Source organism: Streptomyces lavendulae subsp. lavendulae, from assembly GCF_002803845.1.
GTDB lineage: Bacteria > Actinomycetota > Actinomycetes > Streptomycetales > Streptomycetaceae > Streptomyces > Streptomyces lavendulae.
Map to the genome: position 1 here is coordinate 1,034,121 of NZ_CP024985.1, position 112,892 is coordinate 1,147,012.

The 112,892-nt window shown below is 74.4% G+C and carries 103 protein-coding genes, 1 tRNA gene and 2 pseudogenes (2 of these 106 cut by a window edge); 38 read left to right on the forward strand and 68 right to left on the reverse strand.

The features are described from left to right. From SLAV_RS04625 to SLAV_RS04675, 11 genes are all read right to left on the reverse strand, one after another. A protein-coding gene (locus SLAV_RS04625; protein ID WP_100661246.1) for a sensor histidine kinase crosses the window boundary here: on the reverse strand, positions 1-437 show its start. The gene continues 796 nt to the left of window position 1, outside the view; only the first 437 of its 1,233 coding nucleotides appear in the window; the start codon lies at positions 435-437; its stop codon lies off the left edge, out of view. A 21-nt stretch (positions 438-458) separates the two neighbouring features. Beyond that, positions 459-1,178, reverse strand: coding sequence for an ABC transporter permease (locus SLAV_RS04630; protein ID WP_030229738.1), 720 nt, complete (start codon positions 1,176-1,178; stop codon positions 459-461). Next, positions 1,175-2,170: an ABC transporter ATP-binding protein gene (locus SLAV_RS04635; protein WP_100660780.1), complete on the reverse strand. Its 996-nt coding sequence runs from the start codon at positions 2,168-2,170 to the stop codon at positions 1,175-1,177. Before SLAV_RS04635 ends, SLAV_RS04630 begins: the two co-directional genes overlap by 4 nt. 86 nt (positions 2,171-2,256) lie before the next feature. Further along, a complete protein-coding gene (locus SLAV_RS04640) occupies positions 2,257-3,156 on the reverse strand; it encodes a squalene/phytoene synthase family protein (protein WP_030229736.1) in 900 nt (299 codons plus the stop codon). 74 nt (positions 3,157-3,230) lie between these two features. After that, on the reverse strand, positions 3,231-4,928 hold the full coding sequence (locus SLAV_RS04645) for a serine/threonine-protein kinase (protein WP_030229735.1): 1,698 nt from the start codon (positions 4,926-4,928) through the stop codon (positions 3,231-3,233). Between the two features lie 27 nt (positions 4,929-4,955). After that, positions 4,956-6,575, reverse strand: coding sequence for a peptide-N4-asparagine amidase (locus SLAV_RS04650; RefSeq protein WP_234333567.1), 1,620 nt, complete (start codon positions 6,573-6,575; stop codon positions 4,956-4,958). Positions 6,576-6,696: 121 nt separating this feature from the next. Continuing rightward, the gene (gene rraA, locus SLAV_RS04655; RefSeq protein WP_030229733.1) at positions 6,697-7,191 is read right to left on the reverse strand and encodes a ribonuclease E activity regulator RraA; all 495 of its coding nucleotides are present in this window, start codon (positions 7,189-7,191) and stop codon (positions 6,697-6,699) included. Between the two features lie 71 nt (positions 7,192-7,262). Then, positions 7,263-7,529, reverse strand: coding sequence for a GlsB/YeaQ/YmgE family stress response membrane protein (locus SLAV_RS04660; protein ID WP_030229732.1), 267 nt, complete (start codon positions 7,527-7,529; stop codon positions 7,263-7,265). A gap of 67 nt (positions 7,530-7,596) precedes the next feature. After that, positions 7,597-7,893 carry a hypothetical protein gene (locus tag SLAV_RS04665; RefSeq protein WP_037687210.1) on the reverse strand — a complete coding sequence of 99 codons (297 nt, stop codon included), beginning with the start codon at positions 7,891-7,893 and terminating at the stop codon, positions 7,597-7,599. A gap of 13 nt (positions 7,894-7,906) precedes the next feature. Continuing rightward, positions 7,907-8,779: a hypothetical protein gene (locus tag SLAV_RS04670; RefSeq protein ID WP_051840829.1), complete on the reverse strand. Its 873-nt coding sequence runs from the start codon at positions 8,777-8,779 to the stop codon at positions 7,907-7,909. Continuing rightward, a complete protein-coding gene (locus SLAV_RS04675; protein ID WP_051840827.1) occupies positions 8,776-9,699 on the reverse strand; it encodes a phosphatase PAP2 family protein in 924 nt (307 codons plus the stop codon). Before SLAV_RS04675 ends, SLAV_RS04670 begins: the two co-directional genes overlap by 4 nt. Before the next feature lie 197 nt (positions 9,700-9,896). Between SLAV_RS04675 and SLAV_RS04680 the strand changes: the two genes are divergently transcribed. Further along, complete coding sequence (locus SLAV_RS04680; RefSeq protein ID WP_030229728.1) at positions 9,897-10,508, forward strand: TetR/AcrR family transcriptional regulator; 612 nt, start codon at positions 9,897-9,899, stop codon at positions 10,506-10,508. A gap of 173 nt (positions 10,509-10,681) precedes the next feature. On the opposite strand, the gene SLAV_RS04685 is transcribed toward SLAV_RS04680, so the two are convergent. The 7 genes from SLAV_RS04685 to SLAV_RS04710 all read right to left on the reverse strand — a co-directional run bounded on the left by SLAV_RS04685 (position 10,682) and on the right by SLAV_RS04710 (position 18,221). Beyond that, positions 10,682-11,227, reverse strand: coding sequence for a TerD family protein (locus SLAV_RS04685; protein WP_030229727.1), 546 nt, complete (start codon positions 11,225-11,227; stop codon positions 10,682-10,684). Between the two features lie 107 nt (positions 11,228-11,334). Beyond that, positions 11,335-12,531 carry a vWA domain-containing protein gene (locus SLAV_RS04690; RefSeq protein WP_030229726.1) on the reverse strand — a complete coding sequence of 399 codons (1,197 nt, stop codon included), beginning with the start codon at positions 12,529-12,531 and terminating at the stop codon, positions 11,335-11,337. A gap of 113 nt (positions 12,532-12,644) precedes the next feature. After that, complete coding sequence (locus SLAV_RS04695; protein WP_030229725.1) at positions 12,645-13,850, reverse strand: AAA family ATPase; 1,206 nt, start codon at positions 13,848-13,850, stop codon at positions 12,645-12,647. Then, complete coding sequence (locus tag SLAV_RS04700; RefSeq protein WP_063760292.1) at positions 13,847-15,721, reverse strand: ankyrin repeat domain-containing protein; 1,875 nt, start codon at positions 15,719-15,721, stop codon at positions 13,847-13,849. Before SLAV_RS04700 ends, SLAV_RS04695 begins: the two co-directional genes overlap by 4 nt. Then, positions 15,718-16,869: a leucine-rich repeat domain-containing protein gene (locus SLAV_RS04705; RefSeq protein ID WP_030229723.1), complete on the reverse strand. Its 1,152-nt coding sequence runs from the start codon at positions 16,867-16,869 to the stop codon at positions 15,718-15,720. The genes SLAV_RS04700 and SLAV_RS04705 overlap by 4 nt, the downstream gene beginning before the upstream one ends. Positions 16,870-16,981: 112 nt before the next feature. Further along, positions 16,982-17,054: transfer RNA gene (locus SLAV_RS40880), tRNA-Arg, on the reverse strand. 108 nt (positions 17,055-17,162) lie between these two features. Continuing rightward, complete coding sequence (locus SLAV_RS04710; RefSeq protein WP_030229722.1) at positions 17,163-18,221, reverse strand: hypothetical protein; 1,059 nt, start codon at positions 18,219-18,221, stop codon at positions 17,163-17,165. Positions 18,222-18,440: 219 nt separating this feature from the next. Here SLAV_RS04710 and SLAV_RS04715 point away from each other — a divergent pair, with 219 nt between their 5' ends. Then, positions 18,441-19,253, forward strand: coding sequence for a glutamate ABC transporter substrate-binding protein (locus tag SLAV_RS04715; protein WP_030229721.1), 813 nt, complete (start codon positions 18,441-18,443; stop codon positions 19,251-19,253). 53 nt (positions 19,254-19,306) lie between these two features. Here SLAV_RS04715 and SLAV_RS04720 read toward each other — a convergent pair whose 3' ends face one another. Beyond that, complete coding sequence (locus tag SLAV_RS04720; RefSeq protein ID WP_234333566.1) at positions 19,307-19,813, reverse strand: MarR family winged helix-turn-helix transcriptional regulator; 507 nt, start codon at positions 19,811-19,813, stop codon at positions 19,307-19,309. 48 nt (positions 19,814-19,861) lie between these two features. Between SLAV_RS04720 and SLAV_RS04725 the strand changes: the two genes are divergently transcribed. Further along, on the forward strand, positions 19,862-20,296 hold the full coding sequence (locus SLAV_RS04725) for a MarR family winged helix-turn-helix transcriptional regulator (protein WP_030229719.1): 435 nt from the start codon (positions 19,862-19,864) through the stop codon (positions 20,294-20,296). A gap of 3 nt (positions 20,297-20,299) precedes the next feature. On the opposite strand, the gene SLAV_RS04730 is transcribed toward SLAV_RS04725, so the two are convergent. After that, the gene (locus tag SLAV_RS04730; RefSeq protein WP_030229718.1) at positions 20,300-20,866 is read right to left on the reverse strand and encodes a DJ-1/PfpI family protein; all 567 of its coding nucleotides are present in this window, start codon (positions 20,864-20,866) and stop codon (positions 20,300-20,302) included. 217 nt (positions 20,867-21,083) lie between these two features. Between SLAV_RS04730 and SLAV_RS04735 the strand changes: the two genes are divergently transcribed. Then, a complete protein-coding gene (locus tag SLAV_RS04735) occupies positions 21,084-21,905 on the forward strand; it encodes an endonuclease I family protein (RefSeq protein WP_030229717.1) in 822 nt (273 codons plus the stop codon). A 63-nt stretch (positions 21,906-21,968) separates the two neighbouring features. Here SLAV_RS04735 and SLAV_RS04740 read toward each other — a convergent pair whose 3' ends face one another. The 6 genes from SLAV_RS04740 to SLAV_RS04765 form a co-directional block, all read right to left on the reverse strand. Then, positions 21,969-22,850 (reverse strand): geranyl diphosphate 2-C-methyltransferase, encoded by an 882-nt coding sequence (locus SLAV_RS04740; RefSeq protein ID WP_037687180.1) that lies wholly within the window; start codon positions 22,848-22,850, stop codon positions 21,969-21,971. 15 nt (positions 22,851-22,865) lie between these two features. After that, positions 22,866-24,176, reverse strand: a complete 1,311-nt coding sequence (locus SLAV_RS04745; RefSeq protein ID WP_078950304.1) for a family 2 encapsulin nanocompartment cargo protein terpene cyclase — start codon at positions 24,174-24,176, stop codon at positions 22,866-22,868. Positions 24,177-24,365: 189 nt separating this feature from the next. Beyond that, positions 24,366-25,778, reverse strand: a complete 1,413-nt coding sequence (locus tag SLAV_RS04750) for a family 2B encapsulin nanocompartment shell protein (protein ID WP_030229714.1) — start codon at positions 25,776-25,778, stop codon at positions 24,366-24,368. A 512-nt stretch (positions 25,779-26,290) separates the two neighbouring features. Next, positions 26,291-27,928: a beta-N-acetylhexosaminidase gene (locus SLAV_RS04755; RefSeq protein ID WP_030229713.1), complete on the reverse strand. Its 1,638-nt coding sequence runs from the start codon at positions 27,926-27,928 to the stop codon at positions 26,291-26,293. 83 nt (positions 27,929-28,011) lie between these two features. Continuing rightward, entirely contained in the window at positions 28,012-28,449 is a 438-nt protein-coding gene (locus SLAV_RS04760; RefSeq protein WP_030229712.1) for a GlcG/HbpS family heme-binding protein, read from the reverse strand. A 23-nt stretch (positions 28,450-28,472) separates the two neighbouring features. Beyond that, positions 28,473-29,699, reverse strand: a complete 1,227-nt coding sequence (locus SLAV_RS04765) for an MFS transporter (RefSeq protein ID WP_030229711.1) — start codon at positions 29,697-29,699, stop codon at positions 28,473-28,475. Between the two features lie 217 nt (positions 29,700-29,916). Between SLAV_RS04765 and SLAV_RS04770 the strand changes: the two genes are divergently transcribed. Further along, positions 29,917-30,381, forward strand: coding sequence for a MarR family winged helix-turn-helix transcriptional regulator (locus SLAV_RS04770; protein WP_030229710.1), 465 nt, complete (start codon positions 29,917-29,919; stop codon positions 30,379-30,381). A gap of 84 nt (positions 30,382-30,465) precedes the next feature. After that, on the forward strand, positions 30,466-30,921 hold the full coding sequence (locus SLAV_RS04775) for a hypothetical protein (protein WP_234333565.1): 456 nt from the start codon (positions 30,466-30,468) through the stop codon (positions 30,919-30,921). On the opposite strand, the gene SLAV_RS04780 is transcribed toward SLAV_RS04775, so the two are convergent. The 5 genes from SLAV_RS04780 to pdxR form a co-directional block, all read right to left on the reverse strand. Further along, positions 30,918-31,478, reverse strand: coding sequence for a hypothetical protein (locus tag SLAV_RS04780; protein ID WP_051840825.1), 561 nt, complete (start codon positions 31,476-31,478; stop codon positions 30,918-30,920). The two genes, SLAV_RS04775 and SLAV_RS04780, sit on opposite strands and share 4 nt — an antisense overlap. Continuing rightward, the gene (locus SLAV_RS04785) at positions 31,475-32,167 is read right to left on the reverse strand and encodes an RNA polymerase sigma factor (protein ID WP_051840823.1); all 693 of its coding nucleotides are present in this window, start codon (positions 32,165-32,167) and stop codon (positions 31,475-31,477) included. Before SLAV_RS04785 ends, SLAV_RS04780 begins: the two co-directional genes overlap by 4 nt. Positions 32,168-32,175: 8 nt before the next feature. Beyond that, entirely contained in the window at positions 32,176-32,658 is a 483-nt protein-coding gene (locus SLAV_RS04790; protein ID WP_051840821.1) for an LAETG motif-containing sortase-dependent surface protein, read from the reverse strand. Positions 32,659-32,780: 122 nt separating this feature from the next. Further along, positions 32,781-33,710 carry a nitroreductase/quinone reductase family protein gene (locus SLAV_RS04795; RefSeq protein WP_030229705.1) on the reverse strand — a complete coding sequence of 310 codons (930 nt, stop codon included), beginning with the start codon at positions 33,708-33,710 and terminating at the stop codon, positions 32,781-32,783. 316 nt (positions 33,711-34,026) lie between these two features. Beyond that, positions 34,027-35,514 carry a MocR-like pyridoxine biosynthesis transcription factor PdxR gene (gene pdxR, locus SLAV_RS04800; protein ID WP_030229704.1) on the reverse strand — a complete coding sequence of 496 codons (1,488 nt, stop codon included), beginning with the start codon at positions 35,512-35,514 and terminating at the stop codon, positions 34,027-34,029. Positions 35,515-35,543: 29 nt separating this feature from the next. On the opposite strand from pdxR, the gene SLAV_RS04805 reads away from it, so the two are divergent. Continuing rightward, positions 35,544-36,509, forward strand: coding sequence for a DMT family transporter (locus SLAV_RS04805; protein ID WP_051840819.1), 966 nt, complete (start codon positions 35,544-35,546; stop codon positions 36,507-36,509). Between the two features lie 101 nt (positions 36,510-36,610). Here the strand turns inward: SLAV_RS04805 and SLAV_RS04810 are convergent, their stop codons facing one another. The 3 genes from SLAV_RS04810 to SLAV_RS04820 form a co-directional block, all read right to left on the reverse strand. Continuing rightward, complete coding sequence (locus SLAV_RS04810) at positions 36,611-37,243, reverse strand: class I SAM-dependent methyltransferase (RefSeq protein WP_030229702.1); 633 nt, start codon at positions 37,241-37,243, stop codon at positions 36,611-36,613. A gap of 82 nt (positions 37,244-37,325) precedes the next feature. Further along, a complete protein-coding gene (locus SLAV_RS04815) occupies positions 37,326-37,700 on the reverse strand; it encodes a YbjQ family protein (RefSeq protein ID WP_030229701.1) in 375 nt (124 codons plus the stop codon). A 114-nt stretch (positions 37,701-37,814) separates the two neighbouring features. Further along, positions 37,815-38,135 carry a hypothetical protein gene (locus tag SLAV_RS04820; RefSeq protein WP_030229700.1) on the reverse strand — a complete coding sequence of 107 codons (321 nt, stop codon included), beginning with the start codon at positions 38,133-38,135 and terminating at the stop codon, positions 37,815-37,817. A gap of 410 nt (positions 38,136-38,545) precedes the next feature. Between SLAV_RS04820 and SLAV_RS04825 the strand changes: the two genes are divergently transcribed. From SLAV_RS04825 to SLAV_RS04850, 5 genes are all read left to right on the forward strand, one after another. Then, a complete protein-coding gene (locus SLAV_RS04825) occupies positions 38,546-38,896 on the forward strand; it encodes a hypothetical protein (RefSeq protein WP_158740637.1) in 351 nt (116 codons plus the stop codon). Further along, on the forward strand, positions 38,889-39,830 hold the full coding sequence (locus SLAV_RS04830) for a DUF2637 domain-containing protein (RefSeq protein WP_030229698.1): 942 nt from the start codon (positions 38,889-38,891) through the stop codon (positions 39,828-39,830). Before SLAV_RS04825 ends, SLAV_RS04830 begins: the two co-directional genes overlap by 8 nt. A gap of 244 nt (positions 39,831-40,074) precedes the next feature. After that, complete coding sequence (locus tag SLAV_RS04835) at positions 40,075-40,335, forward strand: hypothetical protein (protein WP_030229697.1); 261 nt, start codon at positions 40,075-40,077, stop codon at positions 40,333-40,335. 679 nt (positions 40,336-41,014) lie between these two features. After that, positions 41,015-41,962 carry a helix-turn-helix domain-containing protein gene (locus tag SLAV_RS04845; protein WP_100660783.1) on the forward strand — a complete coding sequence of 316 codons (948 nt, stop codon included), beginning with the start codon at positions 41,015-41,017 and terminating at the stop codon, positions 41,960-41,962. 95 nt (positions 41,963-42,057) lie between these two features. Next, positions 42,058-42,600, forward strand: a complete 543-nt coding sequence (locus tag SLAV_RS04850) for a hypothetical protein (protein ID WP_030229694.1) — start codon at positions 42,058-42,060, stop codon at positions 42,598-42,600. A 9-nt stretch (positions 42,601-42,609) separates the two neighbouring features. Here the strand turns inward: SLAV_RS04850 and SLAV_RS04855 are convergent, their stop codons facing one another. From SLAV_RS04855 to SLAV_RS04885, 7 genes are all read right to left on the reverse strand, one after another. After that, positions 42,610-42,960 carry an NYN domain-containing protein gene (locus tag SLAV_RS04855; protein WP_388097324.1) on the reverse strand — a complete coding sequence of 117 codons (351 nt, stop codon included), beginning with the start codon at positions 42,958-42,960 and terminating at the stop codon, positions 42,610-42,612. A gap of 5 nt (positions 42,961-42,965) precedes the next feature. Next, entirely contained in the window at positions 42,966-43,901 is a 936-nt protein-coding gene (locus SLAV_RS04860) for a phosphatase domain-containing protein (protein WP_234333564.1), read from the reverse strand. Between the two features lie 3 nt (positions 43,902-43,904). After that, the gene (locus SLAV_RS04865; protein ID WP_030229690.1) at positions 43,905-45,113 is read right to left on the reverse strand and encodes an RNA ligase; all 1,209 of its coding nucleotides are present in this window, start codon (positions 45,111-45,113) and stop codon (positions 43,905-43,907) included. A gap of 72 nt (positions 45,114-45,185) precedes the next feature. After that, positions 45,186-45,863, reverse strand: a complete 678-nt coding sequence (locus tag SLAV_RS04870; RefSeq protein ID WP_030229689.1) for a Rossmann-fold NAD(P)-binding domain-containing protein — start codon at positions 45,861-45,863, stop codon at positions 45,186-45,188. A 19-nt stretch (positions 45,864-45,882) separates the two neighbouring features. Then, entirely contained in the window at positions 45,883-46,317 is a 435-nt protein-coding gene (locus SLAV_RS04875) for a VOC family protein (RefSeq protein ID WP_030229688.1), read from the reverse strand. Then, positions 46,296-47,279, reverse strand: a complete 984-nt coding sequence (locus tag SLAV_RS04880; RefSeq protein WP_051840814.1) for a tellurite resistance/C4-dicarboxylate transporter family protein — start codon at positions 47,277-47,279, stop codon at positions 46,296-46,298. Before SLAV_RS04880 ends, SLAV_RS04875 begins: the two co-directional genes overlap by 22 nt. Positions 47,280-47,285: 6 nt before the next feature. Continuing rightward, the gene (locus tag SLAV_RS04885; RefSeq protein ID WP_030229686.1) at positions 47,286-47,912 is read right to left on the reverse strand and encodes an alpha-ketoglutarate-dependent dioxygenase AlkB; all 627 of its coding nucleotides are present in this window, start codon (positions 47,910-47,912) and stop codon (positions 47,286-47,288) included. A gap of 101 nt (positions 47,913-48,013) precedes the next feature. Here SLAV_RS04885 and SLAV_RS04890 point away from each other — a divergent pair, with 101 nt between their 5' ends. Together SLAV_RS04890 and SLAV_RS04895 are read left to right on the forward strand one after the other, a co-directional pair. Further along, the gene (locus SLAV_RS04890) at positions 48,014-49,717 is read left to right on the forward strand and encodes an AMP-binding protein (protein WP_167456784.1); all 1,704 of its coding nucleotides are present in this window, start codon (positions 48,014-48,016) and stop codon (positions 49,715-49,717) included. Between the two features lie 173 nt (positions 49,718-49,890). Then, a complete protein-coding gene (locus tag SLAV_RS04895) occupies positions 49,891-50,613 on the forward strand; it encodes a scabin-related ADP-ribosyltransferase (RefSeq protein WP_030241250.1) in 723 nt (240 codons plus the stop codon). A 27-nt stretch (positions 50,614-50,640) separates the two neighbouring features. On the opposite strand, the gene SLAV_RS04900 is transcribed toward SLAV_RS04895, so the two are convergent. The 5 genes from SLAV_RS04900 to SLAV_RS04920 form a co-directional block, all read right to left on the reverse strand. Then, positions 50,641-51,615: an NAD(P)-dependent alcohol dehydrogenase gene (locus SLAV_RS04900; protein WP_030241252.1), complete on the reverse strand. Its 975-nt coding sequence runs from the start codon at positions 51,613-51,615 to the stop codon at positions 50,641-50,643. After that, positions 51,612-51,857, reverse strand: coding sequence for a helix-turn-helix transcriptional regulator (locus SLAV_RS04905; RefSeq protein ID WP_030241259.1), 246 nt, complete (start codon positions 51,855-51,857; stop codon positions 51,612-51,614). The genes SLAV_RS04900 and SLAV_RS04905 overlap by 4 nt, the downstream gene beginning before the upstream one ends. After that, on the reverse strand, positions 51,851-52,279 hold the full coding sequence (locus SLAV_RS04910) for a hypothetical protein (protein WP_030241262.1): 429 nt from the start codon (positions 52,277-52,279) through the stop codon (positions 51,851-51,853). The genes SLAV_RS04905 and SLAV_RS04910 overlap by 7 nt, the downstream gene beginning before the upstream one ends. An 82-nt stretch (positions 52,280-52,361) precedes the next feature. After that, positions 52,362-54,461 carry a SpoIIE family protein phosphatase gene (locus SLAV_RS04915; RefSeq protein ID WP_234333955.1) on the reverse strand — a complete coding sequence of 700 codons (2,100 nt, stop codon included), beginning with the start codon at positions 54,459-54,461 and terminating at the stop codon, positions 52,362-52,364. 218 nt (positions 54,462-54,679) lie between these two features. Next, positions 54,680-55,315 carry a hypothetical protein gene (locus SLAV_RS04920; protein ID WP_030241267.1) on the reverse strand — a complete coding sequence of 212 codons (636 nt, stop codon included), beginning with the start codon at positions 55,313-55,315 and terminating at the stop codon, positions 54,680-54,682. A gap of 133 nt (positions 55,316-55,448) precedes the next feature. On the opposite strand from SLAV_RS04920, the gene SLAV_RS04930 reads away from it, so the two are divergent. The 4 genes from SLAV_RS04930 (at position 55,449) to SLAV_RS04945 (ending at position 60,550) form a co-directional block, all read left to right on the forward strand. Continuing rightward, entirely contained in the window at positions 55,449-56,126 is a 678-nt protein-coding gene (locus SLAV_RS04930; RefSeq protein WP_030241269.1) for a response regulator transcription factor, read from the forward strand. Positions 56,127-56,208: 82 nt separating this feature from the next. Next, positions 56,209-57,612, forward strand: coding sequence for a sensor histidine kinase (locus SLAV_RS04935; protein ID WP_051841525.1), 1,404 nt, complete (start codon positions 56,209-56,211; stop codon positions 57,610-57,612). Between the two features lie 106 nt (positions 57,613-57,718). After that, positions 57,719-58,237, forward strand: coding sequence for a universal stress protein (locus SLAV_RS04940; protein ID WP_037689191.1), 519 nt, complete (start codon positions 57,719-57,721; stop codon positions 58,235-58,237). Positions 58,238-58,666: 429 nt separating this feature from the next. Beyond that, a complete protein-coding gene (locus tag SLAV_RS04945; RefSeq protein ID WP_063760391.1) occupies positions 58,667-60,550 on the forward strand; it encodes an ATP-binding cassette domain-containing protein in 1,884 nt (627 codons plus the stop codon). Positions 60,551-60,635: 85 nt separating this feature from the next. Here the strand turns inward: SLAV_RS04945 and SLAV_RS04950 are convergent, their stop codons facing one another. After that, entirely contained in the window at positions 60,636-61,172 is a 537-nt protein-coding gene (locus tag SLAV_RS04950; RefSeq protein WP_030241280.1) for a DoxX family protein, read from the reverse strand. A 210-nt stretch (positions 61,173-61,382) separates the two neighbouring features. Here SLAV_RS04950 and SLAV_RS04955 point away from each other — a divergent pair, with 210 nt between their 5' ends. The 3 genes from SLAV_RS04955 (at position 61,383) to SLAV_RS04970 (ending at position 65,014) form a co-directional block, all read left to right on the forward strand. Further along, positions 61,383-61,763, forward strand: coding sequence for a hypothetical protein (locus tag SLAV_RS04955; RefSeq protein WP_030241282.1), 381 nt, complete (start codon positions 61,383-61,385; stop codon positions 61,761-61,763). A gap of 840 nt (positions 61,764-62,603) precedes the next feature. Next, the gene (locus SLAV_RS04965) at positions 62,604-63,710 is read left to right on the forward strand and encodes a PLP-dependent cysteine synthase family protein (protein ID WP_030241287.1); all 1,107 of its coding nucleotides are present in this window, start codon (positions 62,604-62,606) and stop codon (positions 63,708-63,710) included. Next, positions 63,707-65,014 carry an MFS transporter gene (locus SLAV_RS04970; protein ID WP_030241289.1) on the forward strand — a complete coding sequence of 436 codons (1,308 nt, stop codon included), beginning with the start codon at positions 63,707-63,709 and terminating at the stop codon, positions 65,012-65,014. The genes SLAV_RS04965 and SLAV_RS04970 overlap by 4 nt, the downstream gene beginning before the upstream one ends. Positions 65,015-65,074: 60 nt before the next feature. On the opposite strand, the gene SLAV_RS04975 is transcribed toward SLAV_RS04970, so the two are convergent. The 6 genes from SLAV_RS04975 to SLAV_RS05000 all read right to left on the reverse strand — a co-directional run bounded on the left by SLAV_RS04975 (position 65,075) and on the right by SLAV_RS05000 (position 71,085). Beyond that, a complete protein-coding gene (locus SLAV_RS04975) occupies positions 65,075-66,067 on the reverse strand; it encodes an alpha/beta hydrolase (protein ID WP_030241291.1) in 993 nt (330 codons plus the stop codon). Next, positions 66,067-67,077: an LGFP repeat-containing protein gene (locus SLAV_RS04980; RefSeq protein ID WP_244225233.1), complete on the reverse strand. Its 1,011-nt coding sequence runs from the start codon at positions 67,075-67,077 to the stop codon at positions 66,067-66,069. The genes SLAV_RS04975 and SLAV_RS04980 overlap by 1 nt, the downstream gene beginning before the upstream one ends. A 13-nt stretch (positions 67,078-67,090) precedes the next feature. Beyond that, positions 67,091-68,089 carry an LGFP repeat-containing protein gene (locus tag SLAV_RS04985; RefSeq protein ID WP_425276235.1) on the reverse strand — a complete coding sequence of 333 codons (999 nt, stop codon included), beginning with the start codon at positions 68,087-68,089 and terminating at the stop codon, positions 67,091-67,093. A gap of 78 nt (positions 68,090-68,167) precedes the next feature. Then, positions 68,168-68,641, reverse strand: coding sequence for an RICIN domain-containing protein (locus SLAV_RS04990; protein WP_051841522.1), 474 nt, complete (start codon positions 68,639-68,641; stop codon positions 68,168-68,170). A gap of 202 nt (positions 68,642-68,843) precedes the next feature. Next, complete coding sequence (locus tag SLAV_RS04995; protein WP_030241299.1) at positions 68,844-70,325, reverse strand: serine/threonine-protein kinase; 1,482 nt, start codon at positions 70,323-70,325, stop codon at positions 68,844-68,846. After that, positions 70,294-71,085, reverse strand: a complete 792-nt coding sequence (locus SLAV_RS05000; RefSeq protein WP_030241302.1) for a hypothetical protein — start codon at positions 71,083-71,085, stop codon at positions 70,294-70,296. Before SLAV_RS05000 ends, SLAV_RS04995 begins: the two co-directional genes overlap by 32 nt. A 635-nt stretch (positions 71,086-71,720) precedes the next feature. Between SLAV_RS05000 and SLAV_RS05005 the strand changes: the two genes are divergently transcribed. The 3 genes from SLAV_RS05005 to SLAV_RS05015 all read left to right on the forward strand — a co-directional run bounded on the left by SLAV_RS05005 (position 71,721) and on the right by SLAV_RS05015 (position 75,767). Next, positions 71,721-73,148, forward strand: coding sequence for a hypothetical protein (locus SLAV_RS05005; protein ID WP_030241304.1), 1,428 nt, complete (start codon positions 71,721-71,723; stop codon positions 73,146-73,148). 136 nt (positions 73,149-73,284) lie between these two features. After that, on the forward strand, positions 73,285-74,538 hold the full coding sequence (locus SLAV_RS05010) for an AAA family ATPase (RefSeq protein ID WP_030241307.1): 1,254 nt from the start codon (positions 73,285-73,287) through the stop codon (positions 74,536-74,538). Continuing rightward, positions 74,535-75,767 (forward strand): vWA domain-containing protein, encoded by a 1,233-nt coding sequence (locus SLAV_RS05015; protein ID WP_030241309.1) that lies wholly within the window; start codon positions 74,535-74,537, stop codon positions 75,765-75,767. The genes SLAV_RS05010 and SLAV_RS05015 overlap by 4 nt, the downstream gene beginning before the upstream one ends. Positions 75,768-75,809: 42 nt before the next feature. Here the strand turns inward: SLAV_RS05015 and SLAV_RS05020 are convergent, their stop codons facing one another. Next, on the reverse strand, positions 75,810-76,226 hold the full coding sequence (locus SLAV_RS05020) for a Fur family transcriptional regulator (RefSeq protein ID WP_030241311.1): 417 nt from the start codon (positions 76,224-76,226) through the stop codon (positions 75,810-75,812). 379 nt (positions 76,227-76,605) lie between these two features. Between SLAV_RS05020 and katG the strand changes: the two genes are divergently transcribed. Then, entirely contained in the window at positions 76,606-78,837 is a 2,232-nt protein-coding gene (gene katG, locus SLAV_RS05025) for a catalase/peroxidase HPI (protein WP_030241313.1), read from the forward strand. Between the two features lie 56 nt (positions 78,838-78,893). Here katG and SLAV_RS05030 read toward each other — a convergent pair whose 3' ends face one another. Further along, positions 78,894-79,427, reverse strand: coding sequence for a DM13 domain-containing protein (locus SLAV_RS05030; RefSeq protein ID WP_051841523.1), 534 nt, complete (start codon positions 79,425-79,427; stop codon positions 78,894-78,896). 168 nt (positions 79,428-79,595) lie between these two features. Further along, positions 79,596-79,961 (reverse strand): gamma-glutamylcyclotransferase family protein, encoded by a 366-nt coding sequence (locus SLAV_RS05035; RefSeq protein WP_030241317.1) that lies wholly within the window; start codon positions 79,959-79,961, stop codon positions 79,596-79,598. Positions 79,962-80,158: 197 nt separating this feature from the next. On the opposite strand from SLAV_RS05035, the gene SLAV_RS05040 reads away from it, so the two are divergent. From SLAV_RS05040 to SLAV_RS05050, 3 genes are all read left to right on the forward strand, one after another. Then, complete coding sequence (locus SLAV_RS05040) at positions 80,159-80,596, forward strand: DUF7144 family membrane protein (RefSeq protein ID WP_030241320.1); 438 nt, start codon at positions 80,159-80,161, stop codon at positions 80,594-80,596. Between the two features lie 314 nt (positions 80,597-80,910). Further along, complete coding sequence (locus tag SLAV_RS05045; RefSeq protein ID WP_051841524.1) at positions 80,911-82,845, forward strand: bifunctional metallophosphatase/5'-nucleotidase; 1,935 nt, start codon at positions 80,911-80,913, stop codon at positions 82,843-82,845. A gap of 227 nt (positions 82,846-83,072) precedes the next feature. Continuing rightward, complete coding sequence (locus tag SLAV_RS05050; RefSeq protein ID WP_234333957.1) at positions 83,073-83,897, forward strand: AfsR/SARP family transcriptional regulator; 825 nt, start codon at positions 83,073-83,075, stop codon at positions 83,895-83,897. A gap of 23 nt (positions 83,898-83,920) precedes the next feature. Here SLAV_RS05050 and SLAV_RS05055 read toward each other — a convergent pair whose 3' ends face one another. The 3 genes from SLAV_RS05055 to SLAV_RS05065 are packed head-to-tail and all read right to left on the reverse strand — an operon-like array spanning position 83,921 to position 92,189. Beyond that, complete coding sequence (locus tag SLAV_RS05055; RefSeq protein WP_030241327.1) at positions 83,921-86,752, reverse strand: ATP-binding protein; 2,832 nt, start codon at positions 86,750-86,752, stop codon at positions 83,921-83,923. Between the two features lie 5 nt (positions 86,753-86,757). Then, on the reverse strand, positions 86,758-89,268 hold the full coding sequence (locus SLAV_RS05060; RefSeq protein WP_030241329.1) for an AAA family ATPase: 2,511 nt from the start codon (positions 89,266-89,268) through the stop codon (positions 86,758-86,760). Positions 89,269-89,276: 8 nt separating this feature from the next. Beyond that, the gene (locus SLAV_RS05065) at positions 89,277-92,189 is read right to left on the reverse strand and encodes an AAA family ATPase (protein WP_100660786.1); all 2,913 of its coding nucleotides are present in this window, start codon (positions 92,187-92,189) and stop codon (positions 89,277-89,279) included. A 304-nt stretch (positions 92,190-92,493) separates the two neighbouring features. Between SLAV_RS05065 and SLAV_RS05070 the strand changes: the two genes are divergently transcribed. Next, the gene (locus SLAV_RS05070) at positions 92,494-95,946 is read left to right on the forward strand and encodes an ATP-binding protein (protein WP_234333958.1); all 3,453 of its coding nucleotides are present in this window, start codon (positions 92,494-92,496) and stop codon (positions 95,944-95,946) included. Here the strand turns inward: SLAV_RS05070 and SLAV_RS05075 are convergent. The 3 genes and pseudogenes from SLAV_RS05075 to SLAV_RS42205 all read right to left on the reverse strand — a co-directional run. Beyond that, complete coding sequence (locus tag SLAV_RS05075) at positions 95,903-96,139, reverse strand: hypothetical protein (RefSeq protein WP_030241336.1); 237 nt, start codon at positions 96,137-96,139, stop codon at positions 95,903-95,905. The genes SLAV_RS05070 and SLAV_RS05075 overlap by 44 nt on opposite strands. Before the next feature lie 115 nt (positions 96,140-96,254). Further along, entirely contained in the window at positions 96,255-96,914 is a 660-nt protein-coding gene (locus tag SLAV_RS42200; RefSeq protein WP_234333960.1) for an RICIN domain-containing protein, read from the reverse strand. Next, a pseudogene (locus SLAV_RS42205) lies at positions 96,891-97,460 on the reverse strand (beta-galactosidase); the annotation flags it as partial. The pseudogene SLAV_RS42205 and the gene SLAV_RS42200, both read right to left, overlap by 24 nt. A gap of 224 nt (positions 97,461-97,684) precedes the next feature. Between SLAV_RS42205 and SLAV_RS05085 the strand changes: the two are divergent. From SLAV_RS05085 to SLAV_RS05095, 3 genes are all read left to right on the forward strand, one after another. Continuing rightward, positions 97,685-98,683: a LacI family DNA-binding transcriptional regulator gene (locus tag SLAV_RS05085; protein ID WP_100660787.1), complete on the forward strand. Its 999-nt coding sequence runs from the start codon at positions 97,685-97,687 to the stop codon at positions 98,681-98,683. Between the two features lie 46 nt (positions 98,684-98,729). Next, complete coding sequence (locus SLAV_RS05090) at positions 98,730-99,524, forward strand: DeoR/GlpR family DNA-binding transcription regulator (protein ID WP_030241344.1); 795 nt, start codon at positions 98,730-98,732, stop codon at positions 99,522-99,524. 106 nt (positions 99,525-99,630) lie between these two features. Next, positions 99,631-100,725 (forward strand): carboxylate-amine ligase, encoded by a 1,095-nt coding sequence (locus SLAV_RS05095; RefSeq protein ID WP_030241346.1) that lies wholly within the window; start codon positions 99,631-99,633, stop codon positions 100,723-100,725. A 30-nt stretch (positions 100,726-100,755) separates the two neighbouring features. Here the strand turns inward: SLAV_RS05095 and SLAV_RS05100 are convergent, their stop codons facing one another. Further along, a complete protein-coding gene (locus tag SLAV_RS05100) occupies positions 100,756-101,031 on the reverse strand; it encodes an isoamylase early set domain-containing protein (RefSeq protein ID WP_030241349.1) in 276 nt (91 codons plus the stop codon). 244 nt (positions 101,032-101,275) lie between these two features. On the opposite strand from SLAV_RS05100, the gene SLAV_RS05105 reads away from it, so the two are divergent. Next, positions 101,276-101,581, forward strand: coding sequence for an SHOCT domain-containing protein (locus tag SLAV_RS05105; RefSeq protein WP_100660788.1), 306 nt, complete (start codon positions 101,276-101,278; stop codon positions 101,579-101,581). Positions 101,582-101,686: 105 nt separating this feature from the next. Here SLAV_RS05105 and SLAV_RS05110 read toward each other — a convergent pair whose 3' ends face one another. The 4 genes from SLAV_RS05110 to SLAV_RS05125 form a co-directional block, all read right to left on the reverse strand. Continuing rightward, a complete protein-coding gene (locus SLAV_RS05110) occupies positions 101,687-102,142 on the reverse strand; it encodes a DUF6325 family protein (protein ID WP_199922260.1) in 456 nt (151 codons plus the stop codon). Positions 102,143-102,275: 133 nt separating this feature from the next. After that, the gene (locus SLAV_RS05115) at positions 102,276-103,010 is read right to left on the reverse strand and encodes a GAP family protein (RefSeq protein WP_030242031.1); all 735 of its coding nucleotides are present in this window, start codon (positions 103,008-103,010) and stop codon (positions 102,276-102,278) included. A gap of 18 nt (positions 103,011-103,028) precedes the next feature. Next, positions 103,029-103,448, reverse strand: coding sequence for an SHOCT domain-containing protein (locus SLAV_RS05120; protein WP_030242029.1), 420 nt, complete (start codon positions 103,446-103,448; stop codon positions 103,029-103,031). Between the two features lie 41 nt (positions 103,449-103,489). Next, entirely contained in the window at positions 103,490-104,323 is an 834-nt protein-coding gene (locus SLAV_RS05125; protein WP_030242028.1) for a class II glutamine amidotransferase, read from the reverse strand. A gap of 274 nt (positions 104,324-104,597) precedes the next feature. Here SLAV_RS05125 and SLAV_RS05130 point away from each other — a divergent pair, with 274 nt between their 5' ends. The 5 genes and pseudogenes from SLAV_RS05130 to xdhC form a co-directional block, all read left to right on the forward strand. After that, positions 104,598-104,936, forward strand: coding sequence for a carboxymuconolactone decarboxylase family protein (locus SLAV_RS05130; RefSeq protein ID WP_030242026.1), 339 nt, complete (start codon positions 104,598-104,600; stop codon positions 104,934-104,936). Positions 104,937-104,996: 60 nt separating this feature from the next. Beyond that, a complete protein-coding gene (locus SLAV_RS05135; protein ID WP_030242025.1) occupies positions 104,997-106,427 on the forward strand; it encodes a DUF2252 domain-containing protein in 1,431 nt (476 codons plus the stop codon). Positions 106,428-106,898: 471 nt separating this feature from the next. Continuing rightward, the gene (locus SLAV_RS05140) at positions 106,899-108,377 is read left to right on the forward strand and encodes a xanthine dehydrogenase small subunit (protein ID WP_030242023.1); all 1,479 of its coding nucleotides are present in this window, start codon (positions 106,899-106,901) and stop codon (positions 108,375-108,377) included. Further along, positions 108,374-110,773 carry a xanthine dehydrogenase molybdopterin binding subunit gene (xdhB, locus tag SLAV_RS05145; protein ID WP_030242022.1) on the forward strand — a complete coding sequence of 800 codons (2,400 nt, stop codon included), beginning with the start codon at positions 108,374-108,376 and terminating at the stop codon, positions 110,771-110,773. Before SLAV_RS05140 ends, xdhB begins: the two co-directional genes overlap by 4 nt. A gap of 1 nt (position 110,774) precedes the next feature. Then, positions 110,775-111,575 (forward strand): annotated as a pseudogene (gene xdhC / locus SLAV_RS05150) (xanthine dehydrogenase accessory protein XdhC); the annotation flags it as partial. Positions 111,576-111,926: 351 nt separating this feature from the next. Here xdhC and SLAV_RS05155 read toward each other — a convergent pair. Then, positions 111,927-112,892 carry the 3' end of an APC family permease gene (locus SLAV_RS05155; RefSeq protein ID WP_100660789.1) on the reverse strand. It continues 972 nt past the right edge of the window, so only the last 966 of its 1,938 coding nucleotides appear in the window; the start codon falls outside the window, past its right edge; the stop codon is at positions 111,927-111,929.

Genomic DNA, 112,892 nt, shown 5'->3' on the forward strand with positions numbered 1-112,892 from the left:
CGGCCCCGGACGACCGCGCCGGTGGCGAGGCCCAGCAGCGGGAAGAACAGCAGCCAGTTGCCGCCGTAGGCCAGCGCGAGGGCGCAGGTGACCGCCCCCAGCGCGACCAGGCACCAGCGGGTGGCGGGCGCCTCGCGGGCCTCCTTGTGGAAGGCCCGGAACACCAGGGTGACGTAGAGGGAGTTGAAGGCCAGCAGGCCCACGACGCCGACCCAGGGGTTGGGGGTCTTGCCCTGGACGATGTTGGAGAGCGCCCCCATGCCGAGCAGCAGCCAGGGCAGCAGGGTGAGCGCGTTGGGCGGGCCCGCCACCGGGTCGGGCCCGCCGCCGGGTGCGCAGCCGCGGGCCCGGCGGGCCCGCTGCGCCGCCCGCCGCGCGATCCGGCGCACCTGCCAGTCGGGCTCCCGCTCCCGTCCGGTCCCCTGCCCGCTCCGCATGTCCGTTCCCCGCTCCATCGATCACACCGTCCTCGCGGACCGACGGTACGAGAGCACCGCGTACGAGGCGAACAGCAGGGCCCACACCCCGACCACCGCGGCGGCGGCCGCGCCCGGAGCGGCGCCGGCGGCGAGGGACTGGCCGAGTTCCGCGAAGCGGCGGGTGGGGGTCAGCCCGGAGAGGGAGCGCAGCCAGCCCGGGAACGCCTCGACCGGGAACCAGAGGCCGCCGAGGATCGAGAGCGCCAGGCTCCAGCCGACGTTGACCATGCCGGTGCTCTGGGCGGTGAGCCGGTAGCCGTTGCCGATCCCGAGCAGGGTGAAGGGCAGCGCGCCGAGCCACAGGACGAGGGCGACGGCGGCCCACTGCCAGGCGTCCATCCGGACCCCGTTGACGCACGCGCCCGCGGCGAGCACCGCGGCGATGGCGGGCAGGACGATCACCGAGCCGGTCAGCGCCCGGCCGGTCACCACCTGGCGCGGGGTCATCGGGGTGACGCGCAGCTGCCGCAGCCAGCCGCTTCCCTTGTCCTCGGCGACCCCGGTCCCGGTGGACAGGGCCGCGCCGAGGGCCCCGTAGGCGGCCATGGCCACCATCGAGGCGGTCCGCCACTCGGGGTCGACGCCGCCGAGGTTGGTGAAGAGGAGGTACATCAGGACCGGCATTCCTATGCCGAAGACGACGAAGGAGACGTCGCGCAGGGTGCGCCGCACTTCGAGGCGGACGTAGGCGGTGATCATCGGGCGTTCTCCCCTGGAGCGGAGGCGGAAGGGGTGGGGGCGGTGGCGCCGGTGAGGGCGAGGAAGACATCGTCGAGCGAGGGCGGGGTGACCTCGATGCCCCGGACCGCGCCGAGGGCGGCGAGCGCGGTCACGGTGGCGTCCGGGTCCCGCGTACGGAGCCGGGCGCGGTCGCCGCGCACCTCGACGGCGTCCACCCCGGGCAGGGCGGCGAGGCCGCCCGACGGGCGGCCCGCCAGGTCGACGCAGACCATCGAACCCCGGGCGGCGGTGCGGCGCAGCTGCTCCCCGGTGCCGTCGGCGACGGTCCGGCCCCGGTCGAGGACCAGGATCCGGTCGGCGTGGGCGTCGGCCTCCTCCAGGTAGTGGGTGGAGAACAGGACGGTGTTGCCGCGCCGGGCGTAGGCGCGCATGGAGCGCCAGAAGGCGCGCCGGGATTCCACGTCGAGGGCGGCGGTCGGCTCGTCGAGCACGATCAGCTCCGGGTTCCCGGCGAGGGCGACGGCGAAGCGGACGCGCTGGGCCTGGCCCCCCGAGAGCCGGTCCACGCGGCGCCCGGCGAGGTCGGTCAGGCCGGCGAGGTCGAGCGCCTCGGCGACGGGCAGGGGCGCCGGGTAGGTGCGGGCGGCGAAGGCGACGAGTTCCCGTACGGTGATGCGCGCGACGGGGCGCCCCTCCTGGAGCATCGCGCCCACCCGCCCGGCCCGCACCGCCTCGGCCGGGGTCCGGCCGAAGAGCCGGACGCTGCCCGCGTCGGGCTCGTCGAGGCCGAGGAGCAGGGCGATGGTGGTGGACTTGCCGGCGCCGTTGCGGCCGAGGAGGGCCACGGTCTCGCCGCGCCGCACGTCCAGGTCGAGCCCGGCGACGGCGCGGACGGCGCCGAAGGACTTGGCGGCGTGCCGGAACCGGATCGCGGGCGCGTCCCCGTCGGGGTCCGGGAGCTGCCGGGGTGCGGTGCGGGCGGGGTGCGCCGCGCTCGGGGGCTTCGTCATGTCCCCCACGCTACGAACGGCGCCCCCGGCCCGGCAGATGCGCGCGTACGGATCCGGGCGGTACGAATGTCACGGGTCCGCCGGGGTCACCGGCCGGCGCGAGCCCGCAGGAGGGTGCGCAGCGGGGCGACGAGGCCGTATCCGGTGTCGCGGCGCAGGATGGCGGTGCCCACCCTTTCCACCGCGGTCAGTTGATGGTCCATCAGCTCCGTCATGGCGGCGATCACCGGGCGCAGCCCCGGTTCGGCGAGGTCCAGGATGCCGTCGGTGGCGGCCAGGGCGCTGCGGGCCCGGCGGGCCTCGGCGTCGAGGAGGGCGCGTACCGCCGGGGTCTCGCGGGCCTGCTCCAGGTCGGCGCGGGTCACGCCGTGCTCGTCGAGGCGGGCGCGCGGGATGCAGAGGCGGCCTTCGGCCAGGTCTCCCGACAGGTCGGCGAGGAAGTCGACGCGCTGGGCGGCATCGACGAACCGCCGCCAGCCGGCGGCCTGTTCGGGGTCGGGGCCGCCCTCGTACTGGAGGCCGGTGAAGACGAGGACCCCGGGCCAGGCGTAGGCGTCGAGGTAGGCCTGGAAGTCCTCCTCGGCGGCGAATCCGTCGAAGGCCGCCTCGGCGGTGGCCGCTCCGTCGAGGAAGCGGGTCACCCAGGACCCCGGCAGGCCCCGGGTGCGCACGGCGTGGGCGTAGGCGCGCAGCAGGGGGTCGGGGCTGTCGCCGGAGGCGAGGGCCGCCTCGACCCGTCCGGCCAACGCGGTGGTGGCGGCAGCCCGTTCGGCCGGGGTGCCGGTCTCGGCCACGTCGTCGACCCGGTTCATGAAGGCCAGTCCGGCGGTGAGCCAGGGGACCAGGGGCGGGGCGGCGAGCAGCCGCAGGGTGGCGTAGGGTGCCGGTTCCCGGCGCAGGACCCGGCGGGCGGCGTGCGTGTAGTCGTCCCGCAGGCGGGGGGTGGTGATCCCCGCCCGGGTGAGGGTGGTGCGCCAGCTGGGCATGGTGGCCGTGCTCCTCGCAGCGGTGCGGTGGTGTCGGACGGGTCGGACCCGTACGCGCGTACGGGTCCACGGTGTCAGAACTTGACGACCTTCTTGACCTGGCCGTCGGTTCCGGCGAGTACGTAGCCGCCGCGGCCGTACTCGTCGCTGAGGTAAGTCCGCATGCAGGGGACCTGGTCCATCATCCAGGGGTCGACGATGACGTACCGGGACGACGGCTTCTGGAGGCCGATTTCGCGCGTGGAGGTCTCCAGGAGGGCGGGCAGCGCGTCCCAGCCGACGGCGGCCATGTCGATCAGGGGGTCGCCGTCCTTGACGGTGCCGGCGGGGCCGGTGTGCCGGACGGACCCGCCGCGGTACTCCCAGTAGTCGAGGGTCTCGGCGCCGGCGGCGGTGGGGACCGAGGCGATGACGTACTCGTCGTAGACGGTCATCTTGGCGAAGGTGGTCGTGCCGGTCTGCTGCTTCAGCGCGGCCAGGGCGGTGCGGATGCGGTCCGGGGTGAGCAGGGTGCCCTTGGGGGCGGTGGCGGCCTGGCTCGCCGGGGCGCTCGTGCGAGGGCCCAGCGGAGGGGCGGCGGGCCCTGATCCGGAGGGGGTGGAGCCCGCCGGACCGGCGGTCGCCGGGAGGCTCGCGCCGCCGCCGGGCTTGGCACCCGCGCCGGTGCCGGTGTCCCCGTCGGGGAGCCACTGCACCGCGCCGTAGATCCCGGCGGCCAGGACGGCCGCCAGCAGGACGGCGGGAAGGGCGCGGGGGCGGCGGCGGCCGTCCTCGCGCGCCACGGGGACGGTGGAGGCGGGTGCCGGGCCCGGGGCGTGGGGCGCGTAGGGCGCGTAGGCCCCGGGCGGGACGGCCGGGGTCGCGGGGGCGGGCGGCCCGTAGGGGTGGGGCGCGGCCGGGTGGGAGCCCGGGGTCCCCGCCGCGAGAGCGGTGCTCGCGTCCCTGAGCAGTGCTTCCAGCGCCGCCCCGTCGGGCCGCGCCGCCGGGTCCCGGACGAGGAGGCGCTGCAGTACGGGGCCCAGCGGGCCGGAGCGCACCGGCGCCGGGATCGGGTCCTCCAGTACGGCGACCACGGTGGCCAGGCTGGTGGACCGGCGCAGCGGATGCGTCCCCTCGGCGGCCACGTAGAGCAGCATCCCGAGCGACCAGAGGTCGGAGGCGGCCAGCCCCTCCTCGCCGCGTGCCCGCTCGGGCGCGATGTACTCGGGCGAGCCGATCAGCACCCCGGTGGAGGTGAGCGCGGTCGCGCCGTGCAGGGCGGCGATGCCGAAGTCGGTCAGCACCGCGCCGCCGTCGGGCCGCAGCAGGACGTTGGCTGGCTTCACGTCCCGGTGCAGGACGCCCTCGGCGTGCGCGGCCCGCAGCGCGGAGAGCACGTCGAGACCGAGCCGCAGCACCTCCCCGAGCGGCATCGGTCCGGCGGCCAGCCGGTCGTACAGTGAGCCGCCCTTGACGAGCTCCATCACGATCCACGGGTGGTCCTCCATCCCGGCCTCGGGCTCCACGATGTGGTGGATCGTCACCACGTTCGGGTGCGCGAGGCGGGCGAGCGCGCGGGCTTCGCGGACGGCCCGCTCGCGGAGCTGGACGGCGAGGCCGGGCTGGGCGGCGGCGGTGGCCGGGTCCGGCGGGCGCACCTCCTTGAGGGCGACCTCGCGGTGCAGGGCGATGTCGCGGGCGCGCCACACCGTCCCCATGCCTCCGGCCCCCAGGGGGCCGATCAGTTCGAAGCGGCGGTCGACCAGCCGTCTGCCGGCCTCACTCGTGTCCATGGGGCGTCATCGTAGGCGCCGCCGGTGTCAGCAGCGGCGGCGGTCCACCGTCACGGCGCCCTGCGCGGTGCCCACCGTACGGTCGTAACAGCCGTCCCCCGCGGTGGCTCCGTACAGCCGGTAGCGGGCGGTGGTGGTGCCGACGGCGTGCCGCTGCTCGCGCGGGACGTTCGCGGTGTACGAGGCGTCGCCGGTGTACCGGTCGTCGAGCCGGGTGCGGTCGATCTCGCGGCCGCCGCGCAGGGTGACCGTGTCGGCCCGGTCGCCGAGGGACAGCACGGTGCGCAGCCGGTCCGCGGCGCCGAGGGTGGTCTCGCCGTCCATGGTGTAGGCGCGCTGCGTGCGGGTGGTGGTGGCGCCCCGGGTGACGCTCTCCTCGTCGCTCCAGGAGGCGGTGAGGGCGTCACGGTCCTCCCCCTCGGTCCAGCGGTGGGCGGAGGTGGCGCGGACGGCCCGGGTGACGGTGGTGGTGACCCGGCCGTGGGAGGTGTCGAGGTGCCCGGTGACGATGAGGCGGTGCCCGCCCTCGGTGTCCAGACGGTGTTCGGCGCCGGGGGCGGGGGCGGGGGTCCAGTGCGTGCCGCCCTCCGGGGCACCCTCCTCGTGCCGGGTCAGGGCTCCGGTGACGACCGGGCGGCCGTGGTCCTGCCACAGGAGCAGGTTGGCGGGGGTGCTCCAGCCGCTCTGGCCGGCCGGCACCCCGGCGACGGAGACCTCGATCCGGTGCGGGCGGCCGTCGTTGAGGAGGGCGGCGTAGGGGGTGAGGTCGTAGCGCAGGGGCTGGACGTCGAAGGCGCGGGGGCCGGGGGTGACGTACCAGAGGAAGGGGTTGGACCAGCCGCCGGTCCAGACGGTCGGGAAGGGGGCGGCGAGGCCCGCGAGCTGTCCGTCGACGGAGATCCGGACCTCGCGGTAGGGCCCGTCGGCGGCCTTGCAGGAGTAGGGGGCGGCATCGGGGACGGTCAGGTACCAGTACTCCTCGCAGCCGCCTCCGGAGCCGGTGGCGTAGACCTCGGCGAGGAGCCGCTCGGTGTTGCGCGGGGTGGTGACGGCGGGCGTGGTGAGCGGGAGGACCAGGTCGGGGGCGTCGGCGGGCGGGGTGCGGCCCTCGGCGGCATAGAAGGTCAGGGTGACTTTGACGTCGATGACCCCCGTGTAGGTGTCGTCGACCACGTTGCCGATCAGCATCTCGACGGGCTGGGGGCGGCCGAGGGTGTCCCGGTACGCGCTGACGTCCTTCTCCACGGACCACTCGATGCCGTCGGGCGACGGCTCGGGGGTGGAGGTGCGCAGGATCTCCACGCCGCCGAGGGTGAGGTTGCCCAGGCGGTCGTACTGACGCCCCTTGACCTTGCCGTCGAGGCGCAGCACGACCTGGGCCCAGTCGGAGCGGCCGCAGGCGGCGGGTGGGGTGTAGTTCCCCCGGTAGGGGGTGAAGTCCCGGAATTGTGCTTCGGCGAGGGTCACCTCGCAGGAGCGGGTCGGGGGCCGTTCCACTGGCGGGGCGGCGGTGAGCGGGTCGTGCCAGTCGGTGCCGAACTCGGCGGGCGGGGTGGTGCCCGCCGCCGCGGCCGGTCCGGCCAGGACCCCGGCGGCGAGGGTGAGCGCGCCGAGCAGGCCCATGATCCTGATCCTGTGTCGTCTCATGGGCCCGCAGTGAAACCGGTCGCGGCCCTCCGCCGCCAGGTCCCGGGGGGCCCTGGTGGCGCAAAACGTACGGCGCCGGCGCCCGTCGTGCGGCGCCCGCGCCTCGGTGCGGCGGCCCGCTTCAGTGCCCGGCGGGCAGGACGACGATGCCGTCGTCGTCGACGTGGACCGTGTCCCCGGCCCGGAAGGTGACGCCGCCGATGGTGACCGGTTCGTCGACGGTGCCCGCACCGGTCTTGCCGCTCTTGCGGGGGCAGGTGCCCAGTGCCTGCACGCCCAGGTCGAGCTCGCCGAGGGCGACGCTGTCGCGGACGGCACCGTTGACGATCAGTCCGGCCCACCCGGATGCCGCCGCCGCCCCCGCGAGGAGGTCGCCGACCAGGGCGGTGCGCAGCGAGCCGCCGCCGTCCACGACGAGGACGGCGCCCTCACCGGGGGTGTGGACCAGTTGGCGCAGCAGGGCGTTGTCCTCGTGGCAGCGCAGGGTGCGCACGGGCCCGGCGAACAGCCGGCGGCCGCCGATCCGGCGGAAGGGGGTGGCACAGATGCCGAGGTCCTCGCCGTACTCGTCGTAGAGGTCGGCGGTGGGGACGGGGGTGACCGGGTGGGGGCTCATGGTGCGGGGCTCCTCGCAGCTGTCGTACGTCGCGCCGTGCGGGCCCAGCGTAGGCAATGCGGTGTGCGGCCTCAGTCGCGGGAGTTGCCGAAGAGGATGCGGTAGCCGATGAGCAGCACGAGGGAGCCGGCGATGGCGGAGCCCCAGGTGGCGAGGTCGAAGAACTGGTTCTGGATCGGGTGGTCCAGGAACTTCGCGGAGAGCCAGCCGCCGATGAAGGCGCCGACGACGCCGATGAGGGTGGTGCCGATGAGGCCGCCGGGGTCGCGGCCGGGCAGCAGGACCTTGGCGATGCCTCCGGCCAGCAGGCCGAGGATGATCCAGCCGATGATGCCCATGGTCGTTCACTCCGCTCGTTGGTGTGCGTCTCTCCTGGGGGAGACGCCACCGGGGGCGGAACGGTTCTCAGGCCCGGCGGGCGCGCAGCAGCGCGGTGGCCAGGGCCGCGGTCGTCACGGCGCCGACGACCGCGATGCCGCCGCGGGAGCGGTAGCCGAACAGGGAGAGGCTGGAGCGGGCGGAGAAGGCGGAGCCCACGCTCAGCCAGGAGGCCGCCGAGCACAGCGAGAGCGTGGACCCGAAGGAGCCGACGGACAGCGCGCTGCCGACGGAGCCGATGGAGAGCACGGAGCCCACCGAGCCGATGGAGAGGACGGAGTTCCTGGACCACAGGGAGAGGTACGACCGGTCAGCGTCAGCCATGCGGATCATGCTGTCACATGACCGGCCGGAGCGGCCTGCTTTCGGCGGGGCGGGGCGGGGCCGGGACGCCGGGCGGGGTGCGGGTGAGCAGCAGGACCCCGCGCGTGGCGGCGAGGGCTCCGGCGACGGCGAGCAGGATCCCGAGGGCACCGCCCTGGATGCGTTCGCCGAGCAGGATCATCCCGATGGCGGCGGCGGACAGCGGATTGGCCAGGTTGACCACGGCGAGGGGGGCTCCGAGGCCGCCCCGGTAGGCGCGCTGCGAGAGCAGCATCCCGCCGACGGCGAACACCACCACGAGCAGGCCGACCGTGACCACCCGGCCGCTGAGCAGGGCGCCGCCCCGGCCGCCCGCCACGGCGACGGTCTGGGTCAGGGCGGAGGCGGCCGCGGAGGCCAGTCCGGAGGCGGTGGCGTGGCGCAGGCCCGACCGGGGGTCCTTGCGGGCGGTGAGCAGGACGATCACGGCGGCGGTGGCGCCGGAGACGCCGAGGGCCTCGGCGAGGGTGAGGGTGTCGTCGGGCGCCGGGCCGGAGGCGGGGAGCAGCAGCAGACCGAGCCCGACGACGGTCGCCAGGGTGCCCCGCCATTCGGTGGCGGCGACCCGCCGTCCGGCGCCGCGCGCGCCCAGCGGTACGGCGGCCACCAGGGTGAGCGCGCCGAGCGGCTGGACCAGGGTGAGGGGGCCGTAGCGCAGGGCGGCGGCGTGCAGCAGCGCTGCCGCGGCGTTCAGCCCCGCCGACCACCACCAGGCGCCGTTGCCGAGCAGCGCGGCGGCGGTACGGGCGACGGCACGGCGGGCGAGCCGCTCCTGGGCGACGGCGGCGGCCGCGTAGGTCACGGCGGAGGCGAGGCAGAACGCCACGGCGAGGGCGGTGGCGTTCACTGCCCACCCCCGACGGACACGACGGCGGCGGGCACGGACACCGGCAGGCCGGCCCCGGACGGCACGGCGGGGGCCGGGGCCGGGGCAGGGACCGGGGCAGGGACCGGGGCAGGGACCGGGGCAGGGGTCGGGGCCGAGGCAGGGACCGGGGCAGGGACCGGGACTTCGGTGTGGGTTTTCGCGCCGGCCCGTGCGGGGGTCGGGCGGGGGATCAGCAGGAGGGTCGCGCCGAGGAGGGCGGCTGCGACCATCGCGTCGAGCCAGTAGTGGTTGGCCGTGCCGACCACCACGAGCAGGGTGACCAGCGGGTGCAGCAGCCACAGCGCGCGCCACCGCGACCGGGTCGCCGCGATCATGCCGATGGCCAGCATCAGCGCCCACCCGAAGTGCAGCGAGGGCATCGCGGCGAACTGGTTGGCCACGGTGTCGGCGGCCGCCTCGGCGCGGTAGACGGTGGGCCCGTAGACCTGCCCGGTGTCCACCAGGTGCGCGGCCCCGAGCATCCGCGGGGGCGCGAGCGGGAACGACAGGTGCAGGGCGAGCGCGGCACCGGTGAGGACGGCGAGCACCCGGCGGGTCCACAGGTAGTGCCGGGGGCGGCGCAGGTACAGCCAGACCAGGAACAGCGCGGTCGCCGGGAAGTGCACGGCGGCGTAGTAGGTGTTGGCGGTGTGCACGAGGGCGTCCGAGTGCATCAGCAGTCGCTGGACGACGCCCTCGCCGGGCAGGTGCAGGGCGCGCTCGGCGTCCCACACGCGGTCCGCGTTGCGCAGGGCCTCGTCGGTGCGGCCCGTCGAGAGCATCCGGCCCGCCTTGTAGACGGCGAACAGGCTCGCGACGAGCAGCAGCTCGCGTATGAGCCGTCGGCGCGCGTCCCGCTTCCCGGCGGCCGGCCGGGCGGGCGTGGTGTGGGAGGTCATCCCCCGGTCTCACTTCTTTCGGGTGTGGCCACGGGTCCCCGGCGGTCTCCCGTCGGGTCCGGACCCGCTTCCTATCGACACGCCAGTGTATCGATACATTCGCGTATCGATACGCGGGTGTACCGATACGCCTCCGTAGCCGTACACTCGGACACACCGGAACCGGCCGCCCAGGAGATCGCGAGGAGAGCGCACCCATGACGTCGACGCCGCAGGTCACCGCGCGCCGCTCCAAGATCACCCCGGAGCGCGAGCAGGAGTTCTACGACGCCGTCCTGGAGCAGCTGCGGGAGCACGGGTACGAGGCCCTGACCATGGAGGGCATCGCGGCCCGCGCCTGCTGCGGCAAGTCCACGCTCTACCGGCAGTGGAAGACCAAGCCCCGGCTGGTCGCCGCCGCTCTGCGGGCGAGCCGTGCGAGCCGCGGGGACCGGACGCTGGCGAGCGTCGACACCGGCACCCTGGCGGGCGACCTGCGCGAGGCCGCCCTGATCGCCGCCTGCACCTCGGGCCGCGACACCCGCCTCACCCAGGCGCTCGGGCACGCGGTGCTCAGCGACGAGGAGCTCCAGGGCGCGCTGCGCGAGGCCCTGGTCGAACCGGAGCTGACTGCTTTCGACGCGATCGTGGCGCGGGCGGTGGCGCGGGGCGAGATCGCCCCGGACCATCCGGCCGTGGAGTTCCTGCCGGCGCAGCTGATGGGCGTGCTGCGGATCCGGCCGGTGCTGGAGGGGCGTTACGCGGACGCCGACTACCTGGTCAGGTTCGTCGACGCGGCCCTGCTGCCGTCGCTCGGCATCTCCCCCTGACCCCCATACCGGTGGGCCGCCGTCCACGATGACCGGACGGCGACCTGCTCGCGCTGCCTCGTGGGGACGGCGGCAGCGCGCCACCCGGACGGGGCGGCGGTCACTCCCGAGCAGAGTGGCCGCCGCCCCGTCCGAGAGGCTGCCGGAACCTTCCGTGCGCGGGACGCGCGGGATCAGCCCCGCGCGGCGCCCATGACCCGGGCGAACTCCTCCGGGTCCGCGTCGAACCCCCGCGGACGCGCGTCCAGCGCCCAGCCGCCCGCGCCGTCCCGGACGAACTCCGCGACGGTGGCCGCCGTGGCGTGCTCCACCTCGGCGAAGTCGCCGGTCGCGAGGTCGGTGTAACCCTCGCGTATCCGCAGCCCCTTGCCGGCCACCCCGCCGAAGGTCCTGCGGACGGGCTCCGCGCCGGGACCGGCGTCCTGGATCACCACGCCGACCACCACCCGGCCCAGCTCCGGCGCCAGCCGGTCCAGTTCGAGGGTCATCACCTCGTCGAAGCCGAAGCCCTGCCCGGTACGGCTGTCCCGGGTCAGGGTGATGGTGCCGTCGGGGGCGCGGCTGCCGAAGTGCACGAGGTAGACCGGCTCCCCGTACGGGTCGGAGGCCGCGTACACCGCCGCGACGATGTCCAGGTCGTTGGCGGGGGTACCGGCCGGGCTGGGATCCCAGCGCAGCGCTATCTCCACCTTGGCCAGACTCTTGCGTACCGCACTCATCGAACTCCCCCTCCGCCCGGCCGCTTTGGCCCGTGCCGCCCTGCCATGCTGTCACGCGCAGGTGATCACGGGGCGAAGCACCGTATGTTCCCGGCCAGTCCGGACGGTCACCGGGTGAGGTCGACGCGTACGGTCTCCACCCAGTGCGGCGGCTGCGGGGCGTCCGCCCCGATCAGCGCGGCGATCAGCCGGCAGGACTGCGGCTCCTGCGGCCACGAGGTGTACCCGTCGGTCAGGACGACCACGACGTTCGGCCGGTCGGGCAGGGACAGCGCGGCCCTGATGCCCACCCGCATGTCGGTGCCGCCACCGCCCGCCAGTTCCACCTGGCCGCCGCGGGTCACCCGGGCCACGGTGTGCACGTCGGCGTCGCAGGCCAGGACGGCGACCCGGTTGCCCCCGACCCCCACTTCCCGGAGCACGCCGGTGACCTCGCCCAGCGCCGCCGCGAGCTCCTCCTCGCCCATCGACCCGGAGGTGTCGATGACGATCGCGACCCTCGGCAGCGGGCGGCGCAGGCTCGGGAGCACGACCCGGCCGCCGAGTGCGGGCGTGCGGCGCGAGGGGCGCCGGTAGGTGTAGTCGACGGCGCCGCCCGCCCAGGCCGCGGCCTCCCGCACCGCCCCGGACAGGGCGCGGCGCCAGTCCACGGTGGGCTCCAGCACCTCGCGGGCCCAGCGGTCCCAGCCGGCGGGAAGGGTGCCTCGGGTGCGCTGGTGGGCCCGCATGGCCTGCGCGGTGGCGCGGCGCAGGGCCTCCGCCTCCGCCGGGCCGATCCCGCTGGGGGTCCGCCCCTCTCCCCCGCCCGGCCCGGCCTCCCACGGCCGCGCGATCCCGTGTGCCCCGGAGCCGCAGTCCACGCCGTGCGGCGGGGTCGCGGGAACCCCCGGCAGGTACTCCTCGAACAGCCCGCCCTTGGAGAGGCCGAAGAGGCGGGGTTCCATCCGCCCGGCGGGCAGGGCCAGTCCGTCGGCGAGGAGGTCGTCGTTGATCTCGCAGTCCTGGGCGATGTTGATCCGGACCGGATCGCGCTGGTCGGCCGGCGGGAGCCGGTCGGCGCGGCCGTGGTGGTCGCGCAGCAGGTGGGCCACCTCGTGGATCCACACGCCCGCCAGCTCCGGTACGGGGGTCCGCTCGACGAACGCGGGCGAGACGTAGCAGCGCCAGTGCCGGTCGACGCCCATCGTGGCCACCCCGGACGGGCCCGGGGAGGGAACGACGGTGAGGGCGTAGAGGGCGGAGGCGAGGTAGGGGCGGGCCTCGGCGGCGGCGTACCGGGCGGCGAGCAGCTTCGCCCGGTCCAGGACCGGGCCCGGGGACGGATCCGGGTCCGGATCCGGGTCCGGGTACGGATCCGGGTCCGGGGACCGCTCCGGGTCCGGGTACGGCGGTTCCTCCTGCACGGCGCGGCGCCCCGTCAGCGGGCGCCGGGCAGGGAGCCGGCGAGCTGGAGCAGCTCCACGAAGGCGTCGATCCCGGCCGGTACGGGCCAGGCCGGCTCCCGCATCGCGGCCAGGTCGGCGGCGGCCCGCGCGGCCACGTCGGGCACCCCGGCGTCGACGGCCTTGGCGAGCACCACCCAGCCGGCCTCCCAGCGGGCGCGCGTCGGGTCGCTCTGCACGGCGGCCACCACGGCGATGAGGAAGGCCAGCTGGCGGTCGCCGCGCTCGGGGAGCGCGAAGGCCTCCGGGTGCGCGAGGACCCGCTCCGGGTCGGGCAGGTCGAGGTGCTCCAGGTAGGAGAGCAGTTCCAGGCCCGCCCCGTCGCCGACCGCCCCGGTGAGCACGGCGGACAGCGCCTCGCCGCTCGCCCCGGCCGCGTACCCGGTGGCCAGGAGGCGCAGCGCCATCTCCCAGGTGCGGGGGGAGGGCCAGGCCCGGCCGCGGCCCTCGGCGTCGTCCGGCAGGTGGTGGACGAGGCCCGGCCGGGCGGTCAGGAAGCCGGAGACCACGCCCCGGGCCCGGGCGGCGGCACCCGCCGCCCGCGCGGGGTCCACGGTGGGGATGGGCGCCTCGGGCCAGGTTCCGGCCATGCCGCGGGCCACCGTGCGCGGGTCGTGCGTCCAGTCGAGGTGGACGAACCGGTTGGCGAGCGGCGGGCTCAGGTGCCAGCCGTCCGCCGCGCTGGACGGCGGGTTGGCCGCCGCGACGATCCGTACGGCTTCGGGCAGCACCAGGCTGCCGACGCGGCGTTCGAGGACGACCCTCAGCAGGGCGGCCTGGACCGCGGGCGGGGCGGAGGACAACTCGTCGAAGAACAGCAGTCCGTGTCCGGTGCGGGCCAGGCGCACCGCCCAGTCCGGCGGGGCCATCGGGACGCCGGTGGTGGCGGGGTCGTCGCCGACGATCGGCAGCCCGGCGAAGTCGGAGGGCTCGTGGACGCTGGCGATGACCGTCTCCAGCCCGACCCCGAGGGTGGCGGCCAGCCGCTCCATGCCGGCGGACTTGCCGATGCCGGGCTCGCCCCACAGCAGGACGGGCTGGTTGGCCGTCACGGCCAGGGCCAGGGCTTCGAGCTGGGGAAGGACGGCGGGCTCGGTACGGGTGGCGCCGAGCCGGGCGTTGAGGGCGTCGGCGGCGGCCAGCGGGCCGGCCGGGTGGTGCTGTGCCTGCGCGGTGCTCACCGGTCCCCGGCCCCTTCCCGTTCTCCGTCGCTTCCTTCGGACTCTTCGTCGCCGTCGAGGGGGTCCCCCTCGTAGGCGTCCTGCCGCTCCTCGCCGGCCTCCTCCTCGTCCCGCCACTCCATGTACTCGTCGAAGTAGTCGGCTCCGATGTCCGGGTACCGCTCGTCCACCAGCTCCCGCACGAAGGTCAGGTCCGTGCGCCGGAAGCGGCGCACCAGCTGGCTCAGGGACATCTCGGCCTCGTCGGTCACGTCGAGGCGTGCCCCGGCGTCGATCAGCGCCCGGACGAGGCCGGCGGTGCCGCCGTCCCGGACGGCGGCCAGCAGCGCGGTACGGCCGGCGACGTCCTCGGTCTCCAGACCGAGTCCGGCCGCCAGCAGCCGGGGCAGGAGTTCCTCGTGCTCCAGCTGGGGCAGCAGGTGCAGCAGGGTGCGGCCCTTGCCGTCCCGGACGTGGGGGTCGACACCCGCGTCGAGGAGGTGGAGCACGCCGGGGGCGTCCCCGTGTTCGGCGCGCAGGAAGAGGTCCCGGCGCTCGGCCCGCAGGGCGCGCGGGAGCCTCCCCTGACCCGAGGTCCACGCCTCGCGGACGGCGAAGCAGCCGGAAACGGTCCCGCCGAAGGCCCGCAGGGCGCTCTCGCGCTGCTGCTCCTGGGCGGTGTGCGGCACGTCGAGTACGCCGCCCCGCGAGCGGACCTCGTGCCAGACGCCGGTGCACCGCACCCGCACGGGCTGCGGCGCGGCGGGGCCGGGCGGCCCCTGGGCCGGACCCGAGCCGGGGAAGAGGGCGGCGGTGACCAGGGGGTGCAGCGCGCTCGGGGCGATCCGGCCGGTCCGCAGCAGCTGGAGGTCGGGCAGCGGGTGCCAGGCGTACTCGGGCAGCCGGGGCACCCCGCGCAGCTGGTCCGGCTCGGCGAGGCGCACGCGCAACGGCAGGGCGGGGTCCGGGCCCTGGCCCGCCGGGGTGCCGGGGAGCTCCAGGATGACGCGGCAACGCCAGTCGGGAACGTACCGGAAACGCTTCCCGGCGCCGGCCGCCGCCAGCAGCCGGACCTCGGACAGCAGCCGCGCCGGGTCCGTGCCGGAGGCCGCCAGTGCCGCGAGGGCCCGTTCGGGCGAGTTGACCGACCGCTCCGGCACTTCGAGGTCCAGCGCCGTACCGGACGCCGCGAAGGCTTCGATGAAGTCACCGCGGGCCGCCAGGACCGCGGCCCATTCGACGCGGCCCGCCGCGTCGGCGGGTCCCGGGTCGGCGGTGGGCAGTTCGCCGTCGCCGAGCGGGGTGCCGTCGGGGCGGAAGAAGGGGAGCCTGTCGGCCGGGCCGTAGCGGGAGCGGAGTTCGGCCGTGCGCCGTACGTCCCAGAAGTGGCGGGCGGCCGTCCAGTCCTCGGTGGTCCAGTCGATGCGGCTGCCGACCGTGTGGTCCGGGGACAGCGGCGCGCACTGCAGCCGCAGCCGCTGCGGGCCGTCGACCATCCCGAAGGTGGTGACGTGCAGCACGGGCACCCCGCGTCCCCGGCGGGGCCCGCCGTCCGGGGCGTAGGAGGCCAGCAGGACCCGGCGGCTCGGAGCGAGCGTGGTGCGCCCGCCGTGGACCCGGGGGAGGTGCCATCGCAGCAGGTCGGGGGCGAAGTGGCGCAGGTCCTCGGTGACCGCGTCGGCCACGGCGGCGCCGTGGCGGGAGCCGAGGGCCGCCGGGTCGAAGCCGATCTCGACGGACGCGGCGGCGCAGGCGGCCCGCCAGTCCCCCGCCAGGCGGTGCCGGGTGGCCCGCTCGATCATCCAGGCGGGTACGGCGTAGCGGCGGACCCGCAGCCAGGAGCCCGCCGCCTCGGGCGAAAGGGCCCCGGGCGCGCGGAGGTCGGGGCTCATCGGTACACGCTGCCGATGGCGCGGAGGTCCGGGTGGGCCGCGCGGGCGGGGCGCAGCCGTTCGGTGAAGGAACGCTTGACGCGGCGGGGCAGGCCGGGGCCCAGTCCGACGTGCTCCAGCGGGCTGTCGTCGGGCAGCGCGGCGAGGAGGTGCTTGGCCCCGCGGCCGGTGAGGCCGGTGTGGCGCAGTTCCAGGCGGCGCAGCGGGCTGCCGGGGAGGGCGGCGGCCAGGGCGTACGCGCCTTCGTCCCCGGGGTCGTTGCCGGTCGAGCCGAGGCTGCGCTCGGACATGGTGCGGCCGAGGTCGAGCGACTCGATGCCGCCCAGCGCGTCGGCGAGGGCGCGCGCTCCGGCGGCGCCGATGCCGTTGCCGCCGAGACCGAGGCGCACCGGGCGGGCGGGGCCGGCGTCCGCCGCGGCGGCGGCCAGGACGGCGGCGCCCTCGTCCCCGAGGTGGTTGGCGGGCACGTACAGCTCGCGCACCCCGGCGTCGCGGATGAGGGCGGCGAGCAGCGGGGCGTCGGCGGCGGTGAGGCCGTTGCCGCCGAGGAAGATCCGCTCCAGCGGCGCCCCCCGGGTGAGCAGCGCGTCGAGGAGCAGCCGTACGCCGTCGGCGCCGATGCCGGTGTTGACCAGGTCGAGGGTGCGCAGCGTGGTGTTGCGGCGCAGCAGGGCGGCGAGGGTGCGGGCGCCGTCGGCGTGGAGGGGGTTGCGCTTGAGCCAGAGCGCGCGGACGGTGGTGTCCTCGGCGAGGGCTCCGGCGAGGGCGAGCGCTCCGTCCGGGCCGATCCGGTTGCAGCCGAGGTAGAGGGTGTGCACCCCGTGTCCGGTGCCCGCGCGGGTGAGGGTTTCGGCCAGGGCGGCGGCGCCGGTGTCGGTGAGGGCGTTGGTGCCGAGCAGCAGGTGCGCGGCGTGCGGGGAGGCGATGGCGGCGGGCAGCAGCCGGGCCGCTCCGGCGGGGCCGAGGCCCTGCTTGCAGAGGTCCAGGCGGCCGTCGGCGCGCAGGGTGCCGAGCGGGAAGGTCTCGTCGGCCCCGACGGGCCGGACGTCCGCGAGGCGGGCGAGCAGCGGGTCCAGGGCCGTCGGATCCGCGAGGGGCATGTCGGGGTGCTCGATCGCGGGGCACCGTACGGGCGTCGGCTGTGTCATCACCACTCCACCGGTTTCCTCGCCGGCGCCCGGCGACCCACCACTTCGTTGACTGCGTGTACGACGCCGCGCCGGCACGCGGACGCGGCGGTACGGCGGTCGGAAGGAGACGCAAGACCGGTCGGATTCGAACCGACGTCCTCCAGCTCGATGCTTGGGCGCGACGACCTCTGCGCTACGGCCTTGCTGCGGTGATCATACCGACACGACGGCCGAAAATCGATCACCAGTTTGAAAGATCCCGGCAGGCCGGGGCGGTGACCGGTCCACCCGCCCCGGCGGCCGTCCCCCGGCTACCAGTCCCCGTCCTGCACCGGCTCGCCGGGCCGCGGCGCGTTGCCGAGGGGGGTCACCTGGCCGGGGACCGGGGGGACCCACGGGGCGTGGTCGTCGCCGAGCCATTCGCCGACCGGTTTGACGGCGCCCAGCGGTCCGGCGGCCGGGAGGTCGGTGCCGGTCTCGTCGTAGTAGTCGTACCAGGGCAGGCCGGCCCGGGTGTAGGCGGCCCGGTCCACAGGCGACGGGGGTGCGTCCTCGCCGGTGATGCGGCGCCACTCGGGCGGGGGCACCAGGTGGACGAAGACCCGCGCGGCCGGCCGGTCGGACCAGTCGGCGGGCCGGCGGTCGTCGCGGTAGACCTCCTGACGCATCGTCCCGCCGACGCCGAGCCCCATCGCCGGGGCCGACGCCCGGGGGACGGAGGCGGGGGCGGCCGCCATCGGCGCCGGCGCAGGGGCGCCGTAGCCGAAGCCGGCGGGCGCGGAGCCGGGGGCGGACGGGCGGGCCCGCAGGGCGCGCTCCCGTTCGGCCTCGCGCCACTTCGCCAGCTCCCGGGGGTTCAGCGCGAACGCCTGGAGCTGCACCCCGCCGATGGTCTCCTCGCCGGTGACCTGCCCCTCGACCGTGGCGCCGAGGCCGAGCGGCACGGCCACGAACTGCCGCACCGTCCCGTCGCCCGAGTTGATCCCGTCGAGCCAGGGCTGGCGCGGCAGCACCACGTAGTTCTGGGGCCTCCGCGAGAGCCGCCCCGTCCAGCGCTCGCCGGAGACGGCGCACACCTTGCCGACGCCGACCTGCAGGGCGGCGGGCTCCCGCGAGCCGCCGAAGCCGAGCCACATCGCCTCGCGCAGGTACACCGGCAGCATCACGCCGCCCTTGGCCCGCCACTGCGGCGGGACGGTGTCCGGGTAGTCCTCGACACGCCGCAGCGGGAACTCCCCCAGGCCGGGCGGGAGGGCGTGCGTCCCCGACTCCGGGAGGCGCAATGTCCGGATGAACCGGATACGTGCTCCGTCGCCCAACAGGAGCGTGTTCCCCTCGACCCTTGCCCCGCCCGTCACTTCGTCCGCCACACGCCCGGCCCCCCTATCTCCTGTGACGACCCGGGACCGGCGAAGATCCTCCGGCCGGACCGGATCGTTATCCTCAAGTTTTACTCAGATCTAGTGACGCTGTGCCCGTCACCTTCCTAGCTTCCTCATACACGTGCCATGACGCCCCCGCGGTTGCGCGTGCCCCCCGTTCCCGCGATTCCCCCCCGTGGGACCGCGTTCCCGAGGAAAGAGTTCAGCATGAAGGTTCCCAAGGCCGGTGCGGTCGCCGCTGTGATCGCCCTAGCCGCCACCGCCTCCGGCTGTGGTGGTGACGCCCCGAAGGAGCCCCTCTCCATCGGGATCAAGTTCGACCAGCCGGGCATCGGCATGCGCGAGGCCGACGGCACCTTCACCGGTTTCGACGTCGACGTGGCCACGTACATCGCGAAGGAGCTGGGCTACAAGCCGAACGAGATCGAGTTCAAGCAGGTGTACAGCTCCGACCGTGAGCTGCTGCTCCAGTACAACGAGGTCAAGTTCGTCGCGGCGAGCTATTCGATCAACGCCAAGCGGCAGGAGAAGGTCGACTTCGCCGGGCCGTACTTCGTCGCGCACCAGGACCTGCTGGTCCGCGCCGACGACGGCTCGATCACCAAGGGCGAGGACCTCAACACCAAGAAGCTGTGCTCGGTGACGGGATCGACCTCCGCCGAGAACGTCAAGAACAACCTCGCGCCCAAGGCCAGCGTGCTGGAGCTCGGCGGCTACTCGGAGTGCCTCGTCGCGCTCCAGGACGGCCTCGTCGACGCGATGACCACGGACAACTCCATCCTCGCCGGGTACTCGGCCAGGAAGGGCAACGAGGGCAAGTTCAAGCTGGTGGGCCTGCGGCTGAGCAACGAGAACTACGGCATCGGCGTCAAGAAGGGCGACAACGACCTCCAGCGCAAGATCAACACGGCGCTCACCAAGATGGTCTCGGACGGCTCCTGGGAAGCGGCCGTGAAGAAGAACTTCGGGCCGGCGAACTACAAGTACGAGCCGGCACCCCAGGTCACGACGGGCAGCTGACTCCCCTCGCCGCGACGGAGGGGCCGCGCGGGCCCCTCCGGGGACGGCGGGGCTCAGCGGTCGCGGCCCAGCTCCCGGAAGCCCTCCGTGAAGCGCGCGAACAGCCGGGCGAACTCGGCGCGCTCCCCGTCCGACCAGTCCGCCGTCACCCGCTCCACCACCGCCCGCCGCAGCGCGTGCGCCTCGTCGAGCGCCACGCGCCCGGCGGGCGTGACGGCCAGGGGCGCGCGCCGTCCGTCCGTCCGGTCGGCGCCCCGCCGCACCCAGCCCGCCGCCACCGCCGCCGTCACCAGACGGCTGGCCCGGGGCTGGTCGACGCGCAGGGCGTCCGCCACGCCCCGTACGCCCACCGGCTCCCCCGCCTCCTCGGCCGCCTCCACCACGTCCAGGACGTCGAACGCCGGACCGCCGCCCTGGTCCGCACCGGCTCCGGCGAGGCGGGCGAGGGTGCGCCGGGTGACGCTGCGCCGCATCGAGACCATGGCCCGCTCGATCCGCGCCACGTCGGTGCGCGCGCCCGCGTCGGCCTTCCCCATGCCCGCCTCCAGATGGATACTCATCGACAACCACTTGTCACTTTTCATATTTCATGGGGGAGGCGGACGGTCATGACCACCCCGTCGCGGCTCAAGCCGATCGGTTACTACCTCAAGCACCTCGACGCCCTGATCGACCGGGAGTTCGACCTGGTCCTCGCGGCGCAGGACCTCACCCGGCGCCACTGGCAGGTCCTGCACGCCCTCACCACCGACGGCCCGCGGGACCCCGCCGGCCTCGCGGAGCGGCTGCTCCCGTTCTGGGACCGGGACGCGATCACCCTCGACGAGGTCACCTCCGCCCTGGCCGCCCGCGGCTGGATCGCCCTCGACCCGGACTCCGGGACGTACGCGCTCACCGCCGCGGGAGACCGGGGCCACGCGGACGCCGAACGGCTCGTCATGGCGGCCCGGGGCCGCGTGGCCGCCGGGGTCACCGACGAGGAGTACCTCGCCACCGTCGGCGTCCTCGCCCGGATGTGCGCCAACCTCGAAGGGACCGGCTGACGGTTACGCCAGCGGCGCCTTGGCCCGCAGCACCGTGAGGAACTCCCGCATCCACGCCGAGTGGTCGGGCCACGCGCGGGCGGAGACCAGGGTGCCGTCGACCACGGCCTCGGAGTCCTCGAAACCGGCCCCCGCCGCCCTCATGTCCGGCTCCAGCGCCGGGTAGGCGGTGACCCGGCGGCCGTCCAGGGCCCCGCTCGCGGCGGTGATCAGCGGTCCGTGGCAGATCTGCGCGATCGGCTTGTCGGCCCCTGCGAAGGCGGCCAGGATCCGCCGCACGTCGGGGTCGTTGCGCAGGTACTCCGGCGCGCGCCCGCCGGGGACGACCACGGCGGCGTACTGCTCGGGAACTACGTCCGCGAAGGCGATGTCGGCCGGCCAGGTGTAGCCGGGCTTCTCCGTGTAGGTGTCGAAGCCCTCCTCGAAGTCGTGCACGACGAAGCGCAGCTTCTTGACCGAGGGGGCCGCGATGTGCACCTCGTACCCCTCCTCGCGCAGGCGCTGGTAGGGGTAGAGGACCTCCAGCGACTCCGCCGCGTCGCCGGTCACGATGAGGATCTTCGCTGCCATGGGCTGCTCCCGGTAGGACTGTTCACGGTCACCTCGGCCCTGCCGAGGCCACCGCTACCGTGCCCGAGCCGGCCGGACGGCAAACCCCAAGGTCCGCGCCCCCGACACATGGCCTTTACCTGTTGGGCACATGACAATGTGACTCTCGCTCTGCCACCTGACACCCCGCCAACTGCCATGGTGGGGACGGTGCGTGTGGAGAGGTGTCCCCCACGTCATGAGAATCTCCCGTACCACCCCCTGGGCGGCCGCCGCGGCGGCCGCCGCGCTGTTGCTCGTACCGGCCACCGCCACGGCGGGCCAGCGGACGGCGGCACCCCACGCCGCGGCCGCCCCGGCCGGCTCGGTCGGCTCGGTCGACGCGTACTACGCCGCGGCCGAGGGCAAGACCGGCGCCGCGCTGAAGACGGCCCTGCACAACATCATCAAGAACCAGTCCAAGGTCACGTACGACGGCGTGTGGAACGCGCTGAAGGTGACCGACCAGGACCCGGCGAACCCCAACAACGTCATCCTCGTCTACTCCGGCCGCTCCCAGTCCAAGTCGAGCAACGGCGGCGGGGTCAACGACTGGAACCGCGAGCACGTCTGGGCCAAGAGCCACGGCGACTTCGGCACCGCCACCGGCCCGGGTACCGACCTGCACCACCTGCGCCCCGAAGACGTCACCGTCAACAGCACGCGCGGCAACAAGGACTTCGACATGGGCGGCAGCCCGGTGGCGGAGGCCCCGGGCAGCTACACCGACGCCGACTCCTTCGAGCCCCGGGACGCGGTCAAGGGCGACGTCGCGCGGATGCTGCTGTACATGGCGGTGCGCTACGACGGCGGTGACGGTTTCGCCGACCTGGAGGTCAACGACAAGGTCGACAACGGCAGCGCACCGGCGATAGGCCGGATCAGCGTGCTGAAGCAGTGGAACCAGCAGGACCCGCCGGACGCCTTCGAGCAGCGCCGCAACCAGGTCATCTACGACACCTACCAGCACAACCGCAACCCGTTCATCGACCACCCGGAGTGGGTCAACTCCATCTGGTAGCCGACCCTCCCCGACCCTCCCCGACCTGTCCGGGCCCGACGGATCACGGGCCCGGACCGGGCGTCAGACGCGGTCGGCGGCGATCAGCACGTACTGGAACGACCCGTCCTCGTAGGACTTGATGAAGGCCTCCTCGATACCCGTCACCAGGGAGGACGTGGCCCGCAGCCGCCAGTAGGGCAGCGTGTCCGGGGTGAGGTCGATGACGGTCTGCGGGACCAGACGGTTGTCGGCCATGGCGCGCAGGTACTCGCGCCGCGAGTGGATGTTGCACTCGAAGTGGGCGTTGATCTGCGAGACCCACTTCGACGGCTGGCCGTACTTCGGGTTCCAGCAGCCGGTGATGGTCACGTAGCGGCCGCCGACCTTGAGGATGCGGGAGTGCTCGGCCATCAGGTCGTGCAGGTCGACGTACATGCTGGACTCGTTGTTCCAGGAGGCGGACACTGAGCCGCTCTCCAGGGGCGTGTCGAGCATGTTGCAGACGCGGGCGCGGACGTGGTCCGCGATGCCCAGCTCACGCGCGCGCTGGTTGGCGAAGTCGGCCTGCTTGGCCGACAGGGTGACGCCCTCCACCTTGCACCCGAAGCGCTGGTGGGCCATCACCATCGAGCCGCCACGGCCGCAGCCGGCGTCGACCAGCGTGTCGTCGCGCCCGATGGCGCCCAGGCCGTCGAGCAGTACGTCGGTCTGGGCCGACTCCAGCCGGTGCAGCTCGGCGACCAGCTTCTTCTCGTACGTGCTGTCGGCGGGGTCCCCGAGGGCCTCCGTGGCGACGGGGCCGACGCCGTAGTGGTGGTGGTAGAGACCGTCGACATCGCCGAGGCGCAGGTTCACGGGCCGGGCCTCTTCGTTCCAGTACCGGGCGATGTCGCCCTGGTAGGGCGTCGCCGGGGCCGGGATGAATGCTGAGGCGCCAAGGGTGGGAGTGATCTCAGTGGTCACGGATGGGTCCATTCCTTACCAGAAGTCGGGCAGGCTGTAGCGGTAGGTGTTGGTCATGTGCCAGTAGTGGTTGCCGTCGACCCAGACGGCCACGCCCCGCAGGAAGCGGAGCATGCGCGGGTCGGGCCAGGAGGCGGCCAACGCGGCGGCCTCGGCCTCGAACGCGTGCATGAGCTCGTTGTGGACCTCGACCGCCTTGAGGTAGCCCTCCTTGTCGGAGAGACCTTCCTGCTCGGCGATCACCACCGGCAGGTTCAGGTGTTTGCCGGGGCTCTTGAGCTCCTTGGTGTACGAGTAGAGGTCGTTCGAGATCGTGGTGGCGTTGCCGGCGAGCGCGATGACCCGCTGCAGGGCGGGCAGGGCGTGCAGGTCCGGCGGCAGCTCGTAGCCGCCGACGGTGTCGGTGATGGTGGGGCAGGGGCGGAAGTTGTTGAACTGCCGCATCGACAGGTACTCCCACACCTCGGGCGTGTAGTCCGTCTGCGCCCAGGCCGCCTCCGCGAGGTACCCCATGTGCAGCCGGGCCATGTCGTGGCGGAACCGGTCGGCCTGGGAGGGGGTGGCGGCCTCGGAGAAGTACGCCATGGCCGAGCGGTAGGAACGGCGGGCGGCGTCCGAGAGCAGGGACTCGGCCCACAGCGGCTGGTACTCCGCCGTCGTGTGGAGCGGGTCCAGGGCGGTGTGGGCCAGCAGAAGCCTTCCTCCAAGGCCGACCGGCGAGCCTCCGTGGTCCTCGCAGTAGACGTCGTCGACGACGTTCTCGGCGACCATCAGCCGGGTGGCGATCATCAGGTGGTCGACGGTCGGGGCGTCCGGGTGGCAGGCGACCATGTAGCGGCCCACGGAGAAGCCGTCGAACTGGTCCTCCCACTCCGGGGGGTAGGCCTCGACCTCGTCCACCGCCCACCGCTTGATCCGTCGGCTGACCTCCGCCACACGGACGGGGTCGGGCTCCGGCACGGGGTGGTGGTAGAGACCGGGGATCGGCCGGCCCTCCGCCGCAGCGGCCTCCGTCCCCGGCCGCGCGGACGGGACGGCTGCCGCCGCCGGGTCCGCCGCGGCGGACGGGACGGGCGGCCCTTCGCGCCGGGCCGGGTGCAGCACTGCCGTGCCCATGCCGCTCGGGCCGCGGACGATCCGGTCGAGGGCGGGGTTGGGTCCCGGGACCGTGGCGGCCCCGGCCCCGGCCGGTGCGGCCGCGGCCGGCTCCGGTACGGAGGTCCGGGCGCCGGGTCCGAAGGGCAGCGACGGTCCGGTCGGCAGGGGCGGCCGGAGAGCGGTGCCGGGAAGGGCCGACCGCAGGGGGGACGTCCCGGAGTCGGGCATCCATGGCTCCTAAGTGAGATGGGTGGGCTGTTCCGTATCTCGGGCAGGCGGCACCGCTCGGCACACCGCCGTGCGGGACGGACGGACCGGACGGGCCCTGAGGAGCGCGCACGCCGGACACCCCCGCGGGGGTGTCCGGCGGATCAGGGCCGGCCGGCCCGGTCCCGGCCCTGACCGCCGGGACACTCCCTAGTCGCGGCTCCGCGCGATCTGCACGTTCTCCAGCACGCCGAGCGCGTCGGGAACGAGGATGGCGGCGGAGTAGTACGTGGTCACCAGGTAGGAGATGATGGCCTGCTCGTCGATCCCCATGAACCGCACCGACAGGCCCGGTTCGTACTCCTCCGGCAGCCCGGTCTGGCGCAGACCGACGACGCCCTGGTTGTCCTCGCCGGTGCGCATGGCGAGGATCGAGCTGGTGTTGTCCTTGCTGATCGGGATCTTGTTGCACGGCAGGATCGGGACACCGCGCCAGGCCGGTACCTGCTGACCGCCGAGGTCGACGTGGTCCGGGTAGAGCCCGCGGGCGTTGAGTTCGCGCCCGATGGCCGCGATGGTCCGCGGGTGTGCGAAGAACAGCTTGGTGCCGCGCCGGCGGCAGAGCAGTTCATCGAGGTCGTCCGGGGTGGGCGGGCCGGAGTGGGTCTGGATCCGCTGCTTGAAGGAGGCGTTGTGCAGCAGACCGAATTCCCGGTTGTTGATCAGCTCGTGCTCCTGGCGCTCGCGCAGCGCCTCGATGGTGAGCCTGAGCTGTTCCTCGGTCTGGTTGTGCGGGCCGTTGTAGAGGTCGACCACGCGGGTGTGGACCCGCAGGACCGTCTGCGCGATGGAGAGTTCGTACTCGCGCGGGTTGAGCTCGTAGTCGACGAAGGTGCCGGGCAGCTCGGGCTCGCCGGTGTGGCCGGCGGACATGGCGATCTCGGCCTCGCCGTGCTTGTTCTGCCGCTGCCTCGGCAGGCTGCTGAACTGCTGTACGTGCGCCTGGAGTTGCGGCGCGTTGGACAGGACGGAGGCGAAGTCGGCACGGGAAAGGCTGAGCAGGGTGCCCGCGGTCTCGGCGGTGGCGCTGTAGTCCCACTCGGCGTCGGCGTCCAGCAGGGCGTTCTCGCCGAACCGGTCGCCGTCGGCGAGGACGGCGACGGCGACCTCGTCGCCGTACTTGCCGACCGAGGTCTGGGCGATCCGGCCGTGGGCGATCAGGTGGATCCGGTCGGCCGGGGTGCCGCGCTGGACGAGGACCTCACCGGGTCCGAAGTCGCGCTGGACGCAGCGGGCGGCGAGCGCGCCGAGCACCTCGACGTCGTCGAAGCCCCGCAGCAGCGCGAGTTCGCCGAGTTCCCGCGGGATCACGCGGACGGTGGCGCCGTCCTGCACGAACTCGATGCGCCCGTCACCCACGGTGTAGCTGAGGCGGCGGTTCACCCGGTAGGTGCCGCCCTTGGTTTCGACCCAGGGGAGCGTCCGCAGCAGCCAGCGGGAGGTGATCTCCTGCATCTGCGGGGCGGACTTGGTGGTGGTGGCAAGGTTGCGGGCGGCCGCCGTACCCAGGCTGGACTGCCGGGGCGGAGCGGACTGCGGCTCCGTGCTGGCGTCAACGGTCATCGGGCGAGCTCTCCTTCGCGGGGGCGGTGACCGTCGTCGCACACGGACGGGGTGGTCAACCGGTGAAAAGAGGAAGAAAGAGGAACAGGAGCAAGGGGGACGGACATCCGGGGAGTCCGCCCGAATCCGTTGGAACAGTAACGGCGGCGGAACCGGTGATCGTCATGAGGCCGAGGGCATTACCTCGATCCGGCGATCTCCGTCTCAGGTGCGTTTGCCCTGACGGCCGACCACATTCAAGCCCGGTCGAACATGGGTCCGATACGCCGCAGCGGGCCGCTCCCGCACCCCTCTCCCCCCCACGCGTCACAGAGGTTTACGGGCGTCCCATCGCCACCACCTCCGGCCCCGCAGGCCCGCACGCTGCCACGACGCGATCCCCCGGTGTCACCCGGACCGGGACCGGACACCGGCGCGGGGCCGTTCCCGCCCTCCCGCGCTCCGGGAACGACCGTCGCCCCGGCGTGCGCTTGCGTGTGGATCCGGACAACTCCCCCGCCGATCAGCGGCCTTCACCCCCCGACGCGGTCGGCGAGGGCCCTGAAGTCGGCCCAGGGTGCCTGCGGCGGGCGGGCGTCCCAGAGCTTCTGGGACAGGGCCGCCAGCGGGAGCCGGATGCCCGCGGCCACCTGGTCCTGGGTCTGCGCACCGGCCAGGTCGGCCCAGACGGCGAGCCGCCCGCCGAGGATCTGCGCGTCGTAGCGGGCCGGGACGGCGGTGGTGCCGCGCAGCACCCGCGGGGTCCACTCCTCGTAGATCCGCCGGCCGGTGGGGTACGTGAACTGGTTGGGCTGGCCCAGCACGTAGTACAGGTACTCGTCGTTGAGGTTGACGACCTTGCGGCCCGCGCTCAGGTACTCCAGCGGGGGCCGGGCGCCGATCTCCTTGCCGGTCCAGTACTCGACCTGGAGGTCCGGGGCCGCGGTGGCGACGCCGCCCCGGAAGAACCCGTCGTTCCAGGCCTTGAGGGTCTTGCCCGACGGGCGGACCACGGCGGCCCGGTCGTTGAGCCAGCCCGTCGCCAGGTCCTGGACCCGCGCGGTGGGTCCGTAGCGGGCGCGGGCGGCGGCCGCGAGCTTCGGGAAGGAGGCCTGCGGGTCGCGGACGACCAGGGCCTGGTACTCGTCGGCGCCCAGGTGCCAGGCACCGGCGGGGAACAACGGCAGGTACTCGCGCAGCAGTTCGTCCACGAGGCGGGCGGAGGCGGGGTTGGCTATGTCCACCGCGCCCTTGACGGCCCGGCCGTTCACGTCGTGCAGCTGGAGTTCGGGGTGGGCGCGCAGCACCGCGCCGAGGTGGCCGGGTGAGTCGATCTCGGGGACGACCGCGATGTGCAGGCGTGCGGCGAGGGCGTTGATCCCGCGTACGTCGGCCTTGGTGAGGTGCGGGGTGGAAACGATCTCCGGGTGGGTGTCGGACTGGATCCGGAAGGCCTGGTCGTCGGAGAAGTGCAGGCCCAGCTGGTTGAGTTTGAGGTCGGCCATCTCGCGCAGCCGGTTCTCTATCCAGGCGGGGGTGAAGTTCTTGCGCGCGATGTCGAGGTTGAGGCCGCGCTGGGGTTTGGCGGGGGCGTCCTCGACCGTGCCCTCCGGGGCCGAGCCGGCTCCGCGTATCTCCTGTTTGAGGGTGCGGGTCCCGTAGAAGACGCCCGCCTCGTCGGGGGCGGTGATCCGCACCCGGCCGCCCTGGACGGTGAGGGCGTACGACTCGGGCGGGCCGGAGCCCTTGGGGGCGAGGGCGAGCTGGACGTCGCCGGGCCCCGGCTCGGCCGACTCCGCGTAGCCGAGTTTCAGCTCGCCGGCGAGCAGTTTCGCCTCGTCGGACAGGGCCGCGCGGTCCGCGGGGGCCACGACGACCCGCGCCGCCGGGGCGGGCTTCCAGCCGGGGCCCCGGGCGGCATGGTGTTCGCGGACGGCCGGGACGGTGCGCGGGGCGGTGGAGAGCGGGTACGCGGACGGCGGGGGCGAGGGGGGTTCGGCGGCGCTCGACGCCGGGGAGGGCGCGGATCCGGTGGTGCCGGAGCTCCGGGGGCCGGACCCGGACGGCTCGGCTCCGGCGGAGCACGCGGGCACGGCGAGGGCGACCAGCACGGCGGCCGTCGCCGTGGTCAGGGCCCGGCCCCGCCGGAGCCGCCTCGTGCGCTGGCCCATGTCACACCCGTCCTGCCGCCGTGTCCCCCGTACCAACCTGGCACGGGGGACACGGGGGCGCGACCCGGGGGCCGGGCCGGGGCTCAGCCCAGGGCGTCGAGGGCCTCCGCGGCGAAGCCGTGGTCCTGCTCGGGGGCCCCGCCGCCGACGCCGATGGCCCCGACGAGGCGGCCGTCGCGGTGGACGGGCAGTCCGCCGGCGATGAAGAGCAGCGGCCGGTCGAGGGCGGTGGGCAGGGTGTGGAAGGGGCCGCCGGGCAGGACCGCGTCGACGAGGTCGGCGGTGGGGGCGTTCAGCTGGAGGGCGGTGAACGCCTTGCGGGTGCTGGTCTCGCCGGAGATCAGGACGGCCCGGTCGTCGCGGCGGAAGGCCAGCGGGTGGCCGCCCGCGTCCAGGACGGTGACGCTGACCGTGACCCCGGCGGCCTCGGCGGCGGCCGTGGCCGTGGCGACGAGCAGTTCGGCGTCCAGGGTGGTCAGCGGGGCGACGGCGGTACGGGGGGCGGTGGCGGTGCGGGACATGGCGGTGCTCCTCGGGTGGGGGATCAGTGGTGGGCGGGGACGGGTGTGGCGGGCGCGGCGGCGGCCACGGTCCGCCCCGCGTTCGCGCCCGTGCTCGCGCCTCGTGCCGTACGGCGCTCCAGCGCTCCGGAGACGAGGGCGAGCAGGAGGGCGGAGGCGGCGAGGGCCGCGCCGACCCAGTTCGGGGCTGTCCAGCCGAGGCCGGCGGCGATCACGAGGCCGCCGAGCCAGGCGGCGAGGGCGTTGCCGAGGTTGAAGGCTCCGATGTTGACGGCGGAGGCCAGGGTGGGGGCCCCGGCGGCCTGGTCGAGGACCCGCTTCTGCAGCGGGGGCACGGTGGCGAAGCCGAGGGCGCCGATGAGGAAGAGGGTGACGGCGGCGCCGCCCCTGGTGTGGGCGGTGAGGGTGAACAGGGCCAGTACGACGGCCAGGGCGCCCAGGGACGTGTACAGCATCGGCATCAGGGCCCGGTCGGCGAACCGGCCGCCGACCAGGTTCCCCGCGACCATGCCCAGGCCGAGGAGGACGAGCAGCCAGGTGACGGAGGTGTCGGCGAAACCGGCGATGTTGGTCATCATCGGGGTGATGTAGGTGATGGCGGCGAACACCCCGCCGAAGCCGAGGACGGTCATGCCCATCGCGAGCAGCACCTGGACGTTGCGGAAGGCGGCCAGCTCATGGCGGATCCGGACCCCTTCGGGGCGGGGGAGGTCGGGAATCAGCCGGGCGATGCCGAGCAGGCCGATCACGCCGAGCGCGGCGACGATCAGGAAGGTGACGCGCCAGCCGAGGGTCTGCCCGACGAGGGTCCCGAGCGGGACTCCGACGACGTTGGCCACGGTCAGGCCGGTGAACATCATCGCGATCGCGCCGGCCTTCTTGTCCGGGGCGACGAGTCCGGCGGCGACGACCGCGCCGATGCCGAAGAAGGCGCCGTGGGCGAGGGAGGCGACCACGCGTCCGGCGAGCATGACGCCGAAGGCGGGGGCGAGCGCGGAGAGCACGTTGCCCGCGACGAAGAGGCCCATGAGCAGCATCAGCATGCGCTTGCGGGGTACGCGGGTACCGAGGACGGTCATCAGCGGGGCACCGAGGACGACGCCGAGGGCGTAGCCGGTGACCAGGAAGCCGGCGGTCGGGATGGAGACGCCGTAGCCGGCGGCGACCTCGGGGAGCAGGCCCATGATCACGAACTCGGTGGTGCCGATCCCGAAGGCCCCGATGGCGAGGGCGAGGAGCGCGAGAGGCATGAGGAGGTGCCCTTCAGGGGTGGGGGTGCGAGGGGGCGGACGGGCCGCATGATGTTGCGTTCGCCGTTTGCCTTCGTCCACATTAATTGCAGACGCGGGATATTTGCAAGCGCGGGCTATTGCGGGGGTGGCCTATCCTGGCGGTATGCGGAACAGCGCCGACGGCAGCACCGCGCGGCGCGAGCGCACCATCGACGGGACATCGACGGAGGAGCCCATGACGGCCACGGACAGCGCACTCACGGGCCTCGCCCAGGGCTGGTGCGCCCTCTCCCTCCTGCACGGCCGGATCGAGGCGCACATCGAGCGGGCGCTCCAGACGGGGCACGGACTGAGCGTGCGCGAGTACTCGCTGCTGGACGTGCTCAGCCGGCAGCACAGCGGCCCGGGGGGCCACCTGCGGATGCACCAGGTCGCGGAGTCGGTGGTGCTCAGCCAGAGCGCGACCACCCGGCTGGTCAGCAGGCTGGAGGACCGAGGACTGCTGAACCGCTACATCTGCGACACCGACCGCCGCGGCATCTACACCGACGTGAGCGAGGCGGGCCTGGCCCTCCTGGCCGAGGCCCGCCCCACGAACGACACGGCCCTGCGCGAGGCCCTCGACGAGGCCGCACTCAGGCCGGAACTCGCCCCCCTGGTGGCGGCGGTCGAGAACACCCGGAGCCAGGCCGTCCCGTAGCCCTTCACCCGACGGTTTCCGTGCGGCGAACCGGCTGCTGGACATCTGGACCACATGAGGGGGGTCGCGTTGGAGCGGCGGAAGGTGATCGCGGCAGGGGTCGGGGCCGGACTGGCCGTGCTGCCCGTCGGCTGGGTCCTGCGCCGGGCGGCGGGCGGGACCGAGGAGGACTGGCGCACCGACGCCGCGCCGCTGGAGCAGGCGTTCCCGCTGCTGGGTCCGCTCACCGACGCCCGGTGGGTGAGCAGCCGGGACGACGACCGGAGCCTGCCGTCGCCGGAGCTGGCGATCTCGGGCTTCGCCCGGCTGGCACCGGGGAGGCTCTCCGGGCTGACGGCGGCCCACGCCTTCGTCCCCGGGGAGCCCGTCGACGACTTCTCCTCGTGGTTCGAGAAGCCGCTCAGGGGCGCGGGGCCGAAGGATCCCCAGTGGGTCCGCTCGCCCGAATTGGACCGCGCCGACGGCGGCCGCTCCACCCGCCTGTGGTTCGACCGCCGCAGCGACACCGTCCGCTTCCGGGCGCTCAACCCGTACGGCTAGTTGCCGGCCGCGCTCGGGTAGGACGTAGGGGCGCCCGCCGGGTGGGGTGGCGACGGTGTGGCGGCGCCCGCGCCGGAGCCCGCGCCCGTGCTCGGCTGTCCGCCCGCGGGCGCGGTCGGCGGGGGCGTGCGGGGTGCCCGCGAGAGGGTCGCGCCGGACGGGGGTCCGGAGGTCGGCGTCCGGGACGGCGCGGGCGACGGCGGCGGCGACACGGAGGCCGAGGGGGGCGCGCTCGGCCGCGGGGAGCCCGAGGGCGCCGGCGAGCTGAACTCGGGCGGCGAGGCGGGCGGCACCGGCCGGGGCCGGACCGGGTCGGGCCCCAGGACCAGGAACCCGGCGAGGGCCGCCGCGGCCAGGCCGGACAGGCCCGCGAGGGTCCACGCGGAGCGCCGCACCCAGGGGGTGCGCAGGGACAGCCGGCGCAGGTGCGGTCCCGGCGGGTCGGCGGGGCGCAGCGTGACGACCGTGACCTCCTGGGCCCGGGCCGTCAGGGCCTCGCGCAGCAGCCGCTCCACGGGGCGTTCGCCCTCTGGCGTGGTGCCCGTGACGCGAGTCATACCCGTCCCTCCAGAATCCGTTCGAGTGCGTCCAGCGCGCGGCTCGCGTTGGACTTCACCGCGCCGCGGCTGATGCCGAGGGTCTCGGCGATCTCCGCCTCGCTGAGGTCGGCCCAGTAGCGGAGCACCAGGACCTGGCGGCGGCGCGGGGTCAGCCCGCGCAACGCGGCCAGCACCTCGCGGTGGGCCTCCCCCAGGACGACGGAGGCCTCGGCGGAGGGTACGTCGGCGGTCACCGGCGGGATCCAGGCCCTGGCGGTGCGGCGGCGGCGCAGCACCGAGCGCGAGGTGTTCACGACGGCGGTGCGCAGGTATCCCAGGGCGTTGTCCACCTCCGTGATCTCCTCACCGTAGCGGCGGTACAGGGCGGTGAAGGCGTCCTGCACGACGTCCTCGGCGGTGCCCAGGTCGTCGACGAGGAGCACCGCCAGGCGGACCATGGCGAGCCGGTGCGCGTGGTAGAGCTCGGAGACGTTCGGCGGGCGCGGGGGCGCGTCCCCGGTGGCGTCCGGGCCGAGGGGGTGGGCGTGGCCGTAGGTGTACGCGTACCGGGACGCGTTCGGGCGGGCGTCGGGCCCGGCCGCCGGCGGCGCGGACCGCTCGCGGCGTGAGAGCCACCACCACAAGCCCCGCCACGCCCGGGCGAACCCGGGCGTGAGGGGGCTGATGGATGGTGCGAGGTCGAGCACGGGTGTCCTCAGCTGCTGGTGCGCCGCCGCACGGTGTACAGGGCTCCGGCCCCGACGGCGACGAGCCCGGCGGCTCCGGCGGCCAGTGCGACGGTGGTCCCGGAGGAGCCAGTATGCGCGAGCTCGGATCCACCGGGTGCGGCGGAGGGCTCGGCGGAGCCCGAGCCCTCGCCCGCGGGCGACGACGGCACGGGGGTCGGCTTCGCGCCGGCCGGGTGGCTCGGGGAGACACTGGGCTGACCGCTGCCGGGCTGGCTCGGGACGGCGGACGGCTGACCGCTCGCGGGCCGGCTCGGAACGGCGGTCGGCTTGCCGCCCGGCGTGCTCGGGACGGGGCTCGGCGCCGCGCTCGTGGTGACGCTGGGTGCCGCCGCGCCGGAAGAGGCCCCCTCCGAGGCGAAGGCCGGGCCGCCGAGGGCGACGACCGCCCCGGCGGCCGCGACGACGGCGGCCCGGCGGGCGGACAGGGGAACGCGCTTCAGGTTCTTCACTCTGGTTCTCCACGGTCGGGTCGAGGGCTCGGATCTTCGCCCTTCACCCCTCCACGACGTGCGAGTCCCCGATCGGTTGCCGCCGTTCCCGAAAAACTTTTCCCCGCTGCCGCGCACCCCGCTCAGCCCCGGCCCGCGGGGGGTCCCGCGGGGCCGGCGGGCGGCCACGGAACCTCTTCCAGCAGCGGCAGCAGCGTCCGCTCCTCGTGGTCGAGGTGGGCCGTCAGCTCCTCGGTCATCCGCCGGAGCCCGGCCCGCAGCCGTTCCGGCTCGGCGATCGCCACCCGGCCCAGCAGGTCCACCAGTTCGCTCTGGATCCGCGCCACCGTGCGGTGTTCCTCCCGCAGCCGCTCGAAGGTGTCCGCCAGGTGGGGGTGGTGGGCGGCGATCCCGGGGAAGAGGTGCGCGTCCTCGCTGGTGTGGTGGAACTCCAGGCTCTGGCAGAAGGCCAGACAGCGCTGGCGGATCTGGAGTCCGAGCCCGGGAGCGGGCGGCTCGCCGGGCCCGGTGTGCGCGGCGCGGGCCGCGAGGTGGGCTTCGGTCTCGGCGCTGACGTGGCGCAACTGGGCCCGCAGCCAGGTGTGCACCTCCAGGAGTTTCCCGGCGAGGGTGCGGACCTCGCCGGGTGACCGCCACCCGTCGGGTTCGGCCGGTCCGAGGACGACGACGGGCAGGGTGCGGGCGGTGCGGGCCTGGTGGTCCCCGTAGCCCGGCTCGGCCTTCACCACGTGGGCGAAGAGGGCCTCGCGCCGGGCCCCTTCGGCGGGTACGGCGAGCGCCTCGAAGGTGTCGGCGCCGAGTTCCACGCGCACCTGGGGGTGGGCGAGCAGGTTGTGGTACCAGTCCGGGTGGTGCGGGGAGCCGAGGTCGGAGGCGATGACGATCAGCGCCCCCTCGTGTCGGACGTAGCCGAGCGGCGTCGTGTGCGGGGTGCCCGAGCGGGCGCCGGTGGTGGTCAGCAGGAGCAGGTCGGCGCCTTCGAAGGGGCCGCCCACGCGGCCGTCGTGGGCGCGGAACTCGTCGATGACGGACTGGTTGAAGGATGTGGGCACGGTGGTGTCTTCCGGGTGCGTGGGGTGGGGCACACCGCGCCGTCCGGCCTCCGACGCGCCTTCGGGGCGCGGGAGTTGCCGGTTCGGGGGGTGCGGAGGAGGGCGTACGGACGTCCGTACGTGCGGTGGTGCGGCGGAGCTGACGGGGGAGCCGGAACGCGGCTGCCGCTCTACGTCAACTGCGGGGCGCGGAGTGTGCACTCATGGCGGGTCCCGGTGGTGAAGGGTGTTCCGCCCGACCGCCGGCCGGCCCACTGCTCTTTGGCCGGCGTCACGCGACACCGTTGCTCATTACACGCACCGGGTGCGGACGGTGTCAACCCCGTGGATCCCGGCGGCCGGTGCCGGTCAGTCCGTGCAGGGCCCGGCCCAGCAGGGCCACGCCCTCCTCGATCTCGCCCGCCGGACCGGCGGCGTAGCCCAGGACCAGGCCGGGCGGGCCCGGGCGCTGCCGGTGCCAGGACAGCGGGTGGGCCTTGACGCCGAGGGTGAGGGCGGCCGAGGCCAGGACGGAGTCGTCGAAGGACGCGCCGTCGAAGGTGACCATCAGGTGCAGTCCGGCGGCCGCCCCGTGGACGCGGGCGCCGGGCAGCAGGCGGGCGACGGCGCGCAGCATCGCGTCCCGGCGGCCGCGGTGACGGCGGCGCAGGTGGCGCAGGTGGCGTTCGAGTTCGCCGGAGTCCATCAGGCGGGCGAGGACGAGCTGGGCGAGGACGGGGTTGCCGAGGTCGGCGTGGCGTTTGGCGTCGACGACCTCCTCCCGCAGGCGCGGCGGGACGAGCAGCCAGCCCAGCCGCAGGGCGGGGGCGAGCAGTTTGGACACGCTTCCGGCGTAGCAGACGGCCTCGGGCAGCAGGGCCCGCAGGGCGGGTACGGGGGCGCGGTCGTAGCGGTGTTCGGCGTCGTAGTCGTCCTCGATGACCAGTCCCCCGTCGGCGGCCCAGTCGAGCAGCTCGCGGCGGCGCTCGCCGTCGAGGACGACGCCGGTCGGGAACTGGTGCGCCGGGGTCAGCAGCACGGCCCGCGCCCCGGCGGCCCGCAGCGCGGACACGTCCAGCCCGCCCCCGTCCACGGGTACGCCTACGGTGTCCAGCCCGGCGAACTCCAGCTGCCGGCGCGCTCCGAGCGAGCCGGGGTCCTCCACCGCGACCCGGCGCACGCCGTGTGCGGGCAGCACCTGTGCGAGCAGCCAGAGGGCCTGTGCGACCCCGGCGACCACGACGACCTCGGCGGGGTCCGCGCGGATCCCCCGGTTGCGGGCCAGCCAGCCTGCGACCGCCGCGCGCAGGGCGGGCGCGCCCTGGGGGTCGCCGTAGCCGAAGTCGGCGGGGGTGAGGCCGGCGAGGACCCGGCGCTCGGCCTGGAGCCAGGCGGTGCGCGGGAAGGAGGCGAGGTCGGGCACGCCGGGCGAGAGGTCGATCCGGCAGGGCACGGCGCGCAGCGCGTCCACGAGCCCGCCGCGGGATGCGGCGGCCGGGGGCGCGGCGGGCGGGGCGGCAGCCTCGGGGGGCGGGGCGGCGACGACCACGGTGCCGCCGCGGCCGCGGCCGGCCACCTGGCCGGTCTCGGCGAGGCGCTGGTAGGCCTCGGTCACCAGGCCCCGGGAGACGCGGAGTTCGGCGGCGAGGACCCGGCCGGCGGGCAGCCGGCTGCCGACGGGCAGGGTGCCGTCCGCGATGGCGGCGCGCAGCCGGTCGGCGAGCCAGGCGGTGCGGCCGCCGGGCGGGGCCTGTCCGATGTCGAGCTGGAGGAAGTCGGAGCCGCTTTTGGACCCCTGATCGGAGCCTTCTTTGGACCTGCTCACCGGACCATTGTGCCCTCAGGCTGGAGGGCATGAGCACCTCCGCGACCTCCACCGCACCGTCCGTGGCACCGATGCCCTCCGTCTCGCCGCGCGACCTGGCCCCCGGCGTCATCGGGATGGCCCTGGTCGGCAGCAGCGTCACCGTCTCCCGGTCCCTGGTCGGGGCCCCGCTGTTCGCCTCGCAGGCGGTCCGTTACGCGGCCGCCGCGCTGATCCTGATCGCCCTCGCGCGGGTCGCGGGGGTGCCGTTGCTGCGGCCCCGGGGGCGGGAGTGGCTTTGGCTGGCCGGGATCGCGGGGACGGGGCTCGTGCTGTTCAACGTGGCCGTCGTTCGGGGTGTCGCGCACGCCGAGCCCGCCGTGATCGCGGTCGCCGTGGCGTCGGTACCGATCCTGCTCGGGCTCGTCGGCCCGTTGCTGGAGGGAGGCCGGCCCAGCCGCCGGGTGCTGCTGGCGGCGCCGGTCGTGGTGGCGGGCGCGGTGCTGGTCGAGGGGACCGGGCGCACCGACGCCGCCGGGGTGGGATGGGCCGCGCTGGCGCTGGCCTGCGAGGCGGGCTTCACGCTGCTGGCGGTGCCGGTGCTGGGGCGTCACGGCGCGTGGGGGGTGTCCGTGCACGCGGTGTGGCTGGGGGCGGTGATGCTGGCGGGACTCGCGGTGTTCACGCAGCGGCCCGTCTCCGGGACCGCGTCCGGGCTGGCGTCCGGTCCGGCGGCGTTCGTGGCCGGGCTGGGTTCGCTCACGGCCGGGCAGTGGGCGGCGGTCGGGTACCTGGCGGTGCTGGTGACCGCGGTGGCCTTCCTGCTCTGGTACCGGACGGTGGCGGCCGTGGGCTCCGGCCGGGCCGGACTGCTGACGGGGGTCGCCCCGCTCGCGGCGGCGGGCGCGGGGATGCTCGGCGGCGGCTCGGCACCGGGCCCGGCGGTGTGGCTGGGCCTGGCGGTGGTGATCGCCGGGCTGGCCCTCGGGCTGCGCGGCGGGGACGCCCGCGCCTGACCCGCGCCTGACCGCGCCTGATCCGCATCTGATCCGCCGCCCGTCCCGCGCGGGCCCGACGGGAGGGCCCGCGCCCCCGGACGGGCCCGCCGGGCGGTCGCTCAGGCGGGCCTGCGGGCGTAGCAGAAGAGGTGTTCCTCGGGGCCCGCGAGGGGATCGGCGGGCCGGAAGGACGCGGTGTGGTGGCGCAGCACCTCCAGGCCCGCACCGGCGAGCCGCTCCAGGTGCTGTGGCGTGGAGAGGCTGCTGACGGTGACCCGGTGGCCCATCCACTCGATGTCGAGGCCGCGGATGTCGCCTGGCACCGTGGCCATCACGAAGTAGCCGCCGGGGGCGACCCAGGACGCCATCCGCTCCAGGGCCGCGGCGACCTCGGGCTGGTCCATGACCAGCAGCGGGAAGAAGGAGCACACGGCGTCGTACCCGTGCGGGCCGGGCGGGACGTACGTGCGCACGTCGGCCTGCTCGAAACGGGCTCCGGGGACCCGGCCGCGGGCCGCCTCCACCATGGCCGCCGAGACGTCGATCCCGGTGACCTCGCAGCCGGCCCGCACGAGCCGGTCGGCGGTGGGCCGGCCGGTGCCGCTGCCCACGTCCAGCACCCGCGCCCCGCGGGGCAGACGGGCCGCGAGCCAGTCGAGGGCCTCGATCTGTCCGGGCACCTCACCGAAAAGCTCCTCGTAGCGCTCCCCCAGCGCGTCGAACACCTCTGCCGCTGACTCGCGTCGGTCCATGACCCCTCCTCGTCCGCTCCCCGGCCCGGGGTGCCACCGTACCCAGGGGGCGCGGTGGCCGGCGGCCGGTTCGGCGAGCGGATCAGGCCGAGGCCGGCACCAGGACCACGGCCGTGCCGTAGGCGCACACCTCGGTCCCGACGTCGGCGGCGTCCGTCACGTCGAAGCGCATCATCAACACCGCGTTCGCACCGCGCGCCTTGGCCTGCTCGATGAGCCGTTCCATGGCCTGGTTGCGGGTCTGCACGAGGGTCTTGGTGAGGCCCTTGAGCTCACCGCCGATCATGGACTTCAGGCCCGCGCCGATCTGGCTGCCCAGGTGCCGCGAGCGGACGGTCAGCCCGAACACCTCACCGATGACCTGCTCGACCCGGTAGCCGGGAACGTCGTTGGTGGTCACGACCAGTACACCGGTCTGCTGGGCGCCGGGCCCGCCGCCGTAGTCTTCGATACCCATGCGCCCCACTCTGGCCCCGCCCCCGGCCACCCGCATCCGCGGCGCGCCGCGCGGGGCCGGGTCACGCGGTGCGCGCCGTCGGCGTGTTCGCCGCGGCCCGCGCCGTCGGCCGGATCACAGCGAGCCGGCGATGTCCCGCTCCTGCGGCTGCTGCGGAACCGAAGGGGGGCCGCACGAGACGCCCCTCGGCCCCGTGCCGTCGCAGGATCCCCGGCAGATCCCGTGTTCCGTCGCCGGTACGACGTCCATCAGGCTGCCGTGCCGGGGGTGCATCTCGTCCACGTGCCGGGACAGGACGTCCTTGAAACATTGCGCGCGCCGCAGCTCTCGGCTGTCCATGTAGTGCATACGGCCCACTCCTGACGAAGTCCAGGCGGTGATGGCCGTACCCAGCGCAGCGCAGATCAGCCCGATCCACAGGAGGGCGTCTGTCACAGCTGTTCCTTTCCATGACGGAGATGGGGGTGCCCGCCACCGGTGGCTCCCGGTGACACGACGACATAACGCAGCGGCATATGACGAGTTGCGCCCTGTCAGCCGATTGCAGTCATGCGCGCACGGGCCGCGCGGCTCGCCGCGCGGGTTCCGTGCGCGTGGGGGCGCGCAGGGGAAAGCGAGCGCCGCGGCAGCTGCCGAGTGCGCGTCCTCGACCCGCCCGGCGGCAGGCGCACCGACGGCGGGCCGCGCGTCCCCGGCCGCGCCCGGCCGTGCGGCCCCGTCTGCCGCCGACCGGAAGAACCGCAGCTCGCACGGGGTATGGACGTCCGGCCCGACGCGCTCCGCGCATGTGTAGAACCGATAAAAGACAGCGGTCAATCCCGGCCCGCCCCGCCACCCTCACCTACTTGGAGCACATCCTCCCCGGCGCCCGGAGCGTTGGGTGGACTATGACAAAAGCAAACCACTCGGCAATTTTTCCGCGGGTGCCGGAAGGCGATGGACACGGCGTCCACGCCGACGGCACGAGGGTGGGGAAATGGACCTACACCGCGGTCTCGGCGGGCTGGGCGTTCCACGAGAGCGCGACGTTGCACCACGAGGATCAGGAAGTCGGCCTCCACTACACGTCCGCGATCTTCGAGGACTTCCTGGATGCCATGAGGACGATCGAGAACGACTTCACCCGACGGTTCCAAGAGGCGGCAGTGGTCGAGCCGTCCGCCTGCGAGCGCTCCGGGCGGAACTCCCTTGTATGAGTACGGCCATCACGACGGCAGCGGTTACCACGGCCTGCCGGAAGTCCCCCTGTTCCGCCCCGGGCCGGACACGGAACAGCAGGCGGCCCTCAGGCAGCCGCTCAACGGGCTGGACGAGGTGAACTACACGTGGGATCCGGCGGAGGAGCTGGCCTACCTCCTCCAGGAAGCCAGGGGAACGAGGCCTGCGGAGCCGCTCGGCCCGATCGGGCCCGACGAAGCCGGTGACACGGTCGCCGCCGCCGGCCTCGCCACCGGACTGACCCAGGCCGTCTACGGCGGGCCGCGCCCCGAGACCCCGCACCACGGGCAGACCCCGCACCACGGGCACCGCCGGGTCGCGACGAAGGCACCGAGGACGCCGAGGACGCCGATACTGACCCTGTTCCGGACAGGCAGCCTGTTCTCCGCCCTGCTGGTCGCGGTCATCGCCGCCGTGGTGAGCGTCTTCAGCGGTCTGGCCATCTCGGACGCCCTGCGTCAGACCGCCGGACCGCGCACCGCCCACGACATCGTCATCTGGTGGCCCCTGCTGATCTGCGGACCCTGGATGGTCGCCTCGCTGTCCATCCTCCGGGCCGCCCTACACCAGCGCCGTGCCATCCACTCCTGGTCCATCGTCCTCTTGTTCTCCACGCTCGCCACCCTCCTGTGCGTGGCCCAGGCACCCCGGACGTTCGCGGCCCAGGCGGCGGCCACCCTTCCCCCCATCGCGGCACTGGCCTGCTTCCAGCAGCTCGTCCGCCAGATCACCCTCACCCGGCCGCCCCGCCACCCCGCCGCGCGTCACCGGCAGCGCACCCGGGCGACCGCCCCGCTGCGGCCCCCGGCCACGCCGAGCGGCCCGGGCGCTCCGCTTCCCGACTACCCGGTGGCGGACCACAAGGCCGGCGGCCGTTCCGCCCCCGGCTACCGGTTCCGCTACGAATCGTGAGGCAGTCCGCGGCGAGGCCCGCCCGAGCGCGGCGCCGCTAAGGCGCGGCGCACGGCGGCCGGGCGTCGCCAGCGTCTCGGCCATCGGTCCTTCCCCGGATCCCCACGATCATGATCACTGCCATCTCAGCAACGAAGACCTCGTCCGATAGGTCACGGGCTGCGCACGGGCTCAGTCCAACGGGTCTGCCGCGCGCGGTGGCCGCGACCCCGTTCGCCCCCGTCCATCGAGAAAGGACAGCATCGTGATCCACGATCTCACCCGCGCCGAGCGACTCCGCTACCAGCGGAAGCAGGATGCCGCGTACGAGGCAGGTGAGGCGGCCGTCAGCAACCTCAAGGCCGCACTGGCACTCGCCGGCCTGGTCCTTCCCTCGCTCAGCAACGACGGACCGGTGGGCTGCCGCGGCCTCGTCCGGCTCGGGGGGTGCAGCACGGAGCTGGCCAACCGGCTCGCCGAGGTCATCGCGGCCGGGGCCCGTGCCCTGCGGGACCAGCAGGGGTGAACCCCGGCTGATCCCCGTACGTCCGGTCGGCCTCCCGAGCCACGCCGTGCCCGCGGAGGCACGCCGCCGCTTCATCGACACAAGTGACAGACTCGCGGAGGTTCTCGCATGAACGCGTGGCACCCCTTTTCCCACATCCCGTGGGTATCCCGGAGGAGGCTCGACCCCTACCGGTTCCCGGGCATGCGGGGGTTGCCGGACTCGGGGCAATCCCATGCCCCTGACCCGTTACCCGGCTCCGGGCGCCCTGCGGGCGGCCCGGGTCCCGAGGAGCGGCGGCGCCGCGAACTGTACGCCTGCCTGAACGAGGCGGGCATCCGGCCGCGCGCCGCCGACCTCCGTGCCATCGAAGTGCTCTCCTCGGTCGACGACGTCACCCACGCGGCCATCCGCCGGTGGATCTCTTCCAGCACCTCCTGACATCCCGCCGCGGCACGTGCCCCGCAGCACGGCTGCGGGGCGGACGCCACGGCGACACCGTGTTCGCGCCACCCCCCGCCACCCCCCGCCACCGCATTACCGGAAAAGACGGACGCGCACCTCCCCCTGTAGTCCGAACAGGTGGTGTCGCCGTGCGGATGCGCTCTACGCCTGGCCGGTTATGCAGAATTCGTTTGCCGATTATCGGCCGTGGGGCGACGGGGCCCGCGTGAGGTCCTTGAGCTGGAGGTGCCCGCCGGTGACGGCGAACGGAAGTCCCACGGTCAGAAGGCGCCGCCTCGGCGCCGAACTGCGCCAGCTCCGCCGGGCGGCAGGAATGACGTCCGTGCAGGTGGCGAAACACCTGCTCGTGTCCCAGCCCAAGATCAGTCTCATCGAGACCGGCCGCCGCCCCATCAATCCCCGTGATGTGCGCGATCTGTGCCGGCTCTACGGAGTCACCGACGTAGGGGTCGTCGACTCGCTGATGCGCATGGCGCGGGAATCGGCCCGGCAGGGCTGGTGGGTCGCCTGCGGGGACGTCCCCTACGGCGTGTACATCGGGCTGGAGACGGAGGCCACCGCCATCCACTCCTACGAGCCGCTGGTGGTCCCCGGGCTGCTCCAGACCCGCGCCTACGCGGCCGCGATCATCGCGGCGACGGTCCCCTGCCCCCCGACCGATCAGGCCGCGGTCCGTCTGGACGTGCGGCTGCGGCGCCAGCACCGCGCCCATCACCCCGCCCGGCCGCTGCGGTTATGGACGGTCCTGGACGAATCCGTGCTGCACCGCACCATCGGCAACCGCGAGGTCATGCGCGAACAGCTGGAGCACCTCAACGCCCTCGGCGCACAGCCGCACATCACCGTGCAGGTCCTCCCGCACGGCGCGGGAGCCCACCCGGGCCTCACGGGACAGTTCTCCACCCTCACGTTCCCCGGCACCGACGCGGGGGTCGTCTATCTGGAGCGCTTCACCGGCGACCTCTACGTGGAGAAACACTCCGACCAGCGCATGTACCACATCATGTACGACCATCTCCAGGCACAGGCGCTCAGCCCTTCCGAGACACGGCACTTCATCAACGACGTGATCAAGATGTACGGCGACGCACCGGACACCGGGGAACACCGTGAGCAGGCCGCGGATCACGCCGAAAATTGGGCGAATCGGGCTATCGGGCGGTGCGTCGCGGAAGCCTCGTGACGCACCGCCTTCATAGTCGTCCCTGGCAGCCGCCAGGTTGCCGCCCCGGCCGCGCCGCGCGGGCCGGGCGGAAGTCTTCGTAGAGGAGTCGGCTCATGCTGAAGCCCACCAGGATCGTCCTCGCCCTCTCCGCCGGAAGCCTGGTGCTCGGCCTTGCGGGTGCGGGTGCGGCCGTCGCGGACCAGGGTCCGATGGACGACGGTCCGGCGCGCGTGCAGCCGGCCGACGACGAGCCCCAGTACGACCAGCCCGGCGTCTACCCCAAGCCCAGGCACGCCCTGGGCAAGGTCGTCTCGCGCGGACCGCTCAAGGTCCGCAGCCACCCGAGCACGCACGCGAAGGTCGTCGGCAAGGTCCACCCGCACGAGAAGCTCGCCATCGAGTGCAAGAAGCGCGGCGAGCGGGTCGACGGCAACAACATCTGGTACCTGCTGGACCAGCGCAAGGACGGCAAGGAGCCCCTGGACGGCTCCGGCCGTCCCGCGGACGGCATGGAGGACGGCACCGAGGACGGCATGGACGAGGGCGCCGAGGGCAGCGACGGCATGCAGCTGCGCAAGGACCGCGTGGAGTACAAGGAGGCCTGGGTCTCGGCCCGTTACGTCAAGGACATCACCCCCGTGAAGTGGTGCCGCTGACCTTCCCGGTCACTCCGCAGGGCGTACGGTACGGGGCCCCGCGCACTCGGCGCCGTACGCCCGCACCCGTTCCCGCAGTCCCCGGTCCGCCGTGACCACCAGGCAGGGCCGCCCGGCGGCGGCCGCGACCAGCTCCACGATCCGGTCGTCGCCGCTCCCGGGCGCCGCCTCGACCCGTACTCCGGGTACGGACGCGACGCCGCGGGCGGCCCCCTCGACCACGAGGACGATCTCCTCGCCCGCCCCGCGCAGCGCGAGCCGGTCGCGGAGCCGCTCCGCGGCCCCGCGCCGGTCCCGCCACCAGCCGTCGGGCACGGACCCCACGACGTTGGCGGCGTCCACGATCAGCAGGGGCTCCACGACGCTCAGAAGTCCCCGTAGTTGACCTGCCAGGTGGGCAGACCCATCCGGCGCCAGACCGCGACCACCCGGTCGCGATCGTCGAGGGAGACGCGGACGGCGTAGCGGTGGCGCACGTGCGCGTCGAAGAGTTCGGCCTTCACCACGTCGTCGCGGCGCTGGTCCCCGGAGGCGCGCATCCACAGCTCGTCGTAGGGCACCTCGTGCCGGGCCAGCCACTCCTGCGTCTGCGCGCGGTGGTCCTCGCTGCGCCCGGAGAGCAGGACGACGGTGTCGTTCCCGGCCCGCTTGAAGGCGTCCAGCGCGTACCGCACCGGCTCGTTGAGCAGGTCGAGGCCGCAGCGCGTGAAGTCGTAGACGTGGCGGTCGCCGGTCAGCGCGAGCGTTCCGTCGATGTCGCACATCACGGCGGCGGGCAGCGCCGGGTCGGCCACGTACGGTGCGACCGGCGGCTGGTCGTTGAGCCACTCGGCGGTGAGCCGCCAGCCGCCCTTGCGGGAGCGCTGGTGCTTGTCCGCGAGGATGCGGATGATCTCCTCGCCGACCTGCCGCTCCCGGGCGGCGTCCCTGGCCACGCACTCCTCGACGGACACGTCGGTGAAGTCGTGCACGACGAAGGTGGCGCGCCCCGCGACCGCGGCCTTGAGGCGCTTGGGGATGTGGGGCGTCAGGTGCGTGTTGTCGACGACCACGTCGAACCCGTCCTCGACGGCCGCGATCACCGCGGCGTCCTGGACGGCCAGGACGGTCTGCTCGTGCTTGTACGAGCGGCCGCGCTCGGGGTCGGGGAGGTCGAGCATGGCGCGCAGGTCGTCGAGGTTGACGCGGCGCATGCGCCCGCCTGACTCCGCCTGGAGGGCGCGCGCGGCGGTCGTCTTGCCCGAGGCCGGCAATCCCGTCATGACGTGGACCACGGGGGTTGCGGGCTGTTCTTCGGACACCGGTCAGTTCTCCTCGTCGGTGGTGTAGGGGTCGGAGGTCTCGGGCCGGACGGCCCGCCAGGAGACGAGTTCCGTGCTGCGGCCGTCGAGCCTCAGGAAGAGGGCGGGGCGCACCGAGGGGTCGGGGACCTCCCGTACGGCGCGGGCGAAGGCGCCGCGGTCGCCGGCCAGGTGGGCCAGGGCGGCGAAGGCCGCGTCGATCTCCCGCTCGCGGCGGGCCGCCTCCTCGTCCAGGCGCTCGATCACGGAGCGCACCCATGCGTCGAACTCGTCGGGGACCTGCTGCAGGAGCTCGTCGAGCGGCTTTCCGCCGTATTCCTCGATGTCCGCGACGGTGCAGTTCAGGCCCTGGGCGAGCTGCTTGGCGGGCAGGCCGGCGAAGCGCTGGACGCCGTGGCTGCGCCAGATGTCCCGCTCGGTGACGCGGGTGAGCAGCCGGTGGAGGCGTACGTACTCGCCGAGCTTGGCCTTGGCGCGGACGCCGGAGGCGAAGCGCAGGACGAAGCCCTCGGCGTCGGTCCCGGTCGCCGGGTCTCCGCCGGGGAGGGTGTTGGACTCGGCGAGCGCGAGGAGTTCGGCGAGCGGCATGGCGGGCCAGACGGTGACGACCGAGCCGATGCCCTGCCAGTGCGCGGCCGCCTCGGCGAGCGGCACCTCGGTGCCGTCCGGGCCGAAGGCCGCGAGGAGGACGAGGTCCCGCCGGTCGCCGTAGTCGACGACGATGCGGTTCTGCGGGTAGAGGATCTCGGCGAGGTAGGTCACGCCGGGCACGAGGGCCGTGGTGTCCCGGGTGTCGAGGCGGCGCTGTCCCCAGGTGGCCTGGGCGCTGATGAAGGAGCCCTTGGAGGCGACCCGCCAGTGGTCCGCGTAGTGGAAGACCACGGCGAGGCTGCCGTCGACCTTGTCGTACACCTCGAACGGCTCGTCGGGCAGGGCGGGCGCGTAGGGCCGGCCCTGCTCGTGCTCGCCGACGTTGAAGAACTTCGGCAGGGGCAGGGCGACGACGGCCCCGGTGGCGTCGTCGGCGACGAGGCCGCGGCAGCGCGTGGTGACCGTGTTCCATATCTGCTCGTACTGCGCGGTGCGCGTGTACGTGTAGATGGACAGCGGCAGTTCGGGGTGCGGCTTGCGGGTCACGTGCCCGGCGTCGATGGCCGCCGCCAGTTCCTGGGCGGGCAGCAGGTCGTGCAGAGTCAGGCGGTCCTGGCTCATGGGGTTCCTCCCGGTTCGAGATGGTCCATTCTCACGTGCGGGAGGGGTGGGCCGGTAATCAATTATGACTGGTCACGACGGTTGCGAGCCCAGGTGGTTGATGTCCCGGGGGCGCAGGATCCGGCCGGTGGGCGCGGTCGCGGGGGTGGCTGCGGCGATCATGGCGCGGCCGATGGCCTCGGTGGTGGTCACCTTGTCCGGCGCGAACCGGCGCAGGAGCGGGAACAGCGGTGCGGTGAGCACGTACGCCAGGCGGTAGAGCGGGGTCTTGGAGGGCATGCCGCTGACGGGCTGGACCAGGCCGGGGCGGAACATGTAGGCGTGGAAGGGCAGGGCGAGCAGGTCGTTCTCGGTCCTGCCCTTCACCCGGGCCCACATGGAGCGGCCGCGCTCGGTGCTGTCCGTGCCCTCGCCGGAGACGTAGACGAAGGTGAGACGGGGGTTGGCGGCGGCGAGGGGGCGGGCCACGGCGAGGGTGAGGTCGTAGGTGATGCGGCGGTAGGCCTCCTCCTTCATGCCGACGGAGGAGACGCCCAGGCAGAAGAAGCAGGCGTCGTACCCGGGCAGCTCGGCGGCGAGGCCGGAGAGGTCGGAGGGGTCGGGTACGACGTGTTCGCGGAGTTTGGGGTGGCTGACCCCGAGCGGGGTGCGGCCGATCGCGAGGACGCGGGTGACGGAGTCGTCGCGCAGGCACTCGCGCAGAACTCCGCGTCCGATCATTCCGGTTGCGCCGAGGAGGATGACGTTCACGGGCGCAGCCTACGTCCCGCTAGTGCGAGACGCAGAGTTCGTTGCCCTCCGGGTCGGTGAGGGTGGTCCAGGCGAAGGGGCCCTGGCGGCCCTCGTGGAGGCGGGTGGCGCCCTTGGACAGGAGGCGCTCGACCAGGGCCTCGGGGTCGTCCTCGCCGGTGCGGACGTCGAGGTGGACGCGGTTCTTGACGGTCTTGGGCTCCAGTACGAACTGGAAGAGCATCCGGGGGGCGCGGTCGAGCCCCTCGGGGTGGCGGATCGCGGCGCCGGCCTTCCAGACGAGCGTGCCGCGGTGGGTGGTGGTGTCCTCTTCCGTGGCGTGGCCGGCTTCGATCATGCCTCGGATGAACTTCTCGTCACTCGGCTCCACTTCCCAGCCGAGGGCCTCGGCCCACCAGTCGGCGAGCGCGTGCGGCGTGGTGGAGTCGATGGTCACCTGGAACGTGTAGGCCATGCCCGGACCCTACTGAGCGTCCCGGGGCGGCGCCAGCTCGGTTGCGCCGCCCAGGCCACGAAGGTGAGCAGCCAGGCCGCCACCGAGATCCAGAGCAGTACCCCGCCGAGGGGGTGCAGCCAGGGCACGCCGGTGGGTGCGGCGGCGTAGAGGCAGGTGGTGGCCGTCATGCCGAGCGGGAAGACGGTGGACCAGCGGCGGATGTCGTAGTGCGTTCGGGGGCTGCGGACCTCGGCGGCGAGCAGCACCGCGTACCAGCCGAGGGAGACCGCCAGGGACACGAGGGTGGCGGTGCGCAGCGCGGTGTGCGCGGCACCGGTCCACAGGGGGGCGGCGGTGAGTTTGGCGCCGGCCAGGGCGGTGATGGACAGCGCGCCGCCCGCCACCCAGTGGTCTCCGGCCCCGCCGAAGACCTCCCGGAGGTCGAAGTGGCGCAGGGCGACGAGGTACAGCAGGGCGCCGAGGCAGAAGCAGGCCAGGGCGGCCCGGTCCAGCCAGTCGAGGCGGTACGCGGCGGCGAGGGTGGCCGCCAGGACGGCGAGTCCCTGGGTGGCGACGCAGACGAGGAAGGCGGCGCCGGGCATGCGGTGGTGCCAGTGGCGCATGACGGCGCACAGGAGGCCGGGCCAGATCAGGGCGGCGAGCACGAGCAGGCCGGTGGCCAGGCCCTGGAGTCCGAGCTGGGAGAGGCGGGTGCCGAGCACGGTCGTGGCGGCGACGGCGGTGAGGGCGGCCGGGGTGTCGGCCTCGGCCCGGAAGCGGCCGCGGTCGGCGGCGAGCCGGATGGCGAAGTCGGCGGCGAGCAGGAGCCACAGCACGCAGGCGATGGCCAGTGCGGCCAGCGAGGCTCCGGTGCGGCCGGTCAGCTGGAGGCCGACGGAGAGGATGCCGGCGGCCATGACCGCGCCGCCGGCGGCGGGCGGGAGTCCCGCCCACCAGCTGCACACCTCCCGGCCGGCCATCGCCGCTCACATCACGCCGCGGGTGCGGAACTGGATGCTGATCCGGGGGCCGACGGCCCGGACGGATTTGGGGACGGCGTGCTCCATGGTGCGCTGGCAGGAGCCGCCCATCACGACGAGGTCGCCGTGGCCGAGGGGCAGCCGCAGCAGGGTGGGGCCGCCGTCACGGGGGCGCAGGACCAGGTCGCGGGGGTCTCCGACGGAGAGGATCGCGACCATGGTGTCCTCGGTGGCGGAGCGGCCGGTGCGGTCGCCGTGCCAGGCGACGCTGTCGCGGCCGTCGCGGTAGAGGCAGAGTCCGGCGGTGACGAAGGGTTCGCCGAGTTCGGCCGCGTAGTGGCGGCCGAGGGCCTCGCGGGCCTCGGTGAGCACGGGGTGCGGGAGGGGTTCGCCGGCCCCGTAGGAGGCCAGCAGCCGGGGCACCTCCACCTGGCGGTCGTACATCTGCCGGCGCTCGGCGCGCCAGGGCACGTCGGCGGCGAGCCGTTCGAAGAGGGCGTCGGCGCCCGCGAGCCAGCCGGGGAGCCGGTCGACCCAGGCTCCGGCGCCCAGCACGGTCCGCCGCACCGGCGAGAGCGGTCCGAGCCGGATCTCGTCGGTCTGGTCGAACAGGGAGCCCTGGAGTGCGTGCATGGTTCCAGCCTACCCCCGCACCCGAACACCTGCTCGATTACACGTCCGCCCCACGGCACACCCCCCGCACCCCTGGTGCCGCGGCCCGCCGGGAGGGGATCATGGGCGGCGCGCGTTGGCCGTCATCGCCGCAGCGAGTGCTGGAGGTACGTGTGTCCGTAGCGTCGAGTCGTGCGTCCGGGAGTACCGGGGTCCCGCTGCTCCACGAGACGATCGGGGACAACCTCGACCGGGCCGTGCGCCGCTTCCCCGGCCGGGACGCCCTGGTGGACGTGGCCGCCGGGCGCCGGTGGACGTACGCGGAGCTGGCCGCCGAGGTGGACGCCCTGGCCCTCGGGCTGCTGGACCTCGGGATCGCCAAGGGCGACCGGGTCGGCATCTGGGCGCCCAACCGCGCCGAGTGGACGCTGGTGCAGTACGCGACCGCGAAGATCGGGGCGATCCTGGTCACCGTCAACCCGGCGTACCGCTCCCACGAGCTGGAGTACGTGCTCGGCCAGTCCGGCATCCGGCTGCTGGTCGCGGCGGAGCGGTTCAAGACCTCCGACTACGCGGCGATGATCGAGGAGGTCCGTCCGCGCTGCCCGGGGCTGGAGTTCACCGTCCTGTTCGACGGGCCCGGCTGGGAGGCGCTGCTGGAGCGCGGGCGCGCGGCCGATCCGGCCGCACTGGCGCGGGCGGGAGCGGCGCTGGCCCCGGAGGACCCGATCAACATCCAGTACACCTCGGGCACCACGGGCTTCCCCAAGGGAGCCACCCTCTCGCACCACAACATCCTCAACAACGGCTTCTTCGTGGGCGAGCTGTGCGGGTACGACGAGCGGGACCGGGTGTGCATCCCGGTGCCCTTCTACCACTGCTTCGGGATGGTGATGGGCAACCTGGCCTGCACCAGCCACGGGGCGGCGATGGTGATCCCCGCGCCCGCCTTCGACCCGGCGGCGACGCTGGCGGCGGTGGAGGCGGAGGCCTGCACCTCTCTGTACGGGGTCCCCACCATGTTCATCGCCGAGCTGGCCGTCCCCGGGTTCGACGGGTACGACCTGTCGAGCCTGCGCACCGGGATCATGGCGGGGTCGCCCTGTCCGGTGGAGGTCATGAACGAGATCATCGAGCGGATGGGGATGACCGGGGTCTCCATCTGTTACGGCATGACGGAGACCTCTCCCGTGTCCACGCAGACCCGGGCGGACGACTCGGTCGAGCGCCGGGTCTCCACCGTGGGCCGGGTCGGCCCGCACCTGGAGGTCAAGGTGGTCGATCCGCGCTCGGGCCGGACCGTCCCGCGCGGCACCCCGGGAGAACTGTGCACCCGCGGCTACTCGGTGATGCTCGGCTACTGGGGCGAGCCGGAGAAGACCGCCGAGGCCGTCGACCCGGAGGGCTGGATGCACACCGGCGACCTGGCGGTCATGGACGACGACGGCTACCTGAGCATCACCGGCCGGATCAAGGACATGGTGATCCGGGGCGGTGAGAACCTCTACCCGCGCGAGATCGAGGAGTTCCTCCACGCCCACCCCGACGTCCTGGACGTCCAGGTCATCGGGGTACCCGACCCGAAGTACGGGGAGGAGCTGATGGCGTGGGTGCGGATGCGCGAGGGGGCCGAGCCGCTGACCGCGCAGACCGTGCGCGCGTACTGCGCCGGGCGGCTCGCCCACTTCAAGATCCCCCGCTACGTCCACGTCGTGGAGGAGTTCCCGATGACCGTCACCGGGAAGATCCGCAAGGTCGAGATGCGCGCGACGGCGGTGCGCCTGCTGGAGGCGGAGGCGGAGGCCGCGGCGACCGGCGGCGGCTGACCCCGCTCCGGCGGCGGGGCGGGGGCGGCGCGGGGCGGGGCGGGGCGGCGGATCCTTTCCCCAGTACGACTGATCCGCCCATGTGGGTGGACCCGCCGCACCACCCCCGGCCGGATCCCGCACCCGCGCCTATAAAGGGGCCCGTCACACTGATCGACTGATGGGTCCTCACCATGCTGCAGGCCGCTCTGCGGGTGCTCGCCGCCGTCTCCCTCGCCTCCCTCGGCTCCGCCGCCGCCGTCTCCCCCGCCACGGCCGCCGTCTCCCCCGCCACCGCGGCGGCCGTCTACGACGACCCGCTCACCACGCCCTGCGGACCGACGGTCGAGTACCGGGCCGCGGACTGGTGGCGTACGACGACCGACTACTCGCTGGCCCGCCCCGTCGCCGAGGCCGCGGCGGCCGAGCGGTGGCAGTGGCGCACGGACGTCAACGTCCTGTGGCGCGGCGACACCCGGGAGACCGTGGACGAGATCTTCCGGACCGGCTTCACGCCCCGGGGCCGGCAGGTGACCCCCCTCGCCGAGTACATCGTCAAGGGCGGCGGCCAGAACAGCGCGCACCTCAGCACCAGTTGTGAGAAGTGGGTGGCCCAGAAGTTCGCCACGTACGGCAGCGAGAAGACCGGGTGGGTCTACGAGATCTACGCGCCCGGCGGCATCGACGTGAACGCCACCGCCCGCATGAACAACTACAACTCGCCCTACCTCTGGAACAAGGAGGTCGACTTCCCCGGCGGGGTCAAGGGCCGCTACATCAAGGGGGCCTGCAAGTTCCGGCTGACCTACACGGACCCGCAGACCAAGGTCAGCACCTTCGAGGAGCTCGGCTGCAAGAACAACGCCGGCTTCGCGCCCTACGCGACGGACGCCGCCGCGCTCGCAGCGGCCCGCTGAGGCCGGTGCGCCGGTCGGCCGGTCCGCTCAGATCCGGATGACCAGCTTGCCGCGCACGGCGCCGGAGCGCAGGTGGCGGATCGCCTCGGGGACCTCGTCCAGGGCGTAGGAGCGGTCCACGGCGGGGGTCACGGCGCCGGAGTCGATCAGCTCGGCCAGGGTGACGAGGTCGGCGGCGCGGGGCGTGGCGGCCAGTCCGCACAGGCGGTGGCGGACGAACGGGGACAGCAGCTGGGCGCGCAGCTGCCGGCCGGTGCCGCCGGTCCAGCGCCCCTCGCCCTCGCCTCCGACGATCACGAGGGTGCCGCGCGGGGTGAGGGCCCGGCGCAGCCGGCCGATGGGCCGGTTGCCGCCGGTGTCCACGATGAGGTCGTGGCGGCGGCTGCCGTCGACGGGGTCCTCGCGGGTGTGGTCCAGGACCTCGTCGGCGCCGAGGAAGCGGACCAGGTCGGCCTTGGCGGGGCGGCACGTCCCGGTGACACGGCCCGCGCCGAGGGCCTTGGCCAGCTGGACGGCGTACGATCCGACGCCGCCCGCCGCCCCGAGGACGAGCACGCTCTGGCCGGGCGCCAGCCGGCCGCGGTCGCGCAGGGCCTGCAGCGCGGTGCAGGCGGAGACGGGCACGGCCGCGGCCTGTTCGGCGGTGAGCCGGGCCGGGCGCGGTGCCAGCCGGTCGGCGCGGGCACGGGCGTACTCGGCGAAGGCGCCGGTGCAGGTCCCGTAGACCTCGTCGCCCGGGCGCAGGGCGCTCACGCCGGGTCCCACCGCCGTCACCCGGCCCGCGGCGTCCTGACCGGGGGTCCGGGCCTTGGGGGCCCGCAGGCCGAACCCGAGGGCGCGCAACAGGTGGGGGCGGCCGGTCAAGAGGTGCCAGACACCTTGGTCGACCCCCGCGGCGTGGACCTTCAGGAGGACCTCGCCGGGGCCGGGGACGGGGCGTTCGCTCTCTTCGACGCGCAGGACCTCGGGCGGTCCGTAGACGTCCTGGACGACTGCTCTCACGGGGTGTCTCCCTCGGGCACGGGTGCGGTGGCGGAGTACTGGAAGACCTGGTCGAGCGGGACGCCGAAGACCGCGGCGATCTGGAAGGCCATCTCCAGGGTGGGCGAGTAGCGGCCCTGCTCGATGGCGATCACGGTCTGGCGGCTGACGCCGACGTGGCGGGCGAGTTCGGCCTGGGTCATCTCGCCGTGGGCGAAGCGCTGCGCCCGGATGGTGTTGGTGACCCGGGTCGGCCTCACCACGGGTGGAAGCCGAGGCGGTAGGAGACGAGCTTGACGGTGGAGCTGAGGAGGGAGGAGAGGACGAAGGCCAGGTAGACGGCGTTGGCGATCCAGAAGGGCGCCGCGTCGGCCATGGCCAGGCAGAGGGCGCTCACGGCGCCGATCACCACGAAGGACTGTCCGACGTACTCGCCGAAGCGGTGGATCTCCCGGTCGCGCTGGTCCTTGGCTGCGCCCTCCTCGCCGGAGGCGGCGGCGACGGCGATGTTGGCGGCGATCGTGACGACGATCGCGAGCCCGACCGACCACAGCAGGGCGGCGGCGTAGGGGGCCCGTTCCAGCGGGAGGCCCTCGGGTCCGGACAGTACGGAGCACAGGTACGCGGCGTAGGACACCACCGCGACCACCAGCATGATCCACGAACGTTTCTCTTCGACAGCCATTCCGGCCCCCGCTTTCCATGTCAAGAAAACCAGACATGGGCAGTGTCAAGGATGCCGGACATCGTGTCAAGATTTCTTGACTTCAGCTGTTCGGGGGCGGGGTGACACCGTGGATCCGGGCGAGGACGAGGACCGTGTCGTCCGTCGGCGCGGCGGGCAGCATGGCGGTCAGGATGCGGTCCGCCATCTCCTCCAACGAGCCCTCCGCACGGCCCAGTTCGGCGCGCAGCGCGGCCAGTCCGGTATCGATGTCCCGGCCGCGCGCCTCGATCAGGCCGTCGGTGTACAGGGCGAGGACGGCGCCGTCGGGGAGGTGGGTCCGCATCGTCCGGAAGGGAACGCCGCCGACCCCGAGCGGAACGCCCATGGCATCGGCGAGGGTGTCCACGGTCCCGTCCGGGTGGCGCACCAGGAGCGGCGGGTGCCCGGCTGCGGAGATCCGGGCGTCGCCGGTGTGGGGGTCGTAGGCCACGTAGAGGCAGGTGGCCAGCTCGATGCCGGACTCCCGTGCGCAGAGGTCGAGTTCGGTGAGCAGGTCGTGCGGCTCCGGGCCGTGCCGGGCCAGCGCCTCGGCGGTGATGCGCAGCCGTCCCATCGACGCCGCCGCCGGTACGCCGTGCCCCATGACGTCGCCGACGACGAGGGCGACCCGGTCTCCGGGAAGGCCGATCACGTCGTACCAGTCGCCGCCGACCTCGGTGACGCGGCTGCCGGGGAGGTAACGGTGGGCGACGGTGAGGTGGGGTCCGGGCTGCAGGGCGTCGGGCAGCAGGGCCCGCTGCAGGGTCAGGGCGATGTCCTGGACCTGGCTGTAGAGGCGCGCGTTGTCCAGGCAGAGGGCGGCGCGGGAGGCCAGTTCGCCGGCCAGGCTGAGGTCCTGCTCGGTGAAGGCGGGGCGGTCGGCGGACCGGCCGAACATGGCGATGCCCTGGACGGTGCCGCGGGCGACGAGCGGGGCGATCAGGATGCTCACCAGGCCGCTGTCCAGGATCACCCGGGCGCGCTCGGCGTGCGCGATGGTGCGGGTGGTGAAGTCCTCGTCCACCGGGACGCAGATCGGGCGGCCCGTGGCGAACATCCGGTGGATGCTGGAGCCGGGCGGGTACTTCACGCGTTCGAGGCCTTCAAGCTGTTCGACGGCGGGCCGGGACAGGGTCGCCCGCGCGGCGATCCGGCGGGTGAAGAGGGGCAGCCGCGGGTCGAAGGCCTCGGTGGGGTCCATCCACTCGACCAGTTCGACGACCGAGCCGTCGCAGAACTCCGGAACGGCGACGTCGACCAGCTCCCGGGCGGTGGTGTCCACGTCGAGGGTGGTGCCGATGCGGGCGGCCGCCCGGTCGAGCAGGTCGAGGCGCCGGCGGGCGGCCGTCGCCTCCAGGAGCGCCCGTTCCCGGTCGGTGACGTCCACGACCAGTCCGCCCACCCCGGAACGGGTGCCGACGGCGCGGCTGAGCGGGAAGAGGCTGAACGAACGCACCTGGTCGCGGTCTGGGTGGCCCGGGGTGCGCAGTCCCACCAGGGTGTCGACCAGCGGGGTGCCACCGTCGGCGACGGCGCGCAGCATGCGCGCGAACTCGCCGCCGTCGGAGGTGATCATGATCTCGGTGGCGGCGCGGCCCAGGTGGTCCGGGGCGGGGATGCCGTCCATGTCGGCCAGTGCCTGGTTGACGTGGACGTAGCGCAGGTCCTCGTCGAGCATGACCAGGCCGATGGGGCAGGTCTCGAAGAGGGCGTCGAGGAAGGCGAGGTTCGCCTTGACGCGGTCGAGCTCGTCGCTCCGGCTGACCAGGCCCATGACGACGGAGCCGCCGGCGGTTCCGGTCACCGGGAAGACGCGGAACCCGCAGTCGAAGACGCTGCCGTCCCGGTGCAGGACCGGCAGCCGCACGCGCCAGTACCCGAGGGCGCGGCCGCGCTCGGCGAGGCGTGCGGCCGGGCCGGGGCCGGAGCGGGGGTCGTCGCCGTCGGATCCGGCGGGGGGGAAGAGGAGGGCGGCGGGACGGGTGAGGATCTCGGCGGCCGCGTGGCCGAAGAGGCCCTGGGCGCCGGGGCCCCAGTAGCAGACCCGGCCCTCGCCGTCCATGCCGAAGACGGCCACGGCCACGTGCTCCAGCAGCGACCCCGGTTCGGACAGGATCGGGCCGTGTGCCCGTGCCTCCCCCGGCTGATCCGACGGCAGCACCGGCGGCCTCCTCTGCCGTCCGCCCCGCACCGGGACGGAGAACGTCCCCTTCATTCTGCGCGCAGCACGCGGGACGGGCAGGACGGGAAGCCCACCGCCGCCCGTGGCGGGCCCGGCGTACGGGGCGCGCACCGCGGACGGCGGGCGGGGAGCGTGCCTACCGGTCCTGGTGGCCCGGTGTGCGGGGGGCGCCCCGCGACGGCGGGCCGGGAGCCGGCTTACTGGGCTTGGCGGCCGTTCAGGGTGACGTTCCCGCTGACGGTGCCGTCGGAGCCCGAGACGGTCACCGCGTGCCGGACGCCGTCCGGGCCGAGGACCACCGCCAGCCAGGCGCTGCCGCCGCCCTCCTGGGCGACCGGGCGCAGGCTCTCGACCTTGCCGCCGCTGACCGCTCCCGCCGCCTTCTCCGCGGCCTGGCCGATCGGCAGGGAGGGCAGCGGTGCGGGGGCGGTCTTCTGACTGCCCTTCCGGGTGCCCTTCGGGGCGCCTGCGAGGGCGTCGGCGCCGTCGCGGATCTCCGGAGCGCCCTGCCGGTGGGCCATCCGCTCCCCCTTGCCCTCGTGGGCGTGCCCGGGGCCGCCCTCGCGGCCGTGCCCGTGCCCGCCTTCGTGGCCTCCCTCGGCCCACTCGAAGCGGGGGCCCTTGCCCACCCGCTCGTGGTGGTGCCCGGCCACGGCGACCGCCGCCGCCCCGCCGCCGACGATCACCGCGGCGGCCACGCCCGCGGCCGCCCAGCGCCCGCCCCTGCCCCGGGGGAGCACCCGGGCCAGGCGCTTGCGCCCGCCGGACCCGGCCTCGGGGGCGGACTGCCCGGACTGCTCCGACGGTTCCGACGGCGGGTAGAACTCAGACATACCGGCACTCCTCATGCACCCGGGCACCGCACCCGGCTCGGCCCCGAGCATGCCGAGCCCTTGCTGAAGCTCACCTGAAGCCACCTGAAGACCTCTTCAGCGACGCGGCCGGGGCGCCTGAGACCCTGTTCCCATGCGCGTACTGGTGGTGGAGGACGAACGACGGCTGGCCCTGGCCCTGCAGCGCGGGCTCCAGTCGGAGGGGTTCTCGGTGGACGTGGCCCACGACGGGCTGCAGGGGCTGTGGATGGCCTCCGAGCACGAGTACGACCTCATCGTCCTCGACATCATGCTCCCCGGCCTCAACGGCTACCGGGTCTGCGCGCGGTTGCGCGCGGCGGGCCACGAGGCCGGGATCCTGATGCTCACGGCGAAGGACGGCGAGTACGACGAGGCCGAGGCGCTGGACACCGGCGCCGACGACTTCCTGTCCAAGCCCTTCTCCTACCTCGTCCTCGTCGCCCGGCTCCGCGCCCTGGGCCGGCGTACGGGCCGCCGCGGCCCGCGGACCATGACCTTCGGCGACCTCACGCTCGACCCCGCACGGCACCTCTGCTCCCGGGGCGGCACGGAGATACGGCTGACCGCCCGGGAGTTCGCGGTCCTGGAGTACCTGGCCCGCAGGCCCGGCGAGGTGGTGCCCAAGCGGGAGATCCTGGAGCAGGTCTGGGACAGCGCCTTCGACGGCGATCCGAACGTGGTCGAGGTCCACGTGAGCGCGGTGCGGCGGAAGATCGACGCGCCCTTCGGCCGCACCGCCCTGGAGACCGTGCGCGGCGCGGGCTACCGACTGGCGGCCGACGGTGGCTGACGCCCTGGCCTCGGCCCTGCGCGGGCTGCGCGGCTCCGTGGCGCGGCTGCCGCGGTGGATCCCGTTGCGGCGCCTGGGGCGGCTGCGGCCCACCACCGTACGCGCCCGGGCCACCGCGGGCGCGGTCGTGGTGGTGGCGGTGGCCCTGGCCGTGGCCTCCTTCGCGCTGCTCGGGCTGCTGAGGGCCGACCTGCTGCGCAACGCCGAGCGGGACGCCGCCCAGCAGGCGCAGACCGTCGCCGGGCTCGCGGCGGCCGGGGACCTCGACCGGATGCGGCCGGCCGGGCTCGGGGCGGACTTCGTCCAGGTGGTGAACGCCCGCGGCCGGGTGTTGCGGTCCACCCCGAACCTGGCCGGGCTCCCCGCGCTCGCCCCCGTCACACCGCTGCGGCCGGGCACGTCCTTCCACACCTGGCGGGTGCGCCCGCTCGGCGGCGAGCACCGCCAGCGGGTGGTCCAGGTGACCACGCAGACGCCCCAGGGGCTGGTCGCCGTGTTCGTGGGGACCTCCCTGCGCGACGTGGACGCCGCCGACGACACGACCACCGCCGCCCTCGTGGTGGGCGGGCCGCTGTTGCTGGCCACCGTGGGGTTCGTGACCTGGCGGGTCACCGGACGCGCCCTGCGGCCCGTCGAGGCGATCCGGGCGGAGGTCGCCGAGATCGGCGACCGCGACCTGCACCGGCGGGTGCCGGTCCCGCCGACCCGCGACGAGGTGGCCCGGCTGGCCGAGACGATGAACCTCACCCTCGACCGGCTGGAGTCCTCCGGCATCCGCCAGCGGCGCTTCATCGCGGACGCCTCGCACGAGCTGCGGAGCCCGATCACGGTGCTGCGCACCCAGCTGGAGGTGGCCCTGGCCGTCCGGGACCAGGAACTGTGGCCGGAGCTGATCGGCGGGGCGCTGGAGGACGTCGAGCGGCTCCAGCAGCTGGCCTCGGACCTCCTGCTGCTGGCCCGGATCGACGCCGCCCAGCCGGTGCCCGCGGAGCGGCTCGACCTCGGCGGGGTGGTGCGCGACGCGGTCGAGGCGCGCCTCGGCGACCGGGTCCCCGTCCGCGTCTCGCTGGCGGCGGACGTGGTGGTGGAGGGCAGCGGGCTGTGGCTGGCCCGGGTGGTCACCAACCTCCTCGACAACGCGCAGCGGTTCGCCGCCGGGCGGGTCGACCTCACGTTGCGCACGGTCGGCGGCCCCCGGGCCCGCACCGCCGTCCTGGAGGTGGCCGACGACGGGCCCGGCATCGCGCCGGAGGACCGGGAGCGGATCTTCGAACGCTTCACCCGGCTCGACGACGCCCGCAGCCGCGACCACGGGGGCGCCGGCCTCGGCCTGGCCATCGCCCGCGACCTGACCTCGCACCACGGCGGCACCCTGACGGCCGCCGACTCCCCCGGCGGGGCCCGCCTGGTCGTCCGCCTGCCCGTGGCTCCGCCCGCCCCTGACACGGCTTTGACGCCCGCTCCGCGGGTTCATACGGATCGCTGACGGACGGGCCGCCCCGGCCGCCGTTGAATGGAGACGGGCTCCGGCGCGGCGCAGTGCCGCGCAGCGGGAGCGCGGACGGACGAGGGCGACAGGGGAGGAACCTGCGGTGCGGCGACGCGTGGTGGCGGGTGTGAGCGGGAGTACCGGAAGCCTGACGGCCCTGCACCGGGCCGCCGCCGAGGCGCGGTGGCGCGGGGCGGAGCTGTGGGTGGTGCTGGCCTGGCAGGCGCCGGGCGGGGGGCCGGGGTCCCGTACGTCCTGCGGTGGCTCCCTCGTGTACGCCGAGTGCCGGGCGGCGGCGGTGAGGCGGCTGCGGGAGGTCCTCGACGGGGCCTTCGGCGCGGCGGGCCCGGGTGTCGCCCTGGCCGCCCAGGCGGTACGGGGTACTCCCGGGGCCGCCCTGGTCGACGCCGCCCGGGACGGGGACGACCTGCTCGTGGTGGGGGCCGGTGCGCGGGGGCGGCTGCTCGGCGCGCTGCGGCCCTCGGTGGCCCGCTACTGCCTGGCCCACGCCCCCTGCCCGGTCCTGGCCGTACCGCCGAACCCGCTCCAGGCCCAACTGGACGCGCTGCACCGGCGCAACACCCTGCACGCCCCGCTCGACCCCCGGGAACTCATGCCCTGACCGACCCGCCCGGCACGGGGCCGACCCCGAACGGCGCCCACGCCGGGTCCACATCCGCTCCGGGCCGCGTCAACCCCGGGCCGGGGTCCGCCCCCGGCTCGTGTGTGCCCCGGGGCGCGGCAACCCGGCGGCCCGCAAGCGGTTTCCGGGTGGTGGGGCGGGCACCGGCCGGTTCCGGCCGTTCTGCACGTGTCGGGAGGCCGGGGGCGGGGCCGGGTCCCGGCCGGGGGCGTTCGCGGGCCGGGGTCGCCGCCGCCGACAGGTCGGCCAGATCGCGTTGCTCCGTCCCCGGGGCTGCTGTGTACTCACTCCTCCAGCTCCCCCGGACCCCGCGCCGGCCCTCCCCCACGACCTGGGGAGGGCAGCTTCGCCGTGCCGGAATCCGGACCGAACTGGCCCTGCCCGTAGGCGAGTCGAAGGAGAACCGGCATGTCCGAGAAGCAGCACCGGCCCGGGAAGCAGGCCGTCCCGCCCGCCCCGCCGGAGTTCACGTTCAAGTGGGGCCGGCACAGCAAGGCCATGGAGCGGCTCTCGCTCGCGCAGATGGCCCGGCGCGTCCCGGCCTCCCTCACCCACACCGCCCGGCTCGCGTGGGCGGTGAACCGGACGGCCTTCGTATGGCTGGTCTGCGCCCAGCTCCTCGGCGGGCTCTGCACGGCCGCCGCCCTGGCCGCCGTCTCGAAGGCCATGGGCCCCCTGCTGACCGGCGGCACCGTGGAGCAGCGCGTCTCGGCGGCGGCCTGGCCACTGGCGGCCGCCGCCGCGATGACCGCGCTCGGGGCCCTCTCCTCCATCGCGGCCGGAAGCGCGGCCCGCCGCCTGACCCCCGGCATGTCCACGATCGCCGACCTCGCCATGGTCGACGCCCACATGGACGTGGACCTCGACTGCTACGACGCCCCGGACTTCTCCGAGCGTTCCGAGGCCGCCGAGACCGGGTCGGCCCGCTCCTCGATGCTGCTCCAGGACGCCCTCGGGTTCACCAGCGGTCTGATCGACCTGCTCGCCGTGGCCTCCGTGCTGTCCGTGGTCCACCCGGTGCTGCTGCCGCTCCTGCTGCTGTCGGTGGTCCCGCGCGGGCTGGGCTCCGTACACGCGGCCCGGCTCGACCACGCCCTGCACAACGAGACGATCGCCTCCCGCAACATCCGCCACATGATGCGCTGGCACCTCACCACGCCCAAACTCGCGGACGAGCTGCGCGGCAACAGCATGCGGGCGTACGCCCACCACTGGTACGCGGCGGTCTGCGAGCGCATCGACTCCCGGATGACCGGCTCGGCCCCCCGCTACCTCGCGGTCCACCTCGTCGCCGCCTGCGCCTCCGGGCTGTTCACCGCCCTGACGTGGCTGTCGCTGGGCGGGCTCGTGGTCGGCGGGTACATGGCGCCGGGCGCCGCCGGGACGGCCATCGTCGCGATGCGGACCTCCACGGCCGCGCTGTCCTCGCTGGTCGTGTACGGGGCGGCGATGTTCCAGCACGCCCTCTACCTCGGGGACTACACCGCCTTCATCGCGCAGGCGGCCGAACGTTCGGGGCCGCGCGGCCCCCAGGCCATGGAGGCTCCCGAGAAGATCCGGCTGGAGGAGGCCGGGTACACCTACCCGGGCAAGGACGCCCCCGCGCTCGGCCCGGTGTCGCTGACCCTGAACCGGGGCGAGGTGGTCGCCGTCGTCGGGGAGAACGGGGCCGGGAAGTCCACGCTGGTCCGGCTGCTGACGGCGCTGACGGCCCCGACGGCGGGAACCGTGTCCTGGGACGGGGTGCCGACCTCCGACGCGGACCAGCGCTCGGCCTGGAGCCACGTCGGGCTCGTCACCCAGTCCTACGGGTACTGGCCGTTCTCCGCCCGCGAGAACATCACCCTCGGCCAGCCGGGTCCGCGCGGCGAGGAGGCGGTCTGGGAGGCGCTGGGGGCCGTCGGCATGAAGGAGGTCGTGGCCGGCTTCCCGCAGGGCCTCGACACCCTGCTGGCCCGTTCGCTGTGGGGCGGTCACGAACCGTCCGGCGGCCAGTGGCAGCGCCTGGCCTGCGGGCGGGCCTTCCACCGGCGCCCGGCGCTGCTGGTCATGGACGAGCCGACCTCCGCGATGGATCCGCGCGGCGAGCACCGGGTGTTCTCGGGCCTGCGTGAGACCAAGGACGAGCGGATCACGGTGATCGTCACGCACCGCATGGAGAACTGCCGCCTGGCGGACCGGATCATCGTCCTCGACGGCGGCCGGATCAAGGAACAGGGCAGTTTCGAGCAGCTGCTGGCCGTCGAGGGCGGCACGTTCCGGGAGCTCTACGAGCTGTCACAGGACCGGTAGCGGAAGCCGGCCCGCCGGGCCCCGGGCGGGTGGGGGCCGGGGCAGACGGGGCCGGGGCGGGCGGGGGCCGGGGCGGGCGGGCCGTTCATTCCCGCCCGGCGGCCTCCGCCTCCGCCTCCGCCCGCACCCGGGCCCGGCCGGTCACCACCACGGCGGCGGCGAGGGCGCTGGCCCCGAAGGCCAGCGCCACCGTCCACGGCCGGTCGAAGTGGTGGCCGGTGGCGTGGTCGACGGAGTAGCGGCCCGGTCCGGCGAGGCCGACGGCCGCCGCCGTGAACCCGAGGAAGGCCGGGTACTCGAATCCGCCGCTCTGGTTGAAGAACCCGGCCGGGGCGTGCACGGCCACCGCCCCCGCCATGGCCCCGGCCGCCGCGGCCCCCGCGGCCGGGGTGGCCAGCCCCAGCACCAGCAGCGCCCCGCCGCCCGCCTCCCCCAGACCGGCGGCGATCGCGCTCTGCCGGCCCGGCCGGAAGCCCATGCTCTCCATCGCGGCCGCCGTCCCCTCCAGACCCGCGCCGCCGAACCACCCGAAGAGCTTCTGCGCCCCGTGGGCGATGAGCACCGCGCCGGTGCCGGTGCGCAGTGCGAGCAGTGCGAGGTCACGGCGGTTGATGCAGGTCATCAGGGTCTCCCGGTGGGTGCGCGGACGGGCGGGCGGGCACCGGGAAGGGTGCGGCCGCCCGGGGCGGTCCCGGCATACCTATCCGCTCCCGGCGCCGATGCCCCGGCGAGCGCCCGCAGATCCGCCATACGGGCCCCCGGGTGCACGGTCGGCCACGGATCGTCCGATTGACGACCCTTCATCACGCTCCGGAGACGCTAGGATCACGGTGTGGTCACAGCCCGTGCGCAGCACCTGCCGCCGGCCCGCCTGTCGGCGGGTCTGCTGCACCTGCTCGGGCTGGTCCTGCTGCTGCTCGGCCTGATCTGCACGCACGGCGCCCACGCGCCCGGCGCGGCGGCCCACCCGGTCGCGGCGGCCTCCGTTTCGCAGGCCTCCCCCGCCGACGGCCACGGCCCCGCCCACCCGGCGGACGAGTGCGCGCCCGTGCCGCCCCGGCAGGGTTCGGTGGTGGACTCCCCGGCCGCCCCGTCGGCGGCCGTCACCCGGTGCGCCCCCGAGGTCCGCCGTGGTCTGCCCGGGTACGACCCGTCCGGCGCGGCCGGATCCGCCCCGGTCCGTACGGCGGCTCCGCCGGTCCTGCGGGTGTAGACACCGCCGCCTTCCGTACGGCGACCCGCGCGGCCACGGCCGCACGCCCCGGGAGCCGTACCCGGGGCGGCGCTGCCCGCGCGTCCCCACGGGCAGCGCCGCGCCCGAGGCCCGTACCCCGGTCGGCCCCGTACCCGGTCGGCCCCGTACCCGGCCGACCCGTATCCGGCCGACCCCGGTCCGCACCCCCGTCCACGCCCCGGCCCGTCCCCGCGATCCGCCGCCGCCCCCGCCCGTACCCGGCCGGGGTGCCCGCCGCCCGGAGGAACCGTGTCATGCCGTTCCCGCGTACCCCCGGCCCGTCCGGGCCCGCCGTGGGCATCCGCCGTACTCGGCGCGGTGCCCGCGGTCCTGCTCCTCGCGGTCCTCGCCTGTCTCCCCCACCTCCTCGACGGCGGCGGGGCTTCCGGCGGCGTGCGGCACGAGGCCGTCTCCGCCCGGTCGTGGGCCGCTGGAGCCGTGGCGCAGTCCGGGCCGACGGCCCCTGAAGGACGGCCGCACCCGCATCCGGAGCACGGTCCCTCCTGCGCCGCCGTCCCGGGCGCGGCCCGTCCGGCTCCGGGCCCGGGACGCGACGGCGCCGGGCAGGCGCCGCACGGCCTTCCGGGCCGGGGCGCCGGAACCCGTGCCGGGCCGGCCCCGCCGACCGGGCCGGGAACCGTTCCGCGGGCCCGTTCCGGCCGCTCCGTGCTGACCAGTGTCTGTCGATGGCGGCTCTAGTCCGCTCCCGTAGTTCCCTTCGCAACGGCTGACGCATGCCCAACGGCCGGGCCCCGCCCCGGCCCAGGTCGGCATCCCCATGAGCGACCACTCCACGCACCATCGAACGAGAGCGGAACAATGCATTCTTCGGCCACCGACCTGTCCCAACCCGCCCACCCCGCCCGCACCGGCCTCTCCGGGCTGGTCGGCAACACCCCCCTGCTGCGCGTGTCACAGCCCCTCGCCCCGCAGGGGCGCGGCTTCTGGGCGAAGCTGGAGGGCTTCAACCCCGGGGGCATCAAGGACCGCCCGGGCCTGCACATGGTCGAGCGCGCCCGCGCCCGCGGGGACCTGCTGCCGGGGGCCCGGATCATCGAGTCCACCAGCGGCACCCTGGGCCTCGGCCTGGCGCTCGCGGGAATGGTCTACGGACACCCCGTCACCCTCGTCACCGACCCCGGCCTGGAGCCGTCGATGACCCGGCTGCTGACGGCGTACGGGGCCCAGGTCGACGTCGTCCGCGAACCGCACCCCACCGGCGGCTGGCAGCAGGCCCGCCGGGACCGGGTGACCGAGCTGATGGGGCGCCATCCCGGCTCGTGGTGCCCGGACCAGTACAACAACCCGGACAACACCACGGCGTACACCCCGCTCGCCCTCGAACTGGCCCGCGAGCTGCGCCACATCGACGTCCTGGTGTGCAGCGTGGGCACCGGAGGGCACTCCGCCGGCGTCTCGCGCGTCCTGCGGCAGCTCTACCCCGACCTGACGCTGGTGGGCGTGGACACCGTGGGCTCCACCATCTTCGGGCAGCCCGCCCGGAGCCGGCTGATGCGTGGCCTGGGGTCGAGCATCTACCCCAGGAACGTGGCCTACGAGCAGTTCTCCGAGGTCCACTGGGTCGCCCCGGCCGAGGCCGTGTGGGCCTGCCGCCAGCTCGCCGCCTCCCACTACGCGGCGGGGGGCTGGAGCGTCGGCGCCGTCGCCCTCGTCGCGGGCTGGCTGGCCCGCACCCTCCCGGAGGAGACCCGGATCGCGGCGGTGTTCCCCGACGGGCCCCAGCGGTACCTCGGCACCGTGTACGACGACGACTACTGCGCCGCGCACGGCCTGCTGGACTCGCCCCCGGCCGGCGAACCCGATGTGATCGCCAGCCTGGACGAGAAGGAGGTCACGCGCTGGACCCGCTGCGCCACCGTGGTGGACCCGCTCACGCTGTGCGGGGCGGAGGGCCGGACCCGATGAAGAGCACCCTCGCGCAGGTGCGTTCGTACGAGCGCAGCGTCCAGCTGCTGATGGTCAACCAGTTCAGCATCAACCTCGGCTTCTACATGCTCATGCCCTACCTGGCCACGCACCTGGCCGGGCCGCTCGGGCTCGCCGGCTGGACGGTCGGGCTGATCCTCGGGGTGCGCAACTTCAGCCAGCAGGGCATGTTCCTCGTCGGCGGCACGCTCGCCGACCGGCTGGGCTACAAGCCGATGATCATCGCGGGGCTGGTGCTGCGCGTCGCGGGTTTCGCGACCCTCGGCCTGGTCGACTCCGTGCCCGCGCTGATCGCCGCCTCCGCGGCGACGGGCCTGGCCGGGGCCCTGTTCAACCCGGCCACCCGGGCGTACCTGGCGGCCGACGCGGGTGAGCGCCGCGTCGAGGCGTTCGCGCTGTTCAACGTCTTCTACCAGGCGGGCATCCTGTTGGGGCCGCTGGTGGGCATGGTGCTGACGGGCGTGGACTTCCGCGTCACCTGCCTGGTCGCGGCGGGCATCTTCGCCCTGCTGGGCCTCGTACAGATCCGGGCCTTGCCCGACCGGCGGGGCAACGACGCCGAGGACCGGTCGGCCGGTCCGCGCGAGGGCGTGCTCACGCAGTGGCGCCGGATCCTGCGCAACCGGCCGTTCCTGCTGTTCTCGGTGGCGATGATCGGTTCGTACGTGATGACCTTCCAGGTCTACATGGCGCTGCCGCTGGAGGTCCGGCGCCTCGGCGGCGAAGGCACCTTCGGCACGGCCGCGGTGGCATTGCTGTTCGCGGTCTCGGGGCTGAGCACGATCCTGTTCCAGACCAGGGTCACCGCCTGGTGCAAGGTCCGGATGGCCCCGGGACGGGCGCTGACCTGGGGACTGCTGACCATGGGGACGGCCTTCCTGCCCCTGCTGGCCGCCACGGCGCTCCCGGCGGCGGGGTCGGGGCCGCTCGCCCGGCTGCTGGCCGCCGGGCCGCCGGCGCTGTCCGCGCTGCTGCTGGCGGTGGGGACGATGGTGGCGTACCCCTTCGAGATGGACACCATCGTCCGGCTCTGCGGGGACCGGCTCGTCGCCACCCACTACGGCCTCTACAACACGGTCTGCGGGGTGGGCATCGCGCTCGGCAACCTGCTCACGGGCGCCGCGCTGGACGCGGCCCGCGCGGCCGGGATGTCCGCCCTGCCCTGGCTGGCGCTCTTCGCGCTCGGCCTCGGCTGCTCCGCCGCCGTCTACGGACTCCACCGCACGGGCCGGCTCGCACCCCCCGTCCGGGCCGGGGCCCGGGCGGGCGCCCTGACCGGCTGACCGGGGCGCCCGGTCCCGGGGGCTCCCGCCGCGCGGAGCCCCCGGGGCAGCGGGTGGGGGCTACGCCCTGCGGAGACGGCCGATCATGCCGTCGATGTCGCGGATCATCATGTAGTCGCGGATGATGTGGCCGCCCGGCTCCTCGTACCACTCGTGCGGGATGCCGGCGCGGCCGAGGGCGTCCCGGAACTCCCTCTGCCCGGCCAGTACCTGGGTCTCGTTGAAGGTGTCGAAGGCGTTGGTGCGGTCGGGGCTGGTGCCGGCGACGAGGAAGATCCGCTTGTTGCGGTAGCTCTCCAGCCGTTCCATGGGGTTGTCGGCGGTGACGCGCGCCTGGTCCCAGGGCGCGCCGTAGACCGTACCGCCCGCGAGGTCCTTGACCGCGGAAGAGACGTTGGCCCAGTGGACCACCGCGCCTGCGTCGCGGCGCACGCTGGCCGGGCCGGAGTGGGAGCTGACCGAGGCGAAGTGGCCCCAGTACTTGGCCGCGTACTTCAGCGCGCCGAAGCCGCCCATGGAGAATCCGGAGACGGCGCGGCCGTCGTACTCGGCGAACGTGCGGAAGTTCTGGTCCACCCAGGGGATCAGCTGGTTGATGTGGAAGCTCTCCCAGTTGCGGGGGCCGACGAAGGTGCTGACGGGGTTGGAGTACCAGCCCGCCTGTCCGCCGTCGGGCATCACCACGATGATCGGCTTGCCCGCGGTCCAGGCACGGACTCCGGCGACGTCGAAGGTGATGAAGTCCTGGAGGCCGCCGTGGAGGAGGTACAGGACGGGGTAGGTGCGGCCGCTGGTGTGGTAGTCGTCGGGAAGCAGGACGTTGACGGCGGGCTGCCAGCCGATCTCGTTGGTGGCGAAGCGGTAGTACCACATGCGGGGATCGGCCTCGCCGCGGTCGACGATGTGCAGCCCGGCGGCGTCGCCGACGGCGCCGGCCGCCGTGGCGGAGGCGAGGACGCCTCCGGCGCCCAGGGCCACGGCGGCGGAGAGTCCGCCGACGGTCCTGAGGACGCTCCTGCGGGTGGGGCGCTGCTCGTTCACGAAGTCCTCCATCAGTCGTTGGTGGTCCAGGTGCCCCTGGCCGGGTTCCAGTGGATCGTGGCGTTCTGGAACTTCTGGGCCTTGCCGTTGCCCGCCTCGTCCGTCTCGTCGGTCACCGGGTAGCCGAAGACGCGCTCGTTGCCGCCCGTGCGGAAGGCCTCGTAGATCGCTCCCTGTACCGGGTGCGCTCCGGTCTGCGCGGACCACAGGAACAGCGCCTTCTCGAAGAACTGGTACCGGCCCCGGCTGCCGCCCGGCGACTGGCCGGCCTCCGCCTCGTCCGTCGTCGGGAACCCCCAGCGGCGTTCCGCGTCGGTGGCCCAGAAGCGCGCGAGGATGTCCCCGTACACGGCGAAGGCGGCGTCCGGGTGCCAGAGGACGATGCCGTTGCGGAACGCCTGGAAGCGCCCGCCCAGCATGGAGTCGCGTTCACCGGAGACGGGTTCCCCGAGGGGGCCGCCCGCGCCGCCGAGGGCGGCGTACTTCGCCCCGATGGAGCCGTACGGCATCAGGTCGTCCAGCTGGTTGTACCGGCGCGGGGTGAATCCCCGGAGCCCGTCGTTCCACACGCGTTCCTCGGGTACGTGGCCGAAGTCGTACGTCTCCCGCACCACCGGCCGCGTATGGGCCTCGTCGGCCCAGCGGACGAAGAGGGCGACGTGGTCGGTGCCGCCCGAGTCGCGCAACAGGGCGTCTCCGGGCTGGAGTTCGTTGGCGGGGATGTCCGAGGTGACGTTCCACAGGGTCCAGGTGGTCAGGGACGAGTCCAGGTTCCAGGCCATCGAGACGTAGCCCGAGCAGTCCGGGCGGTAGCAGCCGAACCGGTTCTCGTGGCAGCCGCTCTGGCCGTACGGCACCTGCTCCTCGATCCACGACCAGGCCCGGTCCATCACCTCCCCCCGCCCGATGGACCCGCCGCGCGGGGCCGCACCGGCGGCCTGCGGCGAGGAGAAGGAGATCGCGAGGGCGGCCAGGGCCAGTGCCATCGCCCCGATCACACGCTGGAGGGTCGGCGCTCTCATGGCTGTCTCCCGGTCAGTTGTCGGTGGTCCAGGTGCCCCTGGTCGGGTTCCAGTGGATCGTGGCGTTCTGGAACTTCTGGGCCTTGCCGTTGCCCGCCTCGTCCGTCTCGTCGGTCACCGGGTAGCCCAGGACCCGTTCGTTGCCGCCCGAGCGGAAGGCGTCGTGGATCGCCCCGTGCACCACGTGCGCGCCCGTCTGCGCGGACCAGAGGAAGAGGCCCTTCTCGAAGGTCTGGTACCGGCCGCGGGTGCCGCCCGGCGACTGGCCCGCGTCGGCCTCGTCCATCGTCGGGAAGCCCCACTGCCGTTCGGCGTCGGTGGCCCAGAAGCGCGCGAGGATGTCCCCGTACACGGCGAAGGCGGCGTCCGGGTGCCAGAGGACGATGCCGTTGCGGAACGCCTGGAAGCGCCCGCCCAGCAGGGCGGCCTCCTCGGCGCGCACGGGATCCCCGAGGGGGCCGCCCGCACCGCCCAGGGCGGCGAACTTCGCCCCGATCGCGCCGTACGGCTGGAACGCCTCGTCCCGCATCTGCCGGGCCACGCCCTCCGCCTGGGGGTAGCGTTCCGGGTAGGCCGAGCGCTGGACGGCCTGGGCGAGTTCGCCCGCGCTGCCGCCTTCCATGCCGGGCTCCATCTGCTGGGCCACCTCGAAGAACTTGTTCGCCGCGTAGTCGACGTCGAGGACCTGCTCGGGCGAGCCCCAGCCCTGGGAGGGCCGCTGCTGGAAGACGCCGAGCGAGTCGCGGTCCCCGCAGTTGAGGTTGTTCATGCGGGACTCCACCCAGCCGGTCTCGAACCCGGCGAGCATCACCTTGTCGGACACGCCGCGCCGTTGGCCGACCTCGTAGACCTTGCGGGTGACCGCGATGTCCCGCTCGGGCGGTATCGCGCAGAACATCTCGGCGGTCGCCGGGTGCCCGAGGGGTCCCGGCACGGCGGGCGGCGGCGGTCCCGCCGCCCGGGCCGGTCCGGCCAGGGCGCTCGCGGCGGTCAGGGCCAGCGCGGCCGCCAGCCCGCGTACCGCGCCTCGTACGGGTCCACGCACCTGTGTGCTCCTTCGTGAGGGGGGTGTGCCGGGGGTGGCAGGGGGTCAGAACCAGCTCTGGTAGGGGGTGTCGTTGCACGCCCACGTACGGAAGCCCAGGGAGCTGTCGTCGATGCACCGGCCGGTGGCCTGGTTCTGGAGGCGGACGCTGCCGTCGCCCCAGACCTTGACCCACCAGCTCTGCTCCGGAGCGGAGCTGCAGCCGCCGACGGTGCGGAACCCGTTGTCGGTGTCCTCCACGCAGCGGCCCGTGTTGACGTTGCGCAGCTGCCTGGTTCCGTCGCCCCAGACGTGCACGGTCCACAGCTGCGGGTTGCTGCCGTTGCAGCTCCAGGTGCGGAACCCGTTGTCGGTGTCGTCCATGCAGCGGCCGGTCGCCTGGTTGCGGAAGCTCTGGACGGCGTCGGCCGGGCGGGCGGGGGCCGCCGAGGCGGTGGGCGCCGCGGTCAGGGCGGTGAGGGAGACGAGGGCGGTGAGGGCAAGGGACCTGCCGGGAAGGGGGGTTCGTGTGATGTGCATCGTGCGGTTCGCTTCCGTCCGTGAGTGGACCCGCGTCGGTGGCGGGCGGGCGTGGGCACGGTCCGCGGACCGGCAGACGGCAAGCTAGCGGCGGGGCCGGGTGCGGGGGCATCCGCAACGTTCCGGAGTGACGGCGGGGAGCGCGGGCCGCAGACTCGGGCTGCCGACACGCGTACGGAGGGTTCCTCGGTGCGGGCGCCCGTCAGTTGACGGGGGTGGGGCGCGGGCATTCGGGAACGGCGGGGCGGTCCTTGGTGCGTACGGCCGGCAGCCAGGCGGTGGGGCGGGCCGCGTCCCCGGGCAGGCGGACCCGGAACCACTCGACGGACACGGCGTCCGATTCGTCGACGATGGGCATCCCCCGGGGGAGGAGGCAGTCCACGGCGAGGACCTCCCCGTCCCACACCCGGGTGGCCACGACGTTGTCCGGGGTGTAGGCCTTGAGCGGGTCGATCGCCAGGCCGAGGCTGCACCGGGGGTTCCGGTCCGTCCGGTTCCGGCACCCCTGCTCGGCGTTGAACACCCGCAGGCTGCCGCTGGCTTCGGCCCGGGCGGCGGCGGGTGCCGCGTCGCGGGCTCCGTGGGGCCAGAGCGCGACGGCCGCGCCGCACACGGCGGCGCCGGCCAGGAGGGCGGCGCGGGCCCGGCGGTGGAGCGGGCGTACGGGCGGGTGTGGGGAGGCCTGAGCCGCGGAGGGCGGCCCCTCGGCGGTCGGAGCCTCCGGGTCCTCCGCGGCCCGGGCGGCGGTGATGCGGTGGAGGAGGGTTTCGGCGGTGTGTGCGGCGCGGGACTCGTGGGTGGGGGCCAGGCAGTCGGTGGCCAGCTCGCGCCAGAACGGCGGTACCGCGTGGTCCGTGCGCAGCGCGGCGCGGCCCTCGGCGTACTCCTGCGCCGCCGCGGCGCGCGCCATCGCGGTGGCGCCCGGGAAGGGCGGGGCACCTCCCGCGAACACCTCGTGGATCACGATGCCGAGGGCCCAGACGTCGGCGCTGGGCCGGACCTGGATGCCGTGTTCGCCGAGCGGGGCCCGTCGGCGTTCGGGCGGGAGGTAGTCCAGGGTGCCCATCGGGGGCGCGTACCCGTGGGTGCCGTGGGTACCGGTCAGTTCGGTGGCGAGGCCGAAGTCGGCGAGCTTGACCGAACCGTCCCGCATCAGCAGGACGTTGTCCGGTTTGAGGTCCCCGTGGACCCAGCCGCTGCGGTGCAGGTGGGCCAGTCCCTCGATGATCCCGGTGATCAGACGGGCTCCTTCGGCCGCGGTCACCGGGGTGGCGAGCCGGTCGCGCAGGCTGCGTTCGGCCCGCTCCATGACCAGCACGATCGCGCCGTCGAGGTACGGGTGGCCGGGTTCGCTCAGCACGAAGGAGTCGAGCAGGCGGATCAGCCGGGGGTGTCCGGCCCGGCGGGCGAGCTCGACCTCCCGCCGGGCGGATTCGGCGATGGCGCGGGCCTGGCGGGGTGCGAGGCCGCCGGTCGGCAGGACCTTGAGGGCGACCTCCCCGGGCGGGTCCCCGGCCACCCCGCCCGCGGGGTCGGGCGGGGCGTCGGCGGCCCGGCGGCCCGCGTGGACCGTGGCCCAGCCGCCGGCTCCGATCGGGCCGGTGACCTCCCACCCTCCGACGCGGTGGCCGGGCGGCAGCGGTTCGCCGCGGTCACTTCCCGAGGCGTCGGCCGGGCGCTGCACCCTCTCCTCCTCCGGCGCGGGGCGGCAGCAGCGCGAGGTGCTCCTCCCGGACCAGCCCGAACCGCAGCGCGAGTCCGACGAGCGCCTCCCGTTTGCCGTTGCGGCGGGGGCCCCGGCCGGGGCCGGTCTCGGCGGGGGCGCTGATCCGCGTCTTCTCGTCGGCGAGGTAGTCGATGTGCGAGCTGACCGCACGGGCCGTCAGCTGCGCGCAGCCGGGCAGGCCGGCGAGCCGGTCGACGATCTCGGGGGTGGTGGGCACCGCGACCGGGGACTCGTCGCGCAGCCGCGGTTCGCAGAGCGCCACCAGCACGAGGAAGTAGATGGCCGTCTCGTCGAGGGAGTACGCCGTCACCGTGGGGCTCCCCCAGGAGCCGCCCGTGGCGGCCGGGTCCAGGTAGACGTGGTCGGGCGCGAACACCTGGAAGGCGACGGTGGCCTCCCCGCGGGTGGGCAGCACGACCCGGGAGAACTCGAAGGGGATCGGGGCCCCGGCCCGTCGCGGCGGCACCCGCAGGTATTCGCCCGCACCCTCCGGGTTCTCCACGAGGTAGCTCTGGGTCGTGCTGTGGTTGCTGAGCTGCCAGTGGTCGTCCGTCACCCGGATCTCCCCGGCGAGCCGGGAGATCGCCGCGTCGACGAGCCGGAGTTCGACGGGGATCGTCTCGGAGCCCCGCCCGAAGCGCGCCGACTCCCCCGGCCCCAGCCGCAGGGTCACCGCGTCACCGCTGCCCCGCGGCAGGTGGATCAGTACCCCGCTCACCGCCCCCTCCTCGCTCCGTGTCACCGGTCGTCACGCGGCGAAGGGTACACAGGCCGGACGGGGGCTCCCGGGGATGCTTTGGCTGCTTTCGTAGCCCCGTGGGCGCTGCCGCGCGGTCCGGCCGGCCGGGTCGTCGGCGCCCCGCGCGGACCCGCCGGGGGCCGTCGGTGCCGTCCGGCGGGTCCGGTCCGGCGGCGGGTCCCGGCCCTGCCCGGTCGGGGGACGCCTGCGAGGGCGGGTCCCGGCCTGGGCGGGCGCGGCGCGTCCCCGCTGGTCAGGGGCCGGTTCGGGGCCGCCCGCCGGTCCGCGCCGGGCGCCGGGTCCCCGGGCGGCCGGCCGGGGCGCACCCGGGGCGGCTGCCGGGGGGCCGGCGGCCGAGCCGCCCTCCGTCCGGGGCCACCGGACGGGCCGGGCGGCGTACCGGCGCCGGTCCCGGGGTCGGCCGGAACGAACCCCGGTCTGGCGGTTTTCCGGCGGGAACCGCGTCAACGCCCTTGACGCCGGGGCCGGTTCCCGCTCCCCGGCCGCCGGTCGGCAAATGCCTGGCCGAAAGGCGCACGGGGCGCTACGATCACCGCGATGATCACCGAAATCCTTCACAGATCGGGGGTCCCGTCCACGCAAGGTGAGCGCTGATGCTCACTCGGAACGTGTACGGGGATTCCCGCCTTTCCCTCTGGCTGCGCGTGCGCGAGTTCGCCGTGCCGGCCTCCCTGATCGAAACCGCCACCGCCCGCCGCCGTGCGGGCGACTGGGCGGGCGCCTGCGCCGCCGCGGGCATCGACGTGGACCTGGACCTGCGCCGGCTGGCGCGCACCCACGGCCGGGACCTCGCGGCGCGGATCCGTGCGGACCTGCGCCATCTGGCTCCCGACCTGCTGCGCTGGCACCTGCCGCGGGTCGCTCCCGACGGGCTGCTGCGTCCCGGGCTGACCCTCACGGTGGCCCGGTACGAGGGCGCGGGGTACGACGGTTCGTGCCCGGTGCACCTCGTGGTGCGGACGCCGCCCGCCTGGGCGGACGGGGGCCAGCGCTTCAGCCTCGCCCTGTACGACCGCTCCCGCCCCGAACCCGGTGAAGCGCGCCATCCCCACCCGCGTCCCGACCGGCGGTTCCGCCTCGACCTGCACCGCCACCTCTGGGACGCGCGCCGCAGCGACGAGCTGCGGCTCCGGGCCGGGGCGGACGTGCCCGCGGCCGGTGGCCCCGTGGTGGGTCCCGAGCTGCCCGGGACGGTGGCGGACGGGCACCACTACGCCGTCGACCGGTGGGCGGCCGAGGCCGGGATCCTGCTCCGGGCCGGGGGCCGCGCCGCCGGAGCCGTCACCGTACGGCTCGGCAGGCGTCGGCACCTGGTGCTCGACCTGGCTCCGGACGGGGACGGCTCCGGGCCGCCCGCGCTCCGGATCACAGCCGTGTCCGGGGACGCGGCGGCCTCCGTGACCGGGGGCCGCGGTGCGCGCGTCCTGCCCGTCCTGCCGGACGCGGCGACCTGGGTGCCGCCCGACCTGGAACTGCTGCGCTCCGGACTGATCGGGGCCGGGCGGCTCCACCCGCTGGTCGCCGCCGCCCTGGAGCGCGGGTACCGGCCGGCCGCCGGACCGGTGCGGGACCCGTCCCCGCCCGGAGGACCCCGGTTCGTCGAGTGCCGGGGCGCCCGGCACCGGATCGGCCCGGTCGGCGGGGTGCTGACCGCGATGGACCACCACCCGGACGAGATCCGGCGCGAGGAACTGCTGGTGGCGCTGGGCGGGACTCCCCTGCCCTGCCTGCGCGCCATCGACGAGGCGCACCGCCGTCCCGACTGCCTCACCGGGGTCCGCGAGCGCCTCGACCACGGGGACACCGCCGGTGCGCTGGCCGTCGTGGAGGGGCTGCTCGGTCCCGGCGCGGTGCTGCGGGGCGGGGCCCTGCGGGACGAGCTCCTGGCGGCGGCGCAGCGGCGCCTCGCGTACGGGCTGTTCCGGGCGGGCCTGGCCGGGCCCGGACCCGGCCGCCTCGTCGATGGTCCGAGCCGTCCGCGCGGCCACCGCCCGCGCCCCCGGCTCGCGACCGCCCGCTGACCCCTCGGACCGACGTCCGCCTACCTGCCGTGCCCGCCGTGCCCGCCGTGCCCGCCCTGCCCGCCCTGCCCTCCGTGCCCGCCGTGCCCGCGCTCCTCCCTTCCCGCCGCCTTCCGCGAACCCACAGGTGATCGATATGTCTACTCCGTCCCCGTACGCCCCCGCGCAGCCCGGCCCTACGGCCCCGTCCGCCCGGCTCGATGTCGCCGGTGACCTGCTGGCCCTCCTGCGCGAGACCACCACCGAACCCCGTCCCGACCTCCAGCTGGAGGCGCTCACCCTGGCCGTGGCCGCCGATCTGCCCGTGCTGCTGTGGGGCGAGCCGGGGATCGGCAAGACCGCCGCCCTGACGCAGCTCGCCACGGCCCTGGACCTGCCGCTGACCACGGTGATCGCCAGCGTTCACGAGCCGTCCGACTTCTCCGGACTGCCCGTCATCGGCGACGATCCCGCCGTCCAGGGCGTGCCGATGGCTCCCCCGGACTGGGCCGTGCGCCTCGTACGGGCCGGCCGGGGGCTGCTGTTCCTGGACGAACTGTCCACCGCGCCGCCGGCCGTGCAGGCCGCCCTGCTGCGCCTGGTGCTGGAGCGCAGGATCGGCGCGCTGCAACTGCCGCCCGGGGTAAGGATCGTGGCCGCCGCCAACCCGCGGTCCTCGGCGGCCGACGGCTGGGAGCTGAGCCCGCCCCTGGCCAACCGGTTCGTCCACCTCCAGTGGACCCACGACCACGAGGTCGTCGTACGCGGCCTCGGCGGGACCTGGCCCCGCGCGACCCTGCCGACGCTGGACCCCGGACGGCTGCCGGAGGCCGTGGCCTTCGCCCGCCGCGTGGTGTGCGGGCTGCTCACGGCCCGGCCCGAACTGGTCCACCGGCTGCCGGGCAGCGAGGCCCGCCGGGGCGGCCCCTGGCCTTCGCCGCGGAGCTGGGACATGGCCCTGTGCCTCACCGCCTTCGCGACGGCCGCCGGTTCCTCCCGGGACGTGCTCTCCCTGCTGGTCCGGGGCACCGTGGGGGACGGTCCGGGCCTGGAACTGCTGGCCTGGCTGGACCGCATGGACCTCCCGGACCCGGAGACGCTGCTCGCGGACCCGGCCGGTGCCTCGCTGCCGGAACGGGGGGACCTGAGGCAGACCGTGCTCGACGCGGTGGTGGCCGCCGTCAGGGCGCGCCCGGAGCGCTCCCGCTGGGACGCGGCGTGGGCGCTGCTGGTCCGGGCCCTGGAGACGGGGGCCCCGGACCTGGTGGTGGTGCCCGCGACGACCCTCGCCTCGCTGCGCCGGGAGGACTGGGACGTGCCACCGGCGATCGAGCGGCTCGCCGGGGTGGTGGCGCTGTCCCGGCGCGCCGACCGGGCGGCGGCCCGGGTCGCGGACCGGGCCGGCGCGTGACCGGGGCCCGCACCGTGACGCCGACCCTCGAAAAGCTGTTCGCGGCCCGGCTGTGCGCCGTGCGGGCTCGGCCGTACCTGGCGACGGCGTTGTTCGCCCTGCACGTCGTGGAGTCGCCGCGGGTGCCGACGATGGCCGTGGACCGGCACTGGCGGTGCTACGCCTCGCCCGGGTTCGTGGAGCGCACCCCGGTGGAGGAGCTCGCCGCCGTATGGGTCCACGAGGTGTCGCACCTGCTGCGCGACCACCACGGGCGCTGTGACCGGCTGGCGCGGGAAGGCGGGCAGGCCGGGCCCGCTGAGCGGCTGCGGATGAACATCGCCGCGGACTGCGAGATCAACGACGACGCCTTCGGCGACGGGCTGGTGACACCCGAAGGGGCGGTCACACCGGAGACCCTGGGGCTGTCCCCCGGGGAGCTGATGGAGGACTACCTGCGCCGGTTCAGCCTCGGGGCGGGCACCCTGCACCTGACCTGGCTGGACTGCGGGAGCGGGGCCGACGGACTGGACCGCGAGTGGGACCTGGGCCCGGACGGCGCCCACGGGCTCAGCGAGCAGGAGAAGGACGCGGTCCGCTTCCGGGTGGCCCAGGGCATCACCGGCCGCCCGGGCAGGGCCTCGCGGGCGTGGCGGCGGTGGGCGGACGAGGCGTTCCACCCGGCGCAGCCGTGGCGGGAGCTGCTGGGGGCGGCGCTGCGCTCGGCCGTCGCCGGATCCGGCGCGGGCGAGGACTACACGTACGGGCGTCCCTCGCGGCGCTCGGCCGGGGTGCCGGGCGCCGTCCTGCCCAGCCTGCGGCGCAGACCGCCCCGGGTCAGCGTGATCATCGACACCTCCGCTTCGGTGAGCGACGCCGAACTGGGCAGCGCGCTCCTCGAAGTCACCGCGATCTCCCGTGCCGTGGGCGGCCGCCGCGATCTCGTCACCGTGCTGGCGTGCGACGCGGCGGCCCGGGTGGCGGAACCGCTGTCGCGTGCCGAGGGGTTCGCGCTGGTGGGCGGTGGGGGCACCGATCTGCGCGCGGGTTTCGCCCGCGCGCTGCGCACGAGCCCCCGGCCGGACGTGATCGTGGTGCTGACCGACGGGCAGACCCCCTGGCCGGCGGACCCTCCCGGGTGCCGGACGGTGGTCGGCCTCTTCCCCCGGGAGAGTGCGTGGCGGGAGGACGACCCCGACTGGGTTCCGGACGCGCCGCCCGCCTGGGCCCGGGTGGTGGAGATCGGGTAGACGGCCTCGCCCTCCGGCCCGCACGGGGGGGGCGGGTGGGGGTCAGCCGCGGGCGCAGGCGGGGCACAGGCCCCGGTAGGTGACCTGGACCCCGGAGACGGTGAAGCCGAACCGTTCGCCGGCCGGCAGCTGCTCCAGCGGGTCGCCGGTGGGGTGGACGTCGCGGATGAGGCCGCAGCCGGAGCAGACGAGGTGCTCGTGCTGCCGGTGCGCGTTGGGGTCGTAGCGCTTGGCCCGGCCGTCGGTGGAGACCTCGACGACCTCCCCGAGGGAGACCAGCTCGCCCAGGGCGTTGTAGACGGTCGCCCGGGAGATCTCGGGCAGTCGCTCCACCGCGCGGGCGTGCACCTCGTCGGCCGTGAGGTGCACGTGGTCGCCGTCGAGGACCTCCGCGACGACCCGCCGCTGGGACGTCAGGCGCCAGCCGCGCTCTCTCAGGCGTTCCAGCAGGTCACTCATGTCGGCTCACCCGTTCGGGTCGGCCGGATGCCGGGAGCGTGGCGACGGTCGCCCGGGATCCGGGAGGACAGGGTCTTGGTGTTCTTCTTGACTTGGATTCTGTCCATCGTAGGATCGGATTCGTAGATAGCCAAGGGACAGGAAGACTCCAGAGCGGCAGGAGATCGGATCCGTGACGGACCATCGCCGAGGAGCCGCACGGCCTCGGCCCGCAGGTACCGGCCGCCCGTTTCCCCTCGCTCGACCGTCCGCGCCGTGGCCCCCGTGATGTCACGGCGGCCGACGGGACCGAGCCCGTTCACCCGGGGCCCCGCGCCCCGGCCCCTTCACCGCATGCAGTTTTCCAGCGTTGTGATCCACCAGGTCCGGAAGGATTCCCATGTCTGAGAACCACGATGCAATCGTCACAGACGCGCAGTCGGAGGGCGCGGGCGGCTGCCCGGTCGCCCACGGCCGCGCTCCGCACCCGACCCAGGGCGGTGGCAACCGCCAGTGGTGGCCCGAGCGCCTCAATCTGAAGATCCTCGCCAAGAACCCCGCCGTGGCGAACCCCCTCGGTGAGGAGTTCGACTACGCGGAGGCCTTCAAGACCCTCGACCTGCCCGCCGTGAAGCGGGACATCGCCGAGGTGCTCACCACCTCGCAGGACTGGTGGCCCGCCGACTTCGGCCACTACGGTCCGTTCATGATCCGCATGGCCTGGCACAGCGCCGGCACCTACCGGATCAGCGACGGCCGCGGCGGCGCCGGGGCCGGTCAGCAGCGCTTCGCGCCCCTGAACAGCTGGCCGGACAACGGCAACCTCGACAAGGCCCGCCGCCTGCTGTGGCCGGTCAAGAAGAAGTACGGCCAGAGCCTGTCCTGGGCCGACCTGATGATCCTGACCGGCAACGTCGCCCTGGAGCAGATGGGCTTCGAGACCTTCGGCTTCGGCGGCGGCCGCGCCGACGTCTGGGAGCCGGACGAGGACGTGTACTGGGGCCCCGAGACCACCTGGCTCGACGACGAGCGCTACACCGGCGACCGCGAGCTGGAGAACCCCCTCGGCGCGGTCCAGATGGGCCTCATCTACGTCAACCCGGAAGGCCCCAACGGCAACCCGGACCCGCTCGCCGCGGCCCGCGACATCCGCGAGACCTTCCGCCGGATGGCGATGAACGACGAGGAGACGGTCGCCCTGATCGCGGGCGGTCACACCTTCGGCAAGACCCACGGCGCGGGTCCGGCGGAGAGCGTCGGCGACGACCCCGAGGCCGCCCCGATCGAACAGCAGGGCTTGGGCTGGAAGAACTCGTACGGCACCGGCAAGGGCGCCGACGCGATCACCAGCGGTCTGGAGGGCATCTGGACGAACACCCCGATCACCTGGGACAACAGCTTCTTCGACATCCTGTTCGGCTACGAGTGGGAGCTCTTCAAGAGCCCGGCCGGTGCGAACCAGTGGCGCCCGAAGGACGGCGCCGGGGCCGGTACCGTGCCGGACGCCCACGACGCGTCGAAGAGCCACGCCCCGACGATGCTGACGACCGACCTCTCGCTGCGGATCGACCCGGCCTACGAGCAGATCTCCCGGCGCTTCCACGAGAACCCGGCGGAGTTCGCCGACGCCTTCGCCCGCGCCTGGTTCAAGCTGACCCACCGCGACATGGGCCCGGTCGTGCGCTACCTCGGCCCCGAGGTCCCGTCCGAGACGCTGCTGTGGCAGGACCCGCTGCCCGCGGTGACGCACGAGCTCGTCGACGCGGCGGACGTCGCCGCCCTCAAGCAGCAGGTCCTCGCCTCGGACCTGACGGTGTCCCAGCTCGTCTCGACCGCGTGGGCCGCCGCGTCCTCCTTCCGCGGCAGCGACAAGCGCGGTGGCGCCAACGGCGCCCGGGTGCGTCTCCAGCCGCAGGTTGGCTGGGAGGTCAACGAGCCCGACCAGCTGGCTTCGGTGCTGCGCGTCCTGGAGGGCATCCAGGCCTCCTTCAACTCGGCGCAGGGCGACGGCAAGCGGATCTCGCTCGCCGACCTGATCGTGCTGGCCGGCGCCGCCGCCGTGGAGCAGGGCGCCAAGGACGCCGGCTTCGACGTGGTGGTCCCCTTCACGCCGGGCCGTGCGGACGCCACCCAGGAGCAGACCGACGTGGAGTCGTTCGCCGCGCTGGAGCCGGCGGCCGACGGGTTCCGCAACTACCTCGGGAAGGGCAACCGCCTGCCGGCCGAGTACCTGCTGATCGACCGGGCCAACCTGCTGAACCTGAGCGCGCCGGAGCTGACGGTCCTCGTCGGCGGCCTGCGCGTGCTGGGCGCGAACCACCAGCAGTCCGCGCACGGCGTGTTCACCAAGACCCCGGGGTCCCTGACCAACGACTTCTTCGTCAACCTGCTCGACCTGGGCACGACGTGGACGGCCGCGTCGGGCGACCAGAGCACCTTCGAGGGCCGCGACGCCTCCACCGGCGCGGTCAAGTGGACCGGCACCCGCGCCGACCTGGTCTTCGGGTCGAACTCGGAGCTGCGCGCCATCGCCGAGGTGTACGCGGGCGACGACGCGAAGGAGAAGTTCGTCAAGGACTTCGTCGCCGCCTGGGACAAGGTCATGAACCTGGACCGGTTCGACCTGGTCTGAGTACGACGTCCGGGCCGGCCCCGCGCGGGCCGGCCCGGACGCCCCGCCGCCGTGGGTCACACGGCGGTGAGGGGGGCCGCGCCGAAGGAGACGTCGAAGCGATCACACCAGATGGTGATGCTGGTGTACTCGGCGGGGTCCACGCCGGCGGGGATCGGGTAGTTCTGGTCGCCCTTGTTCCCCTTGAGCCTGCCCAGGCTCAGGTGCTTGCCGTCGTCGAAGACCCGCCAGCCCGCCGTGCCCTCCTTGACCGGCGCGTCGGTGATCCAGACCCGCAGGTCGGGGCCGCTGCTCGTGTCCAGGCCCTCCAGCCGCAGGGTGTGGCTGCCGTCGGGGAGACGGATGATCCTGGCCGTACCCGTGGTGGTGTGCTCGTGGCTGATCAGAGCGCCTTCGGCGACCGTACGCGGCCCGGCGGGAGCGGACCGGGATGAGGCCGGGGCGGGCCCGGCGACCGGAAGGGCCTCGCGGACGGTGTCGTCCTGCCACAGCTTCCACGGCTGGAACCAGTAGAGACCGATCCCCAGCACCGCCGTCACCGCGATCAGTACCGCGCTCACCGCTCCCCGGCGCCGTTTCTTCGTGGCCACCGCACTCCGCCTTCCCTCGCTCTTGCGTCTCCCGCCATTCAACGGTGCCGGAACCCCCGGTGACAGGGCCGGCACCATGACGGAAGTCTTACGGGGACCGGCCCCCGCGCCGGGGCCCGCGCCGGGGCCCGCGCCGGGGCCCGCGCCGGGGCCCGCGCCCGGGCGGGCTCAGCCCGCGTCGGCTGCCGGTGCGGCGAGGTAGGCCCATGCCTTCGTGCCCGAGCTCAGGACGACCTCGGTCCGGGCGTAGTCGTCGACCTCGTAGTCGTCCGCCGAGGCGAGCTCCGCGTCGGTGATCGAGAACACGGTGCCGTCGACGGCGTCCGCCGGCGCGTCCGAGGCGATCACGAGGGGGTGCCGGTCGGAGCCGCTGGCCGCTATGACCTCGGGGTCCGTGATGGTGACGTAGGTGGTCCGGTACCCGGGCAGCGCGTCCGGGCGGCCGTCGAGCGGCCTTCCGAACCGGGCCAGCTGGACCTCCGGGGACTGGAGGGTCCCGTACGAGAACAGCAGGTGGGTGGTGGGAGCGGTCATGGGGACAACCTCCTCGAATCTGCGCCGACTTGGCCGCCCCAACCTATCGGAGCCGGGCAACCCGCCGATCATGGACCGCCGCGGGCGGCCCGCCGGAATTCACCCGAACGGCCGCGCTCCGGTGTCCCCCCGCCGGGGCCGGCCGAACGATGGGACTGCCTGCCGGAAGCGGCGTCCCTCGGTTCAAGGAGCATTCCGTGTCCCAACAGAGCACCACCCCCAGGTCTCCCCAGCCCCACAGCGCCAGCGGCGCCTGGGCCGCGGGCGGCACGATGTTCGCCGCCGTCCTCCTCCTCGTGGACGGCGTCCTCGGCGTGATCAAGGGCATCTCCGGAATCGCGCAGGACGAGGTCTACACGCGGCTGGGTTCGTACGTGTTCAAGTTCAACGTCCAGGCGTGGGGCTGGATCCACCTGCTGCTCGGCGTCGTGCTGCTCGTCGTCGGCGTCGGGCTCCTCAAGGGCGCCGGCTGGGCCCGTGTCATGGGTGTGGCGCTGGCCTCCATCAACGTGATCTTCGACTTCATGTGGCTGCCCTACACGCCGCTGTGGGCGCTCGTCTCGATCGCGATCTCCCTGTTCGTGATCTGGGCCCTGTGCACGGACAGCAGCCGCACGAGCACCCGCACCGCCTGACCGCTCCTCCCACCGTGCCGCCGATACGGGCCCCGCTCAGCGGGGCCCGTATCCGTGTGCGCGCCCGGAACACCGGCCGGAGGTCCCTGGCCGGCCACGATCGGGTGGATCCTCGGCGGGAGCCCGCGGAGGTCCGGGCGGGTGTGCACGATGTCGTACGGGGTCCGGGGTGGGGAAGGCCCCGGGGGCGGGGACGGGGAGTTCGTCCCGGGTTCGCCCTTAGGGCGCGTTCCGCACACCGGTTGGCCTTGCGGGCCGGGAAGACCGGTGCTCGAACGTTTCCAGCAGCGCTCGTACCTCGCAGGGGAGTGTCCATGAACGGACTGGGCCGGCGCGTGTTCCTGACCGCGGCGGGGGCCGTCGGCGTGCGTGCCGTCACGGGTACCGCCGCCGCTGCCACCCGGGCGGCGCTCGACGCCGTCAGCGGAGCCGGGTACGTGGACGTGCAACTGCTGAACATAACCGACTTACACGGCTACTTGAGCGCTCCGCCCGCCCGGGACGCCGTGATCACCGGGGCGGGCGGGCAGACGTACACGGTGGGCGGGGTCGCGTACATGGCCACGCATCTGCGGCGGCTGCGGGAGGGACGCGCCAACTCCTTCTTCTTCGCGCCGGGCGATCTCTTCTCGGGCTGGGAGTTCCCCGCGTTCGCGCTGTCCGACGAGCCGACCATCGAGGCGCTCAACCTGATGGGGCTGGACTTCGCGACGGCCGGGAACCACGAGTTCGACCGTACCCCCGGGTTCGTCGTCCAGCACATGGAACAGGGCCTCCCGTACGAGGGCGAGGGGCGCACGAACACGTTCCCGGACTCACTGGGCCGGCGCTTCCACGGCGCCGACTTCCGCTACTACAGCGCCAACGCCGTCGCGGCTCCGGGCGGGGCGACCGTACTCCCCCCGTACCACGTCGAGTGGGTGAGCGCCCCCGGCGGACGGCAGTTGCCCCTCGGCTTCATCCACCTCACCGCCCTGGGCACGGAACGGTTCTCCAACTCCTTCCAGCCGGGCCTGACCACGCTCGACGAGCTGTCCGCCGCGAACCGCTGTGCCGCGGAACTCAAGGCCCGCGGGGTCAACGCGATCGTGCTCAGCATGCACGACGGCGCGGTGGCCGGGTCCGCCTTCGACTCGGGCAGCGACCCGAGCGGGCCGGCGTACGACCTGGCGCTGCGCGTGTCCGCGGACATCGACGCGATCGTGACGGGGCACTGGCACTGTGCCTTCACGATGATGCTCCCCGATCCCTCCGGACGGCTGAGGCCGTTCGTCGAGGCGGGCTGCCACGGCCAGATCGTCAACGAGATCACCCTGCGCCTCGACCCCGTGACCGGTGCGGTGGTCCGGGAGCTGACCACGTCGACGAACCACCCCAACACCCGTGGCGTGGAGCCCGATCCGCAGATGCGGAAGGTGGTCGACTACTGGAAGGGGTACGCCACCCGGTACGCGGGCGCGACGATCGGCCGGCAGCGGGCCTCGTTCCGCCGCGTCCTGTCACCGGTCGGGGAGAGCACGATGGGCAACCTGGTGGCCGACTGGGCGCTGTGGGCCTCGCGGCAGCCCGCGGACTCCTTCGACACCAGCCCGCGTCCCGAAGCGGGCGGAGCGGACCTGGCGTTGATCGCGCTGGCCCCGCGGACCGGCCGGAGCCTGATCAACACGGACCTGCTCCTCGGGTCCGCCACGGAGGATCCCGTCAGCTTCGAACGGGCCTGGCGGGCCGTCGGGTACGGCAGTCCGCTGGTCACGGCGTCGGTCACCGGACAGCAGCTCCACGACACCCTGGAACAGCAGTGGGCGCCCGACGGGCGGGGCGGGCTGACGTACGCGCCGCTCGCGGTCTCCGCCAACGTGCGGTACTCCTTCGACGCGTCGGGGGCGGCCGGTGACCGGGTGGCGCCCGCCGACGTGCTCATCGGGGGCTCCGCGCTGCGCCCGGACGGCACGTACCGGGTGGTGACGTCCTCGTACACGCTGACCGGGCAGGACGGGTACCCGGCCCTCGGCGGGTTCCGGGATCCGGCCCGGCACCGGCGGGACACCGACAGCTTCGTCGCGTACGTCGCCGCGCTGGGCACGCTGCGCGCGGTGTCGACCGGCCGGGTGTCGATGAAGGGCGGAGCGCTGTCGGCCGGCCGGCCGGGCCGGCTGGTCCCCCTGGGCGAACCGGTCCCGTCGGTACCGGCTCCGGTGGCGGCCGCCGAGGCCGCCGCGGGCCGCACCGGGGGCCGTCCGGTGTGCTGAGCACTCCGTAAGGCACGGGTGAGGGGCACGTCATATGCCGTTCCGAGGATGAACGGCGTGGAACCCATCGTGTGTCGGACTGACCCTGGAGGACGCCAGGACGCTCCCGTCGGCGGTGCGCCGTCGGCCCCCGCCTCCGTACCGCCTCCGGTGGTTCGGACCGTACCGCACCGCAGGCTTTTCCCGATTCGTTGACCCGTTCGACGGCCGCTGGCTAGGTTGGAATTGTGCCCGGACGGCAGGAATGGGCGATTCGGCTCGCCGAAGAGATCGGAGCAGCGGTGCGATACAGGATTCTCGGGAAACTTCACGTCGCGAACGAGGGAAAGCGGTTCTACCTCTCGGCCCGCAAGAAGGAAATCGTACTGGCCGCCCTTTTGGCGAGGGCGAACCACGTGGTACCGCTCGACGAGTTGATTTCCGAGATCTGGGGCCAGGAGTCACCGTTACGGGCCACCACCGCGATCCATGTGCGTATCTGCGAGCTGCGGAAATTCCTGAGGTCCTGCGGAATAGCGGAGGGGCCGATCGTCACCCGCTCGCCCGGCTACTTCATCCGTGTCGAGCCGGGGGAGCTCGATGTCGAGAGGTTCGGTCAACTGGCTGCTCAGGGCCGCGCGGCGGCGCGGGCGGGGCAGCACAACGAGGCCGTGGAGCAGTTGCGCGCCGCACTGGAACTGACCCAGGACACGCCTCTGGGGGGCCTGCGAAGCGGTCCGATCATCAACGGCTTCGTGACCTGGCTCGACGAAACCACGCTGGATTGCACGGAATTGCTGATGGAGTCGGAACTCGCCCTGGGCGGGCACCGGGAAACGGTCAGCCGGCTGTACGCGCTCTTCGGACGGCACCCTTTGCACGAGGCGTTCCACCGGCAGCTCATGCTGGCGCTCTACCGGTGCGACCGGCGGGCGGACGCCCTGCACGTCTACCGGGTCGCCCGCGATGTCCTGAAGGAAGAACTCGGACTCGATCCCTGCCTCGCGACGCGCCGCATTCACCACGCCATTCTCGCCGCCGACAATCCCCGCCTCGCGCGCATACCGGCGTAGGCCGGTCCGGTCCGCCCGGTTCGTCAGCGCGTTTCGAGGGCCTCCAGCGCCTCCGGCAGTTCGGACCGGCCGGAAACCGTCAGCTTGCGGTAGACGACCGTGAGGTGCTTCTCCACCGCGCGGCGCGTGACGCCCAGTTCGTCGGCGATGTCGCGGTTCGACAGTCCCCGTGCGGCCAGCCCGGCGACCTTCAGCTGGATCCGGGTCGGGGCCGCCGCCCGGTCCGCCGCGGGGCCGCCCGGCAGGTTCCGGGCGCGGGCCGCGAGGTCCGGCAGGCCGCACGCCGCGGCGAGGGCGCCGCCCTCCCGCAGCAGGCTCCTCGCGCCGGGGTCCCCGTCGGCGGCCGCCCGTGCGCCGAGCTGTACGAGCGCCCTGGCCAGCTCCAGGCGGTGGTGCGAGCCGCGCAGCACGGCCACCGCCTCCCGCAGCAGGTCCGTCCCCCGTTCCCCGTCGGTCAACACGCCCCGCAGGCGCAGCGCCCTGCCGAGGACGGCCGGGGCGCCCCAGGCCCGCGCGCGCTCGTACTCGTCGCGCATCAGCTCCGCGGCCGCCTCCGTCTCGCCCAGGCGGCGGTGCGCCAGGGCCGCCCAGGGCCGCCAGGGGCCGAGGGCGGGGTTGTGCCAGCCGGCCCGCTCCAGCCGTCTGCCGCAGGCCAGGAAGTGGTCCAGGGCGGTGGCCTCGTCGCGCCGGTGGTAGGCGCGGACGCCCTGGAGCAGCTGGTGGGTGACGTTGCGGTACACCCCGGCGGTGTCCGCGGCGCCGGGGGCCGTCTCCCGGGCCAGGAGCCGGTCGGCCGCCCGCGGGTCCCCGGTCTCGATGGCCACGAGCGCCAGCGCGACGTCCGCGGCCGCGTCGGCCCCCCACCGCTGCCCGGCGGTCTCGTGGGCCCGCAGCGCCAGGGCTTCGGCCCGTACCGCGTCCCCGGACCACAGCAGGGTCACGGCGAGTTCGCTGCCGGCCAGCACCTGCGCCACCGGGGCCTTCAGGCGTACCGCGCGGGCCAGGAGGGTCTCCAGCCACCCGGGCAGGTCGGCCGGTTCGTCCGCCGCGAGCAGCGTGACCGCCAGCAGCGGCAGGGCCGTGTACGGCAGTTCGGGCACGGCCGGGGTGCGCTCCAGGATCCGCCGGGCCAGCCGGACGGCGGCCTCGCGCTCGATCCGCCCGGCCGCCACCGCGTCGTGCAGCAGTACGGTCGCCAGCTCGCGGTCGGCTCCGGTGTCGAGGGCGGGCTCCGGGCCCAGCCCGCGCAGCCGTTCCACCGACCGGGCGAGCCGTTCGGGCGTGGCGGGCTGCGTCCAGCGGACCCTGGCCTCCAGGCGCAGCGCCACCTCCGGGCGGGCTCCGTCCTGCTCCCCGCCGGGGGCGTAGGAGGCCGACTCGCGCCGGATCAGCTCGGCGGTGTGCGGCGGCGCGGTGTCGAACAGGGGCGGCGGGACGCGCAGGAGGGCCGCGGCCCGTCGCGCGGCCGAGGGCAGCAGGGGCACCGCCTGGGAGATGTGCCGGGTGGCCATCCAGGGGTCGAGGTTGCGCTCGACGCCGGCCAGGTCGACCAGGACCGCGGCGCGGTCCTCGCCGTCGGTGGACGCGTCCCGCAGGGCCCGGCGCAGGTACCCCACGGCCTCCTCGGGCGCACCGCGGTCGAGCGCGGCGTCGGCCGCCGCGCGCAGCGCGGTCACCGCCCAGGCGCTGTCGGCCGGGCCGGACGGCGGTGTGACCATGAGCCGGGCCGCGACCTGTTCGGCCGGGTGCCCGTTCCGGTGGAGCAGGGCCGCCGCCCGGCCGGTGAGCCGTTGGAGCTCCTCGGCCGGGATGGTCTCCTCGGCCGCGTCCCGGACCACCGGGTGGACGAAGGCCGGTGCCGTGCGGCCGGGGCCGCGGGTGAGCAGGCCCAGGCGGCGCAGCGCGCGTTCGGCGGTGCGGCAGTCCACGGCGTCCAGCTCCGCCAGGGCGCCGGTCAGCCCCGGTTCGGCCTGGTCCCCGAGGACGGCCATGGCCCGTGCGAACCCGATGACCGGGGAGGGCAGTTGTTCCAGGCGCAGGGCGAGGCGTTCGCGCAGGACGGGCGGCCGCAGGCGCAGCGCCGACGAGGCGTCCGCGCCGAACGGGCGCAGTCCCGCCTGCCGCATGCTGTCGCCGACGGACACGGCGAGCATCGGGCTGCCCGCGAAGGCCTCGTGGCAGGCCTGGCCGAACGCGTCGTGGACCGGTACGCCGAGGCGGCTTTCCACGACGGCGCGGACGGCGGCCGGGGACAGCGGTCGCAGCCGCAGCGTGCGCCCGCCGCCGGTGAGGAGCTCGCGCACGGCGGGCCGGTCGGCGCAGGGATCGCCGTCGGCGACGGTCAGGACGAGGGTCACCGGCCGGGCGGTGGGCCGTCTGGCGAGGTAGCCCAGCCAGCGCAGGGAGTCCGCGTCCGCCCACTGGAGGTCGTCCACCAGGACCGCCAGCGGCTGGTCGGCGGCGATGCGTTCGGCCAGCGCGCGCAGGTCCCGCAGGAGGTGCGGGTACCCCTCCGCGGCCGGTGCGGGCGCCCCGCCCACGACGGCCCAGGCGGCGGCCCCGCCCCCGTCGAGCCACCGGTCGCGGACGGGGGGCCGCGCACCGGCGAGGACGGGCTCCAGGATCTGGCGCACCACGCCGAAGGCGAAGTCCCGTTCGGACGGGGCCGCGTCGGCCCGCAGGACCCTGGTCCGCTCCCGCGCCGCCAGTGGTGCGAGGTGGTCGAGCAGCTCCGTCTTGCCCGAGCCGAGGGCGCCGGTGACGAGGACGGGGGCGCCCGATCCTGCTCCGGGGTCCTTGGCGGCGCGCAGGGCCTCGGCCACCGCGCGCAGCTCGGCGTCGCGTTCGAGGAGCATCCGGCTCAGTCCTTGTCGGGGAGGGGACGGGAGAGGTCCGCCCGGCCGGAGAGGCCGAGCTTGCGGTAGACGCGGCTGAGGTGCATCTCGACCATGCGCCGGGACACGCCGAGGCGGAGCGCGATCGCCCCGTTGGTGAGCCCCTCGCGGACCAGTTCGGCGGCGCGCGTCTCGGCCGCGGTCAGCTCCTCGCGGACCGGCTCGCCGGCGTGCGCCGCCGGGAAGGGGCCCTTGGTCCGGCCCCCGGCTCCGGGTGGCGGGGTCGGGGTGCCGTGTGCGCCGGTCAGTGCCCGGACCCGGCGCGCCCGGCGGGGCGCGGCCCACTCGGCGGGGGTGTCCTCCCGGAGCAGCAGCCGCGCCGCCTCGTCCCGGGCCGCTCGGGCCCGTTCCCCCTCGGTCACCCGCCCCACGGCGAGCAGGGCCGTACCGATGGCGCTCGCGCTCCCCCACGCCCGGGCCTCGGCGAGTTCCGCGGCGGCGAGACATGTCGCCCCGGTCCGGTCGCCGCCGCCCAGGCGGGCGAGGGCGGCCGCGGAGCGCCAGGGCACGAAGGAGGGGTTGGTCCACCCCCGGGCCAGTAGCCCGCGTCCGCATTCCAGCAGGTCCGGCAGTGCGGCCCCGTGGTCGCCGGTGCGCAGGCCCAGGCGGCCCCTGGCGTAGAGGAACGTCGGCCACCACATGCCGCTGACCGCCCGCAGGGGCACTTCGGCCGTGGCGGCCCGGCCCGCGTCGTCCACCTCGTCGCGCTCCAGGTGCAGCAGGATCCGCAGGGCGGTGGTCAGCGGCACGGACTTCACGGATCCGGAGCCCTGGGACGCCGCCCATTCGGCCTCCGCCAGGTCCTGTTCCGCCTCCTGGAGCCAGCCCCGGCGCAGGGCGACGCTCGCGCGTACGGCCAGGGCCGCGGCGACGGCGGTCCGCGCCCGCAGCGCGCGGGCCTGCGCCACGATCGGGTCGAGGCCGGCGGCGGCGTCCTCGTGGGAGTCCGCCAGGGCCAGCGCGTAGCAGGCCGCCAGCCGTGTGGTGAACAGCGGCGGGTGGCCGGGCGCGGGGCGCAGCGCGGCCCCGGCCAGGGCGCGCACGCGGGCGGGCGGCAGCGCCCCGGAGAGGGCGCCGCGCAGGGCCGCCACGCCTTCCTGCGCGGGCCCCCGGGGCGGTACGGGCAGCGGCGGTACGCGGGCCGCGACGTCCGCGCTCTCCTCCGTGGGCGCCGTGTCCTCGATCAGCCAGTGCAGGGCGAGGAGGGCGTTGCGCTCCGGCTCCGGGGTGTCCGGGTGGGCCAGTGTCCGGGGAAGGGCGGCGGCGCGGCGCACCGTCGTCTCGTGTCCGCAGGTGGCGAGGAGGTCCGCGGCCCGCAGCCGGTCCGCGGCCGGGACGTGGTCGTCGGGGCTGTTGAGCAGCCGCCACCCCGCGCGCTCGTCGCAGTCGGGGCCCTCGCCGAACGGGTCCGCGTCGGCGGACGGGCCCGGGTCGGCGGGCGGGGCGGTGCGGGGGGCGAGTACGGCGGCGCGCGCATGCAGGGCCGCGCGCTCCGCCCCGGTCAGGCCGGCAAGGGCCCGTTCGGCGACGCCCGGTGGTGTGCGCGGGGCGTCCGTGCCCTCGACGAGGCCCGTGTCGGTCAGCAGGCACAGCGCGCGGGACACCGGTACGGTGCGCAGTGCGGCCAGTTCGCCCAGCGCGGCGGGGCCGAGGTGCGGCCCGGCGGCGGCGATGGCGCGCAGGAGGCGGACGTGCTCCTCGGACAGGCCGTCGATCAGCCGTGCGGTGCGGTCGCCGACGGACTCGGCGGCGCGCCGGGGCAGTTCGGCGGCCGTGTGCGCGCTCGGCTCCAGCCCGTCCGCGTCGATCCCGTCCACCACCGCGCGCAGCACGGCCGGGTTGCCCGCGCAGGCTTCGGCCGCGGCTCCGGCGAAGGCCGGATCCACGGGCCCCTCGAAGGCGGCGGCCAGCATCGCGGCCACGCCGAGCGGGGTCAACGGGCGCAGTGCGAGGCGGGCGACGGCGGCGGGGGCTTCGTCGGAGCGGCCGTCCTGGCCCGGCCGGCCGGCGGGGACGGCGCCGCGGGTCCCGGCGACGAGGATCGCCAGGGGCGCGCCGCGGGCCCGCCGGATCAGGGCCTCCAGCCAGTGCCGCGAGTCCGCGTCCGCCCACTGCGCGTCGTCGACGGAGAGCAGCAGCGGACGTTCGCGGGCCGCGGCGAGGAACAGCTCGCACAGCGCGGGCAGCGGCAGGGCGGCGGGGGCCGGTGCGCCGGGGGTGTCCGGCCCGGCCAGGAGCTGGGTGACGATGCCGAAGGGCAGGGCCGATTCCGTCGGGGAGCCGGCCGCGTGCGCGACGGCGCATCCGGCGTCCCGCGCCCGCGCGGCGGCGTACCGCAGCAGTGCGCTGCGGCCGGTGCCGGGGGCTCCCTCGACGGCGACGACGCGGGAACGTCCGGCGAGCAGGTCCGCCACGGCCGCGCGCAGCAGCGCCAGTTCACCGTCCCGCTCGACGAGGGCGGCGGAGGTCCGGTCCATGCCCGCGATCACCGCGCGCCCGTCTGCGGGCGGGGCCCGGACGGGGCGGGGGCGAGGGCGCGGAGCGCGTCGGGGAGGTCGGCCCGGCCGACCAGCCCGAGCTTGCGGTAGACCGAGGTGAGGTGCATCTCCACGGTGCGCCGGGCGATGAACAGGGTCTCGGCGATCTCCTGGTTGGTGGCGCCCTCCGCCGCCGCCCCCGCGACCCGGTGCTCGATGCCGCTCAGCGGGCAGGGCCGGGGGCGCGCCGCCGCGCCGGTGCGGGGAGCGGGGCCGGGCCCGGTGAGGCCCGCCGCGGCCAGCGCCGCCCGGACCCCGGCGGTCAGGGCGGGCGAGCCGCAGCGGCGGGCCGTCTCGTGGGCGCGGCCCAGGTGGCGGCGGGCGCCCGCCGTGTCGCCGCACCGCGCCAGGTGCCCGCCCAGCAGCAGTTCGGCCCGCGCCCGGTCCAGCCGGGCCTGGGACCGGGACAGCGCCTCGACCGCGCCGGTCAGGAACTCGGTGCGCCGGTCCCCGTCGGCCACCGTGCCCGCCGCCAGGAGGGCGTGCCCGAGGGCGTACGGGGTGCCCCAGCGGTCGGCCAGTTCCCGTGCCTCGGCGGCCAGTTCGGCCGCTTCGGCGGTGCGGCCGAGCCGGACCAGGGCCGTGACGGCCAGGGGTCGCCAGGGGGCCCAGGGCCGCCCGTCGAGGCCGGCCTCCGCGAGTCCGTGCTCGCACCGCAGCGCACACACCAGCGCGCCTTCCGCGTCCCCGCGTCCGAGCCGGATCCGGGCCCGGGCCATCAGGTACGGGATCCTGCCCAGGAGGGTGTGGTCCAGGTGGCTGGAGGCGACCCGGTCGAGCATCGTCTCCGCGGCCTCGGTGTCGGCCTGCTCCAGCCGGACGCAGCCCCAGGCGACGAACGGCAGGGCCGAACCGCCCGGACCGGGGTGTTCCACGGCTTCCAGAGCGGCCCGTGCGTCGAGGGCCGCGCCGGGGACGTCGCCGAGGCGGTGGCGGACCATGGAGCGTTCGGCCAGGAGCGACCAGCGGGGCAGGCAGCCGCTGTCGTCGGTCATCGCCAGGTCCAGCATCTCCAGAGCCATGCCGGGTTCGTCGGCCAGGTGGAGCACCTGGGCCGCGCGGGCGCGCATCCAGTCCCGGGGGGCGGCGCCCTCGGCCCGGACGGCCCGGCCCACGAGGTCCACGGCCTCGCGGGCGGACTCCCCCTCGACGGCGGCGAGCAGGGCCCGGGCGAGGAGGCCGGCGCTCCCCTGCGGCGCCGGCTCCTCCCCCAACGCCGCCCGGGCGCGTTCGCGTACGGCGGGGAACGCCGACGGCCGGTGCAGACCGGCGGCGAGGACGGCCAGTTCGACGGTCCCCCGCAGTGCGCGGTCCTCGGCGTCCGCGCCGGGCTCCTCGGCCGGGCGGGCGGGCGTCCGGGAGAGCACGGCGAGGGCCGCCGCCGCATCGCCCGCGGCGAGGGCGGTCATCGCGAACTGCACGGCCACCGAGGCGCGCAGGCGGACGTCCCGGGTCTGGTCGAGCAGGCCGCGCAGCGCGTCCAGCGCTTCGGCGGGGTGGGTGGCGGCCAGCGCCCCGGCCAGTTCGAGGGCGGTGCGCACCCGGCCGGTTTCCTCGGGCTCGGCCTCCATCAGCCGCCGCAGGTACGGGACCGCCGCCGACCGGGGGCCGGTGCGGCCCGCGCGTTCGGCGGCGTCGCGCAGGGCGCCGAGCATCCAGCCCTCGTCGAGCCGGGGCAGGGGGAGCAGGTGCCTCGCCACCTCGGCGGAGGCGAAGCCCTCGTCGTTGAGGAGCCGTGCGGCGCGGGTGCGCAGGCGCACCAGTTCCCCGGGCGGGGCGGCGGCGAGCACGGCCGCGTGGAAGGCCTCCTCCCCGTCGACGGAGAGGAGTTCGTCGTCCCGGTGGCCGTCCAGGACCGCCGGGACGAGGCGGGGCGGCACGCCGGCGAGCGCGCCGACGCGTTCGGGAGAGGCGGTCTGGCCGGTGCCCCCGTCCGCCGGGGACGGCGGGCGGTCACTCCGGTCCAGGACGGCGGCGGCCCGTACGACGCGCAGCTCCGTCTCGGTCAGACCGCGCAGGTGGGCCCGTACCGACGCGGCGTGGACCTCCCGCCACGCCGCGTCGACCTGCCCCACGGACCGGGCTTCGGGCCGGACGCCCGCGCGGCGCAGCCGTAACAGGATGCGTCGCAGGAGGAGGGGGTTGCCGTCGGAGAGTGCGGCGCAGCGCCAGGTGAAGGGGGGTTCCGGCGCCTGCCCCAGGATGGCCTCGACGGTCTCGGCCACCTGTTCCTCGGCCACCGGCCCGAGGCCGACGAGGCGGGTCCCCGGATGCCGGACGATCCTGGCGAGCGCCGAGCGGGCCGGTCCGGTACCGGAGGCGCCCCAGGCGAGCACGGTCAGCAGCCGCGCGCTCTCGGTCCTGCGGATCAGGGACTCCAGCCAGCGCAGGGACGGCCCGTCGCACCACTGCGCGTCGTCCACGACGATCACCAGCGGGCCCCGCGCCATGAGGGTGGAGGCCAGCCATTCCGTGCGGGGCGGGACGCGCTCGGCTTCCGCGCCGGGCCCGAACAGCTCGCGGACCGCGCCGTATTCGGTGGTCGCGCGCTCCGGGCGGCCCGCGGTGTGCAGCACGGTGGCCCCGCGCAGTCGGCCGTCGCGGCGGAAGCCGTCGATCAGGGCCGTCTTCCCGATGCCCGTGTTCCCGCGCACCACGACGCACCCGGCGCGGCCGGCGTCGGCCGCTTCGGCGCACGCGAAGAGGGCGGCCAGTTCGCCGGAGCGGCCTGCGGGTCCGGGGGTTCGGCCGGCCGCCACGGGGGAGCGGCCGGCCGCGCCCGGCTTGGTGGGCTCCGCGCTCACCGCGGCGCGGGCCGGTCCGCGCTCCCCGCGCGCGGACGGGGGAAACGCTGTCTGCATGGTGACGGTCCTCGGGTGGATTCCTGTTCGTGCGGCGCGGTCCGGCGTTCGGCGGGGCGGGGGTGACGGCGGGCCGGACCGTCGACCGGCGTACGGTGGCCGGCCGCTCCCCGTCGTTCGGCGCCCCCCGGTACCGTGCCATCCTGCACCGCCCCCCTTGCGAACGCCTTGCCAAGGGCTTGCCGTGGCCGAACGGCCACCTTGGAATACGCCGTTCATCATGTGATGATCCAATTTGTCTGGCGGCGGTGACGCGGTGCCGACCGAGTGCCAGCGCAGCCACGTGTGCAAGATGGGGAGCTCCATGCCCGCAATTCCGACGGCGGACCGTCCGGCCGAGCCCCTGCTGAGGGTGCTGGGCCCCATGGCGGCCCGCCACGACGGACGCGACCTCCCGCTCGGCCCGCCGCGCCGGCGGGCCCTGTTCGCCCTGCTCCTCGTACGCCTCGGACGCGTCGTGCCCACGGAGGTCCTCGTCGAGGAGCTGTGGGGCGGGGAGCCGCCGCGCCAGGCCGTCGCCACCCTCCAGAGCCACGTCTCCCACCTGCGCCGCGCCCTGCGGCCGGCGGCCGCGGCGGCCCGGCTGTCGGTGCGCCACCGGGCCCAGGGCTACGTCCTCGACGTCGATCCGGAGCAGGTCGACGTGTGCCGCTTCGAGCGGCTGGTCGCCGAGGGGCGGCAGTTGCTCGAACGGCAGGATCCGGCCGGGGCGCGCGACCGGCTGGCGCAGGCACTGCGCCTGTGGCGGGGGTCCCCGTACGCGGAGTTCGACGCCCATCCGTCGCTGTACGACGAGACGACACGGCTGGAGCAGCTCCGGCTGACCGCCGTGGAGGTCCACGCGGAGGCCCGACTGCTCCTCGGGGCGGACGAGGAGGTGGCCGCCGACCTCGACGGGGAGGCCCGCCGCCACCCGACCCGGGAACGCCTCGTCGGCCACCTGATGACCGCCCTGTCCCGGCTGGGCCGGCAGGCGGAGGCGCTGGAGGCCTACGAACGCACGCGCGTCCACCTCTCCGAGGAGTTCGGCGTGGAGGCCGACGCCGAGCTGCGCCGGATCCGGACGGCGCTCCTGACCCGCGAACCGGAGGCGGCCGTTCCCGTCCCGGCACCGCGCGCGCGGGAGCGGCCCCGCACCGACGGCGCCGGGGAGGCGGGCCGCGGCGGCACGCCCGTCCCGGCCCCGCCCGCACCCGGCCCCGCCCACCCCGCGCCGCCCGGGGCGGACGATCCCCTCGACGCCCCGTCCGGGGACCGGTACGAGGACCCGGCCGAAGACCGGTACGCGGACCCGTGCCCGGACGGGGACGGCGGGACGGCGCCCCGGCAGGCGGTGGACGGCCCGTCCGAGCAGGGCCGGCCGGCCGGGCCCTCGCCGTTCACCGGGCGCTTCCGCGAACTGGACGGCCTCACGGCCGCCGTGGCCGACGTGCGCGTGGGTCACGGGCACGTGGCCGGGGTGCTCGGCCCCGCCGGCATGGGCAAGACCCGCCTGCTCCTCGAACTGGCCCCCCGGCTGGAAGCCATCGGCTCGGGAACGGACGGGGACGAGGGGCTGGAGGTGGTCTGGAGCCACTGCTTCCCCGGCGAGGGCGTCCCGCCCTACTGGCCGTGGACGCAGGTCCTGCGCCGGCTGGCCGCCACCCGCCCCGAGGCCTTCCGGGACGCGGCGAGGCCCTTCGGCGCGCTGCTCTCCCCCGTGATGCCCGAGCGGACGGCCGGGGCCGGTGGCGCCGCCGGAGCCGGATCCGATGCCGGAGCCGACTGGGCCCAGGCCCGGTTCCTGACCAACGACGCGGTCTGCGAGGTGCTGCTCGCCCTGGCCGGCCGACGCCCGCTGGTGCTGTTCCTGGAGGACCTGCACTGGGCCGACACCGCCTCCCTGGACCTGCTCCGTCTGCTGAGCACCCGCCGCCACGGCCACCCGCTCGCGATCGTGCTGACCGCCCGCGACTTCGAGGTCGAATCCGACGCCACCCTGCGCCGGACCCTCTCCGAGGTCCTGCGCGGTCCGCGCACCCAGACCCTGCGGCTGGACGGGCTCTCCCGCCGGGCCGTCGCCGCGCTCGTCCGGGCGCAGGCCGGGCCGGGCGTGGACGCGGAGGTCGTCGAAGTGCTGCACCGGCGCAGCGAGGGCAACCCGTACTTCGTGATGCAGCTCCTGTCCCTCCTCGGCGACGCCCGCAGCCTGCACCGGTCGGACGCGGTGGACACGCTGCTGTCCCGCGTGCCCACCGGCGTGCGCGAGGCCCTGAACCAGCGGTTCGCGAAGCTGCCCGGACCGGTCCTGCGCGTGCTGCGGCTGTGCGCGGTCCTCGGCACCGAGGTCGACACCGACCTGCTGCACCGCACGGTCGCGGGGGACGAGCCGGTGACCGAGGCGCTGGAGGCGGCGATCCGCGCCGGCCTGTTCGAGGAGGACCCGCACCATCCCGGGCGGCTGCACTTCGCCCACGCCCTGGTGCAGGAGACGCTCGTCGCCGAGCTGGCCCGCCAGGACCTGCACCGGCTGCACGCCAAGATCGCCGAGGCCCTGTGCGCGCGCCGGCGGGGGCGGGTGGGTGACGAGGAGATCGAGCGGGTGGCCCACCACACCTGGCACGCCGAGCGCGCCCTGCCCGCCGGGAGAGCGCTCCCGAGACTGCTCCAGGCCGCGGAACAGGCCGAGCAGCAACTGGCGTACGAGCGGGTGGAGACCTGGCTGCGCCGGGCGGTGCACCTGATCGGCTTCCTGCCCCCGGACGAGACCGCGACCGTACGCCTCGAACAGCAGCTGCACATCCAGCTCGGCCAGGTCCTGGCCACCACCCGCGGCTACGGCCATCCGGAGGCGGAGGCGGCGCTGGCGCACGGCCGGGCGCTCAATCCGGTGACGCGGGCCCCGGAGGACCCGTCGGTGCTCTGGGCGCTGTGCGCGGCCTACCTGGTCACCGGCCGCTACGACGCCTCACGGCAGTTCTCCGGCCTGTTGCGGGAGATGTCGCACCACGCCGAGGAGCCGGTGGCGGTGCTCGGAGCGGCGTACGGCGAGGGCATCGTGCTGCACGTGCGGGGGATGCTGCCGCAGGCCCTCGCCGAGCTGGAGCACGGTGTCGAGAGGGCGGACCGGTACGCCCGCGACGGCCATTCCCTGGCCCGGACCTTCCAGCACGACCCGCGCGTCTCCTGCCGGTCCTACAACGCGTTCACGCACTGGCTCCTGGGCGACCGCCCGACCGCCACCGCGCGCCGCCGCGAGCTCCTGCGCCTGACCGCGTACGACAGCAGACCCTCGGACCGCTGTTTCGCCCTCTACGTGGACGCGGTCGTGGCGGCCTGGGAGGGCGACGCGGGCACGGCCCTGTCCTCGGGCGCCGAGGGGGTCCGGCTGGCGGGAGAGCACGGGCTGCTCTACTGGAAGGCCATGCTCGGCCTGCTGGAAGGCTGGGGCCTGACCCATTCCGCACGGGAGGCGGAGGGCCTGGGCCTGATGCACGCCTCGATGGACCGGCTGCGCGGCTCCAGGACCCTGCTGCGCCACCCCCTCCACCTGGGCCTGCTGGGCCAGGCCCAGCATCACGCGGGGCGCCGGGAGGAGGCGCAGGAGACCTTCCACGCCCTCCTGGCCGCGGTCGAAGAGCGCCGTGAGGACGTCTACCTCCACCCGGCGCTCCCCGCCACGGGGCTCATCCGTACGCTGCTCGGCCCCGCGGGGACGGTCGCCGTCGCCGCGCCTAGGCCGGGTTCCAGTGGAACCTCCCGCCCCCGACCCACCTGACCTCCCCGGGATCGTCGAGGTCGTGGATGGTGACCCCGGCGGCGGCCGCGGAGAGGAGCACGTCCGTCATGGACCGGGCGGTACTGAAGACCTCGCCGTCGATTTCCACGATGCGGAAGGGCGGGTCCCCGGGCTGCACACCGAGCACGGTGACGCGCGCCGGGGAGATGTAGGGAATCGTGCCTTCGGTCATCCGAAGCTCGCCTCCACTTCACGGCCGGGGCCGACGCGGGGCGCGGACCCGCTCTACGTGTACCCCGCTTCGGCACGACTCATGCGCCCCACCCGTCCCTGGGGCGGGCTGTCGGTCAGGTGATCGTCCAGTGCTGGAGGGCCGATCCGGTGTCCGGTTGCTGGGTGACCGGGGAGCCGGCGGCCGTGGAGGCGGTGGTGAGGAGCAGCCCGCTCTTCACCGAGGTGACGGTGTGGGTGCCGTCCTGGCCCCGGACGACGGTCCAGCGCTGGTTCGCGCCGCCGTGGCAGGTCCACTGGATCACCTTGGCGCCCGCCGCGGTGGATCCGCCGCTGATGTCGGCGCAGAGGCCGGACTCGGCGTTGACGATCTCGTAGGAGCCGTCCGGCTGACGCGTGAAGTTCCACTTCTGGTTGGCGCCGGTGTTCGGCGTGTACGTGATGAGCTGGGTGCCCGCGGTGGTGCTGTGGCCGGGGTCGTCGAGGGCCCGGCCGCCGGAGACGAGCGTGCGGGTGCCGTCGAGGGTGCCGGGGGCGGGTCCCACCGCCGTGAGGGTCAGGGTCTGCTCGGCCGCCGTGCGCGCACCGCCCACCCCGCCACCGGTGTCGGTCCAGGAGCGGGCCGGGGTGGTCTCGGCCGGCCGGGAGGCCACGGCCGACAGGGCGATGACCAGCCCGCTGTACCGGTTGACGAGGCGGTGGGTGCCGGTGGGTCCGCCGTCGGCGGAGGTGCCGGGGACGACCCACCACTGCCGGCCGGTCAGCGCGTCGCGCACCCACCGGAGGTAGGCGTGGTCGTCGCCGTGGCTGCCGTACTCGTTCTCGATCTGTACGGCCACCACGGGGCCGCCGTGGCGGGCCTGGAGGGCCGCGATGCGGGGGATCAGCGCGTCGAACCAGCGGGCGACCGCTGCCAGGAAGGGCGGGTGGGAGGTGCGCGGGCGCATGCCCGGGGTTCCGGTCAGCCAGGCGGGGAGTCCGCCGTTGTCCCATTCGGCGCAGATGTAGGGGCCGGGCCGGACGATCACGTCGAGCCCGGCCCGCCCGGCCAGGCCGATGAACCGCTCCAGGTCGCGCGGGCCGTCGAAGCGGACGTCCCCCGGGGTCCGCTCGTGGAAGTTCCAGGGGACGTAGGTGTCGACCGTGTTGAGTCCGAGGGCCGCCACGCGCTCCAGGCGGTCGGCCCACTGTCCGGGGTGGACGCGGAAGTAGTGCAGGGAGCCGGACAGCACGCGGTGCGGTCGGCCCGCGCGCAGGAAGGCACCGCCGGTGTGGGTCAGCGTGGCCGGTGCACCGCTCGTGGCCCGCCCTCCGGATGTTATCGATGCCAAGGCCCCTCCCGGCGTCCGCGACGGCTCTTCGGAGATCGATCCCGGGTCGGACTATGGCAGAGAATGTTATCGATGCCAATGGAGTGCGCACATCTGCCCCGCAGCCCGGCGGGAACCGGCCGGGGCGGCATGGGGGGCGATATCATCCGTGCTCGTGACGGGAAGGGGGCCCCATGGCGAGGCGGAGCGTCGGTGACCAGGAGCGGCCTCCCGCAATGACGGACGTCGCCCGGGTCGCCGGGGTGTCGGCGCAGACCGTGTCGAGGGTGCTTTCGGGCCACCCGAACGTCCAGGAGCGGACGCGCGCGAAGGTGGTGGCCGCCGTCGAACAGCTCGGCTACCGGCGCAACAACGCGGCGCGGATGCTGAGCTCCGGCCGGAGCCGCACCATCGGGGTGGTGACCCTGCAGACCACGTTCTACTCGCGGGCTGCCGTCACGTCCGGCATCGAGTACGCGGCCCAGGCCGCCGGGTACGCGGTCAGCACGGCCACCACGACCTCCCTGGACACCTCCGCGATCGAGGGGGCCCTGGCCAGGCTGGCCGACCAGGGGGTCGAGGGCGTGGTCCTGTCGGTGCCGCCGATCCACACCAGCGAGCGGATCGAGCAGCTCACCCGGTCCACGCCCACCATCACGATCGGCGGATCGCGCACCGACGCGACCGGGGTCGTGGCCGTCGACCAGGACCTCGCGGCCCGCCTGGCCACCCGGCACCTGCTGGAGCTGGGCCACGACACCGTCTGGCACGTCGCGGGTCCGGCGCACTGGCTGGAGGCCGCCGGCCGTCGCGACGGCTGGCGCGCGACGCTGGAGGCCGCCGGCCGACCGGTGCCCCCGCCGCTGGAGGGTGACTGGTCCCCCGCCTCCGGTCATCGGATCGGGCTGGCCCTGCGCCGCGTCCCGGACGTCACCGCCGTCTTCGTGGCGAGCGACGAGATGGCCTTCGGCGTGATCAGGGCCCTGCACGAGCTCGGCCGGCGGGTCCCCGAGGACGTCTCCGTCGTCGGGGTCGACGACATCGAGCTGGCCGCGTACTGCACCCCGCCCCTGACCACCGTGGCGCAGCCGTTCGACCGGATGGGAGCCCTGGCCGTGGAACGGCTGCTGCGGCACGTCGCGGATCCCGGCACGGTGTCCGCGCCTGCGTCGGTCGAACCGGAACTCGTCGTACGGGCGAGCACCGCCCCCGCGAGGAATCCCAAACAAAACTGAACAAAATCCACCGAATACCAACGGATCCGCATGTTATGTTGACGCCATGCAACTGGCCCAGCAAAGGCGCGCGTTCATCATGGAGACGGTGCGCCGCGACGGCGCGGTCCGGGTCGCCGAGCTCGTCGAACGGCTCGCCGTGTCCGATATGACGGTCCGCCGGGACCTGGACGCGCTCGCCGCGCGCGGCCTGGTCGAGAAGGTGTACGGGGGCGCCGTCGCGGCACCCGGAACCCGCGTCGAGGAACCGGGGTTCGACGCCAAGACCGCACTGGCCGGCCCCGCCAAGGCGGCCATCGCGGAGACGGCCGCCGCCCTGGTCGAGCCGGGCAGCGTGGTCGCGGTCTCGGCCGGCACCACCGCCTGCGCGGTGGCCGCCCGGCTGCTGGACGTCCCCCGGCTGACCGTGCTCACCAATTCCCTGCCGGTCGCCGAGCTGGTCCGGTCCGCGTCCCGCGACCGCGGGGAGGCCGCGGTCCCCACCCTGCTGCTGACCGGCGGCGCCCCCACCCCGTCCGCCGCGCTCGTGGGCCCACTGGCGGAGCTGGTGATCTCCTCCCTCCATGTCGACCTGTTGATCCTGGGCGCGCACGGCGTCAGCGAGGAGGCCGGCCTCACCACCCCGAACCTGGCGGAGGCACAGACCAACCGGACCCTGATCGGGGCGGCCCGGCGGGTGGCGGTGGTCGCCGACCACACCAAGTGGGGCACGGTGGCGCTGAGCGGATTCGCCCCGCTCGACCGCATCGACTGCTTCGTCACGGACGCCGGAATGCCCGCGTCCGGCCGCGAGGTCCTGGCGGACACCGTCGGCGAGCTGCTCGTCGCCGGGGCGGAGTAGCCGCGACCTGCACCGGAGCGCCACACGGACCGGCCGGTTGTGCACCATTGCGCCCAAATAGTCCTTTACCTGGGTGATCGTGGCAGGTTCGGGGTAGGCACCCGGCATGATCACTGTTGGGGTCGAGGAGGAGTACCTGCTGGTCGACCCGGATACCCTCCTGCCCACGCCGCTCGTGCAGGAGGTCCGCGCCACGGCCCGGCTGGCACCGATCGCGGACGAGCAGGAGGTCCAGGACGAACTGCTCCAGGCGCAGATCGAGGTCGCCACTCCCGTGTGCACGGCCCTGGAGGAGGTGGGTGGTCACCTCCTGCGGCTGCGGCACGCGGTCGCCTCCGCCGCGCAGACGAACGGCTGCCGCATCGCGATCACGGCCACGGCACCGGTCAGGGGCGCCCTCCCCGTGCCGATCACGGGCTCGGCGAGGTACCTGAAGATGCGGGGAGAGGCCCGACTGCTCGTCGACGAGCAGCTGATCTGCGGCATGCACGTCCACGTGGGGGTGCCGGACCGGGAGACCGGAGTGGCCGTCCTGAACCGGTTGCGCGTCTGGCTCCCGACGCTGCTGGCGCTCTCCGCGAACGGGCCCCTGTGGGACGGCCGGGACACCGGCTTCGCCAGCTGGCGCACGATCATCTTCGGCCGGTGGCCGGTCAGCGGCCCCGCACCGTACTTCGCGGGACTCGCCGACTACGAGGCGCGGGCCGACGCACTGCTGGAGTCGGGACTGGTCCCCGACCGGGGGCAGCTGTACTGGCACGCCCGGCTCTCGGAGCGGTATCCGACCGTCGAGGTGCGCTGCTGTGACGTGCAGCTGGAGGCGGACGACGCGGTGATGCTGGCCGGGGTGGTCCGCGCGCTCGCCGCCACCGCGATCGCCGAGGAGAAGGCGGGGGCCGCTCCCGCGCTGTGCCGGCCCGAGCTGTTGCAGGCCGCGACGTGGCACGCGGCCCGGCACGGGATGGCCGGCACCCTGATGGACCCGCAGGGCCGGCTGCGCAGCAGCGGCGACGTGCTGTGCATGCTGCTGGGCCACATCGCCCCCGCTCTGGAGGAGAGCGGTGACTACCGCGAGGTGAGCTCGCTCCTCCACAGGCTGCTCCAGCGGGGCACGGCGGCCGACCGCCAGCGCCGGGCCCTGGCCGAGGCGGGCCTGCCGGCACTGGCGGCCCTGATCACGGCCGACGAGAGCACCGGGTGAGCCGTCGGCCGGGCCCGGAGCGGGCGGCTCTCAGGTGCGCAGGCGGCTGTTGGTCCCGTCGTGGTCGTCGGCGCTCTCGTCGTTGAACCAGTAGTCGCCCGCGGCCAGGTAGCGGAAGGAGTGCACGCTCTTCTCGGGCAGGGCGACGGTGACGGCGCGCATGCCGTCGCGCCGGGGGGCCAGGGTGTGGGCGCCGGGCTGCCAGTCGTTGAAGTCGCCGACCACGCTGACGGGGCCGGGCGGGGTGTTGGCGGGCAGGACGAAGGTGACCTCGGTGCGGTCCTTGCACTGCTTGCGTTCGAGCACGGGGAGGGGCTCCTGACGGCAGGGCTGTTGTGTCTGCCCATGCTCGGACCGCGGACGGTGCCCGGCGGGCGGACGCGCCCGTGGCACCGCGCCGCCTTCACCCGCCCGGCGCTCCGCCGGGGACCCCGCCCGCCGGGCCCGCCGCCGTGGCGCGGCGTGCCCCGGGCGCAGGTGCCATCCTGGGAGGAAGTGGACGGCCTACGCCCGGCCCCTCGGGCAGGCCCCGTCAGCAAGGGAGAACCACGTGCCTGGTCTTCTTCGAGGAGTCGCGCGGACCGCTGTGGTCGCCGGTACGGCGACGGCGGTCTCCAACCGCGTTTCGCGGCGGCAGGGCGGCCGGTGGGCCGAGCAGGAGGCCCAACAGCAGCAGGCCGCCGCGGCGGCCGCCCCCGCTCCCCCTCCGCCCCCTCCGCCTCCCCCTGCCCCGACGATGGCGGACGACATGAGCAGCCGGATCGACCAGCTGAAGGAACTCGGAGCCCTGAAGGAGCAGGGACTCCTCACCGAGGAGGAGTTCGCGCAGCAGAAGAGCAAGCTCCTCGGCGGCTGAGCGGCCGGCCGTGGGGGGCGGGCATCGCAGGCGCCCACCGGCGGAGGGAACGTCCCTCCGCCGGTGGGCGCCTGCGATGCCCGATTCCCACGGCCGGCCGCGTGACTACCCGCCCTCTCCCGCCTCCTCCGCGTCGAGGGAGGCGAGGATGGCCTGTACGGGGATGCGGCCGCTCGCCACCATCTGCGCGCCGGCGCGGCGCAGGGCGCGGGCGAAGGGTGCGGCCCACCGGTTCTCGTAGACCAGGATCGCGGCCGCGTTGCCCGGATCGAGTGCGTTGCCCGCCTCGTCGAGGTCGTCCTGGTCGAGCAGGTCGGACGACGCTCCGTCGAAGACGGACAGGCTCACGGCGCCCGCGTCGTCCTGGTCGAGGCCCTCGATTTCGAGGGCGGTGACGGTTCCGTCCGCATCCTTCTGCACGAAGCGGAGGTCGAGGATTCGGATGAGTCCCTTGTCCACCAGGTCGATCAGCAGGGGGAACGCCTCGCCCGTCAACCGGGTTCCCGGGAACTCGACGACCAGGTAGTCGACGGGGCCCATTTCTTCGATGTCGTCGTTCATGAACGCTCCTGGCTTCGTCAGGGTGGGGTAACGCGTCGGTGCCCGGACGTGATCCTGTTCTCATTGCAGCACCCGCCCCGCGGCGCCGCACCTCCGCGCCGCGGCGACGGCGCGGGGTGTACGGAGGCTCGGATCAGCCCGTTCCGGTGAGCTGGTAGAGGCTCCTGGCGACGAGCCACAGCCCCAGGAGGAGGCAGGTGACGACGATCGCCGGGTCCTTGTGGCGCTCCAGCCACCCGCGCAGGCCCAGCAGGACGCTCTGGGCCTTGCGGGGCGAGAACACCATGTACAGCTCCATGGCCAGCAGGGTCGAGGTGGCCAGGACGCAGAAGGCCATGAGGGCCAGGAAGGACTGGGGGTGGGAGAGGTCGGCCTGTACGACGGTGGCGGCGGCGGCGCTGACCATCCCCCAGGGCTGGAGGAGCACGGCCAGGCCGGCGGCGGACCATCCGGTGGCCTCGTCCATCCGCGAGGTCACGGACGAACCGGAAGCGGAAGCCGCCTCCGGCGCGGCCGCGTCCCCCTCCACCGCGTCCCCCTCCACCGCGACCGGCGCCGCCGCACCGGCGCCGGTCGCCGTACGGCGGCTGCGGCGCCTGCGGTGTTCGCTGTACACGACCAGGCCCAGGCCGATGACCAGCGTGGCCACGAGCGCTCCGATCGACGGGGGCGAGCGCGGTGGCGGCGGCTGGCCGCCGGTGAGGAGCAGGACGAGCGCCATCACGGTCACCAGGCACGCCAGCCACGCGAAGATGAACGCGAGGCCGTTGCGCACGCCGCGGGACCCGGACACCACCAGCACGAAGGCCATGATGGGCAGCGGGAACAGCGTCACGGCCAGGCCGATGAGGAGCAGGTCGAGCACCATGGCGGCGGCTCTCCGCCCTCAGGAGTCGAGGACCTTGGCCTTGGCCCGCTCGTACTCGTCCGCCGTGAGGTCACCGTCGTTCTTGAGCCCGGCGAGCCGCGCCAGTTCCTCGGCCCTGCTCGTGGGCCCGGCGGTCTCGCGGACGTAGGAACGGAAGGACCGCTCCTGCTCCTGGGCCCGGGCGAGGGCGCGCTCGCCCATCCCGCGGCCGCGGGCGATCAGGTAGACGAAGATGCCCAGGAAGGGCAGCACGATGACGAAGGCGGTCCATCCGGCCTTGCCCCAGCCACCCAGCCCGTCGTCGCGGAAGATGTCCCCGATGACGCGGAAGAGCAGCATGAACCAGAGCACCCAGAGGAACCACCACATCATCACCCAGAAGGAGTTCAGCAGGGGGAAGCCCTCGTCGTCCGCCAGGTTGAGCAGCGAGATCTGCATGGCCCGGTCTCCTGTTTCTCGGGATGGGACGGGCGGCCCGCTCAGGCGGGCGCCGGGGTGAAGGGGAACAGGCCGTCCGCTCCGGGCCGCACGAGGCCGTAGCTGCTCTCCGGTACCTCGTGCCAGGCCCCCGGCAGGTCCCCGAGGGGTTCGGAGACGATGAGGCGGGTCTCGTCGGAGACCTCCTGGAGGAAGGCGACATCCGGGTGCAGCCGGCGCAGCGCGTCCACCCGGCTGCTGTAGAAGAGGGACCGGGACTCGTGCTGGCTGGAGTAGCGGAAGGCCCACACGCTCTCGCCGTCGGTGACGGCGACCGTCATCTGGAGGGGGAACTCCACCCCGTGGTCGTGTCCGGCCCGCTCCACGACCCCCGCCATCCGGGCGATGGCGGTGGGCGGGTCCTGGTCGAGGCCGAAGGTGAGGGCGAGGTAGAACATCGTCTCGGAGTCCGTGGTCCCGCCGATGTCGGCGTACAGCGCGGGGTCGACGAGCATCGTGAGGTCCCGGCGCATGAGGTGGAACCCGTTGATGGCGCCGTTGTGCATGAACATCCAGCGGCCGTGCCGGAAGGGGTGGCAGTTCGACTGCTGCACCGCCGTCCCGGTCGACGCCCGGATGTGGGCGAAGAACAGGTGGGAGCGGACGTGGTCGGCCATCTCCCGCAGGTTGCGGTTGTTCCAGGCGGGGCCGACGTCCCTGAGGAGCGCCGGACTGGGGTTGTCCTCCGCGTACCAGCCGACGCCGAACCCGTCACCGTTCGTCGTCTCCACGCCGAGCTTGGAGTGCAGGCTCTGGTCGATCAGCGAGTGGGCCGGTTTGTACAGGATGGTGTCGAGCAGCATGGTTGTTCCCGAGTAGGCGAGCCATCGGCACATGCGTCATCACCTGCGTCCCTGCGGCATCGCGGGAAGCGGATGCGCCTTCCCGCTCGTCCCCCGGATGTACGGCCATCCCATTCTGGGGTCGCTCCCCGGGGAGCGCCACGCGGAACCCCGCGGGACGCGGCCCGCCGCGGGCGCCCGCCCTGCCGTGCGGGGCACCCGGGGCGGACCTACGGTTGATGCAGGCCCGGCGCCCGCGGGATGCCCGATGCTCCCGCAACCAGCCCGACCCGGCCCGGCGCCGGAGGCACACGGGAAGGCACCCGGAATGGCCACTGCATCAGAAACCCCCGTCCTCGACACCCTCGCCGCCATGACGGTCGACTCGCTCGAACGGTGCGGGATGAGCCCGGACATGCTCATCCTCACGCGCATCGCGGCCCTCGCCGCCTCGGACGCCCCGCCGATCTCCTACCTGGCCCACATCGACCCCGGCATCAGGGCGGGCGTGACCGCCGAGCAGCTGCAGGACGTCCTGGTCGCGATCGCCCCGATCGTGGGTACGGCCCGCGTGATGACGGCGGCGGGCAACCTCACCTCCGCCTTCGGCGTCGCCATCGCCGTCGCCGACGCCGCGGCCGAGGCCGAGGTCGAGGCCAGGCGCTGACAGCAGCCGCGCCCCCGCACCGGTGACGGAGCGGGGGCGGGTGCGGTAAGGAGGCCCCGGATGTCCCAGCAGTCGACCACGGCGATGCGCGCGTCGATCCGCGCCACTCCCGAGGAACGCGCGGCACTCGGCAAGGAGGCCCGGCGCCGCTCACCGAGGTCGGGACACGCGGTGTACGAGCCGGCCGCGGACCGACGGGATCCGCTCAGGATCCTGGAGGCGCAGTCCGCGGCGCGGGTCCCGGAGCTGGTGCCGATCCGCTACGGCCGGATGACCGAGTCCCCGTTCCGCTTCTACCGGGGTGCCGCCGCGATCATGGCCTCCGACCTGGCCGGGAGTCCGGATTCGGGCATCACCACCCAGCTGTGCGGAGACGCGCACCTGCTGAACTTCCGGCTGCTGGCCTCGCCGGAGCGGGAGCTGATGTTCGACATCAACGACTTCGACGAGACCCTGCCGGGTCCCTGGGAGTGGGACGTCAAACGGCTGTCGGCGAGCTTCGTCATCGCGGCGCGGGCCAACGGCTTCGACGACGCCGAGCGCGCCCGCGTCGTGAGCGCCACCGTACGTTCGTACCGCGAGGCGATGACCCGGTTCGCCGGCCTGAGCAACCTCGACGTCTGGTACACCAAGGTCGACGCCGCCGGTCTCAAGGCACTGATCACCGGCCAGCTCCGCAAGGAAGGCCGGCGCAAGCTGGACCGGGCCCTGGCGAAGGCACGGTCCCGGGACACCCTCCAGGTCTTCGACAAGCTCACGCGGGTGGTGGACGGGCACCGGAGGATCGCGGCGGACCCCCCGCTGCTCGTCCCGATCGCCGACCTGCTGCCGGACTCCGAGCGCAGTGCGCTGGAACGGCAGTTCCGGGCGCTCATCGAGCAGTACGCGGTCACCCTGCCGTCCGACCGGCGGCACCTGCTGGCGGACTACCACCTGGCGGACGTCGCCCGCAAGGTGGTCGGGGTCGGCAGCGTCGGCACCCGGTGCTGGATCTTCCTGCTGCTCGGCCGGGACGGCGGCGACCCCTTGTTCCTGCAGGCCAAGGAGGCCGACGAGTCGGTGCTCGCCGAACACCTCGGGGCGAGCCTCTACCGCAACCAGGGCGAGCGCGTGGTCGCGGGGCAGCGGCTGATGCAGGCGACGAGCGACATCTTCCTCGGCTGGCAACGGGTCGACGGTTTCGACGGCAGGCGCCGCGACTTCTACGTCCGCCAGCTGCGCGACTGGAAGGGCATCGCGATGCCCGAGACGATGACGCCCCCGCAGCTGGAGGCCTTCGGCGGGGTCTGCGGCCTCACCCTGGCCCGCGCGCACGCACGGTCCGGCGACCGGATCGCGATCGCCGCCTACCTGGGCGGCGGCGACGCCTTCGACCGGGCCCTCGTGACGTTCGCGGAGGCCTACGCCGACCAGAACGAGCACGACCACCGGGCACTGCTCGACGCGGTGCGCACGGGGCGGCTGCCGGCGGAGGAGATCCCCGCCTCCTGACCGGACGTGTCCGGCGCCCGCTCCGGGGTGGGAAGGCAGTCAACCAACGGAGCGGGTGTGGACACGACTGGTTGCGCGTACGAAAACTCTCGGCCTGAAGTGGTCTTCCTTCATGGAATCGACCCACATAAGGCTTGACCAATGAACCTACGGCGTCGTAAATTCGAGCGCAGCGACTCGTGAGCAACTGGAAGGAGGCGAAGTCGGATGTCCACCATCTCCGCAGCGCCTCGCCCGGCTCACCAGGTCGCCTGGGCTCCTGGCCGTGTCGCACACGGCTGCTGAACAGCCCCCCTTCCCGGCGTGCCCGTCGCGGCCCCGGACCTCTCCACCTCTTTCACCCTTTACGGCACGTCGTAACGTGCTGCTCTGCTGCGCTCCGGGTTTTCGAGCTGCGCCACTGAAATAGAAAGCTCATGAAATGGCGACTAGGATGGTCAGATCAATCGCGCGCCGAAATGGGGACGTGCCATGGTAGCGGCGCGTATCACGGTCAACGGAAAAGAAACCCCCATCGCCCCGGCCGCACCCCACACCACGGTGCTGGATTTCCTGCGCGATCGCGGCCTGACCGGAACCAAGGAAGGCTGCGCCGAGGGTGAATGCGGCGCCTGTTCCGTCCTGGTGGCCCGTCCCGGTGTGAACAAGCCCACCGACTGGGTGGCGGTCAACGCCTGCCTGGTCCCGGTCGCTTCGCTCGACGGCCAGGAGGTCATCACCTCCGAGGGCCTCGCCACCGTCGACGAGTCGGGCACGCCGACCGCGCTGCACCCCGTACAGGAGGAGATGGCCGTCCGCGGCGGCTCCCAGTGCGGTTACTGCACGCCGGGATTCATCTGCAGCATGGCCTCCGAGTACTACCGGCCGGACCGCTGCGCGCACGCGGAATCCGCGGAGCCGTCGGACTCCGCCCACGCGGACGCCGAACACGGTCCGAACGGTTTCGATCTGCACTCGCTGAGCGGAAACCTGTGCCGCTGCACCGGTTACCGCCCGATCCGCGATGCCGCGTTCGCCGTCGGTTCGCCCACCGAGGACGACGTCCTCGCGCAGCGCCGGGACCAGGCGCCGCCGGAGCCGGCCGCCACCGAATACACCCAGGACGACAGCGTCTTCCTGCGGCCGGGCACCCTGGCCGAAGCGGTGCAGCTGCTGCGCGACCGGCCCGAGGCCGTGGTCGTCGCCGGCAGCACCGACTGGGGCGTGGAAGTGAACATCCGCTCCCGCCGCGCGGGCTGCGTGGTCGCGGTCGACCGGCTCTCGGAACTCCGTGGGCTGAAGGTCGAATCCGACCACATCGAGATCGGAGCGGCACTGACGCTCACCGAGATCGAGCGCCGTCTCGACGGCAGCGTCCCGCTGCTGGCCGAACTATTCCCGCAGTTCGCGTCCCGCCTCATCCGCAACAGCGCCACCTTCGGCGGCAACCTGGGTACCGGCTCCCCCATCGGCGACAGCCCGCCGGTGCTGCTCGCCCTGGAGGCGTCGCTGGTGCTCGCCGACGCCGACGGCGAGCGCGAGGTGCCGCTGGCGGACTACTTCACCGGCTACCGGCAGAGCGTGCGCCGTCCCGGCGAGCTGATCCGCGCGGTGCGCTTCCCGCTGCCGCTGTCGCCCGTCACCGCGTTCCACAAGATCGCCAAGCGGCGCTTCGACGACATCTCCAGCGTGGCCGTCGCCTTCGCCCTCGACATCGAGGACGGGATCGTCCGCAAGGCGCGCATCGGCCTGGGCGGCGTCGCCGCCACCCCCATCCGCGCCCTCGCCACCGAGGCCGCCCTGGAGGGCAAGCCGTGGTCGGCGCAGACCGTCGAAGCCGCGGCCGAGGTGCTGAAGGCCCAGGGCACCCCGATGAGCGACCACCGCGCCAGCGCCGGCTACCGCTCCGCGATGCTCGGCCAGAGCCTGCTGAAGCTGTACGCCGAAACCACCGAGGCGGTGTCGTCATGAGCCAGTTGTCCGAGATCCCCGAGAAGCCCGTCGTCGGCGTATCCATGCCGCACGAGAGCGCCACGCTGCACGTCACCGGCACCGCGCTCTACACGGACGACCTCGTCCACCGCACCAAGGACGTGCTGCACGCCTACCCGGTCCAGGTCTTCAAGACCCACGGCCGGATCACGGCGCTGCGCACCGAGCCCGCGCTCGCCGTGCCCGGTGTGGTCCGCGTGCTCACGGCGGCGGACGTGCCCGGTGTCAACGACGCCGGCATCAAGCACGACGAGCCGCTCTTCCCCGACACGGTCATGTTCCACGGCCACGCGGTCGCCTGGGTGCTCGGTGAGACCCTGGAGGCGGCCCGGCTCGGTGCGGAGGCCGTCGAGGTCGAGCTCGACGAACTGCCCTCCCTGATCACGCTGAAGGAAGCCATCGCGGCCGAGAGCTTCCACGGCGCCCGGCCGCTGATGGTGGCCGGAGACATCGACGCCGGCTTCGCCGATTCCGCGCACGTGTTCACGGGTGAGTTCCAGTTCTCCGACCAGGAGCACTTCTACCTGGAGACGCACGCGGCGCTGGCCCTCGTCGACGAGGCCGGGCAGCTGTTCATCCAGAGCAGCACCCAGCACCCCTCGGAGACGCAGGAGATCGTCGCGCACGTCCTCGGCCTGCACAGTCACGAGGTGACCGTGCAGTGCCTGCGGATGGGCGGCGGCTTCGGCGGCAAGGAGATGCAGCCGCACGGGTTCGCTGCCATCGCCGCCCTCGGCGCGAAGCTGACCGGGCGGCCGGTGCGGGTGCGGCTCAACCGCACCCAGGACCTGACGATGTCCGGCAAGCGCCACGGCTTCCACGCCACCTGGAAGATCGGCTTCGACGCCGACGGCCACATCCAGGCCCTGGACGCCACCCTGACCGGCGACGGCGGCTGGAGCCTGGACCTGTCCGAGCCGGTGGTGGCCCGCGCGCTGTGCCACATCGACAACACGTACTGGATCCCCAACGCCCGCGTCGCCGGTCGCATCGCCAAGACCAACAAGACCTCCAACACCGCCTTCCGCGGCTTCGGCGGCCCCCAGGGCATGCTGGTGATGGAGGACATCCTCGGCCGGTGCGCGCCGCTGCTCGGCTTGGACCCGATGGAGCTGCGCGAGCGCAACTTCTACCGGCAGGGCCAGTCGACGCCGTACGGCCAGCCGGTCCCCCAGCCCGAGCGGATCTCCACCATCTGGCGGCAGGTCCAGGACGACGCGGCCGTCGCCGACCGCAAGCGTGAGATCGCGGCCTTCAACGCCGCGCACCCGCACACCAAGCGGGCGATCGCGCTCACCGGGATCAAGTTCGGCATCTCGTTCAACCTCACCGCCTTCAACCAGGCCGGTGCGCTGGTCCTGGTCTACAAGGACGGCTCCGTCCTGATCAACCACGGCGGCACCGAGATGGGACAGGGCCTGCACACCAAGATGATGCAGGTGGCCGCGACCACGCTGGGCATCCCGCTGCACAAGGTGCGCCTCGCCCCGACGCGTACGGACAAGGTGCCCAACACCTCGGCCACCGCGGCCAGCTCCGGTGCCGACCTGAACGGCGCCGCGATCAAGAACGCCTGCGAGCAGATCCGCGGACGGCTGCTCCAGGTCGCCGGCACCCACCTGGGCGGGAACGCCTCGGACGTGCGCATCGTCGAGGGCGTCGCCCGGATCCTCGGCAGCGACAAGGAGCTGGCCTGGGACGACCTGGTGCGCAGCGCGTACTTCCAGCGGGTCCAGCTGTCGGCGTCCGGCTTCTACCGGACCGAGGGCCTGCACTGGGACGCGAAGTCCTTCCAGGGCTCCCCGTTCAAGTACTTCTCCTACGGCGTCGCCGCGTGCGAGGTCGAGGTGGACGGCTTCACCGGCAAGTACAAGATCCGGCGCGTCGACATCGTGCACGACGTCGGCGACAGCCTCTCCCCGCTGATCGACATCGGTCAGGTCGAGGGCGGCTTCGTGCAGGGCGCGGGCTGGCTCACGCTGGAGGACATGCGCTGGGACACCAGTGACGGTCCGAACCGCGGCCGGCTGCTGACCCAGGCGGCGAGCACCTACAAGCTGCCGAGCTTCTCGGAGATGCCCGAGGAGTTCAACGTCAGGCTGATGGAGAACGCCACCGAGGAGGGCGCGGTCTACGGGTCCAAGGCGGTCGGCGAGCCTCCGCTGATGCTGGCGTTCTCGGTGCGCGAGGCGCTGCGGCAGGCCGCCGCGGAGTTCGGGCCCGCCGGAGCCAGCGTGGAACTCGGCGCCCCCGCGACGCCGGAGGCCGTGTACTGGGCGATCGAAGCGGCCCGCAAGGGCGGCACGCGGCCCGAGGGCGACGCGGGCGACGGCAGCGAGCTCCTCGTCGACGCAAGCGTTTTGAGCAATGCCTGACATGACGTGGGTGGCCGCGGTCGCGCGGTTGCGGGCACGCCGGGAACCCGGTGTGCTCGTGACCGTCGCGACCGTGCGCGGCCACGCGCCCCGCCGGGCCGGTGCCAAACTCGTGGTGGGGCTCACCGACACGTGGGGTTCGATCGGCGGCGGCAACATCGAGGCCGTCGCCATCGACCGGGCGCGCGAGCTGAACGTCGCGCCCGACCCGGAGCCGGAGCTGATGGAGTTCGCCCTCAACGACAAGGTCACCGGCCGCCACGGCGTCCAGTGCTGCGGCGGGGCCGTGACGGTGCTGCTCGAACCGCTGCCGGTGGTCCAGGCGGTGGCGGTCTTCGGCGTCGGGCACGTCGGACTGGAGCTGGCGCGCATCCTCGCCCGCCAGAACCTCGACCTGTACCTGGTCGACAGCCGCGCCGACATGCTCACCGACGAGCGGCTCGGCGTGCTGGGGGACGCGATGGCACAGATCCACGTGCGCCACACGCCCCTCCTCCCGGAGGAGGTGCTCGCGGAGCTGCCGCCCGGCACCCACGTCCTGATCATGACCCACGATCACGCCGAGGACGCCGCGCTGTGCGACGCCGCTCTGCGTACCCCCGGCCTCGGCTCGATCGGCCTGATCGGCTCGTCCGCCAAATGGACGCGGTTCCGGCAGCGTCTGTCCACCGAGGGCGGTCACGACGCCGCCACCATCGACCGGATCAAGACCCCGATCGGGATGCCCGAGATCACCGGCAAGGAGCCGGCCACGATCGCGGTGAGCGTGGCGGCGGACCTGCTGCGGACCTTCGAGACGGAGCAGCGCCGGGTGGAGCCGGACACGGCCGCGACCCCGCGCGGGCAGCGGCAGCCGGAGGCGGCGGCCACGCCGACCGTGGCGGCCACGCCGACCACGCCGTCCACGCCGACAGCGTCCGACGTGCAGCCCTTCGCGGCCATGGTCGGTCTCTCCGCGCTCGGTGCGACGGCGGACGAGGCTCCGCCGGCGGATCAGCGGCTCACGGCCGCCCTGGAGGACTCGGCGCCGTTCCGCAGGCACCTCGAACCCGAGGGCCGGACCCGCCAGCGCCGCCCCGCCCGCGGCCGCGTGTGACACCGGGCCGCCGGCCACGGCCGGCGGCGGGACTCCGGCCCGGCCGGGATCCCGGTGTCAGCCCGCGTGGACGTGGGGGCGGCGGGCCCGGTCGGGTTCGGCCGCGCGGATGACCTCACGGGTGACGGGGGCCACCTCGCCCTGCCCGAAGAGGAAGAAGCGCAGGAAGTTGGCCATCGGATTGCCCTCGGTCCACTCGAAGTAGATGTGCGGCCGCTGCCCGGTCTCGTCCCGGACGTGCAGCAGGAATGCGGCGAGCGCGTTGGGGATGCTGGAGCTCTCCAGGGTGAGGACCCGGTAGCGGTCGTGCAGCACCTCGCCCCGGATCTTCAGGCTCGATTCGAACTCGGACGCGTCCAGGACCGTGACCTCGACGAACATCACGTCGTCGGCGGCCGGGATGTCGTTGTCCGCGCGGATCTGCTCCTTCTTCTGCCGGTACTCGGTGAGGTCACGGCTGTCCGGCTCGTTGGCGATGAACCGGATCGTGCGGTTGGCGGTGTCGCGGATGAACCGCTGCGCCATGTCGTCGAGCTCCAGGTGCGTGACGCGCAGTTCGAAGACGCGGGCGAGGCGGGAGAGCAGCGAGAGCGCCATGATGCCGCCGATGAAGCAGGCGCCGATCTTGACGCCGTCCGGGCGTTCGGCCACGTTGACGGCGGTGGTGTAGACGAAGACCGCGGAGATGGTTGCGAAACCGATCGTCCAGCCGCGCTCCCCCGCCCGGCGCGCCGCGATGGTCACCGCGACGGCGGCCGAGGTGATCAGTACCAGGACACCGGTGGCGTAGGCGCCGCCCTGCGCGTCCACGTCGGCGTCGAAGATCCAGGTGACGAGGAACGCGATGAGCGTGAAGACGATGACCATCGGGCGCAGGGCACGGGCCCAGTGGGGGGCCATGCCGTAGCGGGGCAGGTAGCGCGGCATGAGGTTGAGCAGGCCGGCCATGGCGGAGGCGCCCGCGAACCAGAGGATGAGGATCGTCGAGACGTCGTAGACCGTGCCGAAGGCGGAGCCCAGGTA

Bases quoted from the DNA above. Each gene is read 5' to 3' on its own strand.
- SLAV_RS05095 (WP_030241346.1), top strand. From the start codon at position 99,631: ATGATCACTGTTGGGGTCGAGGAGGAGTACCTGCTGGTCGACCCGGAT.
- SLAV_RS04715 (WP_030229721.1), top strand. From the start codon at position 18,441: ATGAAGGTTCCCAAGGCCGGTGCGGTCGCCGCTGTGATCGCCCTAGCC.
- SLAV_RS04665 (WP_037687210.1), bottom strand. From the start codon at position 7,893: ATGGCTGACGCTGACCGGTCGTACCTCTCCCTGTGGTCCAGGAACTCC.
- SLAV_RS05035 (WP_030241317.1), bottom strand. From the start codon at position 79,961: ATGACCGCTCCCACCACCCACCTGCTGTTCTCGTACGGGACCCTCCAG.
- SLAV_RS04895 (WP_030241250.1), top strand. From the start codon at position 49,891: ATGCTGCAGGCCGCTCTGCGGGTGCTCGCCGCCGTCTCCCTCGCCTCC.
- SLAV_RS04755 (WP_030229713.1), bottom strand. From the start codon at position 27,928: ATGGGCCAGCGCACGAGGCGGCTCCGGCGGGGCCGGGCCCTGACCACG.
- SLAV_RS04735 (WP_030229717.1), top strand. From the start codon at position 21,084: ATGAGAATCTCCCGTACCACCCCCTGGGCGGCCGCCGCGGCGGCCGCC.
- SLAV_RS04630 (WP_030229738.1), bottom strand. From the start codon at position 1,178: ATGATCACCGCCTACGTCCGCCTCGAAGTGCGGCGCACCCTGCGCGAC.
- SLAV_RS05120 (WP_030242029.1), bottom strand. From the start codon at position 103,448: ATGCAGATCTCGCTGCTCAACCTGGCGGACGACGAGGGCTTCCCCCTG.
- SLAV_RS04700 (WP_063760292.1), bottom strand. From the start codon at position 15,721: ATGAGCCCCGACCTCCGCGCGCCCGGGGCCCTTTCGCCCGAGGCGGCG.
- SLAV_RS04810 (WP_030229702.1), bottom strand. From the start codon at position 37,243: ATGGACCGACGCGAGTCAGCGGCAGAGGTGTTCGACGCGCTGGGGGAG.
- SLAV_RS04685 (WP_030229727.1), bottom strand. From the start codon at position 11,227: ATGAGTGCGGTACGCAAGAGTCTGGCCAAGGTGGAGATAGCGCTGCGC.
- SLAV_RS04725 (WP_030229719.1), top strand. From the start codon at position 19,862: ATGACCACCCCGTCGCGGCTCAAGCCGATCGGTTACTACCTCAAGCAC.
- SLAV_RS05135 (WP_030242025.1), top strand. From the start codon at position 104,997: ATGTCCCAGCAGTCGACCACGGCGATGCGCGCGTCGATCCGCGCCACT.
- SLAV_RS04975 (WP_030241291.1), bottom strand. From the start codon at position 66,067: ATGGAGGACTTCGTGAACGAGCAGCGCCCCACCCGCAGGAGCGTCCTC.
- SLAV_RS04720 (WP_234333566.1), bottom strand. From the start codon at position 19,813: ATGAGTATCCATCTGGAGGCGGGCATGGGGAAGGCCGACGCGGGCGCG.
- SLAV_RS04640 (WP_030229736.1), bottom strand. From the start codon at position 3,156: ATGCCCAGCTGGCGCACCACCCTCACCCGGGCGGGGATCACCACCCCC.
- SLAV_RS04750 (WP_030229714.1), bottom strand. From the start codon at position 25,778: ATGACCGTTGACGCCAGCACGGAGCCGCAGTCCGCTCCGCCCCGGCAG.
- SLAV_RS04880 (WP_051840814.1), bottom strand. From the start codon at position 47,279: ATGGCCGGCCGGGAGGTGTGCAGCTGGTGGGCGGGACTCCCGCCCGCC.
- SLAV_RS04675 (WP_051840827.1), bottom strand. From the start codon at position 9,699: ATGACCTCCCACACCACGCCCGCCCGGCCGGCCGCCGGGAAGCGGGAC.
- SLAV_RS04885 (WP_030229686.1), bottom strand. From the start codon at position 47,912: ATGCACGCACTCCAGGGCTCCCTGTTCGACCAGACCGACGAGATCCGG.
- SLAV_RS04910 (WP_030241262.1), bottom strand. From the start codon at position 52,279: ATGGCTGTCGAAGAGAAACGTTCGTGGATCATGCTGGTGGTCGCGGTG.
- SLAV_RS04760 (WP_030229712.1), bottom strand. From the start codon at position 28,449: ATGTCCCGCACCGCCACCGCCCCCCGTACCGCCGTCGCCCCGCTGACC.
- SLAV_RS05010 (WP_030241307.1), top strand. From the start codon at position 73,285: ATGTCTACTCCGTCCCCGTACGCCCCCGCGCAGCCCGGCCCTACGGCC.
- SLAV_RS04765 (WP_030229711.1), bottom strand. From the start codon at position 29,699: ATGCCTCTCGCGCTCCTCGCCCTCGCCATCGGGGCCTTCGGGATCGGC.
- SLAV_RS04965 (WP_030241287.1), top strand. From the start codon at position 62,604: ATGCATTCTTCGGCCACCGACCTGTCCCAACCCGCCCACCCCGCCCGC.
- SLAV_RS04680 (WP_030229728.1), top strand. From the start codon at position 9,897: ATGACGTCGACGCCGCAGGTCACCGCGCGCCGCTCCAAGATCACCCCG.
- SLAV_RS05110 (WP_199922260.1), bottom strand. From the start codon at position 102,142: ATGAACGACGACATCGAAGAAATGGGCCCCGTCGACTACCTGGTCGTC.
- SLAV_RS04730 (WP_030229718.1), bottom strand. From the start codon at position 20,866: ATGGCAGCGAAGATCCTCATCGTGACCGGCGACGCGGCGGAGTCGCTG.
- SLAV_RS05065 (WP_100660786.1), bottom strand. From the start codon at position 92,189: ATGCAGACAGCGTTTCCCCCGTCCGCGCGCGGGGAGCGCGGACCGGCC.
- SLAV_RS04770 (WP_030229710.1), top strand. From the start codon at position 29,917: ATGACGGCCACGGACAGCGCACTCACGGGCCTCGCCCAGGGCTGGTGC.
- SLAV_RS04970 (WP_030241289.1), top strand. From the start codon at position 63,707: ATGAAGAGCACCCTCGCGCAGGTGCGTTCGTACGAGCGCAGCGTCCAG.
- SLAV_RS05090 (WP_030241344.1), top strand. From the start codon at position 98,730: ATGCAACTGGCCCAGCAAAGGCGCGCGTTCATCATGGAGACGGTGCGC.
- SLAV_RS04815 (WP_030229701.1), bottom strand. From the start codon at position 37,700: ATGGGTATCGAAGACTACGGCGGCGGGCCCGGCGCCCAGCAGACCGGT.
- SLAV_RS05045 (WP_051841524.1), top strand. From the start codon at position 80,911: ATGAACGGACTGGGCCGGCGCGTGTTCCTGACCGCGGCGGGGGCCGTC.
- SLAV_RS04890 (WP_167456784.1), top strand. From the start codon at position 48,014: ATGGGCGGCGCGCGTTGGCCGTCATCGCCGCAGCGAGTGCTGGAGGTA.
- SLAV_RS05140 (WP_030242023.1), top strand. From the start codon at position 106,899: ATGGTAGCGGCGCGTATCACGGTCAACGGAAAAGAAACCCCCATCGCC.
- SLAV_RS04745 (WP_078950304.1), bottom strand. From the start codon at position 24,176: ATGCCCGACTCCGGGACGTCCCCCCTGCGGTCGGCCCTTCCCGGCACC.
- SLAV_RS05125 (WP_030242028.1), bottom strand. From the start codon at position 104,323: ATGTGCCGATGGCTCGCCTACTCGGGAACAACCATGCTGCTCGACACC.
- SLAV_RS04950 (WP_030241280.1), bottom strand. From the start codon at position 61,172: ATGACCTGCATCAACCGCCGTGACCTCGCACTGCTCGCACTGCGCACC.
- SLAV_RS05085 (WP_100660787.1), top strand. From the start codon at position 97,685: ATGACGGACGTCGCCCGGGTCGCCGGGGTGTCGGCGCAGACCGTGTCG.
- SLAV_RS04650 (WP_234333567.1), bottom strand. From the start codon at position 6,575: ATGAGACGACACAGGATCAGGATCATGGGCCTGCTCGGCGCGCTCACC.
- SLAV_RS05075 (WP_030241336.1), bottom strand. From the start codon at position 96,139: ATGACCGAAGGCACGATTCCCTACATCTCCCCGGCGCGCGTCACCGTG.
- SLAV_RS04930 (WP_030241269.1), top strand. From the start codon at position 55,449: ATGCGCGTACTGGTGGTGGAGGACGAACGACGGCTGGCCCTGGCCCTG.
- SLAV_RS04645 (WP_030229735.1), bottom strand. From the start codon at position 4,928: ATGGACACGAGTGAGGCCGGCAGACGGCTGGTCGACCGCCGCTTCGAA.
- SLAV_RS05070 (WP_234333958.1), top strand. From the start codon at position 92,494: ATGCCCGCAATTCCGACGGCGGACCGTCCGGCCGAGCCCCTGCTGAGG.
- SLAV_RS05060 (WP_030241329.1), bottom strand. From the start codon at position 89,268: ATGGACCGGACCTCCGCCGCCCTCGTCGAGCGGGACGGTGAACTGGCG.
- xdhB (WP_030242022.1), top strand. From the start codon at position 108,374: ATGAGCCAGTTGTCCGAGATCCCCGAGAAGCCCGTCGTCGGCGTATCC.
- SLAV_RS05130 (WP_030242026.1), top strand. From the start codon at position 104,598: ATGGCCACTGCATCAGAAACCCCCGTCCTCGACACCCTCGCCGCCATG.
- SLAV_RS04635 (WP_100660780.1), bottom strand. From the start codon at position 2,170: ATGACGAAGCCCCCGAGCGCGGCGCACCCCGCCCGCACCGCACCCCGG.
- SLAV_RS05115 (WP_030242031.1), bottom strand. From the start codon at position 103,010: ATGGTGCTCGACCTGCTCCTCATCGGCCTGGCCGTGACGCTGTTCCCG.
- SLAV_RS04920 (WP_030241267.1), bottom strand. From the start codon at position 55,315: ATGTCTGAGTTCTACCCGCCGTCGGAACCGTCGGAGCAGTCCGGGCAG.
- SLAV_RS04875 (WP_030229688.1), bottom strand. From the start codon at position 46,317: ATGGCCTACACGTTCCAGGTGACCATCGACTCCACCACGCCGCACGCG.
- katG (WP_030241313.1), top strand. From the start codon at position 76,606: ATGTCTGAGAACCACGATGCAATCGTCACAGACGCGCAGTCGGAGGGC.
- SLAV_RS04850 (WP_030229694.1), top strand. From the start codon at position 42,058: ATGCTGAAGCCCACCAGGATCGTCCTCGCCCTCTCCGCCGGAAGCCTG.
- SLAV_RS04945 (WP_063760391.1), top strand. From the start codon at position 58,667: ATGTCCGAGAAGCAGCACCGGCCCGGGAAGCAGGCCGTCCCGCCCGCC.
- SLAV_RS04990 (WP_051841522.1), bottom strand. From the start codon at position 68,641: ATGCACATCACACGAACCCCCCTTCCCGGCAGGTCCCTTGCCCTCACC.
- SLAV_RS04705 (WP_030229723.1), bottom strand. From the start codon at position 16,869: ATGACACAGCCGACGCCCGTACGGTGCCCCGCGATCGAGCACCCCGAC.
- SLAV_RS05055 (WP_030241327.1), bottom strand. From the start codon at position 86,752: ATGCTCCTCGAACGCGACGCCGAGCTGCGCGCGGTGGCCGAGGCCCTG.
- SLAV_RS05020 (WP_030241311.1), bottom strand. From the start codon at position 76,226: ATGAGTGACCTGCTGGAACGCCTGAGAGAGCGCGGCTGGCGCCTGACG.
- SLAV_RS04865 (WP_030229690.1), bottom strand. From the start codon at position 45,113: ATGAGCCAGGACCGCCTGACTCTGCACGACCTGCTGCCCGCCCAGGAA.
- SLAV_RS04660 (WP_030229732.1), bottom strand. From the start codon at position 7,529: ATGGGCATCATCGGCTGGATCATCCTCGGCCTGCTGGCCGGAGGCATC.
- SLAV_RS04780 (WP_051840825.1), bottom strand. From the start codon at position 31,478: ATGACTCGCGTCACGGGCACCACGCCAGAGGGCGAACGCCCCGTGGAG.
- SLAV_RS04805 (WP_051840819.1), top strand. From the start codon at position 35,544: ATGAGCACCTCCGCGACCTCCACCGCACCGTCCGTGGCACCGATGCCC.
- rraA (WP_030229733.1), bottom strand. From the start codon at position 7,191: ATGAGCCCCCACCCGGTCACCCCCGTCCCCACCGCCGACCTCTACGAC.
- SLAV_RS04980 (WP_244225233.1), bottom strand. From the start codon at position 67,077: ATGAGAGCGCCGACCCTCCAGCGTGTGATCGGGGCGATGGCACTGGCC.
- SLAV_RS05005 (WP_030241304.1), top strand. From the start codon at position 71,721: ATGCTCACTCGGAACGTGTACGGGGATTCCCGCCTTTCCCTCTGGCTG.